This is a genomic window from Nonomuraea sp. 10N515B (genome assembly GCF_052245915.1).
Taxonomy (GTDB): Bacteria; Actinomycetota; Actinomycetes; order Streptosporangiales; family Streptosporangiaceae; genus Nonomuraea.
Genome location: NZ_JBQQBQ010000023.1, coordinates 1 through 115,343, shown reverse-complemented (window position 1 = coordinate 115,343; position 115,343 = coordinate 1). Strand labels below are relative to the sequence as shown.

General features: G+C 71.0%; 100 protein-coding genes and 1 riboswitch. Of the genes, 76 read left to right on the top strand and 24 right to left on the bottom strand.

What is annotated here, in order from left to right; translation table 11 throughout:
- Positions 1 to 434: 434 nt before the first annotated feature.
- Positions 435 to 1,088, bottom strand: a complete 654-nt coding sequence (locus tag ACTWQA_RS30790) for a TetR/AcrR family transcriptional regulator (RefSeq protein ID WP_443162533.1) — start codon at positions 1,086 to 1,088, stop codon at positions 435 to 437.
- Between the two features lie 97 nt (positions 1,089 to 1,185).
- Here ACTWQA_RS30790 and ACTWQA_RS30785 point away from each other — a divergent pair, with 97 nt between their 5' ends.
- From ACTWQA_RS30785 to ACTWQA_RS30775, 3 genes are all read left to right on the top strand, one after another.
- Positions 1,186 to 2,376, top strand: a complete 1,191-nt coding sequence (locus tag ACTWQA_RS30785; protein ID WP_443162532.1) for a cytochrome P450 — start codon at positions 1,186 to 1,188, stop codon at positions 2,374 to 2,376.
- A 6-nt stretch (positions 2,377 to 2,382) separates the two neighbouring features.
- Entirely contained in the window at positions 2,383 to 2,574 is a 192-nt protein-coding gene (locus ACTWQA_RS30780) for a ferredoxin (RefSeq protein WP_305919973.1), read from the top strand.
- A 437-nt stretch (positions 2,575 to 3,011) separates the two neighbouring features.
- On the top strand, positions 3,012 to 3,458 hold the full coding sequence (locus tag ACTWQA_RS30775; protein WP_305919974.1) for an SAV_6107 family HEPN domain-containing protein: 447 nt from the start codon (positions 3,012 to 3,014) through the stop codon (positions 3,456 to 3,458).
- A 181-nt stretch (positions 3,459 to 3,639) separates the two neighbouring features.
- On the opposite strand, the gene bldD is transcribed toward ACTWQA_RS30775, so the two are convergent.
- The 5 genes from bldD to ACTWQA_RS30750 form a co-directional block, all read right to left on the bottom strand.
- Entirely contained in the window at positions 3,640 to 4,134 is a 495-nt protein-coding gene (gene bldD, locus ACTWQA_RS30770; RefSeq protein ID WP_055503136.1) for a transcriptional regulator BldD, read from the bottom strand.
- Between the two features lie 300 nt (positions 4,135 to 4,434).
- Entirely contained in the window at positions 4,435 to 5,301 is an 867-nt protein-coding gene (locus ACTWQA_RS30765; RefSeq protein ID WP_443162531.1) for a universal stress protein, read from the bottom strand.
- On the bottom strand, positions 5,298 to 6,722 hold the full coding sequence (locus ACTWQA_RS30760) for an amino acid permease (RefSeq protein WP_443162530.1): 1,425 nt from the start codon (positions 6,720 to 6,722) through the stop codon (positions 5,298 to 5,300). The genes ACTWQA_RS30765 and ACTWQA_RS30760 overlap by 4 nt, the downstream gene beginning before the upstream one ends.
- 11 nt (positions 6,723 to 6,733) lie before the next feature.
- A complete protein-coding gene (gene arcC / locus ACTWQA_RS30755) occupies positions 6,734 to 7,669 on the bottom strand; it encodes a carbamate kinase (RefSeq protein ID WP_443162529.1) in 936 nt (311 codons plus the stop codon).
- A 2-nt stretch (positions 7,670 to 7,671) separates the two neighbouring features.
- Positions 7,672 to 8,916: an arginine deiminase gene (locus ACTWQA_RS30750; RefSeq protein WP_443162528.1), complete on the bottom strand. Its 1,245-nt coding sequence runs from the start codon at positions 8,914 to 8,916 to the stop codon at positions 7,672 to 7,674.
- Positions 8,917 to 9,088: 172 nt separating this feature from the next.
- On the opposite strand from ACTWQA_RS30750, the gene pyrR reads away from it, so the two are divergent.
- The 33 genes from pyrR (at position 9,089) to ACTWQA_RS30585 (ending at position 44,412) form a co-directional block, all read left to right on the top strand.
- On the top strand, positions 9,089 to 9,634 hold the full coding sequence (gene pyrR / locus ACTWQA_RS30745; RefSeq protein ID WP_305920063.1) for a bifunctional pyr operon transcriptional regulator/uracil phosphoribosyltransferase PyrR: 546 nt from the start codon (positions 9,089 to 9,091) through the stop codon (positions 9,632 to 9,634).
- On the top strand, positions 9,631 to 10,548 hold the full coding sequence (locus tag ACTWQA_RS30740) for an aspartate carbamoyltransferase catalytic subunit (protein WP_305919979.1): 918 nt from the start codon (positions 9,631 to 9,633) through the stop codon (positions 10,546 to 10,548). The genes pyrR and ACTWQA_RS30740 overlap by 4 nt, the downstream gene beginning before the upstream one ends.
- The gene (locus ACTWQA_RS30735; RefSeq protein ID WP_443162527.1) at positions 10,545 to 11,897 is read left to right on the top strand and encodes a dihydroorotase; all 1,353 of its coding nucleotides are present in this window, start codon (positions 10,545 to 10,547) and stop codon (positions 11,895 to 11,897) included. The genes ACTWQA_RS30740 and ACTWQA_RS30735 overlap by 4 nt, the downstream gene beginning before the upstream one ends.
- Positions 11,894 to 13,000 carry a glutamine-hydrolyzing carbamoyl-phosphate synthase small subunit gene (gene carA / locus ACTWQA_RS30730; protein WP_443162526.1) on the top strand — a complete coding sequence of 369 codons (1,107 nt, stop codon included), beginning with the start codon at positions 11,894 to 11,896 and terminating at the stop codon, positions 12,998 to 13,000. The genes ACTWQA_RS30735 and carA overlap by 4 nt, the downstream gene beginning before the upstream one ends.
- Positions 12,987 to 16,274 carry a carbamoyl-phosphate synthase large subunit gene (carB, locus tag ACTWQA_RS30725; protein WP_443162525.1) on the top strand — a complete coding sequence of 1,096 codons (3,288 nt, stop codon included), beginning with the start codon at positions 12,987 to 12,989 and terminating at the stop codon, positions 16,272 to 16,274. The genes carA and carB overlap by 14 nt, the downstream gene beginning before the upstream one ends.
- 23 nt (positions 16,275 to 16,297) lie before the next feature.
- Positions 16,298 to 17,164, top strand: coding sequence for a dihydroorotate dehydrogenase electron transfer subunit (locus ACTWQA_RS30720; RefSeq protein ID WP_443162570.1), 867 nt, complete (start codon positions 16,298 to 16,300; stop codon positions 17,162 to 17,164).
- On the top strand, positions 17,154 to 18,131 hold the full coding sequence (locus ACTWQA_RS30715) for a dihydroorotate dehydrogenase (RefSeq protein ID WP_305919984.1): 978 nt from the start codon (positions 17,154 to 17,156) through the stop codon (positions 18,129 to 18,131). The genes ACTWQA_RS30720 and ACTWQA_RS30715 overlap by 11 nt, the downstream gene beginning before the upstream one ends.
- Entirely contained in the window at positions 18,128 to 18,820 is a 693-nt protein-coding gene (gene pyrF / locus ACTWQA_RS30710) for an orotidine-5'-phosphate decarboxylase (RefSeq protein ID WP_327583198.1), read from the top strand. Before ACTWQA_RS30715 ends, pyrF begins: the two co-directional genes overlap by 4 nt.
- 739 nt (positions 18,821 to 19,559) lie before the next feature.
- Positions 19,560 to 19,883, top strand: coding sequence for an integration host factor, actinobacterial type (mihF, locus tag ACTWQA_RS30705; protein WP_020541698.1), 324 nt, complete (start codon positions 19,560 to 19,562; stop codon positions 19,881 to 19,883).
- Positions 19,884 to 19,982: 99 nt separating this feature from the next.
- Positions 19,983 to 20,591, top strand: coding sequence for a guanylate kinase (gene gmk, locus ACTWQA_RS30700; RefSeq protein ID WP_443162569.1), 609 nt, complete (start codon positions 19,983 to 19,985; stop codon positions 20,589 to 20,591).
- Positions 20,592 to 20,596: 5 nt separating this feature from the next.
- Entirely contained in the window at positions 20,597 to 20,866 is a 270-nt protein-coding gene (gene rpoZ, locus ACTWQA_RS30695; protein WP_305919986.1) for a DNA-directed RNA polymerase subunit omega, read from the top strand.
- A gap of 8 nt (positions 20,867 to 20,874) precedes the next feature.
- Positions 20,875 to 22,167 carry a bifunctional phosphopantothenoylcysteine decarboxylase/phosphopantothenate--cysteine ligase CoaBC gene (coaBC, locus tag ACTWQA_RS30690; RefSeq protein ID WP_443162524.1) on the top strand — a complete coding sequence of 431 codons (1,293 nt, stop codon included), beginning with the start codon at positions 20,875 to 20,877 and terminating at the stop codon, positions 22,165 to 22,167.
- A gap of 239 nt (positions 22,168 to 22,406) precedes the next feature.
- Complete coding sequence (locus ACTWQA_RS30685; RefSeq protein WP_443162523.1) at positions 22,407 to 22,649, top strand: hypothetical protein; 243 nt, start codon at positions 22,407 to 22,409, stop codon at positions 22,647 to 22,649.
- 131 nt (positions 22,650 to 22,780) lie between these two features.
- Positions 22,781 to 23,968 carry a methionine adenosyltransferase gene (gene metK / locus ACTWQA_RS30680; RefSeq protein WP_443162522.1) on the top strand — a complete coding sequence of 396 codons (1,188 nt, stop codon included), beginning with the start codon at positions 22,781 to 22,783 and terminating at the stop codon, positions 23,966 to 23,968.
- A gap of 430 nt (positions 23,969 to 24,398) precedes the next feature.
- The gene (locus tag ACTWQA_RS30675) at positions 24,399 to 27,161 is read left to right on the top strand and encodes a primosomal protein N' (RefSeq protein WP_443162521.1); all 2,763 of its coding nucleotides are present in this window, start codon (positions 24,399 to 24,401) and stop codon (positions 27,159 to 27,161) included.
- Between the two features lie 49 nt (positions 27,162 to 27,210).
- Entirely contained in the window at positions 27,211 to 28,689 is a 1,479-nt protein-coding gene (locus ACTWQA_RS30670; RefSeq protein WP_443162520.1) for a hypothetical protein, read from the top strand.
- 37 nt (positions 28,690 to 28,726) lie between these two features.
- The gene (locus ACTWQA_RS30665) at positions 28,727 to 30,064 is read left to right on the top strand and encodes a hypothetical protein (protein WP_443162519.1); all 1,338 of its coding nucleotides are present in this window, start codon (positions 28,727 to 28,729) and stop codon (positions 30,062 to 30,064) included.
- Positions 30,065 to 30,091: 27 nt separating this feature from the next.
- Complete coding sequence (def, locus tag ACTWQA_RS30660; RefSeq protein ID WP_443162518.1) at positions 30,092 to 30,640, top strand: peptide deformylase; 549 nt, start codon at positions 30,092 to 30,094, stop codon at positions 30,638 to 30,640.
- A gap of 4 nt (positions 30,641 to 30,644) precedes the next feature.
- Positions 30,645 to 31,571 (top strand): methionyl-tRNA formyltransferase, encoded by a 927-nt coding sequence (gene fmt, locus ACTWQA_RS30655; protein WP_443162517.1) that lies wholly within the window; start codon positions 30,645 to 30,647, stop codon positions 31,569 to 31,571.
- A gap of 23 nt (positions 31,572 to 31,594) precedes the next feature.
- On the top strand, positions 31,595 to 33,082 hold the full coding sequence (locus ACTWQA_RS30650) for an RsmB/NOP family class I SAM-dependent RNA methyltransferase (protein ID WP_443162516.1): 1,488 nt from the start codon (positions 31,595 to 31,597) through the stop codon (positions 33,080 to 33,082).
- 67 nt (positions 33,083 to 33,149) lie between these two features.
- Positions 33,150 to 34,127 carry a phosphatase PAP2 family protein gene (locus ACTWQA_RS30645; RefSeq protein WP_443162515.1) on the top strand — a complete coding sequence of 326 codons (978 nt, stop codon included), beginning with the start codon at positions 33,150 to 33,152 and terminating at the stop codon, positions 34,125 to 34,127.
- Positions 34,128 to 34,140: 13 nt separating this feature from the next.
- Complete coding sequence (rpe, locus tag ACTWQA_RS30640; RefSeq protein ID WP_443162514.1) at positions 34,141 to 34,803, top strand: ribulose-phosphate 3-epimerase; 663 nt, start codon at positions 34,141 to 34,143, stop codon at positions 34,801 to 34,803.
- 50 nt (positions 34,804 to 34,853) lie between these two features.
- On the top strand, positions 34,854 to 35,663 hold the full coding sequence (locus ACTWQA_RS30635) for an oxygenase MpaB family protein (protein WP_443162513.1): 810 nt from the start codon (positions 34,854 to 34,856) through the stop codon (positions 35,661 to 35,663).
- Positions 35,664 to 35,739: 76 nt separating this feature from the next.
- Positions 35,740 to 35,870, top strand: a riboswitch (FMN riboswitch).
- Between the two features lie 105 nt (positions 35,871 to 35,975).
- Positions 35,976 to 37,223: a bifunctional diaminohydroxyphosphoribosylaminopyrimidine deaminase/5-amino-6-(5-phosphoribosylamino)uracil reductase RibD gene (ribD, locus tag ACTWQA_RS30630; protein ID WP_443162512.1), complete on the top strand. Its 1,248-nt coding sequence runs from the start codon at positions 35,976 to 35,978 to the stop codon at positions 37,221 to 37,223.
- Positions 37,223 to 37,813, top strand: a complete 591-nt coding sequence (locus ACTWQA_RS30625; RefSeq protein WP_305919999.1) for a riboflavin synthase — start codon at positions 37,223 to 37,225, stop codon at positions 37,811 to 37,813. The genes ribD and ACTWQA_RS30625 overlap by 1 nt, the downstream gene beginning before the upstream one ends.
- Entirely contained in the window at positions 37,810 to 38,475 is a 666-nt protein-coding gene (locus ACTWQA_RS30620; RefSeq protein WP_443162511.1) for a nicotinamide mononucleotide transporter family protein, read from the top strand. The genes ACTWQA_RS30625 and ACTWQA_RS30620 overlap by 4 nt, the downstream gene beginning before the upstream one ends.
- Positions 38,472 to 39,689: a bifunctional 3,4-dihydroxy-2-butanone-4-phosphate synthase/GTP cyclohydrolase II gene (locus ACTWQA_RS30615; protein ID WP_443162510.1), complete on the top strand. Its 1,218-nt coding sequence runs from the start codon at positions 38,472 to 38,474 to the stop codon at positions 39,687 to 39,689. The genes ACTWQA_RS30620 and ACTWQA_RS30615 overlap by 4 nt, the downstream gene beginning before the upstream one ends.
- 67 nt (positions 39,690 to 39,756) lie before the next feature.
- Entirely contained in the window at positions 39,757 to 40,224 is a 468-nt protein-coding gene (gene ribH, locus ACTWQA_RS30610; RefSeq protein WP_443162509.1) for a 6,7-dimethyl-8-ribityllumazine synthase, read from the top strand.
- A 20-nt stretch (positions 40,225 to 40,244) separates the two neighbouring features.
- Positions 40,245 to 40,697 (top strand): PH domain-containing protein, encoded by a 453-nt coding sequence (locus ACTWQA_RS30605; RefSeq protein ID WP_327583182.1) that lies wholly within the window; start codon positions 40,245 to 40,247, stop codon positions 40,695 to 40,697.
- A gap of 111 nt (positions 40,698 to 40,808) precedes the next feature.
- Positions 40,809 to 41,675, top strand: coding sequence for an AAA family ATPase (locus ACTWQA_RS30600; RefSeq protein ID WP_443162568.1), 867 nt, complete (start codon positions 40,809 to 40,811; stop codon positions 41,673 to 41,675).
- Positions 41,668 to 42,753, top strand: coding sequence for a vWA domain-containing protein (locus ACTWQA_RS30595; protein WP_443162508.1), 1,086 nt, complete (start codon positions 41,668 to 41,670; stop codon positions 42,751 to 42,753). The genes ACTWQA_RS30600 and ACTWQA_RS30595 overlap by 8 nt, the downstream gene beginning before the upstream one ends.
- A complete protein-coding gene (locus ACTWQA_RS30590) occupies positions 42,746 to 43,849 on the top strand; it encodes an XdhC family protein (protein WP_443162507.1) in 1,104 nt (367 codons plus the stop codon). The genes ACTWQA_RS30595 and ACTWQA_RS30590 overlap by 8 nt, the downstream gene beginning before the upstream one ends.
- Complete coding sequence (locus tag ACTWQA_RS30585; protein ID WP_443162506.1) at positions 43,846 to 44,412, top strand: nucleotidyltransferase family protein; 567 nt, start codon at positions 43,846 to 43,848, stop codon at positions 44,410 to 44,412. Before ACTWQA_RS30590 ends, ACTWQA_RS30585 begins: the two co-directional genes overlap by 4 nt.
- Here ACTWQA_RS30585 and ACTWQA_RS30580 read toward each other — a convergent pair.
- Complete coding sequence (locus ACTWQA_RS30580) at positions 44,398 to 45,285, bottom strand: endonuclease/exonuclease/phosphatase family protein (protein ID WP_443162505.1); 888 nt, start codon at positions 45,283 to 45,285, stop codon at positions 44,398 to 44,400. The two genes, ACTWQA_RS30585 and ACTWQA_RS30580, sit on opposite strands and share 15 nt — an antisense overlap.
- 94 nt (positions 45,286 to 45,379) lie before the next feature.
- Here ACTWQA_RS30580 and ACTWQA_RS30575 point away from each other — a divergent pair, with 94 nt between their 5' ends.
- The 8 genes from ACTWQA_RS30575 (at position 45,380) to ACTWQA_RS30540 (ending at position 53,360) form a co-directional block, all read left to right on the top strand.
- A complete protein-coding gene (locus ACTWQA_RS30575) occupies positions 45,380 to 46,420 on the top strand; it encodes an LLM class F420-dependent oxidoreductase (protein ID WP_305920009.1) in 1,041 nt (346 codons plus the stop codon).
- A gap of 87 nt (positions 46,421 to 46,507) precedes the next feature.
- A complete protein-coding gene (locus tag ACTWQA_RS30570) occupies positions 46,508 to 48,202 on the top strand; it encodes a protein kinase domain-containing protein (protein WP_443162504.1) in 1,695 nt (564 codons plus the stop codon).
- A gap of 32 nt (positions 48,203 to 48,234) precedes the next feature.
- Positions 48,235 to 49,272 (top strand): M24 family metallopeptidase, encoded by a 1,038-nt coding sequence (locus ACTWQA_RS30565; protein WP_443162503.1) that lies wholly within the window; start codon positions 48,235 to 48,237, stop codon positions 49,270 to 49,272.
- Positions 49,273 to 49,298: 26 nt separating this feature from the next.
- Positions 49,299 to 49,859 (top strand): elongation factor P, encoded by a 561-nt coding sequence (gene efp, locus ACTWQA_RS30560; protein WP_443162502.1) that lies wholly within the window; start codon positions 49,299 to 49,301, stop codon positions 49,857 to 49,859.
- Position 49,860: 1 nt separating this feature from the next.
- A complete protein-coding gene (gene nusB / locus ACTWQA_RS30555) occupies positions 49,861 to 50,271 on the top strand; it encodes a transcription antitermination factor NusB (RefSeq protein ID WP_138667324.1) in 411 nt (136 codons plus the stop codon).
- 451 nt (positions 50,272 to 50,722) lie between these two features.
- On the top strand, positions 50,723 to 51,442 hold the full coding sequence (locus ACTWQA_RS30550; protein ID WP_443162501.1) for a methyltransferase domain-containing protein: 720 nt from the start codon (positions 50,723 to 50,725) through the stop codon (positions 51,440 to 51,442).
- Between the two features lie 40 nt (positions 51,443 to 51,482).
- Positions 51,483 to 52,724 carry a DNA polymerase IV gene (dinB, locus tag ACTWQA_RS30545; RefSeq protein ID WP_443162500.1) on the top strand — a complete coding sequence of 414 codons (1,242 nt, stop codon included), beginning with the start codon at positions 51,483 to 51,485 and terminating at the stop codon, positions 52,722 to 52,724.
- 228 nt (positions 52,725 to 52,952) lie between these two features.
- Positions 52,953 to 53,360 (top strand): DUF3040 domain-containing protein, encoded by a 408-nt coding sequence (locus ACTWQA_RS30540; RefSeq protein ID WP_305920066.1) that lies wholly within the window; start codon positions 52,953 to 52,955, stop codon positions 53,358 to 53,360.
- A 294-nt stretch (positions 53,361 to 53,654) separates the two neighbouring features.
- Here ACTWQA_RS30540 and ACTWQA_RS30535 read toward each other — a convergent pair whose 3' ends face one another.
- Genes ACTWQA_RS30535 through ACTWQA_RS30525 form a run of 3 tightly spaced genes read right to left on the bottom strand, consistent with a single transcriptional unit; the run spans position 53,655 to position 58,347 of the window.
- Positions 53,655 to 56,114, bottom strand: coding sequence for a transglutaminase family protein (locus ACTWQA_RS30535; protein ID WP_443162499.1), 2,460 nt, complete (start codon positions 56,112 to 56,114; stop codon positions 53,655 to 53,657).
- The gene (locus ACTWQA_RS30530) at positions 56,111 to 57,373 is read right to left on the bottom strand and encodes a DUF58 domain-containing protein (protein ID WP_443162498.1); all 1,263 of its coding nucleotides are present in this window, start codon (positions 57,371 to 57,373) and stop codon (positions 56,111 to 56,113) included. The genes ACTWQA_RS30535 and ACTWQA_RS30530 overlap by 4 nt, the downstream gene beginning before the upstream one ends.
- On the bottom strand, positions 57,370 to 58,347 hold the full coding sequence (locus ACTWQA_RS30525) for an AAA family ATPase (protein WP_443162497.1): 978 nt from the start codon (positions 58,345 to 58,347) through the stop codon (positions 57,370 to 57,372). The genes ACTWQA_RS30530 and ACTWQA_RS30525 overlap by 4 nt, the downstream gene beginning before the upstream one ends.
- A gap of 465 nt (positions 58,348 to 58,812) precedes the next feature.
- On the opposite strand from ACTWQA_RS30525, the gene mraZ reads away from it, so the two are divergent.
- The 18 genes from mraZ to ACTWQA_RS30435 all read left to right on the top strand — a co-directional run bounded on the left by mraZ (position 58,813) and on the right by ACTWQA_RS30435 (position 80,488).
- Positions 58,813 to 59,244 carry a division/cell wall cluster transcriptional repressor MraZ gene (mraZ, locus tag ACTWQA_RS30520; RefSeq protein WP_443162496.1) on the top strand — a complete coding sequence of 144 codons (432 nt, stop codon included), beginning with the start codon at positions 58,813 to 58,815 and terminating at the stop codon, positions 59,242 to 59,244.
- Positions 59,245 to 59,465: 221 nt separating this feature from the next.
- Positions 59,466 to 60,431, top strand: coding sequence for a 16S rRNA (cytosine(1402)-N(4))-methyltransferase RsmH (gene rsmH / locus ACTWQA_RS30515; RefSeq protein ID WP_443162495.1), 966 nt, complete (start codon positions 59,466 to 59,468; stop codon positions 60,429 to 60,431).
- A complete protein-coding gene (locus ACTWQA_RS30510) occupies positions 60,421 to 60,945 on the top strand; it encodes a hypothetical protein (RefSeq protein WP_305920020.1) in 525 nt (174 codons plus the stop codon). The genes rsmH and ACTWQA_RS30510 overlap by 11 nt, the downstream gene beginning before the upstream one ends.
- Complete coding sequence (locus ACTWQA_RS30505; RefSeq protein WP_443162494.1) at positions 60,942 to 63,695, top strand: penicillin-binding transpeptidase domain-containing protein; 2,754 nt, start codon at positions 60,942 to 60,944, stop codon at positions 63,693 to 63,695. The genes ACTWQA_RS30510 and ACTWQA_RS30505 overlap by 4 nt, the downstream gene beginning before the upstream one ends.
- A gap of 40 nt (positions 63,696 to 63,735) precedes the next feature.
- Positions 63,736 to 65,268, top strand: coding sequence for a UDP-N-acetylmuramoyl-L-alanyl-D-glutamate--2,6-diaminopimelate ligase (locus ACTWQA_RS30500; protein WP_443162493.1), 1,533 nt, complete (start codon positions 63,736 to 63,738; stop codon positions 65,266 to 65,268).
- Positions 65,265 to 66,953, top strand: a complete 1,689-nt coding sequence (locus ACTWQA_RS30495; protein ID WP_443162492.1) for a UDP-N-acetylmuramoyl-tripeptide--D-alanyl-D-alanine ligase — start codon at positions 65,265 to 65,267, stop codon at positions 66,951 to 66,953. Before ACTWQA_RS30500 ends, ACTWQA_RS30495 begins: the two co-directional genes overlap by 4 nt.
- Positions 66,950 to 68,008, top strand: coding sequence for a phospho-N-acetylmuramoyl-pentapeptide-transferase (mraY, locus tag ACTWQA_RS30490; RefSeq protein ID WP_443162491.1), 1,059 nt, complete (start codon positions 66,950 to 66,952; stop codon positions 68,006 to 68,008). Before ACTWQA_RS30495 ends, mraY begins: the two co-directional genes overlap by 4 nt.
- Positions 68,005 to 69,381 (top strand): UDP-N-acetylmuramoyl-L-alanine--D-glutamate ligase, encoded by a 1,377-nt coding sequence (murD, locus tag ACTWQA_RS30485; RefSeq protein ID WP_443162490.1) that lies wholly within the window; start codon positions 68,005 to 68,007, stop codon positions 69,379 to 69,381. Before mraY ends, murD begins: the two co-directional genes overlap by 4 nt.
- Positions 69,365 to 70,645 carry a putative lipid II flippase FtsW gene (gene ftsW / locus ACTWQA_RS30480; protein ID WP_443162489.1) on the top strand — a complete coding sequence of 427 codons (1,281 nt, stop codon included), beginning with the start codon at positions 69,365 to 69,367 and terminating at the stop codon, positions 70,643 to 70,645. Before murD ends, ftsW begins: the two co-directional genes overlap by 17 nt.
- Positions 70,646 to 70,657: 12 nt before the next feature.
- Positions 70,658 to 71,734, top strand: coding sequence for an undecaprenyldiphospho-muramoylpentapeptide beta-N-acetylglucosaminyltransferase (murG, locus tag ACTWQA_RS30475; protein ID WP_327583161.1), 1,077 nt, complete (start codon positions 70,658 to 70,660; stop codon positions 71,732 to 71,734).
- Complete coding sequence (gene murC, locus ACTWQA_RS30470) at positions 71,731 to 73,128, top strand: UDP-N-acetylmuramate--L-alanine ligase (RefSeq protein ID WP_443162488.1); 1,398 nt, start codon at positions 71,731 to 71,733, stop codon at positions 73,126 to 73,128. The genes murG and murC overlap by 4 nt, the downstream gene beginning before the upstream one ends.
- Before the next feature lie 161 nt (positions 73,129 to 73,289).
- Positions 73,290 to 73,955 (top strand): cell division protein FtsQ/DivIB, encoded by a 666-nt coding sequence (locus ACTWQA_RS30465; RefSeq protein WP_443162487.1) that lies wholly within the window; start codon positions 73,290 to 73,292, stop codon positions 73,953 to 73,955.
- 335 nt (positions 73,956 to 74,290) lie between these two features.
- Positions 74,291 to 75,733, top strand: coding sequence for a cell division protein FtsZ (ftsZ, locus tag ACTWQA_RS30460; protein WP_443162486.1), 1,443 nt, complete (start codon positions 74,291 to 74,293; stop codon positions 75,731 to 75,733).
- A gap of 48 nt (positions 75,734 to 75,781) precedes the next feature.
- Complete coding sequence (locus ACTWQA_RS30455; protein WP_442941968.1) at positions 75,782 to 76,510, top strand: YggS family pyridoxal phosphate-dependent enzyme; 729 nt, start codon at positions 75,782 to 75,784, stop codon at positions 76,508 to 76,510.
- Between the two features lie 140 nt (positions 76,511 to 76,650).
- Positions 76,651 to 77,151: a cell division protein SepF gene (locus ACTWQA_RS30450; protein ID WP_443162485.1), complete on the top strand. Its 501-nt coding sequence runs from the start codon at positions 76,651 to 76,653 to the stop codon at positions 77,149 to 77,151.
- 80 nt (positions 77,152 to 77,231) lie between these two features.
- Complete coding sequence (locus ACTWQA_RS30445; RefSeq protein ID WP_443162484.1) at positions 77,232 to 77,519, top strand: YggT family protein; 288 nt, start codon at positions 77,232 to 77,234, stop codon at positions 77,517 to 77,519.
- A gap of 107 nt (positions 77,520 to 77,626) precedes the next feature.
- The gene (locus ACTWQA_RS30440; protein WP_443162483.1) at positions 77,627 to 78,496 is read left to right on the top strand and encodes a DivIVA domain-containing protein; all 870 of its coding nucleotides are present in this window, start codon (positions 77,627 to 77,629) and stop codon (positions 78,494 to 78,496) included.
- A 75-nt stretch (positions 78,497 to 78,571) separates the two neighbouring features.
- Complete coding sequence (locus ACTWQA_RS30435; protein ID WP_443162482.1) at positions 78,572 to 80,488, top strand: hypothetical protein; 1,917 nt, start codon at positions 78,572 to 78,574, stop codon at positions 80,486 to 80,488.
- Positions 80,489 to 80,605: 117 nt separating this feature from the next.
- Here ACTWQA_RS30435 and ACTWQA_RS30430 read toward each other — a convergent pair whose 3' ends face one another.
- Both ACTWQA_RS30430 and ACTWQA_RS30425 read right to left on the bottom strand, forming a co-directional pair.
- On the bottom strand, positions 80,606 to 81,880 hold the full coding sequence (locus ACTWQA_RS30430; RefSeq protein ID WP_443162481.1) for an RNA polymerase sigma factor: 1,275 nt from the start codon (positions 81,878 to 81,880) through the stop codon (positions 80,606 to 80,608).
- A 4-nt stretch (positions 81,881 to 81,884) separates the two neighbouring features.
- Positions 81,885 to 82,250, bottom strand: coding sequence for a YciI family protein (locus ACTWQA_RS30425; protein WP_443162480.1), 366 nt, complete (start codon positions 82,248 to 82,250; stop codon positions 81,885 to 81,887).
- 139 nt (positions 82,251 to 82,389) lie between these two features.
- Between ACTWQA_RS30425 and ACTWQA_RS30420 the strand changes: the two genes are divergently transcribed.
- Positions 82,390 to 83,295 carry an NmrA family NAD(P)-binding protein gene (locus ACTWQA_RS30420; RefSeq protein ID WP_443162479.1) on the top strand — a complete coding sequence of 302 codons (906 nt, stop codon included), beginning with the start codon at positions 82,390 to 82,392 and terminating at the stop codon, positions 83,293 to 83,295.
- A gap of 183 nt (positions 83,296 to 83,478) precedes the next feature.
- On the opposite strand, the gene ileS is transcribed toward ACTWQA_RS30420, so the two are convergent.
- Positions 83,479 to 86,625: an isoleucine--tRNA ligase gene (gene ileS, locus ACTWQA_RS30415; RefSeq protein ID WP_443162478.1), complete on the bottom strand. Its 3,147-nt coding sequence runs from the start codon at positions 86,623 to 86,625 to the stop codon at positions 83,479 to 83,481.
- Positions 86,626 to 87,106: 481 nt separating this feature from the next.
- On the opposite strand from ileS, the gene ACTWQA_RS30410 reads away from it, so the two are divergent.
- Genes ACTWQA_RS30410 through ACTWQA_RS30400 form a run of 3 tightly spaced genes read left to right on the top strand, consistent with a single transcriptional unit; the run spans position 87,107 to position 88,972 of the window.
- Entirely contained in the window at positions 87,107 to 87,496 is a 390-nt protein-coding gene (locus tag ACTWQA_RS30410) for a TraR/DksA family transcriptional regulator (RefSeq protein ID WP_443162477.1), read from the top strand.
- Positions 87,497 to 87,531: 35 nt separating this feature from the next.
- Positions 87,532 to 88,050, top strand: coding sequence for a signal peptidase II (gene lspA, locus ACTWQA_RS30405; protein WP_327583150.1), 519 nt, complete (start codon positions 87,532 to 87,534; stop codon positions 88,048 to 88,050).
- The gene (locus ACTWQA_RS30400; protein ID WP_443162476.1) at positions 88,043 to 88,972 is read left to right on the top strand and encodes an RluA family pseudouridine synthase; all 930 of its coding nucleotides are present in this window, start codon (positions 88,043 to 88,045) and stop codon (positions 88,970 to 88,972) included. The genes lspA and ACTWQA_RS30400 overlap by 8 nt, the downstream gene beginning before the upstream one ends.
- Before the next feature lie 8 nt (positions 88,973 to 88,980).
- Here ACTWQA_RS30400 and ACTWQA_RS30395 read toward each other — a convergent pair whose 3' ends face one another.
- Genes ACTWQA_RS30395 through ACTWQA_RS30370 form a run of 6 tightly spaced genes read right to left on the bottom strand, consistent with a single transcriptional unit; the run spans position 88,981 to position 95,481 of the window.
- Complete coding sequence (locus ACTWQA_RS30395) at positions 88,981 to 90,273, bottom strand: protein kinase domain-containing protein (protein ID WP_443162475.1); 1,293 nt, start codon at positions 90,271 to 90,273, stop codon at positions 88,981 to 88,983.
- 9 nt (positions 90,274 to 90,282) lie between these two features.
- A complete protein-coding gene (locus tag ACTWQA_RS30390; protein ID WP_305920043.1) occupies positions 90,283 to 90,594 on the bottom strand; it encodes an AzlD domain-containing protein in 312 nt (103 codons plus the stop codon).
- A complete protein-coding gene (locus tag ACTWQA_RS30385) occupies positions 90,591 to 91,253 on the bottom strand; it encodes an AzlC family ABC transporter permease (protein WP_443162474.1) in 663 nt (220 codons plus the stop codon). The genes ACTWQA_RS30390 and ACTWQA_RS30385 overlap by 4 nt, the downstream gene beginning before the upstream one ends.
- A gap of 11 nt (positions 91,254 to 91,264) precedes the next feature.
- Complete coding sequence (locus ACTWQA_RS30380) at positions 91,265 to 92,107, bottom strand: AraC family ligand binding domain-containing protein (protein ID WP_443162473.1); 843 nt, start codon at positions 92,105 to 92,107, stop codon at positions 91,265 to 91,267.
- The gene (locus ACTWQA_RS30375; RefSeq protein ID WP_443162472.1) at positions 92,104 to 93,660 is read right to left on the bottom strand and encodes a serine/threonine-protein kinase; all 1,557 of its coding nucleotides are present in this window, start codon (positions 93,658 to 93,660) and stop codon (positions 92,104 to 92,106) included. Before ACTWQA_RS30375 ends, ACTWQA_RS30380 begins: the two co-directional genes overlap by 4 nt.
- Positions 93,661 to 93,669: 9 nt before the next feature.
- On the bottom strand, positions 93,670 to 95,481 hold the full coding sequence (locus tag ACTWQA_RS30370; RefSeq protein ID WP_443162471.1) for a protein kinase domain-containing protein: 1,812 nt from the start codon (positions 95,479 to 95,481) through the stop codon (positions 93,670 to 93,672).
- Positions 95,482 to 95,769: 288 nt separating this feature from the next.
- Here ACTWQA_RS30370 and ACTWQA_RS30365 point away from each other — a divergent pair, with 288 nt between their 5' ends.
- Positions 95,770 to 96,687 (top strand): chorismate mutase, encoded by a 918-nt coding sequence (locus ACTWQA_RS30365; RefSeq protein WP_443162470.1) that lies wholly within the window; start codon positions 95,770 to 95,772, stop codon positions 96,685 to 96,687.
- A gap of 12 nt (positions 96,688 to 96,699) precedes the next feature.
- On the opposite strand, the gene ACTWQA_RS30360 is transcribed toward ACTWQA_RS30365, so the two are convergent.
- Both ACTWQA_RS30360 and ACTWQA_RS30355 read right to left on the bottom strand, forming a co-directional pair.
- Positions 96,700 to 97,773 (bottom strand): SGNH/GDSL hydrolase family protein, encoded by a 1,074-nt coding sequence (locus ACTWQA_RS30360; RefSeq protein WP_443162469.1) that lies wholly within the window; start codon positions 97,771 to 97,773, stop codon positions 96,700 to 96,702.
- A 17-nt stretch (positions 97,774 to 97,790) separates the two neighbouring features.
- Positions 97,791 to 99,143: an amino acid permease gene (locus ACTWQA_RS30355; RefSeq protein WP_443162468.1), complete on the bottom strand. Its 1,353-nt coding sequence runs from the start codon at positions 99,141 to 99,143 to the stop codon at positions 97,791 to 97,793.
- Between the two features lie 171 nt (positions 99,144 to 99,314).
- Between ACTWQA_RS30355 and dnaE the strand changes: the two genes are divergently transcribed.
- Both dnaE and ACTWQA_RS30345 read left to right on the top strand, forming a co-directional pair.
- Complete coding sequence (gene dnaE / locus ACTWQA_RS30350) at positions 99,315 to 102,839, top strand: DNA polymerase III subunit alpha (protein WP_443162467.1); 3,525 nt, start codon at positions 99,315 to 99,317, stop codon at positions 102,837 to 102,839.
- A 77-nt stretch (positions 102,840 to 102,916) separates the two neighbouring features.
- Positions 102,917 to 104,287 (top strand): amidase, encoded by a 1,371-nt coding sequence (locus ACTWQA_RS30345; RefSeq protein WP_443162466.1) that lies wholly within the window; start codon positions 102,917 to 102,919, stop codon positions 104,285 to 104,287.
- Here ACTWQA_RS30345 and ACTWQA_RS30340 read toward each other — a convergent pair.
- A complete protein-coding gene (locus tag ACTWQA_RS30340) occupies positions 104,284 to 104,745 on the bottom strand; it encodes a hypothetical protein (protein WP_443162465.1) in 462 nt (153 codons plus the stop codon). The two genes, ACTWQA_RS30345 and ACTWQA_RS30340, sit on opposite strands and share 4 nt — an antisense overlap.
- Before the next feature lie 117 nt (positions 104,746 to 104,862).
- Here ACTWQA_RS30340 and murA point away from each other — a divergent pair, with 117 nt between their 5' ends.
- Positions 104,863 to 106,170 (top strand): UDP-N-acetylglucosamine 1-carboxyvinyltransferase, encoded by a 1,308-nt coding sequence (gene murA / locus ACTWQA_RS30335; protein WP_305920069.1) that lies wholly within the window; start codon positions 104,863 to 104,865, stop codon positions 106,168 to 106,170.
- A 19-nt stretch (positions 106,171 to 106,189) separates the two neighbouring features.
- On the top strand, positions 106,190 to 108,502 hold the full coding sequence (locus ACTWQA_RS30330; RefSeq protein WP_443162464.1) for a transglycosylase domain-containing protein: 2,313 nt from the start codon (positions 106,190 to 106,192) through the stop codon (positions 108,500 to 108,502).
- A gap of 134 nt (positions 108,503 to 108,636) precedes the next feature.
- On the opposite strand, the gene ACTWQA_RS30325 is transcribed toward ACTWQA_RS30330, so the two are convergent.
- The gene (locus tag ACTWQA_RS30325) at positions 108,637 to 108,768 is read right to left on the bottom strand and encodes a hypothetical protein (protein ID WP_443162463.1); all 132 of its coding nucleotides are present in this window, start codon (positions 108,766 to 108,768) and stop codon (positions 108,637 to 108,639) included.
- Between the two features lie 114 nt (positions 108,769 to 108,882).
- A complete protein-coding gene (gene ybaK, locus ACTWQA_RS30320) occupies positions 108,883 to 109,338 on the bottom strand; it encodes a Cys-tRNA(Pro) deacylase (RefSeq protein WP_327591142.1) in 456 nt (151 codons plus the stop codon).
- Positions 109,339 to 109,624: 286 nt separating this feature from the next.
- Here ybaK and ACTWQA_RS30315 point away from each other — a divergent pair, with 286 nt between their 5' ends.
- From ACTWQA_RS30315 to ACTWQA_RS30295, 5 genes are read left to right on the top strand one after another with little or no spacing between them, the layout of a single operon-like run.
- A complete protein-coding gene (locus ACTWQA_RS30315) occupies positions 109,625 to 110,407 on the top strand; it encodes a TnsA-like heteromeric transposase endonuclease subunit (RefSeq protein ID WP_443162462.1) in 783 nt (260 codons plus the stop codon).
- Positions 110,404 to 112,641, top strand: a complete 2,238-nt coding sequence (locus ACTWQA_RS30310; protein ID WP_443162461.1) for a transposase — start codon at positions 110,404 to 110,406, stop codon at positions 112,639 to 112,641. Before ACTWQA_RS30315 ends, ACTWQA_RS30310 begins: the two co-directional genes overlap by 4 nt.
- Entirely contained in the window at positions 112,641 to 113,906 is a 1,266-nt protein-coding gene (locus ACTWQA_RS30305) for an AAA family ATPase (protein ID WP_443162567.1), read from the top strand. The genes ACTWQA_RS30310 and ACTWQA_RS30305 overlap by 1 nt, the downstream gene beginning before the upstream one ends.
- Complete coding sequence (locus tag ACTWQA_RS30300) at positions 113,899 to 114,975, top strand: TniQ family protein (protein ID WP_443162460.1); 1,077 nt, start codon at positions 113,899 to 113,901, stop codon at positions 114,973 to 114,975. The genes ACTWQA_RS30305 and ACTWQA_RS30300 overlap by 8 nt, the downstream gene beginning before the upstream one ends.
- Positions 114,976 to 115,033: 58 nt before the next feature.
- Positions 115,034 to 115,183: a hypothetical protein gene (locus tag ACTWQA_RS30295; RefSeq protein WP_443162459.1), complete on the top strand. Its 150-nt coding sequence runs from the start codon at positions 115,034 to 115,036 to the stop codon at positions 115,181 to 115,183.
- The last annotated feature ends 160 nt before the right edge of the window (positions 115,184 to 115,343 follow it).

Sequence of the window (115,343 nt, the reverse complement as noted above, 5' to 3'; positions counted from 1 at the left end):
CGGGCTGCCAGGACGGCACGCCCGCCGCGAAATCAGCCGCGTCGTAGAGACCGGCGAGGAGCCGTACGGGATTGAGGAACGCCACCGCGAACCCCAGCACGTACGGCACGATGAACAAGCCCGACAACACGAGCAGCAGCGCCCGTCCTCGCCGGGGCCGCCGCAGGAGCACCCCGATGACCGCGTAGGCGACCGCGACCACGCCCGCTAGCAGGGCGGTCCACCAGACCACCCGCCAGGCTTCCACGCCGAGCGACGTCAGCCCATCGGCGCCGACCCTGCCGCCCTCCCACTCCGGCCCGTTGACCTGGGCCTTCGCGGCTGTGCGGATGGCAGCATGATTGACGGCCGCGTACGCCGCCGCCAGGACCGGACCCAGCGCCAGCAGGGTGAGCCCGGTTCGCGCCATGCGTGCTCCTCTCCGCTCCGGGGCTTCAGCTTGCCATCCCGTGCCGATCGGCGCGCACGCGGGAAGCCGCCCTCTCGTCCAGGGCGCGCAGCCCGTCCAGCGCGAGCTCGGCCGCGCGGCGGGCGGTCCGCATGATCTGGTCGATCGAACGGTCGTTGCCCAGGTTCGCCATCACGGCCAGCTTCACCGCGCCGATCAGCGCGCCCACCGCAGCCGCCGCCTCGACGAGGTCCACCTCGCCCGGGAAGGCGTCGCGCAGCGCCTCGGCCAGCTTGAGCTGGCTGTCGAACAACAGCAGCAGCCCCCGGGCCTGCAACGCCGGCTCGGTCATGACCAGCCGCGTGCGCAGCTCCGCCTCCTCGAACGTGAGCTCCCCGCTCTGGGCCGCCCAGACGAGGCTCTGGTCGATGAGCCGGAGCAGCAACGAGGTGGGCGCCTCCTCCGGCCTCCTGCTCGCCACCAGCGCCAGCATCAGCTCGAGCCGCTCAGCGCTGTCGTGGAAGATCAGATCCTCTTTGCCGGAGAAGTAGCTGAAGAACGTCCGCGTCGACACCTCGGCCTCCGTTGCGATCTCCGCGAGCGTGGTCTCGGCATAGCCCTTCTCCTCGAACAGCCGGAGCGCCGCATCGATCAGCGCCCGGCGCGTGCGCTGTTTCTTGCGCTCCCGCAGTCCTGCCATGGGCGAACTTTACTGCATGACGTTATCTTCTTCATCCATTGAAAATTTGCACTGATTGAGGTTTTCTTGAGGGACGAAGCTGGAAAGGAGCCACGGCATGTCCGATCTGACCCTTCCCATCGACCGCCAGCGTCCGCTGGACCCGCCCGACGAGATCGCCGAGCTGAGCCGGCAAGCGCCGATGCACCGCCTCAGATACACCGACGGCCACCTCGGCTGGCTGGTCACCGGCTACGCGGCAGCCCGTGCGGTGCTGGCGGACCCGCGCTTCTCCAACCGGCCCGAGAAGATGCACCCGGCGATCCCCGCCAGGGCGGAGCTCGCCCAGAAAGGCGGGTTCCGGCTGCCGCCCGGCATGTTCCTGCGTACCGACCCGCCCGAGCACACCCGCTATCGCAAGCTGCTCACCGGGCAGTTCACGGTGCGCAGGATGAAGATGCTCGAACCCAGGATCGAGGAGATCACCAACGCCTGCCTGGACGACATGGAGGCCGCCGGCGGGCCCGTGGACCTGGTGCAGGCGTTCGCGCTGCCGATCCCGTCGCTGGTGATCTGCGAGCTGCTCGGGGTTCCGTACGAGGACCGCGCGCGCTTCCACGAGGACGCCAAAGTGCTGGTCAATCTCGAGACCAAGGCCGAGGACGCGCTCGCGGCGCTCGCCAGCACGATGGGCTACCTGCACGGGCTGATCCAGCGCAAGCGCAAGGAGCCCGGCGACGACCTGCTCAGCGGGCTCATCGAGGGCGGGGACCTCAACGACGAGGAACTCACCGGGGTCGCCTTCCTGCTGCTGGTGGCGGGGCACGAGACGACCGCCAACATGCTGGGGCTCGGGACGTACGCGCTGCTCACCAACCCCGGCCAGCTGGCCGCCATGCGGGACGATCCGGCGGTGGTGGACAACGGCGTCGAAGAGCTGCTGCGCTACCTCACGATCATCCACCTCGGCCCGTTCCGGCTCGCGCTCGAGGACCTGGAGATCGAGGGCAATCTCATCAAGGCGGGCGAGATGGTCGCCGTCAGCCTGCCCGCCGCCAACCGCGACCCGTCCCGCTTCCCCGGAGGCGAGACGCTCGACGTCACCCGGCCCGCCGGCGGGCACATGACCTTCGGCCACGGCATTCACCAGTGCCTGGGCCAGCAGCTCGCCCGCGCCGAGATGCGCATCGCCTACCCTGCGCTGCTGCGTCGCTTTCCTGGCCTACGCTTGGCCGTAACACCTGAGGAGGTGCCGATGCGTTCGCACATGAGCATCTATGGAGTGCACCGCCTCCCTGTCACTTGGTAGGTCACTATGGAAGTCAAGGCAGATACGACGGTGTGCATCGGCGCGGGCATGTGTGCGCTGACGGTGCCGGACGTGTTCGACCAGAGTGAGGACGACGGCACGGTGGTGGTGTTGCGGAGTCCGGTGCCGCCGGAGCTTGAGGACGCCGTCCGGCGTGCCGTCACCTTGTGCCCGTCGGGCGCCATCTCCGCCTCCTGACCCGGACGCCCGCACCCTGAAGACCCCCTGAACCGCTCGCCGTCGCCGCAACCCGATCCTGCGGCGACGGCTTGCTCGCGCTCGGACGGCGTGTCGATGGTTCCCTCATGCTCATCGAACCTATGTTCGTGGGATAGTTGACACCGAGGGTGATCGAAATTATGTTCGACCTAGTGGCGGTGAGGCTCGCGGCTCAGCGTCACCCGGACCTGGTCGCGGGCCGTTCGCTTCCCCAAGCGAGCCCCGCGGCCAGGCTCCACGGGCGAAGGGCACGTCCTCGTCGTCGGCGGAGACGAGCGGGCGTGTCCTGGCCGGACGGGGAGAGGGGAAGCTCCTCGTCCGGCCAGCCTGGCGGAAATGTCGGTGGCGTCTGCAAGTGTTGGCTCCACCGGCGGGGACGCCGGCCGCCGCCCACGACTCCAAAGGAGGCGCGCAAGATGGCACCAAGGCCTAGAGACACACCCGGGCCCCGGCTGTCGCCTGCGGTTCGGGCACACCTGACCGACGCACGTTCCTGCCTGGCGGAGGCGACCAGCGCTCGCACCCCGGCATCCCGATATGTGGCCGCCCACCTGGCGGCCCTACGAGCGGCGGCGGCGATCCTGGCCGCCCGCCCCCGTCCCATGGAGGGCCGCAGGCGCAGGCTGCGCAGCGCATGGGAGCTGTTGCCCGAGGCCGAGCCGCACCTGTCCGAGTGGGCCGCCTACTTCTCGGTGAGCGCCGCCAAACGTGCGGCCGCGGAGGCGGGCATGGTCAGCAGGATCAGTGCGGCCGACGCCGAGGAGATCATGGCCGAGGCGGACACCTTCGTCTCCACGGTCGAAGACCTGCTCGGCGTCCCCGTCCAGCCACAACTCCCGATCGACGTCCCCCTCGCCGGTTGACTGACCGACTCGCCTGACTCCGGCGACGAGGCATGGCCAACCGGCACGGGTTGAGCCCGTTGGCGTGCCGGACATGACGAAGGAGCCCGCCGGCGCGTGGCGAGCTCCTTCGTGCTGACTGACCGGCCTCGGGTCAGGCGGTGACCCGAGGCCGGAGAGCCGGCCTGGTCAGGCGGCGGCCTCAGAACGACTCGACGGCCCGGCGGGCCTCGGCGTCCAGGACGCCCCAGCTGATGAGCTCCTCGGTCAGCTCGCTGGGCGACTTGTCATAGATCACGGCCAGGGAGCGCAGGTCCTCCTGGCGGATCGACAGGACCTTGCCGTTGTAGTCGCCACGCTGGCTCTGGATCGTGGCGGCATACCTGGCCAAGGCCCCGGCCTTCTCCTTCGGCAGCGCCGCGAGCCGCTCCAGGTCGATCACAAGCTTGGGGGTCGGCCCGAGCGGGCTCGGGGCGGCGCCGCCCGGTAGCAGCTCGGATACGGGCACCCCGTAGAAGTCGGCAAGCTCGGCAAGCTTCTGCACCGTGACCGCTCGGTCGCCACGCTCATAGGAGCCCACGACCACGGCTTTCCACCTGCCGCGCGACTTCTCCTCGACTCCATGCAGGGACAGGCCCTGCTGGGTGCGGATGGCGCGCAGTCGTGCACCCAGCGACTTTGCGTACTCAGACGGCATTGTGTGGCCCCCCGGCTCTCGTATGTGTTGCTCTCAGTAGATTGTGCTCCCTCGCGGCGTATGCCCCGGCCACCGGGGGTACGGTGCGAGGTTCGGCACCATCGGTAGCCATGGCTCGGGGTTTACCCCGGATCGCCGCGAAGGGTGGTTACGCACAGTGACGGTAAAGGGGTGGACGCCTAAGGTCAAGCTGATTGGAAAAAAGATGCCGAATCCGGTCCGGTAGAGAACGCCACATAAGCCCCTCATGTCCCGGTGGTAACACTACTTCGTCATAGTTTGCCGAGCGGGACCGCCGAGTCAGGGCCGGCGGGGGAGCATCATGACAGGGCAGGTCGAGGCCCGTACGATCTTGAGCGAGGTGTCTCCGAGGAACACCCGCCTGAGTGGCCCGGTGTCACTGGAAGCGCATATGATCATCTCGCCGGGGAGCCACGAGGTCGCGGCGAGCGCCTGGGTGACGTTGCGGCCCTCGAGCAGCTCGACCTCCACGCTCAGCTGCTCCGGCTGGCCTTGTGCCGCCGCGCCCAGGTCCGCTGTGGCCTGCTCGCGCAGGCCGGCGAGCATCTCTTCTTCGATCCTGGCGCGCCTGGTCTTCCTGATGACCAGCGTGACCAGCCGCAGCGGGACGCCGAGCCGCACGGCGACGACGGCGGCGTCCCTGAGCGCCGCGTCGCAGCCGGGGCTGCGCCGGTAGGCGACGGTGATGCGGTCGACTGCGGCGGGCGGCTTGTCGCCGTAACCGCGCGGGGCGAGCAGGACCGGGACGGAGGAGGAGTGCAGGAGCTGGTCGGCGGTGCTGCCGACGGAGATGCGGCTGCGGCCGCCGCCGCCGGCGGAGCCGATCACCACGACATCGGCGTCGCGCTTGCGCGCCAGCTCCACCAGTCCGCGCCCGCTGCCCCGGTGGGTGTGGATCCAGTAGTCGGCTTCCGGGCCCGCCAGCTCCCGGGCCTGCGTCAGCGTCGCCTCGGCCTGCTCCTTGAGGTAGGCCCGCCAGGCGCTCTGCTCGGCACGGGCGGGTCCTGGCACGGCCCGGGCGGGCGGCTGAATGATCGCCACCGTGAGGTGCGCGTGGGCCTGCCCCGTGAGCAGCATGGCAAGCGCGAGCCCGTCCTGGCCCCGCAGCCCGGGGGTGTAGCCGGCCAGCACGTTGTCGAGCTTCATCCGGGCACCTCGGCACCCAGTCGCGAGTGGCCATAGCCGTACAGGAAGTAGCAGATCAGGCCCCCGAGCATCCACAAGCCGAATGCCAGCCACGTGACCCCCGCCAGCCCCGCCATCACGAGCACGCAGAAGATCGCGCCCAGCACCGGCGTGACCGGGAAGAACGGGACGCGGAAGCCGCGGGGCAGCTCGGGGCGGCGGTATCGCAGGACGAGCACGCCGATGTTCACGATGGCGAAGGCGAACAAGGTGCCGATGCTCGTCGCCTCGGCCAGTTGTCCCAGGGGGACCAGCCCGGCCAGCACCGAGATGAACGCCGCGACGATGAGCGTGTTGGCCACCGGGACCTGGTGGCGCGGGTTGACCCGCTGGAACACGCGCGGGATGAGCCCGTCGCGGGACATCGCGAACAGGATGCGCGTCTGCCCGAAGATGACGGTGAGCACGACACTGGCGATGGCGATGACCGCGCCGAACGAGACGATCAGGCCCGGCCAGGTGGCGCCGGTGGCCAGGTCCGCGATGTAGGACAGGCTCGCCTCGGTGGTCGCCGGGTCGAAGTCCGTCCACGGCATGGCGCCGAGCGCGGTCACGGCGACGAGCACGTAGATGGCGGTCACGATGGCCAGCGAGAAGATGATCGCCAGGGGGAGGTCCCGCCTGGGGTTCTTCGCCTCCTCGCCGGCCGTGGAGGCCGCGTCGAAGCCGATGTAGGAGAAGAACACCTGCGAGGCCGCCGCCGTGATCCCGGCCACCCCCATGGGCGCGAACGGCGCGAAGTTGCCCGCGCGGAAGGCCGTGAACGCCACCATGCAGAAGAACAGCAGCACCACGACCTTGATCAACACGAAGATCGCGTTGGCCGTGGCGCTCTCGGAGGCGCCGTACAGCAGCAGCCAGGTGGCCAGGAGCACGATGAGGATCGCCGTGACGTTGACCACGCCGCCGTCCTGGCCGGGGGAGCGGGTGATCGCCGCCGGCAGCGTGAAGCCGAACAGTGACCGCAGGAACGAGTTGAGGTATTCGCCCCAGCCCACGGACACGGCCGCCACCGACACGGCGTACTCCAGCATGAGGCACCAGCCGCAGATCCACGCCACCAGCTCGCCCAGCGTCGCGTACGCGTAGGAGTAGGACGAGCCGGACACCGGGATCGTCCCGGCCAGCTCGGCGTACGACAGGGCGGAGAACAGCGCCGTGATCGCCGCCAGCACGAACGACAGCACCACCGCGGGCCCCGCCTTCGGCACCGCCTGCCCCAGGATCACGAAGATCCCGGTGCCGAGCGTGGCGCCGACGCTGAACAGCGTGAGCTGCCACAGCGACATCGTGCGCCGCAGCTCGCCGCCCTCGCCGTGGCCGCCCTCGGCCACGAGGCGCTCGGTGGGTTTGGTGCGCAGGAGCCGCTGGGCCAGTGTCACCCGGCACCCCCCTACAACGTGCTCGTCAGCGGCCACCTGCCGTTGGGTGTCACGATCGTGCCCGCTGAGCCGCCGAGTATGCGCTCGGCCTCGTCCAGCCGCCCGATCGCGGCCATGTCGCCGGTCGTCTCCACGAACCGGCACGCCGCCTCCACCTTCGGCCCCATCGACCCGGCCGGGAACTCCAGCGCCCGCAGCTCGTGCGGCGTGGTGTGGGCGATCTCGCTCTCGTGCGGCGTCCCGAAGCCCCGCAGCACCCGCGGCACGTCGGTCAGGCTGAGGAACGCGTCGCACTCCAGCGCCTCGGCCAGCACCGACGCGGTCAGATCCTTGTCCACGACCGCCTCGACGCCGCTCAGCCGGCCGCGCTCGTCCCGGACGACGGGGATGCCGCCGCCGCCCGCGCAGATCACGATCACGCCCTCGCGGATGAGCTTGTGGATCAGCCGGGTCTCGACGATCCGGCGCGGCGCGGGGGAGGGCACCACCCGCCGCCAGTGCGGGCCGTCCTGCTTGACCGTCCAGCCGCGCTCGGCGGCCAGCTTCTCCGCCTCCTCCCGGTCGTAGACGGGGCCGACGAACTTGGCCGGGTCCTCGAAGGCCGGGTCCACGGCCGTCACCAGCGTCTGCGTGACCACGGCGAGGACCTGCCGGCCCGGCAGCGCGTTCTGCAGCGCCTGCTGCATCCAGTAGCCGATCATGCCCTGCGTCTGCGCGCCGAGCGTGTCGAACGGGTAGGGCCTGGTCAGGTTCGGGTCGGCGGCGCTCTGCAGCGCCAGCAGGCCCACCTGAGGGCCGTTGCCGTGGGTGATGACCAGCTCGTGCTCGCCCGCCAGCCGGGCGAGCGTCTTGACGGCCGTGCGCACGTTGGCGATCTGCACGTCGGCGTCCGGCTGCTGGCCGCGCTTGAGGACCGCGTTGCCGCCCAGCGCGACGATGACCCGCATCGTCAGATCCCGTCCCGTTCGAGCGGGCAGCTCATGCAGCGCGGCCCGCCCCGCCCCCGGCCGAGCTCGCTGCCCCTGATGGTGATGACCTCGATGCCGTTGTCGCGCAGGTAGTTGTTCGTGGTGGTGTTGCGCTCGTAGGCGACGACCACGCCGGGCTCCAGCGCCAGCCCGTTGCAGCCGTCGTCCCACTGCTCGCGCGCCGCGGCCCGCACGTCCTGCGTCGCGGTGAGCACCGTGATGTCGGCCATGTCCAGGGCGTGGGCGATGGCTTTGTGCATGTCCCGCGGCGGATGGTCGGTGAACTTGAGCTCCTTGTGGGTGCCGCCGGGCTCGATGGTGTACGCCGGCAGCATGCCGAGGCCGGCGTACTTGGTGAACACGCCCACGTCGAGCATCGTCATCACCGTGTCGAGATGCATGAACGCCCGCGCCTTCGGCATGTCCAGCGCCACGATCTTGCGTGCCGAGCCGGCACTGAACAACCGCTGCGCGAACATCTCGACCGCCTGCGGCTGGGTGCGCTCGCTGATCCCGATCAGCACCGCGCCGCGCCCGATGACGAGCACGTCGCCGCCCTCCATGGTCGCCGGCGCGACCGCGTGCCCGGGCATCCAGCAGTGGAAGCCGCCGTGCTCCGGCCGGTTGAACCCGGCGGCGAACGTCGGGTGATACATGTAGACGGCCTCCATGTTGACCGTCTCCCGCATGCGGGCCTTCTTCCGCATCGGATTGATCGACACGCCGTCGTACACCCAGCAGGAGGTGTCGCGGGTGAACAGGTGGTTGGGCAGCGGCGGCAGGATGAAGTCGTCGTCCCCCATGGTGTGGAATGTCACAGACTGGGGGTCGCAGCCCCGCTCGGCCAGCTCCCTCTTGGTGATGCCGCCGGTCAGGTAGAGCTGCAGCGTCGCCGCGTCCATGGCGTCGAGCGTGTTGCGGACGTCGTCGATCCCCACCGGGCCCAGCCATCGCTCGTCGACGACCGCGTCGAGGATGTGCTTGCGGGCCTCGGGAATGTCGACCGTCTCCCGCAGCAGGACGTCCAGCAGGTGGACCGTGATGCCCCGCGCGCGCAGCACCTGCTGGAACTCCTCGTGCTCCTCCATGGCGCGCTGCACCCACAGGACGTCGTCGAACAGGAACGCGTCCTTGTTCGCCGGCGTCAGCCGCTTGAGCGCCAGATCGGGCTTGTGGAGGAGGACCTGCCGCAGCCGCCCGACCTCCGAATCGACGTGGAATGTCATCCTTGCGGTATCCCCTCCGGAAGGCCTCATCTACCCGGGCGACCGCAGGGCGCCACGGGAGGGCTCTCGCATTGTGGCTGGTAGCCCCTGGTACTGTGTGTCCCGACCAACACCCTTTTAAGACCCGTCCCGTGAGGCGGGAAAGGTGGTGAGCTTCGCCGTGTCCACTCCCATGTCCGATTCCAGGGCCGTCCTGGAAGCCCCGGACGTCCACCGGGCGCTGACCCGCATCGCGCACGAGATCCTCGAGCGCACCAAGGGCGCAGGCGACGTCGTCCTCCTCGGCATCCCGACCCGCGGCGCCACGCTGGCCCGCCGGCTCGGCGACCGCATCGAGCAGTTCGAAGGCGTCAAGATCCCCGTCGGCTCGATCGACATCACGATGTACCGCGACGACCTGCGGCTCAAGCCGGCCCGGCCGCTCGGCCGCACCGAGCTGCCGCCGGACGGCATCGACGACAAGGTCGTCGTCCTCGTCGACGACGTCCTCTACTCCGGCCGCACCGTGCGGGCCGCCCTGGACGCGCTCAACGACCTCGGCCGCCCCACCGCCGTCCAGCTCGCCACCCTGGTCGACCGCGGCCATCGCGAGCTGCCCATCCGCGCCGACTACGTCGGTAAAAACCTCCCCACGGCCAAGAGCGAGAAGGTCAAGGTCTACCTGCAGGAGATCGACGGGCGCGACGCCGTGCTGCTCATGAAGGGGGACGCCAGGTGAAACGGCATCTGATCTCCGCGGGCGACCTCACCAAGGACGACGCGCTGCTCATCCTCGACACCGCCGAGGAGCTGGCGAGGGTGACGGAACGGTCCATCAAGAAGCTGCCGACGCTGCGCGGCCGCACCGTGGTCAACCTGTTCTTCGAGGACTCCACGCGGACGCGCATCTCGTTCGAGGCGGCGGCCAAGAGGCTGTCCGCCGATGTGATCAACTTCTCGGCCAAGGGGTCGAGCGTGTCCAAGGGCGAGTCGCTCAAGGACACCGCGCTCACCCTCGAGGCCATGGGCGCCGACGCGGTCGTCATCCGCCACAGCGCCTCCGGCGCGCCGCACCGCCTGGCCACCTGGGTGCGCGGCAGCGTCGTCAACGCCGGCGACGGCACCCACGAGCACCCTACGCAGGCGCTGCTCGACGCCTTCTCGATGCGCCGCCGCCTGGGCGGGCTCGAAGGGCGCAAGGTCACGATCGTCGGCGACGTCCTGCACAGCCGGGTCGCGCGCTCCAACGTGCTGCTGCTCAACACGCTCGGCGCCGAGGTCACACTGGTGGCCCCGCCGACGCTGCTGCCCGTCTCCGTGGGGAGCTGGCCGTGCGAGGTGTCCTACGACCTCGACGCGGTGCTGCCCAAGTCGGACGCGGTGATGATGCTGCGGGTGCAGAAGGAGCGGATGAACGCCGCGTACTTCCCTTCTGAGCGTGAATACTCACGGCGCTACGGGCTGGACCGGGAGCGGTTCGCCAAGATGCCGGACGAGGCGATCGTCATGCACCCCGGGCCGATGAACCGGGGGATGGAGATCGCCGCCGAGGTGGCCGACTCGGCGCGCTCGACGATCGTGGAGCAGGTCGCCAACGGCGTGACCATCCGCATGGCCGTCCTGTACCTGCTGCTCGGGGGAGAGAGCGCATGATCATTAAGAATGTCCGGATTCTGGGCGGGGAGCTCGTTGACATCCGGGTCGCTCATGGGGTGATCGCCGCGATCATCCCCGCCGGCCCCCAGGCGGACGCGGTCAGTGGTGACCGTCCTAGGGACGGTGGCGCGGGCGCCGTGGATGGTGCCGGAGACGATCTCGTGATCGACGGCCGGGGTGCCATCGCGCTGCCCGGGCTGGTCGACCTGCACACGCACCTGCGGGAGCCGGGGCGGGAGGACGCCGAGACCGTGCAGACCGGCACGCAGTCGGCGGCCCGCGGCGGCTACACCGCCGTGCACGCCATGGCCAACACCTCGCCCGTCGCCGACACCGCCGGCGTCGTGGAGCAGGTGTGGCGGCTCGGGCGCGAGTTCGGGCACTGCGACGTGCATCCGGTCGGCGCCGTCACCGTCGGCCTGCAGGGCAGGAACCTGGCCGAGCTGGGCGCGATGGCCGACTCGGCCGCCCGCGTGCGGGTCTTCTCCGACGACGGCAAGTGCGTGGACGACGCGGTGCTGATGCGCCGCGCCCTGGAGTACGTCAAGGCGTTCGACGGCGTCGTCGCCCAGCACGCCCAGGAGCCCCGGCTGACCGAGGGCGCCCAGATGAACGAGGGCGACGTCTCCGGCAGGCTCGGCCTGACCGGCTGGCCCGCGGTCGCCGAGGAGGCGATCATCGCCCGCGACTGCCTGCTGGCCGCCCACGTCGGCTCCCGGCTGCACGTCTGCCACCTGTCGACCGCCGGCTCGGTCGAGATCATCCGCTGGGCCAAGTCCAAGGGCTGGAACGTCACGGCCGAGGTCACCCCGCACCACCTGCTGCTCACCGACGACCTCGTCGAGGAGTCGCCGGTGGGCGCGTACAACCCGATCTACAAGGTCAACCCGCCGCTGCGCACCCGAGCCGACGTCGAGGCGCTGCGGGCGGCGCTGGCCGACGGCACGATCGACATCGTCGCCACCGACCACGCGCCCCACCCGGTCGAGGACAAGGAGACCGAGTGGTCGGCCGCGGCCATGGGCATGGTAGGCCTGGAGACCGCGCTGAGCGTGGTCCAGGAGGCCATGGTCGAGACCGGGCTGCTGGACTGGGCGGGCCTCGCGCAGCGCATGTCCGTCACGCCCGCGCGCATCGGCCGCCTGGCCGGGCAGGGGCAGCCGCTGGAGGCCGGGGCCCCGGCCAACATCACGCTCTACGACCCGTCCGTGCGCACCGAGGTGGACCCGTCCGCCTTCGCGTCGAAGAGCAGGAACACCCCGTACGAGGGGATGACGTTGCCCGGTCGGGTGGTGGCCACGTTCCTGCGCGGCAGGCCGACCGTACTCGAAGGGAAGCTGGTTTGAACACAGCGGTGCTCGTCCTGGAAGACGGCCGCGTCTTCCACGGATCTCCATACGGCGCCGACGGCGAGACGTTCGGCGAGATGGTCTTCAACACCGGCATGACCGGCTATCAGGAGACCCTTACCGACCCCTCCTACCACCGGCAGATCGTCGCGATGACGGCGCCGCACATCGGCAACACGGGCGTCAACGACGAGGACCCCGAGTCCCGGCAGGTCTGGGTGGCCGGTTACGTCGTGCGCGAGCCGTCCAGGATCGTCTCCAACTGGCGGGCCAACCGCTCGCTGGACGACTACCTCAAGGAGCAGGGCGTCGTCGGCATCGCCATCTCCGGCACCCGCGCGCTCACCCGCCACCTGCGCGAGCGCGGTGCCATGCGCGCCGGCATCTTCACGGCGCCCAGCGAGCCGGTCAAGGAGCTCGTGGAGCGGGTGCGGCAGTCGCCCCGCATGGAGGGAGCCGCGCTGGCCCCTGAGGTGTCCACCACCGAGCCCTACGTCGTCCCGGCGATCGGGGAGAAGAAGTTCACCGTCGCCGCCGTGGACCTCGGCATCAAGGGCATGACGCCGCACCGGATGGCCGAGCGCGGCTGCGAGGTGCACGTGCTGCCGGCGGACGCCACGTTCGAGCAGATCATGGCGGTCGAGCCGGACGGGGTGTTCCTGTCCAACGGGCCCGGCGACCCGGCCACCGTGGACGTCTCCGCCCTGCGGAAGGTGCTGGAGGCCAGGGTGCCGTTCTTCGGGATCTGCTTCGGCAACCAGATCTTCGGCAGGGCCCTGGGACTGTCGACCTACAAGCTGCGCTACGGGCACCGCGGGGTCAACCAGCCGGTGCAGGACGTGCGGACCGGGAAGGTGGAGATCTCGGCCCACAACCACGGGTTCGCGGTGGACGCCCCGCTCGACGGGCCGTTCGACACCCCGTACGGGCCGGCCGAGGTGAGCCACGTCAACCTCAACGACCGCTGCGTGGAGGGGCTGCGCCTGCTCGACGGGCGGGCCTTCAGCGTCCAATACCACCCGGAGGCCGCGGCAGGCCCACACGACGCCGCCTACCTTTTCGATGAGTTCTGTGAGGTCATGAGCCGTGCCCAAGCGTGAGGACATCAGGTCGGTCCTGGTGATCGGGTCGGGGCCGATCGTGATCGGCCAGGCGTGCGAGTTCGACTACTCGGGCACCCAGGCGTGCCGGGTGCTGCGGGACGAGGGCTTCCGCGTCATCCTGGTCAACAGCAACCCGGCGACGATCATGACGGACCCCGAGTTCGCCGACGCCACCTACGTCGAGCCGATCACCCCCGAGTTCGTCGAGAAGATCATCGCCAAGGAGCGGCCCGACGCGCTGCTGCCGACGCTGGGCGGCCAGACCGCGCTCAACACGGCGGTCGCGCTGCACGAGTCCGGGGTGCTGGAGAAGTACGAGGTCGAGCTGATCGGCGCCGACTTCGACGCGATCCAGGCGGGCGAGAACCGCGAGCGGTTCAAGGAGATCGTCGCCAAGGTCGCCCGCGAGCACGGGCTCAACGCCGAGTCGGCCAGGTCGCTGATCTGCCACTCGATGGACGAGGTCCTGGCCGCCGCGGGCGAGCTGGGCTACCCGCTGGTCGTCCGGCCGTCGTTCACGATGGGCGGCGCCGGCTCGGGATTCGCCTACGACGAGACGGACCTGCGGCGCATCGCCGGGTCCGGGCTCGACGCCTCGCCGACCACCGAGGTGCTCCTGGAGGAGTCGATCCTCGGGTGGAAGGAGTACGAGCTCGAGGTCATGCGCGACAAGCACGACAACGTGGTCATCGTGTGCTCTATCGAGAACATCGACCCGATGGGCGTGCACACCGGCGACAGCGTCACCGTCGCGCCCGCGCTGACCCTGACCGACCGCGAATACCAGAACATGCGCGACGTCGCCATCGCGGTCATCCGCGAGGTCGGCGTGGACACCGGCGGCTGCAACATCCAGTTCGCGGTGGACCCGAGCACCGGCCGCATGATCGTCATCGAGATGAACCCGCGCGTGTCCCGGTCTTCGGCGCTGGCCTCCAAGGCCACGGGCTTCCCGATCGCGAAGATCGCGGCCAAGCTGGCCATCGGCTACACGCTCGACGAGATCCCCAACGACATCACCAAGGAGACCCCGGCCTCCTTCGAGCCGACGCTCGACTACATCGTGGTCAAGGTGCCGCGCTTCGCGTTCGAGAAGTTTCGCGGGGCCGACCAGACGCTCACCACGCACATGAAGTCGGTCGGTGAGGCCATGGCCATCGGCCGGTCCTTCCCCGAGGCGCTGCAGAAGGCGCTGCGGTCGCTGGAGAAGAAGGACTCGTCCTTCACCTGGGCGGGTGACCCCGGCGCCAAGGACGAGCTGCTGGAGGCGTGCCGCACCCCGCACGACGGGCGGCTGCGCACCATGCAGCAGGCCATCCGCGCCGGCGCCACGCTCGAGGAGCTCTTCGAGGCGACGAACGTCGACCCGTGGTTCATCGACCAGCTCTTCCTGATCGACGAGGAGGCGCGAGAGGTCGCGGAGGCGGCCGAGCTCACCGCCGAGGTGCTCCAGCGGGCCAAACACCACGGCTTCAGCGACGCGCAGATCGGTGAGATCCGCGGCATCGACGAGGCGCGGGTGCGTGACCTGCGGCACGCGCTGGGCCTGCGGCCGGTCTACAACACCGTGGACACCTGCGCCGCCGAGTTCGCCGCCAAGACCCCCTACCTCTACTCGACCTACGACGAGGAGAGCGAGGTTCCCTACGGGGAGCGGCAGAAGGTCATCATCCTCGGCTCCGGGCCCAACCGCATCGGGCAGGGCATCGAGTTCGACTACGCGTGCGTGCACGCCTCGTTCGAGCTGGCCAGGGCCGGGTTCGAGACCGTCATGGTCAACTGCAACCCCGAGACGGTCTCCACCGACTACGACACCTCCGACCGGCTCTACTTCGAGCCGCTCACCCTGGAGGACGTCCTGGAGGTGGTGCACGCCGAGCAGCAGACCGGCCCGGTCGCGGGCGTGATCGTGCAGCTCGGCGGCCAGACGCCGCTGGGCCTGGCGCAGGCGCTCAAGGACGCCGGCGTGCCCGTGGTGGGCACCTCGCCGGAGTCCATCCATCTGGCCGAGGAACGCGGCGCGTTCGGGCGGGTGCTGGCCGAGGCGGGCCTGCCCGCGCCCAAGCACGGCACCGCGCTGACCGTGGCCGAGGCGCGCGAGATCGCCGACGAGATCGGCTTCCCCGTGCTCGTACGCCCGTCCTACGTGCTGGGCGGGGCCGGCATGGCCATCGTGTACGACGACGAGACGCTCACCACCTACATGGCGGCCCAGGAGGGCGGCCACCCGGTGCTGGTCGACAAGTTCCTCGACGAGGCCATCGAGATCGACGTCGACGCCCTCTACGACGGCCAGGAGCTCTACCTGGGCGGCGTCATGGAGCACATCGAGGAGGCCGGGATCCACTCCGGCGACTCGGCGTGCGCGCTGCCGCCCATCACGCTCGGCAGCCATGACATCAAGCGCATCCGCGCCGCCACCGAGGCCATCGCCCGCGGGGTGGGCGTACGCGGGCTGCTCAACGTCCAGTACGCCATGTCCGCCGGCGTCCTCTACGTCCTGGAGGCCAACCCGCGGGCATCCCGTACGGTGCCGTTCGTGTCCAAGGCCACGGCGGTGCCGCTGGCCAAGGCGGCGGCCCGGGTGATGCTCGGCACCACGATCGCCGAGCTGCGCGAGGAGGGCATGCTGCCGGCCACCGGCGACGGCGGCACACTGCCCATGGACGCGTCCATCGCGGTCAAGGAGGCGGTGCTGCCGTTCAACCGGTTCCACGGCGTGGACATCGTCCTGGGGCCGGAGATGCGCTCCACGGGCGAGGTCATGGGCATCGACGAGTTCTTCGGGATCGCCTACGCCAAGTCGCAGGCCGGAGCCTACGGCGAACTTCCCACGAAGGGACGCGCGTTCGTATCCGTGGCCAACCGCGACAAGCGTGCGATGATCTTCCCGGTGAAGGCGCTCGCGGATCTGGGCTTCGAGATCCTCGCCACGGAGGGCACGGCCGAGGTGCTGCGCCGCAACGGCGTCCATGCCAAGATCGTGCGAAAGCAGAGCGAGGGGCCCGGGCCCGGAGGTGAGCGTACGAGCGTGCAAGCCATCCTCGATGGCGAGGTCGACCTGATCATCAATACGCCCTTCGGCAGCCCGGGGCAGTCGGGGCCGCGCCTCGACGGCTACGACATCCGCACCGCGGCCGTGCTGCGCGGCGTTCCGTGCATCACCACGGTGGCGGGACTCGCCGCGGCGGCGGCGGGCATCCAGGCCATCGTGCGCGGCGACGTCGGCGTACGGTCTCTCCAGGAGCACGCGCAGGCGCTGCGGGGCTGACACCGCACGGGAGGTGAAGACGACTGGCCGGCACTCCGGTGCAGGTGACGGGCACGGTGCTGACGACGCGCCGGGTCGACGCCTACCATGCGCTGACGGTGGTGGCGCCCGGCATAGCCGAGCGCTTCCGCCCCGGTCACTTCGTCTCCGTGGCCGTCGGCGGTGCCCACACGTCGATGGTGACGCGCCGCGCGTTCTCCATCCACGACGTCAAGTCCGACTACGGCGGCACGGTCGAGCTCGTCTTCACCGCCGGCGGGCGTGGCACGGGCTGGCTGGCCGAGCGGCGCGCCCGCGACACGCTCGACCTGGTCGGGCCGCTCGGCCGGCCCTTTCCGCTGCCGCGAGACCCCGTGCACTGCGTCCTGGTCGGCTCCGAGTACGGCTCCGCCGTGCTCTTCCCGCTGGCCGACGCGCTGCTGGCGCGGGGCTGCCGGGTGGACTTCGTGCTGGGCGGGGCCGGGGCCGAGCGGGTCTTCGGCGCCATGCGGGCCCGCAGGATCGCCGAGACCACCACGCTGACGACCGAGGACGGCTCGCTCGGGCTGCGCGGCAAGGTCACCGACGCGCTGCCGTCGGTGATCGCCGACACGCGGGCGGACGCCGTCTATGCCTGCGCGCCCATGGAGACGCTGCGGGCCGTGACGGCGGTGGGGATGGAGTTCGACATTCCGGTGCAGGTGGCGGTCGAGGAGCAGATGGCCTGTGGCATCGGGGTGTGCATGACGTGCGTGATCCCGGTCATCGGGGACGACGGGGCCACCAGGATGGTCCGGGCATGCGCTGAGGGGCCGGTGTTCCGGGGGGAGCGGGTGCGGTTCGAGGACGTGGGAACGATCCCGTTCGACGCGCTCGGCGCCCCCGGAGGCGGTGCACGACATGTCAGTTGATATGCGGACATTTCTGGCGCATGTGGAGCTGGCGAACCCGATCACCACGGCCGCCGGGTGCGCCTCCTCCGGGCGGGAACTCGCCCAGTTCTTCGACCTGCACCGGCTCGGGGCGCTCACCACCCGCTCGATCACCATGGCGCCGCGCGCCGGCCGGCCCACGCCGCGCATGGCCGAGACGCCGTCGGGCATGCTCAACGCCGTGGGGCTGCAGGGACCGGGCATCGAGGTGTTCCTGGAGCGGGAGCTGCCCTGGCTGGCCCAGCGGGGGATCAAGACCATCGTGTCCATCGGCGGCGGCACCGTCGCCGAATACTCCGAGCTGGCCCGCAGGCTCGCCGACGCGCCCGGGGTGACCGCGCTGGAGGTCAATCTCTCCTGCCCGAACATGGAGGACCGCGGCCGGGTCTTCGCCCGCGAGGGCAGCTCGGCGGCCGAGGTGATCGCCTCCGTGCGCTCCATCATGCGCTACGACGTGCCGGTCGTGGCCAAGCTCGCGCCCGACGTGGCCGACATCGTCGCGGTGGCGCGGGCCTGCGTGGACGCCGGCGCGGACGCGCTCTCCATGATCAACAATCCGCTGGGCATGGCCATCGACACCGAGACGCTGCGGCCCTCGCTCGCCGCCGTCACCGGCGGGCTGTCCGGGCCCGCCGTCCTGCCGCTGGCCGTCCGGTGCGTGTGGCAGGTCCACGCCGCGCTGCCCGGGGTGCCGCTGATCGGCATCGGCGGGGTGATGAGCGGCAGGGACGCCTTCCAGCTCGTGCTGGCGGGCGCCTGTGTGGTCGGTGTGGGCACCGCGTTGTTCCACGACCCGTACGCGTGCCTGCGCATCGAACGCGAGCTGGAGGACCTGCTGAGGGCTCGCGGGCTCCAGCGGCTCGCCGACGCCGTGGGGCTGGCCCACCGGCCGCCGGGGAGCGCTCCCCGGCACCTGCTCGTCGACACCGAGGAGAGCACCTCTTGACTCCCGCACCCATCGCCGTCGCCCTCGACGCTCCTGACCTGGAGACCGCCGCCCACTGGGCGGCCCTCGTGACACCCCATGTCAGCACGGTGAAGGTGGGCCTGGAGCTCTACCTGCGCTACGGCCCCGACGTGATCGCCTCCGTGCGGGGCGCCAGCGGCGTGCAGGTATTCCTCGACCTCAAGCTGCACGACATCCCGAACACCGTCGCCGGCGCCGCCCGCGCCGTCGCCCGGCTGCGGCCGTCGATCCTCACGGTCCACGCGGCCGGCGGACCCGCCATGATCCGGGCCGCCGTGGAATCCGCGCCCAACACCAAGATCGCCGCGGTGACGATCCTGACCTCGCTCACCGAGGCCGACCTGGGCCGCATCGGGCTCCTCGGCCCCGCCGACGACGCGGTGCGCCGCCTGGCCACCCTGTCGGTGGAGGCGGGCGCTACGGCGCTCGTGTGCTCGCCCAACGAGGTGTCGGCGGTGCGGGCCGAGGTGGGGGGCGGCATCACGCTCATCACGCCCGGCGTGCGGCCCGCGGGGGCGGCCACGCAGGACCAGATGCGGGTGGCCACGCCTGAGCGGGCACTGGCGGACGGCGCCGACCTGCTCGTCATCGGCCGCCCCATCACGGGCTCCCCGGACCCGGGCGCCACGGCCGCCGCCATCGCCGCCTCCCTCCGCCGCGCGTCCTGACCCGGCACCCGACGCGACACCTGACCCGGCACCTGACCCGGCACCTGACCCGGCGCCCGACGCGGCGCCGGCTTCGTCCGCATCAGCCGGACGCGGCCCGGGCGTTCTGCGTGCCTCTGGGGGCCGTGCGCGACCGGGCCTCGCCGGGCGCGCCGATCCTTCCCGCGGCAAGCGGTGTTCCGCGCCTTGGAGGCGCGGTCGTCGCTTGCCGGGGTTCGTCGGCGGGGTGCCGGCCGTACTCGGCAGAAGATCTTTTACGGCAAGCCACCTTGCCCGCACGCGCCGTACCCCGTTGCCGTCCGTCATGGCCGGTCGTGAAGGCTCACGCGGTGCTCGCCGTGACGAACGCGTCCTTGACCGACGCCGTGGTGAGGCGACAAGGCGTCGCGGGGTCGCCACGAGCCCCGCGTGCAAGATCATAGCGGGTCTCGAAGGCAAGATCCACATGCATCGTACGCAAGCCTTGATCGATATTTCGGGCCTGGTCCGGGGTGGGTTTCGGACATCGGGCGATGGCTGGAATGCGATCATCGTTGCGTTTCGCGACATCGTCGCGCGCCGACGCGCGAACCCGGAAGTGAGGGCGATTTGATCGGCACTGTGTGATTTTGCGATCGCGCAGAGTGATGAAGTGGATTTTGTGGGCAGAGAAACCGCGCTTGACGTTGCTTAGGGGGCGATGACCAGCTAGTTTCCCTTCCCGTCCGAGTACATCGACAGAAATTCGAGGTGACCCGGCGTGGCTCTTCCTCCCCTGACCCCTGAGCAGCGCGCCGCAGCCCTGGAGAAGGCTGCCAAGGCCCGTAAAGAGCGTGCCGAGGTCAAGAACCGGCTCAAGCATGGCGCGGTTTCTCTGGCTGAGGTGCTCAAGGATGGGCAGACCGACGACGTCATCGGCAAGATGAAGGTGTCGGCTTTGTTGGAATCGCTCCCCGGCGTGGGCAAGGTCCGCGCCAAGCAGCTCATGGAGCGGCTTGCCATTGCCGAGTCCCGCCGCGTGCGGGGGCTCGGTGCGAACCAGAGGGCCTCCCTCGAGCGCGAGTTCGGTGGCAACGAGAGCTAATCTCTGTTCCACACGAAAGCGCAGGTTCATTGGGGGTAGGAAGTGACCGACAGGTCCTGGTCCGGCGAGGTCAGTGCCCACGAGGCGATCGGACCGGGGATGGAGGTCGGATTCCTGCCCATGAGCGAACGGCGGCTGACGGTCCTTTCAGGACCGTCCGGCGTCGGCAAGTCCACGGTCGTCGCCGAGCTCCGGCGGGCACACCCTGAGGTGTGGCTGTCGGTCTCGGTGACCACCAGGAGGCCCCGGCCCGGCGAGGTCAACGGGGTCCACTACTTCTTCGTCGACGGCGAGGAGTTCGACCGGCTGGTGGAGGCCGGCGAGCTGCTCGAGTGGGCGGAGTTCGCGGGCAACCGCTATGGCACACCGCGCGAGGCCGTGCTGAAGAAGCTCGCCGAGGGCGTGCCCACCGTCCTCGAGATCGACCTCGAGGGCGCCAGGCAGGTGCGCAGGACGATGCCGGACGCGCTGCTGGTGTTCCTGGCTCCGCCCTCCTGGGAGGAGCTGGAGAAGCGGCTGCGCGGGCGCGGCACCGAGCCCGAGGACGTCATCGAGCGCCGCCTGGAGGCAGGGCGGATCGAGATGGCGGCCGAATCGGAGTTCGACCTGACGCTGGTCAACACGAGCGTCCAGGATGTGTGCCGCCGGCTGATAGCCTTGATGACTGACCCTCAGGGGGTCACGACAACCACCAAACGAGAGGTCTGACCATCGTGGCAGGCACCACCGCGGCGCCGGAGGGCATCACCAACCCGCCGATCGACGCGCTGCTCGACATCGTCGACAGCAAATACTCCCTGGTGATCATGGGCGCCAAGCGCGCTCGTCAGATCAACGCCTACTACTCCCAACTCGGCGAGGGTCTGCTGGAATACGTCGGCCCGCTGGTCGAGACGCACGCCCAGGAGAAGCCGCTGTCCATCGCCCTGCGCGAGGTCTCCGAGGGCCTGCTCAACGCCGAGCCCATCGAAGGCGCGGTCTGACCCCTTCGATGAAGGTCGTCCTGGGCGTCAGCGGCGGCATCGCCGCTTACAAGGCATGTGAGCTGCTGCGCCTGTTCACCGAGTCCGGGCACGAGGTGCGGGTCGTCCCGACCCGCGAGGCCCTCAAGTTCGTGGGCGCGCCCACCTGGGCCGCCCTGTCGGGCAACCCCGTGTCGGCGGAGGTGTGGGACGACGTTCACGAGGTGCCCCACGTGCGGATCGGCAAGCAGGCCGACCTCGTCGTGGTGGCGCCCGCGACCGCCGACGTGCTGGCCAGGGCCGCGCATGGGCTGGCCGGCGACCTGCTGACCAACACGTTGCTGACCGCGACGTGCCCGGTCGTGTTCGCGCCCGCGATGCACACCGAGATGTGGCAGCACCCCGCCACCCGCGCCAACGTCGCGACGCTGCGCGAGCGCGGCGCCCTCGTGATCGATCCGGCCGTCGGGCGGCTCACCGGCGCAGACACGGGACCCGGCCGCCTGCCCGACCCGGCCGAGATTTTCCAGGTCTGCCTGCGCGTGCTGCGCGGCCGGCCGCGTGACCTGGCCGGGCGCAAGATCGTGGTGTCCGCCGGCGGCACCCGTGAGGCGATCGACCCCGTCCGCTACCTCGGCAACCGTTCCTCCGGCCTGCAGGGATACGCGCTGGCCCGCACGGCGCTCGCGCGAGGCGCCGAGGTGACGCTCGTGGCCGCGAACGTGGCGCTGCCCGATCCGGCCGGGGCCACCGTGGTGCGGGTGGAGTCGGCGGCCCAGATGCGTGAGGCGGTGCTGGCCGCCTCCGACGACGCCGATGTGGTGGTGATGGCCGCGGCCGTGGCCGACTTCCGGCCGGCGGCGCGGCACGAGGCGAAGATCAAGAAGACGGACGCGGAGCCGGAGCCCATCCGCCTGGTCAAGAACCCCGACATCCTGGCCGAGCTGGGCCGGCGTCGCCAGGCGCGGGACGCCGCCCTCCGGGTGGGGGAGGCGGACGGTGCGGCGCTCGGTGGTGGCCGCCCGCACTCGGACGGCAGCGTCCGTACCGAGCTCGGGCCGGGGTCCGGGGCATACCCGCTGGTGATCGTCGGGTTTGCGGCCGAGACGCACGACGTGCTCGCCAACGGGCAGGCCAAGCTGGCGCGCAAAGGCTGTGACCTGCTGGTCGTCAACCGCGTGGGGGAAGGGCTGGCCTTCGGCACCCCCGACAACGCGGCCACCGTGCTCGTCGCGGGCGCAGAGCCGGTCGAGGTGCCGCTCGGGCCCAAGGAGGACGTCGCCGACGCCGTCTGGGATCTGGTCGCCGCACGCCTCGGCTGAGCGCGGACGGCGTACGACGCATATGACGTAGATCGTACAAATAGTGCAAGACCGATTACCCGATCAGATATTGCAACACCCCCGGACGCCTGCGGATACTTGGCTAGAAGGGGGACAGAATGCCGGTGGGTTCCGCTGTCAGGGATCGTTGTAGGACATTGCTCGGGGACCAAGGGGAGATCCAGTACGTCTTCCCGGCTTTAGCCTCAAGTGCGGCGGGAACGGGGCATTTCCTGATTGTGGTCACGGACGCGTCCATAGCGGTGCTGGCCACCAGAACGCTCAAGAGCGACCGGCCGGTGTCGGTGTTCGCGGAGTACCCCCGGCACACCAGGCTTGGTCCCATCCTGCCTGGGCCGATCATCGAGCTGGGCTCGGTGGCGTTCGAGTTCGACGAGGAGTACGCGGCGGTGGTCTCGGCCGCCGACGCGGAGGTCTTCGCCCCGGAGACCCTGCCTCCCGATCCTCTCCCCGACCTGTGATCGGGGAGAGAAGTAGTGTCGGTTTCACGACCCGGCACCGGGTAGGGCTAGACTTCGGCGAAGCCCTGGCATGTGTCTCTGTGTCCGGGGCCTTGAATTCGTCAGCAGCCGCTGCATGAGGAGCCACTGAGTTGTCACGTCGCCTGTTCACCTCCGAGTCGGTCACTGAGGGCCACCCGGACAAGATCGCCGACCAGATCAGTGACGCGATTCTCGACGCCATGCTCAAGGATGACCCCAAGAGCCGGGTCGCCGTCGAGACGATGATCACTACCGGCCAGGTTCACGTCGCAGGCGAGGTCACGACCGAGACCTACGTCGACATCCCCGGCGTCATCCGGGAGAAGATCCTGGAGATCGGCTACGACGCCTCCTACAAGGGCTTCGACGGCGCCTCGTGCGGCGTGTCGGTGTCCATCGGCGCCCAGTCGCCGGACATCGCCCAGGGCGTCGACGACGCCTACGAGCACCGCGTGGACGGCGATATCGACGAGCTCGACCGGCAGGGCGCGGGCGACCAGGGCCTGATGTTCGGCTACGCCTGCCGCGAGACCCCCGAGCTGATGCCGCTGCCGATCACGCTGGCCCACCGGCTGGCGCAGCGGCTGTCGCAGGTGCGCAAGTCCGGCACGGTGCCCTATCTGCGTCCGGACGGCAAGACGCAGGTCACGATCGAATACGACGGTGACCTGCCGGTGCGCCTGGACACCGTGGTCGTCTCGACGCAGCACGCGGCGGAGATCGACCTGAAGGAGATGCTGACGCCGGACATCAAGGAGCACGTGGTCGATCCGGTGCTCGCGGACCTCGACCTCGACACCGATGGCTATCGGTTGCTGGTCAACCCGACCGGTCGCTTCGAGATCGGCGGGCCGATGGGTGACGCGGGGCTGACCGGCCGCAAGATCATCATCGATACCTATGGCGGCATGGCCCGGCATGGTGGCGGTGCCTTCTCCGGCAAGGACCCGTCCAAGGTGGACCGTTCGGCGGCATATGCGATGCGCTGGGTCGCCAAGAACGTCGTGGCCGCCGGTCTGGCCGACCGGTGCGAGGTGCAGGTGGCGTACGCGATCGGCAAGGCTCAGCCGGTCGGCCTGTTCGTGGAGTGCTTCGGCACCGAGAAGCTGGCGGTGGAGAAGATCCAGGCCGCCGTGCTGCAGGTGTTCGACCTGCGGCCGGCCGCGATCATCCGGGATCTGGACCTGCTGCGGCCGATCTACTCCGAGACCGCCGCCTACGGGCACTTCGGCCGTGAGGGCTTCTCCTGGGAGTCCACCGATCGTGCCGAGGCCCTGCGGACCGCCGCCGGCCTCTGACACCCCGCTCTGTCTTGTCGCCCAGAGGCGTCGCCTTCGCATGATGGGACGCCTCTGGGCTTTTTCGGTCTGACCGCGGGTCGGCCGGCCCGTTCGATGGTGTCCTGGGGCTTGTGGGTGTTTGGGATATGCCGCTATGGCAGCCGGTTGGCCGGGTCTTTTCCGGGGACCTCCCGACATCGGTGCGGCGCGGCTTCGTGCTGTGCGGCTCGGGGCGAACGTCCGGCGACGGGCAGGTGGTCGGCGAGGGTGGCCGTTCCTGACGGCCGGGTGGTCGGCGAGGGTGGCCGTTCCTGACGGCCGGGTGGTCGGCGAGTGGCCGGTTCCTGGCGGCCAGATGGTCGGCGAGGGGCAGGTGGGCGGAGCGATGTGGGGTGCCCGGGCGCGAAGTCCGGGCGTTGCGGGTGGTGGCGTCTGGTAGACGTTAGTCGTGACCGACTCCGACGACGCCCTACTGCCGCTCGACGCCGTGCGGCCCCCAGCGTCGCCGAAGGACACGAAGGGCGCCGTCGTCCCCGCTCCCGAGCGGCCGGTGGCCAGGGTGGCCGTGGACAACCCCCTGCCGCACCTCGACCGCCCCTTCGACTATCTGATCCCCGCCTCCATGCACGAGACGGCACAGCCGGGCGTGCGGGTGCGGGTGCGGTTCGCGGGCAAGCTGGCCGACGGGTTCCTGCTGGAGCGGATCGAGGAAAGCGAGCATGAGGGCCGGCTGACGCCGCTCGAACGCGTGGTCTCCCCGGAGCGGGTGCTGACGCCGGAGATCGCCGGGCTGGCCAGAGCGGTCGCCGACCGGTACGCAGGCACCCTCATCGACGTGCTGCGGCTCGCCGTCCCGCCGCGCCACGCCAGGGCCGAGGGCGAGACGCCCAAGCCGGACGCGCGGGCCGCCTCGGAGGACGCCGCCCCCCGGTCGGCCGTGCCGGCGCAGGGCGGGAGCGCCTGGGATGCGTACCCGAGCGGCCCTTCGTTCCTGGACGCTCTCCACAAGGGGCGCGCGCCCCGGGCCGTGTGGTCCGCCCTGCCCGGCGCCACGGGGTGGGCCGGCGCGATGGCCGAGGCGGTGCGGGCGACGCTGGACGGCGGCAGGGGAGCCGTCGTCGTCGTCCCCGACGGCAAGGACGTGGCGCTGGCCGACGGCGAGTTCGCGCGGGCGCTCAGCCCCGGCAGCCATGTGGCGCTCACCGCCGACCTGGGTCCCGCCGAGCGCTACAGGCGGTGGCTGAAGGTGCTGAGGGGCGAGGTACGCGCCGTCGTCGGCACCCGCGCCGCCATGTTCGCCCCCGTCGCCGAGCTCGGCCTGGTGGCCATCTGGGACGACGGCGACGACCTGCACGCCGAGCGCCTGGCCCCCTACCCGCACGCCCGGGAGGTCCTCGGCCTCAGAGCGCACAGGACCGGCGCGGCGATGCTGATCGGCGGATACGCCCGCACGGCCGAGGCCACGCAGCTCATCGCCAGTCGCTGGGCCAGGCCCATCGTGGCGGCCCGCGCGACGATCAGGAGCCTCGCCCCACGAGTGCGGCCCGCGGGAGAGGACGCCGAGCTCGCCAAGGACCAGGCCGCCCGCCTGGCCAGGCTGCCCAGCCTCGCGTGGCGGGCCCTGCGCCAGGGGCTGGAGAGCGGGCCCGTCCTGGTCCAGGTCCCGAGGCGCGGCTATCTGCCCGCCCTCGCCTGCCGCCACTGCCGCGCCCCCGCTCGCTGCACCCTTCCGCCCACCCGCATGGCCCCGGGGCTCTTGGCGGCGGCCGTCCCGCTCGGCGGCAGCGCCGGCGCGGGCTTCCCGACGGCGCTCCCGCTGGTCGGGCCCTCGGGCGGTCTTACGCTGGACGTTCCCCTGGCGCTGCAGGTGAATCCCGCTCCCGCAGGAGGCCGGGGCGGCCAGGAGCCGTCGCGCCTTCCACCCGCGCAGGCGCCTCAAGGCGGGCCGGGCGCCCGGCCCCCGGCAGGGCCGGGCGGTCCGGAGTCCCGAGGACGGCTGGGCGGCTCAGGGACCCCGGGAAGGCCGGACGAGCCGGCGGCCCCCCGAGGGCTGGACGGCCCGGCGTCCCAGGGCGGCCGCGATGCACCGGCGGCTCCGGGAGGGCCGGGAGGTCCGGCGTTCCGAGAAGGGGCGGGTGGACCGGCGGCTCCGGAAGGTCCGGCGTCCCGGCGAGGGGCGGGTGGACCGGCGGCTCCGGGAGGTCCGGCGTCCCGGCGAGGGGCGGATGGATCGGCGGCTCCGGGAGGTCCGGTGTCCCGGGAAGAGGCGGGTGGCCCGATGCACCTGGGCGGGGCCGGTGGGGCGGCGTCCCTGGGAGAGGCGGGCGCGCCGGAGTCCCTAGGCGGGTCGGGCGCGGCGAGGCCGCTGGGTGGCGGCTCGGCGTCCATGGGGCCGTTGGGCGAGGGCGTGGCGTCCATGGGAGGGCATGCCGACCCGGCGGCGTTCTGTCACGGGCCGCTCGCGCTGAGAGGCGGCCACGCAGCCCCCTACTGCCGTTGGTGCGGGCGCGTGGACGCCGACTGGCGGTGCCCCTCCTGCGGCAGCCCGCGCCTGCGCGCCGTGGTCGTCGGCGCCCGGCGCACGGCCGAGGAGCTGGGCAGGGCCTTCCCCTCGGTCCAGGTGCGCACGTCCGGCCGCGACGGCGTGCTGGCCTCCGTGCCCGCCACCAGAGCCCTGGTCGTCGCCACGCCCGGCGCCGAACCCGTGGCAGAAGGCGGCTACGCGGCCGCCGTGCTGCTCGATGGGTGGGCCCTGCTGGGCCGGGCCGACCTGCGGGCCGGCGAGGAGGCCGTGCGCCGCTGGATGAACGCCGCCGCGCTCCTGCGCCCCGCCGCCGAACTGGTGGTGCTGGCGGACGCCGCACTGCCCGCCGTACAGGCCCTGCTGCGGTGGGACCCCGTCACCCACGCCGAGCGCGAGCTGGCCGACCGCGCCGAGCTGGGCTTCCCGCCCGCGGTCAGGATGGCGACGCTCACCGGCGCGGCGAGCGCGGTCAGGCAGATGCTCGACGAGGTACGCCTCCCGGCCGACGCCCAGGTGCTCGGCCCCGTCGCCGTCGACGACGCCGGCCAGGAACGCGCCATGATCCGCGTGCGCAGGAACGGCGGCGCCGCGCTGGCCGCCGCGCTGAAAGGGGCCAGCGGAGTACGCGCGGCGCGCAAAACACCAGATGTCGTGAGGGTGAGTGTCGACCCCCTCGACCTGATTTAAACCATTTCCCCGATTCGCTCATCTGGAGACCAGCCGTTAGCGTGCCCATGTGTCGATCGAATGGGTGAACCAGGCCATCGACGATCTGCGTGCCTGGGGCCGCGCGCGGGATGTCGAGGTCGATGCGGACGAGGTCCGCCTCCTCTGCGACTACGCCAGCGACTACCTCAACGTCAACGAACTCGGCGATTTCACTCCGGAAACCTTCGACGAGCTGCTGCTATCCATTTACCCGCGCAAGGTCATCACGCCTCCGGAGAGCGCGTCGGAGACCATCGCGGCCGCCCATACCCTCGTCGGCTACCTCAGCGAGGCAGGCGCGGTGCCCGAGGAGCTCGCGGCACGGATGCGCGGGCGGCTCGACGACATCGAGCCGCGCATGTCCGAGGCGCTCGCCGATCCCGCCAACTTCGGCATGGCCAAGAGCCTGTTCAGCTCCATCGGCCCGGAGTCGCTCGAGCAGTCGATCGCCATCCCGTCCGGCGAGCTGCCCGACCTCGGCGGCGATCTGGACGCGCCCTGCGACTGCCCGGGCTGCGCGCCGCTGCCGCCTGCCAGGCTGGCCTCGCCGGAGGAGCTCCTCGCCGCCCTCAGGACCGTGCCAATGCTGCGGGAGCGGCCCCTGCCGCGCACCGGCGAGCCGCTGCGCGAATGGGCCGAGGCCGTCGCCCGCATCCTCGACCGCGACACGCGCGGCGCGATCACCGGCAGCACCGAGGTCGACGAGGGTCTCTACGACCTGTTCGACATGCTCTACCGGCTCCAGGTGCGCGTGCCCGTCACCGTGATCGGCGACTACCTCGACGAGATCGCCGGCGAAGGCGAGCTCGACCTGGCCGCTGTGCTCGACCGGCTGGCCTGGTGCGGCATGATCAAGGTCGCGGGCGACGAGACCGAGCTCACCCCGCTCGCCGTCTGGGCACTGCGCGAGCACTACCTGTCGCTCGGCCTGGACGCCCCCGAAGCCCCGGACCTCGCCGCCGCCGACGCGCTCGCCCTCATCGAGAGTCTGCTCGAAGGCGTGCCCGCCGAGCTCGCCGAGGGCGACATCAGCCGCTGGCTGACCGGCAGGACGGCCGGCGAGGCCGCCGGCGAGCTGCTGGCCGCCGCCTCCGGCGCGCCCGCCGTGGCCCGCGGCATCGCGGTCACCATCGTCGACCGGCTCGGCGCGGAAGCCGAGCCCCAGGTCCGCGACTACCTGGACGACCAGGAGCTGCGGCCGCACGTCATCCACTGGCTGGCCGCCCGCGGCCTGTCCGCCCCGCAGCTCACCCAGGAGGAGCTGCTCTGGGTCAGCGTCGACATGCTCGCCCTGGCCATGCCGGCGGCCGAAGAGGACCCCGAGATCTTCGCCGAGAACATGGCCGCCTCCGGCCCGCCCGCCCATATGATCGAGGAGATGTGGCGGGTCGACCACCCCGACATCGTCGAGGTCCTGGAGCTGCTCGGACGCTCCATCCCCGACGGCACGGTCGCCAAGGCGGCACGCAAGGCCGCGTTCAAAGCCCGCTCCCGTGCCATCCGTTGAGTACGCCCCTGTGACTCCTGTGCAGTAAGTTTCGTGAGTGGCCAACAACGTCTTCGACCTCTCCGAGCTGCGCAAGCTGATCGATGAGCAGGCCGCTGTGCCGCCACAGCCGGCTGAGGAGCCTACCGCGGGGGAGCACGAGGCGCTGACCTTTCCGCCGGTCCTGCTGGCCCCCGACGCCGAGCTGGCCGCGACAGTGCCCACGGTGCCGCTCGTGGCCGACGCCATCAGGCTCACCACATGGACGGGCGCCCGCGAGGTGAGCGCCGACGGGCATCTCCGCGAGGCCGACGCGGCGGCCGCCGCCGATGAGCTCGCTCTGCCCGCCGCCCGGCTCAGGCTCGTCTGGATCGTCGCCGTCAACACCGGGCTGTTGCGGATCGCCGGCGGCCGGGCCTCCCGCGGGCCGCTGTCGACGCATCTCACGGCCGAGGCGATGCTGGAGTTCTGGGACGGCGTCGTCATGGACGTGCTCGACCGCGCCGACGAGGGCCTGACCGGCTCGGCCGTGGTCGACGGCCACCTGGCCGAGATGCTCGCCACGATCTACTCCGTGCGCTCCGGCGTGGCCACCGCCAACCTCGCCAGGGGCATCCTGCAGTCCCACGAGGTCGCCTGCGCGCCCGGGCCCGTAGAGATGCGCAGGATCGCCGCCGAGCTGCCCGCCGAGCTGCTGGAGGCGCTGTCGCTGCTGACCTACTGCGGCATGGTCGAGCAGACCGCCGCGGGCCGCACCGCGCTCACCCCGCTCGGGGTCTGGGCCATCCGCCGCGATCTGCTGCGCGAAGGGCACGACGCGCCGACCACGGAGGAAGTGGAGGTGTTCGCCGACCTGTCGGCGGCCGAGCTGGTCGAGGCGCTCGTCAAGGGCTCGGCCACGCAGAGCGCCGTCGCCGGCTGGCTGGAGCGCCGCCCGCCGGAGTCCGCCGCCCGCGACCTGATCGAGATCGCCGCGTCCGGCACGGCCGGCCAGCGCGGCGCGGTCGGCGCGATCCTGGAGGAGCTGGGCCCGGAGGCCCAGGCGCCGGTCAGGCAGGCGCTCGACCATCCGATGACGCGCCGCTACGCCGCTTCCTGGCTGCACATCCGCGACCTGGAGGCGCCGCCGCTCAGCCCTGAGGATCACACGTGGATCGCGGTCGACTCCCTGTCCGCCCTCATGCACCTGTCCGGTCCCGTCGCGGGCCGGCTCGACCCGCCCGAGCCGGGGGAGGACCTGATCAAGCTCGTCGCCGCGATGCCCGGGGTCGGTCACCCCGACACGGTCGCCGTGCTCGACATGCTGGCCGCCGCCCATGACGATCAGGCGGTGGTCAAGGCGGCCCGCAAAGCCGCGATGAAGGCCCGGTCGCTCGAGCACACTAAACTGGGCTGATCCACGTGCGAGAAACGGAGTGACCCCTTGGCGATCCAGTCGATCCGGCTGTTCGGAGACCCGGTGCTGCGCACCCCGGCGGCCCCGGTCGTCGACTTCGACAAGGAGCTTCGCAAGCTGGTCAAAGACCTCACCGACACGATGATGGACGCGCCCGGCGCGGGCCTCGCGGCCCCGCAGATCGGCGTCGGCCTGCGGGTGTTCACTTACTACGTGGACGAGCAGCTCGGCCACCTGATCAACCCCGACCTCGACCTGTCGTCCGAGCTGGACGAGGAGGGCGAGGAAGGCTGCCTGTCCTTCCCCGGCCTGTCGTTCCCGACGCCGCGCGCGATCCGCGCCGTCGCCAAGGGCTTCGACATGCACGGGGAGCCCGTCGTGCTGGAGGGCACCGACCTCATGGCCCGCTGCTTCCAGCACGAGACCGACCACCTCGACGGCATCCTGTTCATCGACCGTATGGACCCCAAGCAACGCAAGCTGGCCATGAAGGCGGTCCGCGAGGCCGAGTGGAGCGGCGTGTCCGCCCCCGTGGTCAAATACTCGCCGCACGCGACCGGCGGAAAGGCGCTCTGAGAGCATGCGTCTGGTCTTCGCGGGCACACCGGAGACGGCCCTGCCGTCGCTGCGCACCTTGATCGACTCGCCGCGGCATGAGGTGGTGGCCGTCGTCACCCGCCCCGACGCACAGTCAGGGCGGGGACGCAAGGTCCACCCGTCGCCGGTGGCCGCGCTCGCCGAGGAGGCGGGCATCGAGGTGCTGCGCCCGCTGAAGGCCGGTGACCCGGTCTTCCTCGACCGGCTGCGCGCGCTGGAGCCCGACTGCTGCCCGGTGGTGGCGTACGGGGCGCTGCTGCCGCAGTCCGCGCTCGACGTGCCCCGCCACGGGTGGATCAACCTGCACTTCTCGATCCTGCCCGCCTGGCGCGGCGCCGCGCCCGTCCAGCACGCGATCCTGCACGGTGACGAGATCACCGGCGCGACCACGTTCCAGATCGTCAAGGAGCTGGACGCCGGGCCCGTCTACGGTGTCGTCACCGAGGAGATCCGCACCACCGACACCAGCGGGACCTTGCTCGAGCGGCTGTCCGTCTCGGGGGCGGGGCTGCTCGCGGCCACCCTCGACGGCGTCGAGGACGGCGCCCTGGAGGCACGGCCGCAGCCGGCGGACGGTGTGACCATCGCTCCCAAGATCAACGTGGACGATGCCCGGGTGGACTGGGCCAAGCCCGCCATGCACGTGGACCGGCTGATCCGGGCCTGCGCGCCCAACCCCGGCGCGTGGAGCGAGTTCAGGGGCCATCGGATCAAGCTGGGGCCGGTCGTGCCGGTTCCCGGTGAGCGGCTGGCGCCCGGTGAGGTCGCCGTCACCAAGACGACCGTGCTGGTCGGGACCGCCACCGAAGCCGTGCGGCTGGGTGAGGTGCAGCCGCAGGGCAAGCGGCTGATGGGGGCCGTGGAGTGGGCTCGGGGAGTCCGCCCGGAGGGCAAAGAGACCTTTGAGTGACCCGATCGGGGAAGTCTGACGCTATGAGGACCAGAGGCGCGGCCGGCGGTGCGGGCCGGAATGCGGCCGGCGGCCGAGGCGCGGGCGGCGGTGCGGGCCGAGGCGCGGGCGGTGGCGCGGGCGGTGGCGGTGGCGGAGGACGCTCGCGTGGGCCGAGCAGACCGCCGCGCGACCCCGCCCGCAACGCCGCCTTCGACGTTGTGCGCGCCGTCGACGAACGCGACGCCTACGCCAACCTGCTGCTCCCTCGCCTCCTGCGCGACCGCGGCATCAAGGGCCGTGATGCCGCGCTGGCCACCGAGCTCGCCTACGGGACGCTGCGCGGCCTCGGCACCTACGACGCGATCATCGAGCTGTGCAGCGACCGCACGCCCGACCCCGACGTACGCGACGCCCTGCGGCTCGGCGCACACCAGCTCCTGCGCATGCGCGTGCCACCGCACGCGGCCGTCGGCACCACCGTCGACCTCGTACGCCTGCGCGTCGGCCCCGGCGCGGCCAAGTTCGCCAACGCCGTCCTGCGCAAGATCGCGTCCAGGGCGCTCGAGGACTGGCTGCCCATCGTCGCGCCGGACCCGGCCGACGACCCCGTCGGCCACCTCGCCGTCTCCTACGGCCATCCACGGTGGATCGTCACGGCCTTCCGCGACGCGCTCGGCGGGGACGGCGAGCTGGCCGACCTGCTCGACGCCGACAACGCCCGGCCGCTGGTGACGCTGGTCGCACGCCCCGGGCGCAGCTCGGTCAAGGAGCTCCAAGACGCGGGCGCCACTCCGGGGCGCTACTCCCCCTACGCCGCCTACCTGCCCGAAGGCGATCCCGGGCGGATCGAGGCCGTGGCCGGGACGCGTGCCGCCGTGCAGGACGAGGCCAGCCAGCTGGTGGCGCTCGCCCTGACCCGGGCGCCGGTCGAGCGGGAGGGCGAGGAGCTGTGGCTCGACATGTGCGCCGGGCCCGGCGGCAAGGCAGGCCTGCTCGACGCCATCGCCACCCACGGCGATCCCTCCGGGTTCCAGGGCGGTGCCCGGCTGCTCGCCGCCGACGTGCAATACCACCGGGCCCGGCTGGTCTGGCAGACCACCCGGCACGCGTCGGTGGTGACGGCGGACGGGACGGAGCCCGCGTGGCGGCCGGGCGTGTTCGACCGGGTCATGCTCGACGCGCCGTGCACCGGGCTGGGAGCGCTGCGGCGGCGGCCCGAGGCGCGGTGGCGGCGCGACCCGTCCGGCATCGCCGAGCTCGGCAGGCTGCAGCGGCGGCTGCTCGGCGCGGCGCTGGACGCGGCACGCCCCGGTGGAGTCGTGGCGTACGTCACCTGCTCGCCGCACCTGGCCGAGACCCGGGTCGTGGTGGGGGACGTGATCGGGCGCAGGGACGACGCCGAGCAGCTCGACGCCCGGGACTACCTGCCTGAGGTGGACGGACTGGGAGACGGCCCGCACGCCCAGTTCTGGCCGCACCGGCACGGCACTGACGCCATGTTCCTGGCCCTGCTCCGCAAGCGGCCCTGACGACCGCTGGGGCGCGGCAGCCGGTTGATGTGCCGTTCCCCTGGGCAGATGTGGTCGGATCGATGCCGTGGACTTCCTGGACGACCTTCATCGAGCGGAGCTGGGGCCGATCATCTGGCTCCAGCAGTCGCCGGACTGGGCGCGGCCGGTGCTGGAACTGGTGTCCGTGTTCGGCACGGACACGTTCTTCCTGCTGTGCCTGCCCGTCCTCTACTGGTGCGTCGATCCCAAGCTGGCGCTGCGGCTCGCCCTCACGGTCATGGTCTCCGCGGCGGCCAACGCGATCGCCAAGCTGGCCCTCCACCAGCCCCGGCCGTACTGGATCGACGGCCGGGTGCGCCCGCTCTCCCTCGAAGGGGCCTTCGGGCTGCCGTCGGGACACGCCCAGAACGGCACCGCCGGCCTCGGCCGGCTGGCCGCGACCGCGGCAAGGCCGTGGGCGTGGTGGACGGCGGGTGGGCTCACGGGGCTGGTCTGCCTGAGCCGCGTCTACCTGGGAGTGCACTTCATCTCGGATGTGGTGACCGGGGTGCTGCTCGGCGCGGCCGTGCTGCTGCTCGTGCTGAAGCTGGAACGCCCGCTGACGACGTGGTGGCGCGGGCTGGAGCTCTGGGCGCAGATGGCGGCCTCAGCCGTGCTCTCCGGGGCGCTGATCGGCGCCGCCGCGCTGGCCAACGCCCCGTACGCCGGTTGGTCCCTGCCTGCGGCCTGGCGCTCGGCGGGCCAGATCGCGCCCGAGAGCCCGACCACGATCGTCACCATGGCGGGTGTGCTGTTCGGCACGCTGGCCGGGGCGTCGATCATGCACAGGATGGGCTGGTTCGACGCAGGCGGGCCGCTCGGCCTGCGCGCCGCCCGCTGGCTGCTTGGCACGGCCGTGGCCGTGCTCATCTGGTACATCCAGAGCCGGCTGCTGCCCCAGAGCGGCGTGGTGACGTACGCCGGATACGCGGTGCTGGGGCTCTGGGTGCAGCTGGGGGCGCCGCTGGTGTTCATCAGGCTCGGGCTGATGTCCCGGGCGAGGCAGGCTCAGGCCGTTCACTAGACTGAGGCAAATCATGGCCGTACAGATCTCGCCCAGCATCCTCGCCGCCGACTTCGCCAGGCTCGCCGACGAAGCCGCCGCCGTGCCCAACGCCGACTGGCTGCACGTCGACGTCATGGACTACCACTTCGTGCCCAACCTCACCCTCGGGCTGCCCGTGGTCGAGGCGCTGCGCAAGGCGACCGCGACGCCGCTCGACTGCCATCTCATGATCGCTGATCCCGACCGCTGGGCGCCGCAATACGCGGAGGCCGGGGCGGGCAGCGTGACCATCCACGCGGAGGCGGCCAGGGCCCCGATCCGCACCCTGCGCGAGATCCGCGCGCTCGGCGCGCGGGCCGGGCTCGCGCTCAACCCGGCCACCGCCGTAGAGCCCTACGAGGATCTGTTCGGCGAGATCGACATGCTGCTGCTGATGACCGTCGAGCCCGGGTTCGGCGGGCAGAAGTTCCTCGACGTGGTGCTGCCGAAGATCCGCCGCGCGCGGGCGCTCGTCCAGCGACACGGCGGCGCCATCTGGCTGCAGGTCGACGGGGGAGTGGACGCCGAGACCATTGGGCGGTGCGCCGAGGCGGGCGCCGACGTGTTCGTGGCGGGCAGCGCCGTCTACGGCGCCTCCGACCCGGTGGCCGCCATCGATGCGCTGCGTGCCGCCGCCGCCCGCGCCATCGCGTGAAAACGTAGCAGTTCGTTAACGTCATCCCCTAACTGGGTAACTATCCACTTATGGGCGACCATGGGATCTTCGGCCCTGGTTCGGTGACGTGGCGGGTGATGGGGGAGCCCATCCTTCTGGTGGGCGGCATCCGGGCTCTGCTCATGCAGGGGCTCCATCCGCGGGCGATGCGCGGAGTGCTGCAGAACTCCGCGCTCATGGATCCGAACGAGGCGTGGTCGCGCTTCGTGCGCACCACCGAGTTCGTCCGCGTCCGCACGTACGGGACCCGCGCCGAGGTCGAAAAGGCGGGCCGCCGGGTCCGCAAGATCCACGCCAGGCTGACCGCCTACGATCCGGACACCGGCACCACGTTCCGTCTGGACGAGCCGGAGGCGCTGCGCTGGGTGCACGTCGGCGAGGTCGACTCCTACCTGTCCGTCGCCCGGCGGGCGGGCGTGCGGCTGACGGACGACGAGGCGGACGCGTTCGTCCACGAGTGGCGGCGGGCCGCCGAGGTCGTCGGGCTGGACGGCGCGGACGTGCCCGGCTCGGTGGCCGAGCTGCATGACTACATCGAGGCCGCGCGTCCCGGGCTGCGTTTCGTACCCGAGGCCGCCCATCCGCTGCGCCTGTCGCTCAACGCGCCGCTCCCGCGCCTGCTGCTGCCGCTCAAGCCCGCCGTGCCCGTGCTGATGATCCTCGCCTTCGCCACGCTGCCGCGCTGGGCGAGGAGACTGTACGGGCTGCCCGCCACGCCTGTCGGCGACCTGTGGGCGACCGCGACGCTGCGTACCCTGCACACCGGGCTCGGACTGGTCCCCGCCCAGGTCCGCTACTCCCCGGCGGCCCGCCGCGCGCACCGGCTGACGGCGGCCTGAAGCGGACGCTTGGTAAAACGGTGGGGGTGGTCGCGTCCGTTGTTTCGGGCATGGCACACTGATAGCGGAAGAAAGCTAGCGTGCTCCGGGGTCGGTGAAACTCCGAACCGGCGGTGATAGTCCGCGACCCGGCCGATGCCATCGGCCGGTTGACCCGGTGAAATTCCGGGACCGACGGTTAAAGTCCGGATGGGAGGTAGCGCGCGAGGTGTCCGGCATATCTGCCGGATGCCTTCTGTGGTGCATTCGTGCACCACTCGAGTCCCCCGGGGCCCGCCGTGGCTTGGAGCTACTGGCGAGTAGGAGACCCGGGTGGAGATACCCGAGCAGGACGCCGCGCACATGGCGCGCGCCGTCGCGCTGGCCGGGTACGGACACGGCACCACCAGCCCCAACCCCGTCGTGGGCTGCGTCGTGGTGGACGCCGGCGGCGCGGTGGCCGGCGAGGGGTTCCACGTGTACGCAGGCGGGCCGCACGCCGAGGTCGTGGCGCTGGCGCAGGCGGGAGAGCGGGCCAGGGGCGGCACCGCGTACGTGACGCTGGAGCCCTGCGACCACACCGGCCGGACGGGTCCGTGCAGTCGCGCGCTGCTCGACGCGGGGATCGCGCGGGTGGTGGTCGCGGTCGCCGACCCCAGTCCGAAGGCGGCGGGCGGCGCCGCGCGGCTGCGGGCCGGCGGGGTCGCCGTGACGACGGGTGTTCTGGAGGGCGCGGCCGAGCGGGTCAACGAGGAGTGGCTCACCTACGCGCGGCTCGGGCGCTCTCACGTGACCTGGAAGTTCGCCGCCACCCTCGACGGCAGGTCGGCCGCCGAGGACGGGACCAGCCAGTGGATCACCTCGCCGGAGGCGCGGGCCGACGTGCACCGGTGGCGGTCGGCCGCGGACGCGATCGTGGCGGGCATCGGCACGGTCCTGTCCGACGACCCCCGCCTCACCGCCCGCCCCGCCGCCGACCCCCGTCTAGCCGCGAACGCCGGCTCCGCTCCGAACGCCGGCCGTGCGGCGAGTCCGAACGCCGGCCGTGCGGCCGGTGCCGGCTCCGGCTTGGACGTCGGCTCTGGCGCACATGCCGATTCCTGGGGTGGCGCGCACGCCGGCGATGGAGCGGGTGTCCGGGCTCCGCTGCGGGTCGTCGTCGACACGGAGGGCAGGACGCCGCCGGACGCCAAGGTCCTCGACGACGCGGCGCCGACGCTGATCGCGGTCGCCGACGACATCACGACCGATCTCAAAGCCGGCCTCTTGCGCCTGCCCCGTCACGGCGACGGCCTGGACCTGCAGGCTCTCCTCCGTGAGCTGGCCGCGCGCGAGGTCGTCAGCGTGTTTCTGGAAGGCGGGCCGACGCTCGCCGGAGCGTTTCTGCAGCAGGGGCTGGCCGACCGCGTGGTCGCCTACCTCGCGCCCGCGCTGCTCGGCTCCGGGCGGGCCGCGCTCGGCGCGGCCGGGGTGGGGACGATCGGCCACATGCACCGCCTGACATTTGACGAAATTTCCCCCATTGGGCCGGATGTACGGCTAATAGCCCGGCCCATCGCACAACCAGGCAGGGAGCAGTGATGTTCACCGGAATCATTGAGGAAAAGGGCGAGGTCGTCGCCATCGACCGGGCCGGCGGCGGCGCCCTGCTGGCGGTGCGCGGCCCGATCGTCACCTCCGACGCGCGGCACGGCGACTCGATCGCGGTCAACGGCGTGTGCCTCACCGTCGTGAAGACCGAGGGCGACGTCTTCACGGTCGACGTGATCAAGGAGTCGCTGGACCGCAGCTCCCTAGGTGGCCTCACCGAGGGTTCGCCGGTGAACCTGGAGCGGGCCGTACGCGCCGACCAGCGCCTCGGCGGCCACATCGTGCAGGGCCATGTGGACGGCACCGCCGTGCTGCTGTCCCGAGAGCCCGGCGACAGCTGGGACGACCTGCGTTTCTCCCTGCCGGAGCCGCTGAGCCGCTACGTCGCGGAGAAGGGCTCGATCGCGATCGACGGAATCAGCCTGACGGTCACGACGGTTGACGACGACAGCTTCGGCGTAAGCCTCATCCCGACGACGCTGAAGCTCACCACCATGGGCGAACGCCAGGTGGGCGACATGGTGAACATCGAGGTCGACGTGATCGCGAAGTATGTGGAAAGGCTGGTGGCCAGACAGTGAACTGGGCGAACGCCGGATTCACCGTATTCGGCACACACGTGCTCTGGACGGACCTGATCGGCAACATCGCCGCGCTGTCCACGGTCCTGCTCGCCATGCGGAAATCGATATGGACGTGGCCGGTGCAGTTCACCGGCTCGGTGCTGCTGTTCATCGCCTCGATCAACGCGCACATCACCGGGAACGCGCTCAAGCAGGCCATGTTCGCGGGCCTGGCGATCTACGGCTGGTGGGCGTGGCGGCGCGGCACGCAGAACGGCAGGCAACTGCCCATCAGGCCCGCCGAGCCGAGGGAGCGGTTGCTGCTGATCGGCCTCATGCTGCTGGGCACGGTGGTGGTCGGGTTGCTGTTCTTCGCCACCGGCCTGTCGTGGGGCGCCCACGAGCCCCTGCCGAAGGGCGCCTTCCTGGTGGCCGCCGACGCCTACATCTTCGTCGGCAGCGCCCTGGCCACCTGGGCCCAGGGCCGCGCGCTGGTGGACTTCTGGATCGTGTGGGTGGCCGTTGACCTGGTCGGGGTGCCGCTGGCGTTCAGCTCGGGCCTGGTGGTCTCCGGAGCCGTCTACGGCGTGTTCTTCGTCCTGGTCCTCATCGGTTTCGTGAAGTGGCTGCGCGAATACCGGTCCTCCCCGCTGGCCGTGGCGGAGGCGGTGGCGCCATGAGCGAGATCAAGCTCGACCCGATCGAGCGGGCGATCGAGGACATCCGCAACGGCAAGCCCGTCGTGGTGGTCGACGACGAGAACAGGGAGAACGAGGGCGACCTCATCTTCGCCGCCGTCAAGGCCACGCCGGAGTTGTGCACGTTCACGATCAGGCACACCAGCGGGATGATCTGCGTGGCCATGGAGGGCAAGGAGCTGGACCGGCTCGGGTTGCCGCTCATGGTGTTCCAGAACAAGGAGCGCATGCGCACGGCGTACACGATCACCGTGGACGCCCGGGACGGCGTCACCACCGGCATCTCCGCCGCCGACCGGGCCAAGACCATCCGCACGCTCGCCGACTCCGCCACCGAGCCCAACGAGCTCGTCCGCCCCGGGCACATCTTCCCGCTGCGTTACCAAGAGGGCGGGGTGCTGGCCAGGCGCGGGCACACCGAGGCGGCCGTGGACCTGGCCAGGCTGGCGGGGCTGTCGGGGGCGGGCGCGCTGGCCGAGATCGTCAACGACGACGGCACCATGGCCAGGCTGCCCCAGCTGCGCCGCTTCGCCGACGAGCACGGTCTCGCCCTGGTCTCCATCGAGCAGCTCGTCGACTACCGGCGGCGGGCCGAGAGCATGGTCAGCAGGGTCGCCGAGACGCGGCTGCCGAACGTGTACGGAATGTGGCGGGCCTTCGGTTACTCCAGCGCTCTGGACGGCGGCGAACACGTCGCGCTCGTCTACGGCGACCTGAGCGACGGCGAGAACGTCCTGGTCCGGGCCCACTCCGAGTGCCTGACCGGCGACGTGTTCGGCTCGCTGCGCTGCGACTGCGGCGTGCAGCTCGACAACGCCATGTCGGCCATCGCGCAGGAGGGCCGCGGCGTGATCGTCTACCTGCGCGGCCACGAAGGCCGGGGGATCGGGCTGCTGGCCAAGCTCAGGGCGTACAGCCTGCAGGACAACGGCAGCGACACCGTGGACGCGAACGTGGAGCTGGGGCTGCCGGTGGACGCGCGGGAGTTCTCCAACGCCGGGCAGATCCTCGCCGACCTCGGGGTGAAGTCGGTGCGGCTGCTCACCAACAACCCGGCCAAGCTCAAGGGCATGGACGGCTACGGCATCAAGGTGCTCGGCCGCGAGCCCATGCCCGTTGCCATGAACCCTTACAACGAGCGTTACCTGATGGCCAAGCGCGACCGCCTCGGCCACGACATCTCGGAGGCGTCATGAGCGAGCGTAGCGAGCGATCAATTAGACACAGCTGGCGGCCGCTCATGTGGCCGACGGAGGAGGCCACATGAGCGGCGAAGGACGGCCGGGCGTCACGGTGCCGGACGCCTCGGGGCTGACGGTGGGGGTGGTGGCGGCCAGCTGGCACGCCAAGATCACCGACCAGCTGGTGGCGCGGGCCGTGCAGGCCTGCGACGACAGCGGCGCCAGGGCCACCGTCGTACGGGTGCCGGGCTCACTGGAGATCCCGGTGGTCGCCCAGGCGCTGGCCCGCCGCTGCGACGCGGTGGTGGCGCTGGGCGCGGTCATCCGGGGCGAGACCGCCCATTTCGAGTACGTCTGCGACTCGGTGACCTCGGGTCTGACCCGGATCTCGCTGGACGAGGAGACCCCGGTCGGCAACGGCGTGCTCACCTGCGACACGCTCGACCAGGCCCTGGACCGGTCGGGTCTGCCGGGGAGCAAGGAGGACAAGGGGTATGAGTCGGTCGTCGCTGCGCTCGAGACCGCCCTCCTCCTGCGGAACCTCCACTGAGCTGCGGTAGGTTTCCGTTCGTGTCAGAGCCCGTCCAGTCTCCGCCCCTGCCCGTCACCTGGCGTCCACGCCGGCCGAGGATCGTGGCGTACGGCTTCGCCGTGCTGATCGTGCTGGGGGCGGTGGTCATGGCCGTCTTCATCGCGGAGCCGTTCAAACTGCCCGACCGGGTGGCGCTCGTGGCGTTCGGGTGCGCGGTGGCCTTTGTGCTGCATTTGCTGGGGCGGGTGCGGGTGGAGGCCGACGAGGAGGGCATCACGATCGTGAACGCCGTCCGTACGCATCGGTATACGTGGCCGGAGATCCTGGAGGTCACGCTGCTGGTCGGGGACCCGTGGCCGAGGATCGACTTCTCGGACGGGCGGACCGTCGGCGCCATGGGCATCCAGGGCTCGGAGAAACCCCGCGCCCGCCGGGCCACGGCCGAGCTGGAGGCCTTGATCCGGGAGCGCGGGGAGGCGCGCGAGACCTAGCCATGGTGACCGGCGTCTTGGCTTACTGTGAGCGATCGATTGCGGCGGGGAATATCGTCAAAGCCGGTGACGACGTAGCCTGAAGGCGTGCTGCGGCGGACAATCAAGGCAATGGACATCGAGTCGCCCGACAAGCTCATCGAGCTTCTCGACCGGCACGCCTACCTGGCCGACGAAGGGCTGGCCACGGCCGCCTTCCTGGCGCTGAAGATGGGGCGGCCGCTGTTCCTCGAAGGGGAGGCGGGGGTCGGGAAGACCGAGCTGGCCAAGACGCTGGCGACGCTGCTCAAGGCGCCGCTCATCAGACTCCAGTGCTACGAGGGGCTGGACGCCGCCCAGGCGCTGTACGACTGGGACTTCGCCCGGCAGCTGCTCCACCTCAAGGCCGCGGAGGCCGCGGGGATCACGGACGTGAGCAGGCTCGAGGGGGAGATCTACGACCGGCGGTTCCTGATCGCGCGGCCGCTGCTCAAGGCCATCGAGACCCAGCCGAGCGTGCTGCTCGTGGACGAGATCGACCGGGCCGACGACGAGTTCGAGGCGTTCCTGCTCGAGGTGCTGTCCGACTTCACGATCTCGATCCCGGAGCTGGGCACGGTCCGGGCGGCGACGCCGCCGGTGGTCGTGGTGACCTCCAACCGGACGCGAGAGGTGCACGACGCGCTCAAGCGGCGCTGCCTCTACCACTGGCTGGAGCACCCGAGCTTCGACCGTGAGGTCGCCATCCTGCTGCGGCGGCTGCCGGACTGCACCGAGACGCTGGCCATGCAGGTGGCGCGGGCGGCCGAGCGGCTGCGGCAGGCCGACCTGGTCAAGCCGCCCGGGGTGGCCGAGACGCTGGACTGGACGGAGGCGCTGCTGACGCTGGGGGCCAAGGACCTTGACCCCGGTCTGGCCGCTGCCACGCTGGGGGCGGCGTTGAAGTACCGGGAGGACGTCGCGCACGTGCTCGGCAACGGGATGCTCACCCATGCGTGACCGTGTGGGCGATCTCGTCGCCACCGTGACGGGGTTCGCCAGAACACTGCGCGCGGCGGGGGTGGGGGCCGATCACGACCGTACGCAGAGCATGTTGCAGGCGCTCGACCACCTCGACGTGACCGACCAGGGCGAGGTCTACTGGGCCGGGCGGCTCACGTTGTGCACCACGCCCGATGACCTGCCCAGGTACGACCGATGCTTCGCCGCCTACTTCGGCGGGCGGCGGGCGGCGATGGCGCGGACCAGCACGACCACCGTCACGAGGCATCTGGCCACGCGGGAGGACTCGCAGGACGGCGCCTACGACGGCACGGCCGCGCCCGCGACCGCCAGCCGGGCCGAGATCCTGCGCCACCGCGACGTGGCCAGGCTGACCGAGGCCGAGCGGGCGGAGGTGCACCGGATGCTGGCCATGCTGCGCAGCGGCCGGGCGCGGCGGCGTTCGCGCCGTTTCGAGAGCGCGCACCGGGGCAGCCTGGACCAGCGCCGCACCATCCGCGACGCGCTCAGGAAGGGCGAGGTGGCCCGGCTCCGCCACAAGAGGCACGCCACCAGGCCCCGCACGGTCGTGTTGTTCGTGGACGTCAGCGGCTCCATGGCCCCGTACGCCGAGACGCTGCTGCGCTTCGCGCACGCGCTGGTCAGGAGCGAGCCGCGGGCCACCAAGGTCTACTCGGTCGGCACCAGGCTCACCCCGATCACCGCCGAGTTGCGCCACCGCGATCCGGGCACCGCGCTCAACGAGGTGTCGAAGGTCGTCCCGGACTGGAGCGGCGGAACCCGGCTGGGGGAGGAACTCAAGGAATACCTCACCCGTTTCAGCGCGAGAGGAGCGATTGCCGTGATCGCGTCGGACGGGTGGGAACGTGGTGATCCGGAGCTGCTGGGCGCGCAGATGGCCAGGCTGGCCAGGCAGGCGTACCGGGTGATCTGGGTCAATCCGCACAAGGGGTACGAGGAGTATCAGCCGCTCACCGGCGGCATGCGGGCCGCTCTGCCGTACCTCGACGACCTGGTGGCCGGGCATAGCCTGGCCGCCTACGAGGAACTCAGCGAAAGGCTCGCCCATGCGTGACGTGCTTCGGGAAATCCTGCCGTGGTGGAAGTCGGGACTCACGTTCGGGCTCGCGACAGTGGTGAGCACGTTCAGCAGCGCGCCGCGGCCGCCGGGCGCGGCCATGGCGGTGCGCGGCGACGAGGTGGTCGGCAGCGTGTCCGGCGGGTGTGTCGAGGGCGCGGTGTTCGAGCTGGCCACAGAGGTGACCACGGTGGCCGGCGCGCCGGTCCTGCAGCGGTACGGGGTGAGCGACGACGACGCGTTCGCCGTCGGGCTCACCTGCGGCGGCATCATCGACGTCCTGGTCGAACCCATCTCGATTGAGACATTTCCGGAACTGGGGGAGATCGTGGCGGCTGTGGAGGCGCACGAGCCCGTCGCCGTGGCCACCGTCGTCTCGGGGCCCGGCCAGATCGGCGCCCGCAGGGTCATCTGGCCGGACCGCTCGACGGGCAGCCTCGGCCTTGAACGCCTGGACGAGGCCGTGGACGACGACGCCCGCGGCATGCTCGCCCAGGGCCTGACCGGCATCCGCCACTACGGAGGGCAGGGGGAGCGCCGCCTGGACGACCTGGCGGTGTTCGTGAACTCGTTCGCGCCGCCGCCGCGCATGCTGGTGTTCGGTGCCATCGACTTCGCCGCCGCGGTGGCCAGGGTGGGCAAGTTCCTCGGTTACCACGTCACGGTCTGCGACGCCCGGCCGATCTTCGCCACCGCCAAGCGTTTTCCTGACGCCGACGAGGTCGTGGTCAAATGGCCGCACGACTACCTGGGGTCCGTGCAGGTGGACGAGCGTACGGTGATCTGCGTGCTCACCCACGACCCCAAGTTCGACGTGCCGCTGCTGGAGGTGGCGCTGCGCACCGACGCCGGTTACGTCGGGGCCATGGGCTCGCGCCGCACCCACGAGGACCGGCTCGACCGGCTGCGCGAGGCCGGACTCACCGACGAGGAGCTGGCCAGGCTGAGGTCCCCGATCGGACTCGACCTCGGCGCGCGCACGCCCGAGGAGACGGCCGTGTCGATCGCCGCCGAGCTGATCCAGCTGCGCTGGGGTGGCACGGGCCGACCGCTGACCACCACCGAGGGCCGCATCCACCACGAGGCCCCATGAGGGCCGGCAAGATCGCGGGGCTCCTGCTGGCCGCCGGTCAGGGCGCCCGGCTCGGCACGCCGAAGGCGCTGGTCGAGTACGCGGGCGAGCGCCTGGTCGACCGCGGTGTGCGGCTGCTGGAGGACGGCGGCTGCCACCCGGTCGTGGTCGTGCTGGGCGCGGCCACCGTGCAGGTGCGCGGCGCGGTCACCGTACGCAATCCGGACTGGGCGTCGGGCATGGGCTCCTCCCTGCGCGTCGGCCTCGCCGCGCTGCCGGAGGAGGCGGAGGCCGTTGTGATCGCCCTGGTCGACCAGCCGCTGATCCGTCCGGGCGCGGTGCGCGCGCTGATCGGCGCGGGCGCCGGCGTGGCCGTCGCCACGTACGCGGGCAAGCGCAGGAACCCGGTGCTGATCTCCCGGGAGCACTTCGCGGAGGTGGCCGAGCGGGCCGTGGGTGACGTCGGCGCCCGCCCGTTCCTCAAGGCGCACCCCGAGTTGGTCACCGAGGTGCCGTGCGACGAGCACGGCGATCCCGCTGACATCGACACGCCTGCCGATCTGAGCCTGCTACAGGCGGAATGAGGCGATCGCCGCCCGGTGGTCGCTGCCGGTCGCCGGGGCGACGCCCGCCTCGGTCGCCTTCATGCCCTTGAACAGGATGTGATCCGGCCGCGTGACCGGGAACCTCGCCGGCCACGTGAAGCCGAATCCCTCGCCCGCCACGCTCTGCGCGTCGGTCAGCGGCGGGGTCAGCCCCCGCATGCCACGGTCGGTGGTTGCGGTGTTGAGGTCGCCGAGCAGCAGGATCCGCTTGCTGGAGTCGGCGTCGACGAGCTTGCGCGCCCGCGCGAGCGAGGCGTCGCGGGAGGCGGTGTGCCCTGGCCGGGCCGAGGCCAGGTGCATGACGTAGACGGTGACCTTGCCCTTCGGCGTGGCGACCACCGCGCGCAGGGCCCGCGGCCAGCCCAGGCCGACGTCCAGCGGCTTGGTCTCGCTGATCGGGTAGCGGCTCCACAGGCCCACCGTGCTGACCGGGTAGTGGTATTTGAACATCTTGTTGAGCTGCTTGGCCGCGGGTCCGCCGCTGGTGAGCTCCTGGGCGGCCAGCAGGTCGAGGTCCTTGGCGATCGCCCGCACGGCCTCGCCCGAGGCGCTGTTGCGCACCCCCACGTTGACCGTGCCCACGGCCAGGTCGCTCGGGCCGCCCGGGGACGTGCGGAGCAGTGTGGAGCCGAACATCACCGCCCACACCACGCCGGGCACCAGCGCAGCCACGGCGGCCGGCGTGGAGCGTGCCAGCGCGGCACCCACGAGCAGCAGCGGCACGGACAGTCCGATCCAGGGCAGCAGGCTTTCCATGACGGGCGTGAACCCGCCGAGCGCGGGGATGAGCTGGTGCCCCGCCAGGGTCGCGGCCACCACGACCGACACCACCACCACAACCCGTCTCAGCACTCGAAACAGGCTAGCGGCTCCCTGCCCGACACGCCGACGCGGTAGCCTGTTGCGGTCTGAACGGAACAACATTCGGTTTCATCGGGAGCCCGGCATGCGGATCGGTATGGCACTCAACTACTCGGGCGGCTTCAAGGAGTCGGTCGCCGAGCTGGCCGACTACGAAAAGGCCGGACTGGACATCGTCTTCGTGGCCGAGGCCTACTCCTTCGACGCCGTCAGCCAGATGGGCTACATCGCGGCCAAGACCGAGCGGCTGGAGATCGCCTCGGGCATCCTGCCGGTCTACTCGCGCACGCCGACGCTGCTGGCCATGACGGCCGCGGGCATGGACTACGTCTCCGACGGCCGCTTCACCCTCGGCCTCGGCGCGTCGGGGCCGCAGGTGATCGAGGGGTTCCACGGGGTGCCGTACACCGCGCCGCTCGGGCGTACCCGGGAGGTCATCGAGATCTGCCGCAAGGTGTGGCGGCGCGAGCGGCTGGAGCACGAGGGCAAGCACTACACGGTGCCGCTCCCGCCGGGCCAGGGCACGGGCCTCGGCAAGGCCCTCAAGATCATCAACCATCCGGTACGCCCCCGTATCCCCATCGTGGTCGCCGCCATCGGGCCCAAGAACGTCGAGCTGGCCGCCGAACTGGCCGAGGGCTGGGAGCCGATCTTCTACGTGCCGGAGAAGGCCGGCGAGGTGTGGGGGCCGTCGCTGGCCGCGGGCCAGGCCAAGCGGGATCCCGAGCTGGGCGAGCTGGACGTGATCGCGCAGGCGTCGCTGGCGATCGGCGACGACGCGGCGGGACTGCTGGAGTTCGGGCGGCCGATGGCGGCCCTCTACATCGGCGGCATGGGCGCCAAGGGCAAGAACTTCTACAACGACCTGGCCAGGCGCTACGGCTACGAGAAGGAGGCCGAGCAGATCCAGGACCTCTACCTCCAGGGCAAGAAGGACGAGGCGGCCGCGCTGGTGCCGGGCGAGCTGCTGGAGAAGATGTCACTGATCGGCAGCGAGGCCTTCGTGCGCGACCGGGTGCAGGCGCTGAAGGAGTCGGGGGTGACCACGCTCAACGTGACGCCGCTCGGCCGGACGCACGAGGACCGGGTGCGGCTGATCGAGACGATCAAGGAGATCGCCGGGTAGGGGCGAACGAGCCCATGAGGAGGCGAAGGGGGCTGGGTGGCCCTATCGTGGGTCGGAAATCCTGATGTTCGAGTTATTGGCGGGGATATGTCCGACGCGACGCCGGTCGCCGGCCGGTACCGGCTGGACGAGCTCATCGGCAGCGGGCCCATGGGCGAGGTGTGGCGGGGGTACGACACGCGGGCCGACTGGGTCGTGGCCGTGAAGCTGCTCGGTGCCAAGGCGGCGGAGGCCGCCACGCGGGAGCGGCTCAGACGGCACGCCCAGGCCGTGGCCAAGGTGATCCATCCGAACGTGGCCATGGTGCTGGACGTCGGCGAGCGCGACGGGACCCCGTTCCTGGTGATGGAGTATCTCACCGGGCTCAGCCTGGGCGAGGAACTGGCCGCCGGCGGGCCCATGAAGATCGTCGACGTGTGCGATCTCATCGGGCAGGCGGCGGCGGGGCTCGACGCCGCGCATCGGGCCGGGGTGGTGCACGGGGAGATCGATCCTGACAGTTTCCGGCGGGCCGGGAGCGGGGTCCTCAAGGTCGTCGGGTTCGGGCTCGATGATCAGGAGCCGTCGGCGATCGACGGCCGGTACGCGGCGCCCGAGCGGGCCGCCGGGAGCAAGGCGCAGGCCTCCGGGGACGTGTACGCGCTCGGGTGCGTCTGCTATGAGCTGCTCTGCGGCCGCCCGCCCTTCGAGGGGCCGGGACGCGCTGCCGGGACCGCCGCCTCCCACGAGCGCGCCGGAGATGCCGATGACGCTTCTTCCGAGGTCGAAGCCGAAGCCGAAGCTGAGGCTCAGGCTCAGGCACGTGCTGAGCCCGTGCCGCCCAGCGCGCACCGGGCCGAGGTGCCCGCCGAGCTGGACCGGCTGGTGCTGGCCATGATCGCCGAGGATCCGGCGGCACGGCCGTCCAGCGGCGAGGCGATCCGCCGGTCGCTGGCCGCCATCGCCCGGCCGCGCGCCAACCCCGGCGCGACGCCGGTCGCCGGCGCCACACCCGTCGCCGGCGCCGCCTTCCGCGACGGCGTGGTGACCGCGCCCGCGCGGTCCGCGGGCGGACCTGGGCCGGCGGGTTCTGTGCGACGTGACGGGCCTGCCGGGGCAGACCCAGGGGCCGCCGCGGGGCACGGCGCCACCGAGATCTATGAGCTGGCCGGACCCGGCGTCGGGGCGCGGGCCGGTGATACCGCCGTCTACCAGCAGGGCGACCTGGAGGCGGCGCCCCAGTCCAACCGCAAGCTCTTCGTGCAGCTCGGCGTCGCCGTGGCGGCCATCGTGGCGGTGACCGTGGGCATGGTGATGTGGGCCGGGGCACGCCGGGAACCCGTGGCGGTGACCACGCCGAGCGCCACGCCCACCACGTTCGCGCCCAGCCAGACGCCCACGCAGTCGCCGGAGCCGGTCACCGAGTCGCCGACCGGCGATCCGTCCCCCGGAGTGGTGGCCACGATCCTGCCGGACCTCGACCAGTCCGGCGAGTCGGCGCCTCCCAAGGCCACCCTGGGACCCCAGGTACCACCGGGCGGGTGGGGCACGTGGCTGGAGAGGTTCGACGAGGCGGTGTCGTTGCAGGAGAACTCCGGCGGGATCAACCCCGAGGTGGCCGCCAAGGTTCGGGAGAAGATCCAGAACGCGGCCAGGAAGTTCGACGAGGGGCGCCAGGGCGCGACGCTCGACCAGATCGCCGGCCTGTACCGGGACCTGCGGCGGGCGCAGCAGCAGGGCGACATGGAGTCGTCGGGACCATTGGCGGAGTTCATGAACGAATGGCGCATCTCGGACAGGTGAGCATCATTGCCTCTTGCGCGTACATTGACGCAATGACCTTCGACTACCCGGCGCGCCGGGCGCGGCTCGCCGGTCTGCTGACCGGCCATCAGGTCCCCGCCCTGCTCGTCACCTCCCCGGTCAACGTCCACTACCTCACGGGCCTGGCCAGCTCGAACGCGGCCGTGCTCGTCAGGGCCGACGGGTCGGCGCTGCTGGCGACCGACAACCGCTACATCGACAAGGCCCGCACGCTGGAGGTGCCGGCGGTCGAGGCGCCGGACGTGGCGGCCAGGCTCGCCGAGCCGGGCGCCGGGATCGAGGCGGCGAGCATGAGCGTGGCCACGTACCGGGGGCTGGGCGAGGGGCTGGTGCCGCTGGGCCCGGTGGTGGAGGTGCTGCGTGCCGTCAAGGACGACGGCGAGCTGAAGCTGCTCCGTACGGCCTGCGAGATCACTGACCAGGCATTCGCCGATATAGCAGGGACAATCGCCCCGGGCATCACCGAACGCGACCTCGCCCGGCTCCTCGACAACCGCATGACCGAGCTGGGCGCCGACAAGCCCGCGTTCGACACGATCGTCGCCGCGGGCGAGAACGGCGCGGTCCCGCACCACGCCCCCACGGACCGGCCGTTGTGCGCCGGTGACCTGGTGACCATGGACTTCGGCGCCAGATACCACGGCTACCACGCCGACATGACCAGAACCGTCAGCCTCGGACCGCCCGCCGCCTGGCAACGCGAGATCTACGACCTGGTCGCCCAGGCGCAGCGCGCCGGCCGGGAGGCGCTCGTCCCCGGCGCCGAGTCCAGGGACGTGGACGCGGCCGCCCGCACCGTCATCCAGGACGCGGGCTACGGCAGCCGCTTCAGGCACGGCCTGGGCCACGGCGTCGGCCTGGAGATCCACGAGGAGCCGTTCCTGGGCCCCTCGCGGACCGGTAGACTAGAGGATCGAGTTCCGATCACCGTCGAGCCTGGGGTCTATCTTCCGGGCCGGGGAGGGGTTCGCATCGAGGACACCCTCGTGACACGTGAGGGCGGACCGGAACTTTTCACGAAGACGACCAAGGAGCTGCTCGTCCTTTAGAGCGGCCACACGCGGGAGAAGAACGAGTGGCGACGACCAACGACCTCAAGAACGGCATGGTGCTGAAGCTCGACGGCGGTGAGCTCTGGGCCGTTGTGGAGTTCCAGCACGTCAAGCCGGGCAAGGGCGGCGCGTTCGTGCGCACCAAGCTCAAGAACGTGCTCTCCGGCAAGGTCGTCGACAAGACCTTCAACGCCGGCGTCAAGGTCGACGTGGCCAACGTCGACAAGCGCGAGATGCAATATTCCTACAAGGACGGCGACGACTTCGTGTTCATGGACACCGAGACCTACGACATGGTCAACGTGCCCAGCGGCACCGTCGGCACCGCCGCCAACTACATGCTGGAGAACACGCTGGCCACCGTGGCCTTCAACGAGGGCTCCGCGCTCTACGTGGACCTGCCCGCGGCCGTCGAGCTGACCATCGCCACCACCGAGCCCGGCCTGCAGGGCGACCGCTCCACCGGCGGCACCAAGCCCGCCACGCTGGAGACCGGCGCCGAGATCAAGGTGCCGCTGTTCATCACCACCGGCGAGAAGGTCAAGGTCGACACCCGCAGCGGCGAATACCTCGGCCGGGCTTGAGGTGTCGGCACGCGGCAAAGCACGCAGACGGGCGCTCGACATCCTGTTCGAGGCCGAGCTGCGCAGCGAGGATCCGCTGAAGATCCTCGCCGAGCGCGTGGAGCGCCAGGAACCCCCGGTGAACGAATACACCTCGACCATCGTCGAGGGCGTTGCCAGGCACCACGCGCGCATCGACGAGCTGATCACCACCTATGCCGAGGGCTGGACGCTCGACCGCATGCCCGCGGTCGACCGCAACCTGCTGCGCGGCGGCACCTATGAGCTGCTGTGGATGCCGGACGTGCCCGAGGGCGTGGTCATCAGCGAGTGGGTGCACCTGGCAGGGGAGCTCTCGACCGACGAGTCCCCGCAGTTCGTCAACGGTCTGCTGGCGCGCTTCAAGCAACTCAAGCCAAGCCTCACCCTTTAGACAGCTTTTTCCGCGGGCCAGGGCCGCGTGTTCGGGGTACGTTCCAACCACGCCGGCCGCACACGGCTTGCGCAGGCGAGGGACGTGTACCGTCACGCGGTCAGGCGTCCGGCGCCGTCACGGCGGAGCCTGGCCGTGTGATGCGGGCGCCCGCGCCCGTGCGGAGAAGTGGCGCGTCACCAGCCGCGACGCGCCTCTTTTCTGTTGGTGCTCCGCCTTCTACGTGCGCGCCAGCGGTTCGCCAGAATGCCGGAAGAAGGCGTCCTCCCCGCGGCACCCTCGTTCCCCGTGCGTCTCGGTTGCCTCCTGTGGGGAGCGGGCGATCACGTGCACGGCGTAGGCTGGGCCCGTCCGCTGAGGACACGAAGCAGCCGTGCGCGAAGAAGCAGTTCGCGGGGGAGAGGGAGGCGAGCCGACGTTGCGTGCTGAAGGCGTCACGAGGACTCCGGCGGTGCGGACCGCCGTCGTCTGGGACGCGCTGCGGTCGGTGCTGGCCGAGCGGACGGCGGCCACGGGCCGCGAAGGGCTCGACATCGTCGACGCCGGCGGAGGCACCGGCGGGTTCGCCGTGCCGCTGGCCGCATTGGGCCACACCGTCACCGTCGTCGACCCGAGCCCTGACTCGCTGGCCGCGCTGGAGCGCCGGGCCAAGGAGAGGGGCGTGGGCGTCAGCGCCCTGCAGGGCGACGCCGACGACCTGGGCAAGCTGCTCCACCGCGACAGCGCCGACCTGGTGCTGTGCCATAGCGTGCTGGAATACGTCGAGGACCCGATCAGCGCGCTGACCGCCGTCGCGGGCGTGCTGCGCAGGGGCGGTGCGGTGAGCGTGCTGGCCGCCAACCCGGTCGCCAGCGCCATCCACCGGGCGCTCGTCGGCCACTTCGACGAGGCTCGGGCGGTGCTGGACGACCCCGTCGGGAGCTGGGGCGACCGCGACCCGACGCCCCGGCGCTTCAGCGCGGAGACGCTCGTGGAGCTGATGACCGCGACCGGGTTCGCCGTCGGCGCCATCCACGGGGTGCGGGTCTTCGCCGACCTGGTGCCGAGCAGGCTCGTGGACGGTGAGCCCGGCGCCGCCGAGGCCCTCGTGGCGCTGGAGCAGGCCGCCGCGACCCATCCCGTGCTCAGGGACATCGCCACACAACTGCACGTTCTCGGACACCGGGCCTGAGCCCTCGTTATCGAATCCATGTTCGGATAGAATCGGCGGCGTGTCTCGCAAGCAGATCACCGGCATCGGCCCCGCTCCGCGGACCGGGGTCGATGACAGCGGCTGCCCGATCCTGCACGTCGACATGGACGCCTTCTTCGCCAGCGTCGAGCTGCTCGAGCGCCCGGAGCTGCGCGGCCATCCGATGATCGTGGGCTCGCCCGCGGGGCGCGGCGTCGTGCTCAGCGCCACCTACGAGGCCAGGGCCTTCGGGGTGCACTCCGCGATGCCGATGAGCAGGGCGCGCCGGCTGTGCCCCCAGGCCACGATCATCCCGCCCAGCCACGGCAAATACTCCGAGGTCTCCAAGGGCGTCATGGAGATCTTCCACTCGATCACCCCGCTGGTCGAGCCCATCGCCTCCGACGAGGCGTTCCTCGACGTCGGCGGCGCCAGGCGGCGGCTCGGCTCGCCCGCGGCCGTCGCCGCCATGATCAGGGAGCAGGTCCTCGACCGCTACGGCATCACGTGCTCCGTGGGCGTGGCCAGCAGCAAATTCGTCGCCAAGCTCGCCTCCAAGCAGTGCAAGCCGGACGGGTTGCTGGTGGTGCCCGCCGATCAGGTCGTGGACTTCCTCCATCCGCTGCCCGTGTCGGCCCTGTGGGGCGTCGGCGAGCGCACCGAGCAGTCCCTCGTGCGCCTCGGCATCCGCACGGTGGGCGATCTGGCCAGAGTGCCTCCCACGACGCTCCAGCGCGAGCTGGGGCAGGCTGCGGGCGGCCATCTGGCGGCGCTGGCCTGGGGACGCGACGAGCGGCCGGTGAGCGCCCACGTGCCCGACAAGAGCATCGGCAACGAGGAGACGTTCGCCACCGACGTCGACGACCCCGAGGTGATCAGACGGGAGCTGCTGCGCCTGTCCGAGCGAGTGGCCGCCAGGATGCGTAAGGCCGGACACGTGGGAAGAACTGTAAGTGTGAAGCTTCGCCGAGCCGATTTCACCACGATCACCCGCTCGCGCACGCTGCGCGAGGCCACCGACGTGGCCCAGGTGATTTACGCCACGGCCTGCGAGCTCTACCGGGCCGCGGGCCTGGAGCGGGTGCGGCTGCGCCTGGTGGGGGTCAGGATGGAAAACCTGCGACCCGCCGAGGAGGCCACCCGGCAGCTGGGTCTGGGCGAGCGGGAGACCGGCTGGCGTGAGGCCGAGCAGGCCATGGACAAGGCGATTCGAAGATTCGGTCCCGATGCGGTGGTCCCAGCATCGCTCGTACGTGGCAAGCTTGATGAAATAGAGACATAACGCTGATGTCCGGACTCTGTGGCGCGTCGGTGTCACGATTTTGGGGGAAGGGGGGCGAGATGGGCCACAATGGAGCCATGACGTCACCTCCGGTTTGGTCTGCGTTGGACGTTTGCTTTCGCCTACGTCTACAGCCTCGTATTCTGGGGATAACCGACCGCGAGGTTCGGACACCCCGTGTCGTCCGTTGCCGTCTTCCCCGTCCTGGGGCTGTCCTTGGGAGGCGCCGTGCCGCTCTCTGAGCACGAGCAGCGCTTGCTCGACCAGATCGAGCAGGCCCTCTACGCCGAGGACCCGAAGTGGGCCAACACCGTAAGGATCAGTGACCCGCGCAGCCATTACAAGCGTCGCCTGATCAGGGCCTCCATCGGCTTTGCTCTCGGCGTCGTCATCATGATGGTCGGCGTGGTGTCGAGCGGCAGCGCTCTGATCCCGCTCGGCGTCGGCGGTTTCGTGGTCATGCTCGCCGCGTGTCTGTGGGGCCTGTCCAGTTGGAAACGCATGAACGGGTTCGGTGACTCGGCCCCGTCCTCCGGCCCGGCCGTGCCACCGGGCAAGCAGGCGCGCCGGGGCAACCGGGGCAGCTTCATGGAGCGCATGGAAGAGCGCTGGCGCCGTCGTCACGACGAGCGCTGAGCGAGCCGTTCCCGCGGTCGGCCCGGCCACGACGGCATCCCGCCCACCCGGCGGGACACCAGGCCGGGTCCTCCAGAGGACTACTCCGGGCCTTGCCCCGATCCGGAGACGACCCAGGCCGGCGTGCCTGGGTCTAGCAACGCCCCGCGACGCCGAAGCTGGCCGTCCATGGAAAGGCCCAGGCGTCGCGTTCCCATCCCTGAGACGATCTCCCCGCAAGCGACGGTCCCAAAACGACGGAGCGTGCGGTCCGTCCCCTCATGGGGAGGGCGCACGCTCCGTCTTTTGCGTCCCTCAGGAGCCCTTCTGGGCCGCCGTACGCCGCAGCCTGATGGTCTCCAGCAGGTCGAACCCGTCCAGCAGGCGCTCGCCGAAGCCCCGCAGCCGCCGCAACGTCGACGGAGGCATCAGCACCGCCCGCACCCGCCGCCCGCGTGACACCGTGGCCGCCAGAGCCTGCCGCACCGTACGCAGGTCCTTCTTCATGGGCCCGATCCGGCCGGGGTCCCTGGCGAACAACACCCGCTCGACCGCCGAGGCGATGGCGGACACGGCCGCCGCAGAGGCGGCGTCGAACTCGTACTGCTGGGTCAGCCGCCGCGCGAGCGCCCGCGGGGTCTCGCTGGCCTGGCGGCCCATGCCGTAGTCGTACAGGATGTCGTCCAGCTCGGCCCAGGCCGCGGCCACGGACGGATGCCGGCCCGCGGCCCCCTCACCCGACACGATCCTGGCCGTCAGCTCGTCCGACGGTTGCGACACCTTCCAGCCCAGTGTGCGCACGCGCCGGTTCCTGGTGATCAGCCGCATGCCCGCGGGGATCAGCAGGATGAGGAGCAGCGCCAGGGCTGCGATGCCGATCTGGGCGATCAGCGGCATCGACTCTTCCGTCGGCAGGGCGCCGGGGATGAGCTGGCTCTCCCGGTCGAGCGCGCGGATGTTGTCCCGCGCCTGCGGGTCGACCGGCTCGTCGGCGGCCGAGGAACCGGTGGCCCCCGGCGTCGGCGCCGCGGAGGAGTCCGTGGGGCGGGGCGCGGGCTGCGTGTACGCGGGCACCCGCGCGCTGCCCTGGCCGAGCGCCCCGGCCGGAGTCGGCTCGAACGGCAACCAGCCCACGCCCTCGAAGTACAGCTCGGGCCAGGAGTGGGAGTCGGTCGTGCTGACCTCCCACCGATTGCCGATCTTCGTGCCGCCCGTGTAGCCGATCGCCACCCGGGACGGGATGCCGACCAGCCTGGACAGCACCGCCATCGACACCGCGAACTGCTCGCAGTAACCCGCCCGGGTCTGGAGCAGGAAGTCCCGCAGCGCCGAGGTGCTGTGCCCCTGCGTGCGCAGCGTGTAGGTGAAACCGCCGGTCTTGGTGAAGAACTGCTGGAGCTTCACCGCCGCGTCGTAATCCGACGTGGCATTCGCGGTCTCCCTGTCGGCCAGCTCTCTGATATCGGGAGGCAGGTCGTCGGGCAGCCTCAGGTAGCGCTGGTCCACCGCGTCCCGGCTGCCGTTCAGCGACTCCAGCAGGTCGGCGGTCGGCTCCGGCTCGCTGGTGGCCACGTCGTACTCCAGTCCGGCGGCCTCGTCGCGGGTGGAGAAGACCATCAGCGAGCTGACGTCGGCGCGCCAGTCGCCGTCCACCTGGACCTGCCTGGGCGGGTACGGCAGTGGCAGGAACTTCAACGCCGCGATCTCGTCGCTGATCTGAATGTTCGTCAGCACGCTGTTGATCTTCGGATTTCCGGTGAGCCCGGGCGGCGGCGGCAGCGGGCCGTTCTCCGTCCTGTTGTCGGGAGACCCCTTCGGCTGTGTCATGCCGAACTGCTGGCCGTCGAACGTGTCCAGCGCGTAGATCCGCAGGTAGCGCGGCTTGTCGTCGTTGTTGGCGTAGGTGAGGACCGTCCGCCGCTCCGGCAGGTCCAGCTGCCCCTTCAGGTTGGCGATCGGGTTGGGGATACTGATCGAGTTGCCCCGGCCGCCCGTGCCGCTGCCGCCCACGCCGAACTGGAAGAACGACACCGGCTCCATCGTCGGCAGCAGGGCCGGCACCAGCACGGCCAGCGCGATCGCGGCGAATCCGATGCGCTTGCCCGACACCCGCAAGCCACTGGTGTCGGCGGAGGCCTGCGGGCCTCTCGCGGACGGACCCGTGGCCGGCCGCGCCGCCAGGCGCGTGCGGCGCACCAGCACCGCCCGGCCCCAATGGCCCACCCGCTCACGCCCGTCGGCGATCAGCAGGCCGACGAAGCCGAGCGCGGCGATGATGAACGCCGGCCAGCTGATCGGATCGGGCAGGATCGTCGCCGGGACCGTCGCCAGCGCCAGCAGCGGCAGCCCGGCCAGTGCCGCCCGCCGCAGCCGCGCGGCGAACAGGTCCACGATGATCGCGATGAGCGCCACCCCGCCGGCGGTCAGCAGCGTGATGCCTTCCGTCGGGGGCACGGGCGCGGCGAACCGCTGGATGTCGGCCCACCCGACGCCGAGCAGCCGACCCAGTTCCACCACCGACCCCCTGGTCGGCACGAACACCGCCCAGGCCTCCTCGGCGGCGAACGACGCGGTCAGGTAGATCCACGTCGCGGCCACGCCCAGGAGCGTCGCCGCCCACGCCGGCAGCGACAGCCGGCTGCTCACCAGTCCCGCCGCCACCACGGCGAGCACGGCGCCCAGCGAGGCCCAGAACCACGTCCCGCCCTCGAAGAGCGGATAGAGCAGCATGGCCGCGGCGAACGCGGCCACGCCCGAGGCGATCGTCAGCCTCATGCCGCACCTCCCGCGGGGTTGACCGCGTACCTGCCGCGGTTGGCGGCGTCCTGCCAGACCGATGCGATCGAGGTGCCCGCGGGCAGCCGGACGATGCGCCAGCCGTACCCGGCCAGCACGGTCTGCGCGGCCTGATGATCGTCCGCCGTCTCCGCGTCGCCGCCGTCCCACGTGCCCACGTCGAGCAGGACCGCCACCCCGGTGATGCCGCTGTGCCGCAACCTGGCCAGTTCCCTTGCCTCCTCCGCGTCCAGCGCGCCGAGCACGGCCACGATCAGCCCGTCGCCGCCGCCCTGGCGCAGGGCGGACACGCCCATCTCCAGGGAGCGGGCCGGGCTGTGCCGTACCACGGCGAGGGTGTCGAGCAGCGAATGGCTCAGGCCGGTGTCCGTCAGGTGCTCGGCGCCCTGGTCGGTCACCAGCCGCAGGCCGAGGCCCTCGCGGGCGAGATGCACGCCGATGGAGGCCGCGGCCGAGACCGCCACCTCGAACGACGAGCGCGGCCCCTCGCCGCGATGCGCGTGCCTGCGGGTGTCGAGCAGGAGCGCGCCGCGGCTCTGCCACTGCTGCTCCTCGCGGCGCACCATCAGCTCGCCGTGGCGGGCCGTCGAGCGCCAGTGCACCCGCCGCAGGTCGTCGCCCTGCCGGTACTCGCGCGGCGCCACGTCGTCGTCGCCCGCGGCCGCCACGCTCCTGGTACGGCTGTCGCCGCCGCCCGTCCACTCGCCCGACAGCCGTACGTGCGGCAGCGCCGCCACGTGCGGCGTCACCACGAGCGTGTCGCTGATCGTGAACGCGCGGGTCAGCTCCACCAGCCCGAACGGGTCGGCGATGCGGATGGACAGCGGCCCGATCGTGTAACGGCCCCGCAGGTCGGAGCGCACCCGGTAGTCGATCTCCCGCACGCCGCGCGGCTCGACCCGGTCGAGCACGAACCTGGGGCGGACGCCCAGCGCGTACGGGACGGTGTCCTCGATGAGCAGCAGGCCGGTCGGCAGCCTGGTGACGTTCTCCAGCCGCAGGGTCACGGTGGCCTCGCCACCCACCTCGGCCCTGGGCGGGTCGAGGCGCCTGGCGCAGCTGAGCCGGTAGCGGGTCCGCGCCACCACCAGCGCGGCCAGCAGCGGCAGCGCCGTCACCAACACCCCGATCCTGAACAGGTCGTTCTCACCCAGGAAGAGCGCCATGAGCAGCGCCGCGATCCCGGAGGCGAGGAACGACCTGCCCCTGCTGGTCAGCGCCCGCAGTCCCGCCCTCACGACGCCCGGGTCTCCGGCACCGGCACGCGCCTGATCAGATCGGTCACCACCTGCTCGGGCAGGCGGCGCTGGCCCTGGGCCTCGACGCTGGGCAGCAGCCGGTGCGCCAGCACCGGAACGGCCAGGTCCTGCAGATCGTCCGGGATGACGTAGTCGCGTCCCGCCAGTGCCGCGTGCGCCCTGGCCGCCCTGACCAGCTGCAGCGTGGACCGGGGTGAGGCGCCCAGCCGCAGGTCGGGGGAGTGGCGGGTGGCCACGACCAGGTCGATGGCGTATTTCTTGACCGCCTGCGAGACGTAGACGCCGCGGACGGCCTCGATCAGCGCGCGCACCTCCGACGTCTTGGCCACCGGCTGCAGCTTGTCCAGCGGCGAGGTGCCGCCGTGCACGTCGAGCATCTCCAGCTCGGCCGTCGGCTCGGGGTAGCCCATGGCGACCCTGGCGGTGAAGCGGTCACGCTGCGCCTCGGGGAGGGGATAGGTGCCCTCCATCTCGATCGGGTTCTGGGTGGCGATCACCATGAACGGCGCGTCGAGCTCGTACGTCACCCCGTCCACTGTGACCTGGTGCTCCTCCATGCACTCCAGCAGCGCGGACTGGGTCTTGGGGGAGGCGCGGTTGATCTCGTCGCCGACGACGATGTTGGCGAAGACGGGTCCCGGCTTGAACTCGAACTCCCGGGTCTGCTGGTTGTACGCGCTCACGCCGGTGATGTCGCTCGGCAGCAGGTCGGGGGTGAACTGAACCCGGCGGACGGGACAGTCGATGGAACGAGCCAGCGCCTTGGCCAGCATGGTCTTGCCCACTCCTGGGACGTCCTCGATCAGGAGGTGGCCCTCGGCGAGCAAGACGGTCAGCGTGAGGCGGACGGCGTCACTCTTGCCCTCGATCACCGATTCGATCGCTTCCCGGATCCGGTGGGCTGTGGTGACCAGCTCGTCGAGCTGGGGAGGGACGTCATGGGTTACTGCCACCAGGCCTCCATGAGAAGTGCGACGGCTGTCCCGGGGTGCTTTGCGGGAGCCATGCCATTCCTTTTCATTGTGGTTACGACCCTACGACGCTGTGGGTTCTCGAGCGACATTTGTGGATATTCCAGGGAACCTGGGAGATGTTCCCGTTCTTGTCGCATGGCGGTGCGAATCCCGTGACAGAGCACCCCTCGAACCGCCCCACTTTCCCCCACCCCGACCATCGCGAAGGGTCTCGGCCCCTATTTCTTCGATCTTTTGAACCCTCGACACGCCCATGAGGGTTGACCGCGCGGCCACCGCGCTCCACCCGGCTCCATCGCGCTGACCTGCGGTAACGCAACGGAAACGAGTGATGAAGACGGTTCGAATCAGTTGACGGTGGGGAGAAGTGGAGTATGGTGGTGCGCAGTGGAGAGCCCGGTGCACCAGCGCTGAGCGCTTCGCAAGGCACGGGAGGTGGGGCCGGTGTTCCTCGGCACCCATCAACCGCGTCTGGACGACAAGGGACGGCTGTTCCTGCCGGCTAAGTACCGTGAGGAGCTGGCGGAGGGTCTTGTGATCACCAAAGGCCAGGAGCGATGCCTCTACGTCTTTCCTGTGGAGGAGTTCCAGCGCATTACCGAGGCTCTCAGCACCGCCCCGGTCACCGCCAAGGCGGTGCGTGACTACAGCCGCGTCTTCTTCGCCAGCGCGTCCGACGAGAAGCCAGACAAACAAGGACGCATCACGATCCCGCAGGGCCTGCGTCAATACGCCGGTCTGGACCGTGACTGCGTTGTCATCGGGGCCAACACCCGGCTGGAGATCTGGGACGCGGGGGCCTGGGACACCTATCTCAGCGACCAGGAGCAGGCGTTCGCCGATCTGTCGGAGGAGGTGCTGCCAGGGATCTTGTAGGAGTCACGGTCGATCCGTCGGTGATGTCGTTCGGCGAGGTCTCCACCCGCAACCACTGTCTGCCAACTGATGCACCTTCCCCGGTGTCAGAGGGCAGACGTCCACGAAGAGGGTGCGGATGGGGACCTGGCCGGACGGCGCCGGGTGGGGACCCAGGAATGACCACGATCGACCGATAAGCGCGTCATCCGCGAGCAAGGGCGCGAGAGGGGGGTTTGGAGATGGACGACAACGTCGGCACCGGCGGTCACGTTCCGGTGATGCTCGAGCGCGTTCTGGAGTTGCTCGGTCCCGCGCTGTCCGGGCCGGCACCGGTCGTCGTCGACGCCAACCTCGGCCTCGGCGGCCACTCGGAGGCCCTGCTCGCCGCCTACCCGGCGCTCCACCTGATCGGGATCGACCGCGACCCATTCGCGATCGAGTTCTCGACCCGCAGGCTGAGCCCGTACGCAGACCGGATCACCCTGGTCCACGCCTCCTCCGGCGACCTGGCCGAGGTGCTCGCCCACGCGGGGCGCACCACGATCGACGGAGCGCTGTTCGACCTGGGGGTCTCCTCGCCGCAGCTGGACGAGGCCGAGCGCGGGTTCGCCTATTCCTACGACGCGCCTCTCGACATGCGGATGGACACCTCGCAGGAGCTGACGGCGGAAACGGTGGTCAACACCTACTCCGCCGCGGAGCTGACCCGCATTCTGCGCGACTACGGCGAGGAACGTTTTGCTCCGCGTGTCGCGAGCCTGATCATTAAGGAACGGGCTAAAGAGGCAATAACCTCGACCAAGCGGCTAGCGGACATCGTTCGCGAGGCGATTCCCGCCGCTACTCGGCGCACCGGGGGAAACCCCGCCAAGAGGACTTTTCAGGCGCTGCGCATCGAGGTGAACGCGGAGCTGACCGCCCTGGAGGCGGCCCTTCCCGCGGCGCTCGACGCGCTCGCGCTGGGTGGGCGAGTCGTCGTGCTCTCCTACCACTCACTGGAGGACCGGCTCACCAAGCAGGCCCTCACGGCGCGAACCAGGGACACCAGCCCCCCCGGGCTGCCCGTCCCGCTGGAGGCTCATCAGCCCAGGTTCCGCATGCTGACGAGGGGAGCAGAGCTCCCAAGCGAAGAAGAGCTCGCCCGCAACCCGCGGGCGGCCTCGGCCCGGCTACGGGCGGCAGAGAGGATCCGTGTTGACCACTGAGCAGGAGACCGGCCGGGGTACGGCCGTCCGTCGCGCGGTGCCCAAGACGGGCACGCGCCGGTACGCGGCGCCGCACCAGTCCAAGCCGCGGCCCCGTCCTGACACGCGCCCTGAGACCGGCGGGACGGCGCCGGACGCCGAGCGGACGCGCACCGACGCCGGCCGCCGCGAGACGCGGGCGGGCGCCCGTGCCGTGCCGCGGCGCCCATCCGCGCGCCGCCAGCGCACGCCGTTCGTGCTGCTCGTCGTCGGGCTCATGTCCGGCGGCCTGGTCAGCCTGCTGTTGCTCAACACCATGCTGGCCAAGGACACCATCACCGACGCGACGCTGCGCGAGGAGATCGCGGTGGCCCGGCGGGAGAACGAGAAGCTCGAGCAGGAATACCAGCTCAAGACGCAGCCCGAAGCGATCGCCAAGCTGGCCGAGCAGCAGGGGCAGCAGCCCGACTGGGACAACGTCAACGGCTGGACCAGCGCCGGTGACCGGGTCGGCCGGGTGGACACGGAGCGGTGAGGGATTCAGGCGGCAGGGGGCAGGGTCCCGGCCGCGGCGCTGGCGGCGCCGGCTCTCAAGGAGGGCCAGGCGCCGCTCGTCGTACGCCGGGCGGCCCGGGACGGGCGGGGCGCCAAGGGGGCCCCGCCCGTTCTGACGGGGACCGTTCTGACGGGGCGGGCAGCCCGGCGCCGCCGGAGAACCCGCCGCGCCGGCCACGTAAGCGGCCCGATCCCCTGGACCTGCCGTTCGGGCACGACGACGCCGCTCGCGGGCGTCCCCCGCAGGACCCGGCCGACACTCCGCGAGAGTCCGGCGGCGCCCGCCGCTCCGACGCCGACCGTCCCCGTCCGGGTGGCTCCGACCGGAGCCGGCAGGACCGCGCGGACCGTTCCGGGTCCGACCGTTCCGGGTCCGACCGTTCCGGGTCCGACCGTTCCAGGAACGACCGCTCCAGGAACGACAGGCCTGCGCGCGTCCGGCGGGACGACGATCGCCTCCGCGCCCAGGACGATGGCATCCGCGCTCGACGCGACGGCGCCGACGACGACGCAGGCGTCCGCAGGCGTCCGCGCGACGGCGCCGACCCCGCGAAGGGCCGCGTCGCTCAGGGCCGCGACGGCGGCGACCGTCCACGGCGTCCCACCCCAGGGCGGGACGACCGGCTACGGGGCCGCGTTCAAGGGCGGGACGAGCGCGTGCGCGGGGACGGCGGCCCGTCCGACGCTGCGGCGCGCGGTCCCCAGGCGCGCCGGTCCCGGCAGGGCGACGGTCCGCGGAGCCGGTCCCCGCAGGACGACGGCCTCCGGCAGCGGGAGCGGCGGGAGGACGACCTGCGCGGTCGTGACAGGCGTGAGGACGACCTACGGGGCCGTGACAGGCATGGAGACGGGCCGCTGCGCCGGACGCAGACCGGGGGTTCCCGGTCCGAGCAGGTGCGGGGCCGTGAGCGGGTGGCGGCGCGTCGCGGCGGAGACGTGCCGCCACCCCGAGGACCCCGGCGGCCCCCCACACCTCCGCGCGCGCCCAGGCCGCCGCTGGTGCTGCGGCTGGGCAGCCCGCGCAGGCGCATCAACATCGGCCTCATCGGCATGACGTTCGTGCTGTCGATCTTCGCGGGCCGGCTGATCCAGATGCAGGGCCTGGACTCCAAGGTCTACGAGGCCGCCGCCGCGGATCAGCGCCAGCACACCGAGACCATCCCCGCCAAGCGCGGCTCGATCACCGACGTCAACGGCCACGACCTGGCCGTGACCATCGAGGCCCGAGAGCTGTCGATCGACCCGTCCAAGATCAGCGCCGACGTGCGCGGGAAGATCGCCACGATCCTGGCCAGGCAGCTCGGCAAGAGCGAGCAGGACATCGCTGCCAAACTGGCCAGAACGGACACCCGTTACCAGCGCCTGGCCACCGACGTCGACCCCGTCGTGGCCACCCGCCTGCTGCAGGCGGGCGTGCCGGCGCTGTCGGCCAAGAAGACCTACCGCAGGCTTTACCCGGCGGGCGATCTCGCGGGCAGCCTCATCGGCTTCGTCGGGGACGAGGGCACCGGCCTGGCCGGGCTCGAGCGGACCAAGAACACGCTCCTGGGCGGCCGCGACGGCGAGCAGCGGGTGGAGACCGGCCGCGACGGCCAGCGCATTCCGATGACCAGCAGCCAGCGCACCGCCCCCGAGGACGGCGGGGACATCCGGCTGACCATCGACCGCGACATCCAGTGGGCCGCCCAGAAGTCGATCGGCGAGCAGGTCCGGAAGGCCGGCGCGGACAGCGGCACCGTGATCGTCATGGACGTCCGGACGGCCCAGATCATCGCCATGGCCAACGCCCCTGAGCTCGACCTGAACAACTGGCGCAAGGCCCCCCAGTCCAGCCAGATCAACAAGGCCGCCGCCGACGTGTTCGAGCCCGGCAGCACCAACAAGGTGATCACCGCCGCCGCCGCGCTCGAGGCCCGTGCGGTGTCCCCCGGCACCGTGTTCCACGTGCCCGACCGGATCAGGTGCGCCGACCAGGTCCTGCGTGACGCCCATGCGCACAAGGCGGAGTCGATGACGTTCCGCCAGGCCATGGCCCAGTCCAGCAACGTGGCCACGATCATGGCCGCGCGGAAGGTCGGCAGCGCGCGCCTGTACCAGATGCTGAAGGCCTTCGGCTTCGGCGCCGAGCCGGGCGGCGGCGTGCCAGGCGCCGAGGCCGGCCTGCTGCCCGACTACAGGAAATGGTCCGGCAGCCAGAGCTGCACCGTCGCCTACGGTCAGGGTGTGTCGGTGACGGCGTTGCAGATGGCCAGCGTCTACCAGACCATCGCCAACGGCGGCGTCAAGGTCGAGCCGCAGATCATCGCGGGGACCACGGACGGCGAGGGGAGGTTCGTGCCCGCTTCCGCTGGTAAGCAGACCAGAGTGGTGAGCGAGACGACGGCCAAAGAGATCACGACGATGCTGGAGGGCGCGGTGGGCGAGGAGGGCACCGGCCAGCTGGCCGCCATTCCCGGCTACCGGGTGGCGGGCAAGACGGGCACGGCCAACCGCTACGACGCCGAGCTCGGTCGCTACGACGGCTACACTGCCTCCTTCGCCGGGTTCAGCCCGGCGGACAAGCCCAGGCTGGTGGTGCTGTCGGTGCTGCAGAACCCGAAGAACGGCCACTTCGGCGGGCAGCTGGCGGCCCCCGTGTTCAAGGATGTGATGACGTTCGCCATCAAGAGCAAGAAGATTCCTCCCACAGGCTCCGTCGTGCCGCCGGTGCGTACGGGCGCCGGACAGTGACCAGGGAAGGTACGCTGCCGCCGTGCGTCCCCCGTCCTCTATGCGTCCCACGACCAGCCCGCCCCGCCCGCTGACCGGGCTCGCGACCATGCTCGATGCCGATTCGGGCACCTCGCGCTCGCCACACGCCGCCCTGACCGGTGTCACCATCGACTCCCGCGACGCCAGACGCGGGGATCTCTACGTCGCGCTGCCTGGCAGCCGCGCCCACGGCGCCGCGTTCGCCGCCGAGGCGATGGCCGGCGGCGCGGTGGCCATCCTCACCGACAAGGAGGGGCGCGAGGCGGCCGTCGCCACCGGGCTTCCCGTCCTGATCGTGCCCGACCCGCGGGCCCTGCTCGGGCAGATCTCCAGCTGGGTCTACGGGCAGCCGGCCCATGACATCCAGATCCTCGGTGTGACCGGCACCAGCGGCAAGTCCACCACCACGTTCATGCTGGAGGCGGGCCTGCGGGCCGCCGGGCACCGGACGGGCCTGGTGGGCGGCGTCGAGATCCGCGCGGGCGACCTGCGCTTCCAGCCGACGCTGACCACGCCGGAGGCGTCGGTGCTGCACGGCCTGTTCGCGCTCATGCGCGAGGAGGGCGTCGGCGCGGCCGCCATGGAGGTCTCCAGCCACGCGCTCGCCCTCGGCAGGATCGACGGCGTCTACTACGACGTGGCCCTGTTCACCAACCTCTCCCAGGACCACCTCGACTTCCACAAGGACTTCGAGGACTACTTCGCCACCAAGGTGCGATTGTTCCAGCCGGAGCTGAGCCGCGTCGGCGTCACCAACATCGACGACCGCTACGGTCGTGAGCTGCTGGACCTGGCGAAGGTCCCGATGACGACGTTCTCGGCGCAGGGCGACCCGGAGGCCGCGTGGCGGGCGCTGGAAGTCAGGCTCGGCGCGGACGGCAGCGCGTTCCGCGTGGTCGGCCCGGGCGGCGTCGAGGCCGACGCGCAGATCGCGTTGCCGGGGCCGTTCAACGTCGCCAACGCGCTCGGGGCCATCGTCACCCTGGTCGAGGCGGGCGTGCCGCTGCAGACGGCCGTGCACGGCGTCGGCACGCTCATCGGCGTGCCGGGGCGCATGCAGCGCGTCACGACCGGCGAGGACGAGTTCCAGGCGATCGTGGACTACTCCCACAAACCCGGCGCCGTGGAATCGGTGCTGCGGTCCCTGCGTACCGTCACCGCGGGACGGCTCGTGATCGTGCTCGGTTGCGGTGGCGACCGCGATAAGGGCAAAAGGCCCATCATGGGCGAGATATCCGCGCAGTTGGCAGATGTGGCCATTTTCACGAGCGACAATCCCCGTTCGGAGGATCCGCTCGCCATCCTCGCGACGATGATGGAGGGAGCGCTCCGCGTTCCGCAGCACGACCGCGCTCATGTGATCATTGAGCCCGATCGCGCGGCCGCCATCGGCCTGGCGATCGCCGACGCCGGGCGCGGCGACGTGATCGTCGTGGCAGGCAAGGGTCACGAGCAGGGTCAGTACATGTCAGGCGAGGTGATCCCCTTCGACGACCGGGAGGTGGTCGCCGAGGCGATCGACGCACGCAAGGAAAGCAGGAAGCACCAATGATCCCGTTGCCTCTGGCCAGGATCGCCGAGATAACCTCGGGCGCCCTGTCGGGCATGGCCGATCCCCGCGCGGTGGTGCGCGGGCCCGTCGTGATCGACTCGCGGGCCGTAGAACCGGGATCGCTGTTCGTCGCCTTCAGGGGCGCGCGGGTCGACGGTCACGACTACGCCGCGCAGGCGATCCGGGCCGGAGCCGTCGCCGTCCTGGCCACCCGGCCGGTCGACGCGCCCGCGGTGATCGTGCCGGACGCCGCCGTCGCGCTGGCCGAGCTGGCCGCCGCCCAGGTCGCCGCGCTGCCCGACGCCACCGTGATCGGTGTGACCGGGTCGGCCGGCAAGACCAGCACCAAGGACCTGCTGGCCCGGCTGACCGCCCGGATCGGGCCCACCATCGCGCCGGTCGGCAGCTTCAACAACGAGCTCGGCCACCCGCTGACGGTGCTGCGCGCCGACGCCGGCACCCGGTTCATGGTGCTGGAGCTGGCCGCGCGCAACCTCGGCCACATCAAGGACCTGACCCGCATCGCGCCGCCGAAGATCGGCGTGGTGCTCAACGTCGGCACCGCGCACCTCGGCGTGTTCGGCGGCAAGGAGGCCATCGCCAAGGCCAAGGGCGAGCTGGTGGAGGCGCTGCCGCGCACCGGCGTGGCCGTGCTCAACGCCGATGACCCCTACGTGCGGGAGATGGCCGCGCGCACCGACGCGCGGGTCACGTACTTCGGGCGGGGCGAGGACGCGGCGATCCGGGCCGAAGAGATCGTCGTGGACGTCCGCGGGCGGGCCTCCTTCACGCTGCGCACCCCGTCGGGGGCCGCGCACGTGTCGCTGAAGCTGTACGGGGCGCACGCGGTCGACAACGCGCTGGCGGCCGCGGCGGCCGGATACGAGCTCGGGCTGCCCGTCGCCACGATCGCCGCGGAGCTGTCCGAGGCCACGCCGCGCAGCCGGTGGCGGATGGAGGTCACGGACCGGGCCGACGGGGTGATCGTGGTCAACGACGCCTACAACGCCAACCCGGACTCCATGCGCGCCGCCTTCGAGGCGTTCGAGGTGCTGGGGCGGGGGCGGCGGCGCTTCGCCGTCATCGCGGCGCTGCGGGAGCTGGGCGACGAAGGGCCCGCGCTGAACGCCGAGCTCGGCCGCATGGCCGGCGGCGCTGGCCTGACGGCTCTCATCGTGGCGGGCCCGGACGCCGAACCGGTCCTGCAGGGCGCCCACGCCGCAGTCCACGCGCCCGCACCAGGCGCCCCGCACACCCCCGGGCCCCAGGCCTCAGCCGCGCAGCACGCCCCCGGGCCCCAGGACCCGGCCGCGCAGCACGCTTCCGGCCCTCAGGGGCCGGCCGGGCCTGCGCCGGTGATACCGCCGCAGGGCGTGCCGGTGCCCGGTCCGCAGGGGTGGCAGGCGCCCGACGCCGGTGTGCCCCAGGGCCGGCAGGGACCTGAGGCCGGTAGAGCGCCGGCCGCGGGCGGGCCGTACGCCGGTGGGCCGCCGACCGTCGGTGGGCCGCCCGGAGGCGGGGGAGCGGCGCATCCGACGCGGATCGTGCACGTGCCCGACGCCGAGGCCGCGGCGGCCGAGCTGAACCAGTGGCTGCGCCCCGGCGACGCCGTGCTGATCAAGGGTCCGCGGGCGATGGGCCTGGAGCGGACGGCCGAGCTCCTGCTCGGAGGTGCCGCCCAGTGATCAACATCGTCATCGCCGGCGCGGTGGGTTTGATCATCTCGATGCTGGGCACCCCGCTGGCGATCAGGCTGTTCTCGCGGCGCGGCTACGGCCAGCAGATCCGCGAGGAGGGCGTTCAGGCCCACCACGGCAAGCGGGGCACCCCCACCATGGGTGGGACGGTGTTCGTGCTGGCCGCCCTGTTCGCCTACGCGGCCTCCCATTTCGCCACGCTCAGCGCGCCGACCGTGTCGGGCATGCTCGTGCTGTTCCTCATGACGGGGCTCGGCGCGGTCGGGTTCCTCGACGACTTCATCAAGATCTACAAACAGCGCAGCCTCGGCCTCCGCAGCGGCGCCAAGGCGCTCGGCCAGCTCGTCGTCGGCGCCGTCTTCGCCGTCCTCGTCGTACGCAACCCCAACGTCTACGGCATCACCCCCGCCGAGACCCGCGTGTCGTTCCTGCGTGACATCGGCCCGTCGATCGGCATCGTCGGCTTCACCATCTGGGTCCTCATCATGATCGTCGGGTTCTCCAACGCGGTGAACCTCACCGACGGTCTCGACGGCCTGGCCAGCGGCGCGTCCGGGGTGGTGCTGGGCGCGTACGTGCTGATCGGCAACTGGCAGCTGCGCAACAACTGCATCGACCAGCTCGGGCCCAACTGCTACTGGGTGCGCGATCCGCTCGACCTGGCCGTGGTGGCGGCGGCCGTGCTCGGGGCCCTGATCGGTTTTCTGTGGTGGAACGCCCCGCCCGCCCGGATCTTCATGGGCGACACCGGCTCGCTGGCGCTCGGTGGCGTGCTGGCCGGACTGGCCATCGCCACCCGTACCCAGCTGCTGCTGATCATCCTTGCCGGGCTGTGCGTGATCATCACGCTGTCGGTGATCATCCAGGTCGGGTTCTTCAAGATGACCCGCAAACGGGTGTTCAGGATGGCGCCGCTGCAGCACCACTTCGAGCTGAAGGGCTGGGCGGAGACCACGATCGTGGTCCGCTTCTGGCTGATCGCGATGTTGTGCGCGGCGCTCGGGCTCGGCCTGTTCTATGTCGAATGGATGCCCAAGCCATGAGCGTGACCTGCGTCGCCGGGCTCGGCGTCTCCGGCACCGCCGTGGCGAGGGTGCTGGCCGAGCGCGGCGAGCACGTCGTGGTCGTGGAGGCCAAGGCGGGGGAGCCGCAGCTCGCCGCCGCGGCCGAGCTGGCCAGGCTCGGCGTCGAGACCCGGTTCGGAGAGATGGCGCTGCCGGAGGGCGTCACCCGGCTCGTCACCACGGGCTGGGCGCCGCACCACCCGCTCATCGCCGCGGCGACGAAGGCCGGGGTCGAGGTCGTGGGCGAGGTGGAGCTGGCCTGGCGGCTGCGCCCGGCCCAGGCGGCCACGTGGCTGGCGCTGACCGGCACCAACGGCAAGACCACCGCCGTGCGCATGCTCACCTCCATCCTGCTCGCCGCCGGCCACAAGGCCCTGGCCGTGGGCAACGTGGGCGTTCCTGTGGTACGCGCCGTCGGCGAGCCGTACGACGTGCTGGCCGTCGAGCTGTCCAGCTTCCAGCTGCACTGGTCGAGCACGCTTGCCCCGCACGCCGCGGCCATCTTGAACATCGCGCCCGACCACCTCGACTGGCACGGCTCCATGGAGGCGTACGCCGCCGCCAAGGGCCGCATCTACGAGCGCGCCGGCACTGTGATCTTCAACGCCGACGATCCCGAGGCGACCCGGCTGGCCGCGCCCTACCCGGGGGCCGTCGGGTTCACCCTCAGGGTGCCCAAGCGCGGTGAGGTCGGCGTCGTAGAGGACCTGCTGGTGGACCGGGCGTTCGTGGCCGACCCGGTGGAGGCGGCCGAGGAGCTGGCGACGCTGGAGGACGTGCGGCCGTTCGCGCCGCACAACGTGGCCAACGCCCTGGCCGCCGCCGCCCTGGCCCGCTCCCTCGGCGTCCCGTCCGAGGCGGTGGCACGCGGCCTGCGGGACTTCACGCCCGACCCGCACCGCCTGTCCCACGTCGACAGGATCGGCGAGGTGGACTACGTCGACGACTCCAAGGCCACCAATCCGCACGCCGCCGCGGCGGCGCTGGCCTCGTACCCGTCGATCGTGTGGGTGGCGGGCGGCCAGCTCAAGGGCGCCGACGTCGACGATCTCGTACGCCAGGCCGCTCCCCGGCTGCGCGGCGCGGTGCTGCTCGGCGTCGATCGAGCCATGATCGCCGAAGCCATCGCGCGACACGCCCCGAATGTCCCCGTCGTGGACATCGCTGATCGGGACACTGGTGCGATGGACAGAGTCGTCATCGAAGCCGCCCGCCTGGCCTCGCCGGGCGACACCGTGCTGCTCTCCCCGTCGGCGGCCTCCCTGGACATGTTCGCCGGCTATCCCGCGCGAGGGGAGGCCTTCGCGCGTGCCGTACACGAGCTGAGGCGGCGACGTGAGCACGACCGCTGAGGAGAAGCCGGGCGCCGCGCAGAGGTCCGGCAGCCCGCTCCGCGAGCAGCTGGCCGCGCTGAAGGAGCTGCTCGAAAAGCCGCTGACCACCTACTACCTCGTCATCATGTGCAGCGCGCTGCTGCTGGCGCTCGGGCTGATGATGGTGTTGTCGGCCTCCAGTATCGAGGCGCTGCAGAAGACCGGCAGCCCGTTCTCGTGGTTCATCAAGCAGTCGCTGTCGGCCGCGGTCGGCGTGCCCCTCATGTACGCCTGCGCGCGCCTGCCGGCCAAGTTCTTCCGCTGGGCCGGCTACCCGCTGATGGCGCTGTCGATCATCGCGCTGGTCATGGTGCTCTTCATCGGCTCGTCCGAGCTGGGCGCGCAGAGGTGGATCTACCTGCCCGGCGGGCTGACCATCCAGCCGTCCGAGCCGGCCAAGCTCGGGCTCGTGCTGTGGGGCGCCGACCTGCTGGCCAGGCGGGCGCGGCAGGGCCGGATCGAGTGGCGGCAGATGCTGATCCCGCTCATGCCGGGCACCGTGCTCCTGGCCGTGCTCGTCATGCTGGGCCGCGACCTGGGCACCACGCTGGTACTGTTCATGATCTTCCTGGCGCTGCTGTGGGTGGTGGGGGCGCCGGTCAAGCTGTTCGGCGGCCTCATGGCTCTGGCGATGCTGGCCGCGATCATCATGATCAAGGTGGAGCCGTACCGGATGGCGCGCATCGGCGCTTTCCTCGACCCGTGGGCCGACGCGCAGGGCGCCGGCTACCAGGCCGTGCAGGGGCAGATCGCGATGGGCTCGGGCAGCTGGTTCGGGCTCGGGCTGGGCAGCAGCCGGCAGAAGTGGAGCTGGCTGCCGCACGGCGAGAGCGACTTCATCTTCGCCATCGTCGGTGAGGAGCTCGGGCTGATGGGCACGCTGATGGTCGTGGCGCTGTTCGGGCTGCTGGGCTATGCGGGGTTGCGGGTCGCGGTGCGGGTCAACGACCCCTTCGTCAGGCTGGCGGCCGCCGCCATGGTGGCCTGGATCGTGGGGCAGGCCACTGTCAACATGGGCGCGGTGCTCGGCGTGCTGCCGATCACCGGCATCCCCCTCCCACTGGTCTCCTACGGCGGATCCGCGCTGCTGCCCACGCTCGCGGCGCTCGGCATGCTGGTGTCGTTCGCCAAACGCGAGCCGGGCGCGAAGGAGGCCTTGGCGGCCCGTGGCCCCGGACCCGCCGCCCGGGCCCTAAGCTGGCTTGGCCTGGGAGGTACGACCAGACGCCGAGTGACACGTTAGGGAGTGACCGAGATGAGGGTGGTCCTCGCCGGTGGCGGGACGGCCGGGCACATCGAGCCCGCGCTCGCCCTTGCGGACGCGCTGCGCCGTCTAGACCCCAGCATCGGCATCACCTGTGTGGGCACCGAGCGCGGCTTGGAGACGCGGCTCGTGCCGGCCAGGGGCTATGAGCTGGAGCTGGTGCCGGCCGTGCCGCTTCCAAGGGCGATCACCCCGAGCCTGCTCACTGTCCCTGGCAGGCTCGCAGGCGCGATCAACGCCACGGCCGGCATAATCGACCGCGTCAAGGCCGACGTGCTGGTCGGCTTCGGCGGTTATGTCGCAACTCCAGCCTACCTGGCGGCCAAGCGGCGTGGCCTGCCGATCGTCGTCCACGAGGCCAACCCGCGGCCCGGCCTCGCCAACCGGCTGGGCGCCCGGCTCACCGAGCACGTGTTCACCGGCTTTCCCGACGCCGCGCTGCCCAAGGCCGAGTTCATCGGCACCCCGCTGCGCCGCGAGATCGTCGGCCTCGACCGGCTGTCGATGGGCGACAAGGCCCGCTCCTGGTTCGGCCTGGAGAACGACCGGCCCACGCTGCTGGTGTTCGGCGGCTCGCAGGGGGCCAGGTCGCTCAACCAGGCTGCGCTGGCCGCGGCGCCGGTCCTGCGCCGGGCGGGCGTGCAGGTGCTGCACGTGCTCGGCCCGAAGAACACCGTGGAGCGCGAGCCGCCGCCCGGCGACCCGCAATACGTGCTGCTGCCCTACGTCGACCGCATGGACCTCGCCTACGCGGCCGCCGACGTGGCGCTGTGCCGCAGCGGGGCGCTGACGTGCGCCGAGCTGACCGCGGTCGGGCTGCCGGCGGCCTACGTGCCGCTGCCGCACGGCAACGGCGAGCAGCGCATCAATGCCGAGCGCATCGCCCGGGGCGGCGGCGGCCTGATGGTCGACGATGCCGGCCTGTCACCCGATTGGATCATCCAGAACGTGCTGCCCATGCTCCACGACCCCGAGCGGGTCGCCGCCATGTCGGAGGCCGCCTCCCGGCTGGGGCGCAAGGACGCCGATATCATGCTTGCCAGGAAAGTGTTGGAGATAGCCCGATGAGTCTCGTCAAGCTGGTCGATCCCGTCCGCGTCGAAGATCTGGGACGCGTGCACTTCATCGGTATCGGTGGCGCGGGCATGTCCGGCATCGCCCGCATCCTGCTCAAGCGGGGCGTGCGCGTGTCGGGCAGCGACGCGCGCAGCTCCGAGCTGGTCACCGAGCTGCGCGAGCTGGGCGCCACCGTGCACATCGGCCACGCCGCCTCCCACATCAGGGACGTCGACACCGTGGTCGTCTCGACCGCCATCCGCGACTCCAACCCGGAGCTGGGCGAGGCGCTCAAACAAGGGCTGCGGATCATCCCACGGGCGGCCGCGCTGGCCTCGGTGATGGCCGGGCGCACCGCCGTGGCCATCGCCGGCACCCACGGCAAGACCACCACGACCTCGATGCTGACCGTGGCGCTGCAGAAGTGCGGCGCCGACCCGTCCTACTGCGTGGGCGGCCAGCTCGTCACCACCGGGCTCGGCGCCGACGACGGGCAGGGCACGGTGTTCGTGGCCGAGGCCGACGAGAGCGACGGGTCGTTCCTCATGCTGGCGCCCGACATCGCGGTGGTGACCAACGTCGAGGCCGACCACCTGGACAACTACGGCGACCCGCGGGCCGTGCACGACAGCTTCGCCAGGTTCGCCGACCGGGTCGGGTCGCTGCTCATCGCCTGCGCCGACGACCCCGGCGCGGCGGAGGTGGCCCGCATGGCGCGGGAGCGGGGGCTGCGGGTCAAGACCTACGGCGTCGAGGGCGAGGACTACCGCGTGAGCGGCATCCGGCCCGACGGGTTCGGGACCGTGTTCGAGATCGAGGGCCGGGGCACCGTGCGGCTGGCCGTTCCCGGGGCGCACAACGCGCTCAACGCCGCCGCGGCGCTCGCCGTGGCCGACGAGCTGGGGCTGCCCTTCGAGGAGATCAGAGAGGGGCTGGGGGCCTTCACAGGGGCCAAGCGGCGGTTCGAGGCCAAGGGCGAGTCCGGCGGGGTCGCCGTGTTCGACAGCTACGCCCATCATCCGACCGAGTTGGCCGCCGATCTTCGGGCCGCCCGCGACGTGGTCGCCTCCTACTCCGGCACCGGGCGGGTCATCGCGATCTTCCAGCCGCATCTCTACTCGCGCACCCGGTTCTTCGCCGAGGAGTTCGGCGCGGCGCTCGGGCTCGCCGACGAGGCCATCGTGCTCGATGTCTACGGCGCCAGGGAGGATCCCGAGCCCGGGGTGTCCGGCGCGATGGTGGCCTCGCGGGTGCCGCTGCCGGCCGAGCGGGTGGCGTACGCCCCGGACCGGGCCGCGGTGCCGGCGCTGGTGGCCGAGCGGGCCCGGCCCGGCGACATCGTGCTCACGATGGGGGCGGGCGACGTCACGGAGCTCGGCCCGCAGATCGTCGCCCAGCTGTCCTGAGACCTCATCCCACCGCCCGGGCCGGCGGGGGCCCGGAAGTCACTCCAGGGCGCCGGAACCGGCGGCTGGAAGACGCCGTGGGCCCCGCCTGCATCCCGGCGTGGCGCGCGGCGTCACGCCGTACTCGGGAGTAGGTTCGGTGCCGACACGGCAGGAGGGCGATGAAGGCGCGGACGGCGTTCCTGGTGCTGCTGACTGCGGGGGTGGTGGGCACGGCCGCATGGCTGGTGTTCTTCTCGCCCGTGCTGGGCGTGCGCTCGATCGAGATCGTGGGAAATCTCACAGTGCCCAGCGAGCGGATCAAACAGCAGGCCGGGGTGGCGGACCTCCACCCGCTCGCCACGGTCGACCTCGCCGGCGTCCAGAGCCGCGTGCTGGGCATCAGGCAGCTCGCCGGCGCGAAGGTCGACCGGGTCTGGCCGGGCACGCTCAAGATCGAGGTGGTCGAGCGGGAGCCCGTCGCCGTCATCCCCGCCGGCGGCAGGTTCGCCGTCGTGGACAAGCAGGCCGTGGTGATCGAGGTGGCCTCCGCCGCCCCGCCGCTGCTGCCGCTGCTCAAGGTGGACCGCCCCGCCGCGGGCGACCCGGCCTTGATGGCGGCGCTGGAGGTCATCGAGGCCGTCCCGGACGAGGTGGCCCCGAAGGTCAGGCAGGTGCGCGCGGGAACGGCCGAAGGGGTGACTCTCGAGCTGTCCGACGGGCGTTCCGTCGTGTGGGGCGGCCCGGACCGTCCCGAGGAAAAGGGTCGCATCCTGGCCTCGCTTCTCAAACGAGAAAAGGCCACGGTGTACGACGTCAGCTCCCCGGACGTGGTGACCCTGAAGTGATCAAGAGTTGTCAGGGTCTGGCAAGTCCGCGGCAAGGGCATGGCCGAGCCTGTGCGAGGTGGGGGTCGCGGCGTGAGAGCCTAAAGTCGGAGGTTGGGCAGAGGAGAGCTCCGACCAGGCGCGACTTCGGAGCGAAACGGACAGCCCGCGACACGCCGGACGTGCTTGCGGCGCGGTTAGTTGACCCGCCAGGTAGGGGGCTCCTACTGTCCGTATCAATCATCAGGTTGACATAAATCTAAATCTCAACCTGAGGTTGAGAGTTACCCGAACTGACAAAAGCGGAGACAATCCGCACCGAAATGGCAAGTCAACGAGCGGAAAGGCCCCTCGTCGTGGCAGCACCGCAGAACTACCTCGCGGTCATCAAGGTCGTCGGCATCGGCGGCGGCGGAGTCAACGCCGTCAACCGGATGATCGAGGAGGGACTCAAGGGCGTCGAGTTCATCGCCATCAACACCGACGCCCAGGCGCTGCTGATGAGTGACGCCGATGTGAAACTCGACGTGGGCCGCGAGCTCACGCGCGGGCTCGGCGCGGGCGCCAATCCCGACGTCGGGCGCAAGGCGGCCGAGGACCACCGCGAGGAGATCGAGGAGGTCCTCAAGGGGGCCGACATGGTCTTCGTCACGGCGGGCGAGGGCGGCGGCACCGGCACCGGCGGAGCGCCCGTGGTGGCCAACATCGCCAGGTCGCTCGGCGCCCTCACCATCGGCGTCGTGACCAGGCCGTTCAGCTTTGAGGGCCGCCGCAGGGCCATGCAGGCCGAGGCCGGCATCGAGACGCTGCGCGACGAGGTCGACACGCTGATCGTGATCCCCAACGACCGGCTGCTGTCGATCTCCGACCGGCAGGTGAGCGTGCTCGACGCCTTCAAGGCGGCCGACCAGGTGCTGCTGTCCGGTGTGCAGGGCATCACCGACCTCATCACCACCCCCGGTCTGATCAACCTGGACTTCGCCGACGTCAAATCGGTCATGTCCGGCGCCGGCTCGGCGCTCATGGGCATCGGCCACGCCCGCGGCGACGACCGCTCGGTGGCGGCCGCCGAGATGGCGGTCTCCAGCCCGCTGCTGGAGGCCAGCATCGACGGCGCGCACGGCGTGCTGCTGTCCATCGCGGGCGGCTCGGACCTGGGCATGTTCGAGATCAACGAGGCGGCCCAGCTCGTGTCCATGGCCGCCGCGCCCGACGCCAACATCATTTTCGGCACGGTCATCGACGACGCGCTCGGCGACGAGGTGCGCGTGACGGTGATCGCGGCCGGCTTCGACGACGTGCCCGGTCCGGCCGAAAAGCAGCTGCCGCGGCCGGCCGGCCGCCCCGCCGCGTCGCCGCCTCCCGCGCCGCCCGTGTCCTCGCCCGTACGCCCGAGCGTGTCGTCGCCCAGCGTGAAGTCCGAGCCGCCCCCGCTGCGCCCTGAGCCGCGCGCTGAGGTGCGTTCGGAGCCCCGGCCCGACTTCAGGCCGGAGCCGCGTCCCGAGCCCCGTCCTGAGGCTCGTGCGGACTTTCGCCCCGAGCCCAGGAGTGAGTTCAGGCCCGAGCCGCGTCCCGAGCCCGTGCGCCCCATGGAGCCGGTGCAGGCGGTCGCCGAGCAGGACGACGACGAGCCGCCGGCGGACGGGCCGTCCGGCCCGGTCTCGATCCCGCGGCCCACGCCCGAGCCCGCCAACCCGCCCACGCCCATCACCTCCCGCATGTCGGAGCCCGCCAAACGTCCGCGCGTGATCTTCGAGGAACAGGAAGAGGAACTCGACGTTCCCGACTTCCTCAAGTAGCACGGAGACCCGACGCCGCTCCCCCAGGGATACGGGAGCGGCGCGCTCATGTGCTGCGAGAGCCGAATCGGGAGGGAGACTCACGTGAGAAGGGATGAGATCGCGGCCGGGCTCGCCGAGGTCGACGCGCGCATCGCGGCGGCCTGCCGGGCGGTGGGCCGCGACCGCGGAGAGGTCACGCTGATCGCCGTCACCAAGACCCGGCCGGCCGAGGACGTGCGCATCCTGGCCGAGCTGGGCGTGCGCGACATCGGCGAAAACCGCGACCAGGAGGCCGCGTCCAAGGCCGCCGAGCTCGCCGACCTCTCGCTGACCTGGCACTTCGTGGGCCAGCTCCAGACCAACAAGGTCCGCTCCGTGGTCGGGTACGCCGACGTGGTGCACTCCGTGGATCGCCTCAGGCTGGTGGAGGCGATCAGCAGGGAGGCGGTGCGCCAGGGCCGCAACGTCGGGTGCCTGGTGCAGGTCGCGCTCGACGACGACCCGGCCAGGGGCGGGGCACGGCCCGCCGACGTGCTCGAGCTCGCCGACGAGGTGGCGCTCGCCGAGGGCGTGTGGCTGGGCGGCGTCATGGCGGTGGCGCCGCTGGGCGAGGAGCCCGCCAAGGCGTTCGCCAGGCTGCGTGACATCGCCACCCGGGTGCAGGAGCAGCACCACCGCGCCACGATGGTCTCCGCGGGGATGAGCGAGGACCTCGTGGAGGCGATCGCCTACGGCGCGACACACGTGCGGGTCGGTACGGCGTTGCTCGGCCGCCGCAAGCCCTTCGTCAGGTAATGTCCCCTCAAGTGGGTCTTCAGGTCCATGATCAGGTAGAGGTCGATCGGCGGTGAGCTCCAAGGGGGTACGGCTACCGCCTCGGAGCCCGGCGACGGGTCCCGAGCGAGGGCGACCATGAGCAGGAGGACGACGTAGCGATGGCCGGCGCGATGCGCAAGATGGCGGTCTACCTCGGTCTCGTGGAGGACGACCGCTACGAGAGGTATGAGACCTACCCGGACGATTACGCCTACGAGGACGAGGCGCAGCGGACCGGCGAGGAGCGGGCCGTGGCGGTCCAGGACCGCGACGACGAGCCCGACGCCGGGGTCCCCGCGCCCAGACCCGCCACGACGATCGTAGAGCGCCGCACGACGGACCTGGCCCGGATCACGACCCTCCACCCGCGGACTTACAACGAGGCGCGCACCATCGGCGAGCACTTCCGCGACGGCACTCCTGTCATCATGAATCTGACCGAGATGGTTGACAGTGACGCAAAACGGCTCGTCGATTTCGCGGCAGGTCTTGTCTTTGGCCTACACGGCAGCATTGAACGTGTTACGAACAAGGTATTCCTGTTGTCCCCTGCCAATGTCGAGGTGACTGCCGAGGACAAGGCCCGAATCGCGGAACGCGGGTTCTTCAATCAGAGTTAGAGTCTCTGTATGTCTATCGCACCCAACCCGGTCTCGCCGAGACCGGACGGGCACATCAGAAGTGGAGGCGCGGCCGGGCCGTGGGGATCATAGGTCAGATCTTGGTCGTTGTCCTGTCTCTCTACTTGGTGCTGCTCATCGGCAGGATGATCTTTGAGACGGTGCAGGCCTTCGCCCGCCAGTGGAGCCCGTCGGGCGTCGTCCTGGTGCTCGCGGAGGCCACATACACCGCAACCGACCCACCACTCAAGTTCCTCCGCCGTTTCATTCCGCCGCTCCGGTTGGGTACGGTGGCCTTTGACCTAAGCTTCACTGTCCTGTTCATCGTCGTCCTGATCTTGATTCAGATCGCGGGGGCGCTGCGATGACGGGGCCGGTGTGGCGCCGGTCGTGATCCAACTCGTGTCCGCGCTGAAGTGATTCGGGTTGCCGTCCCTCCGGACAGACTCCCCAAGCGCGCCAAGGAGACCAAAAAATGCCGCTGACGCCCGCTGATGTGCGGAACAAGCAGTTCAGTACCACCCGGCTGCGGCCGGGCTACGACGAGGAAGAGGTCGACGCCTTCCTCGACGAGGTGGAGGCTGAGCTCGACCGCCTGATCCAAGAAAACGAGGAGCTTCGCGCGAAACTGGCCGAGTGCCTGCGCGGGAAGGTGCCGGGCGGCATGAACATGCCCATGGCCTCGGCTCCGGTTCAAGAGCAGCCCAAGCCCGAGATGATGGCGCCGCCGCAGCCGGAGCCCATGCGGGCCCCCGAGCCGCCGCCGGTGCAGCAGCCGGTCCCCGTGGCCATGAGCATGCCTCCCGCTGAGGACAACATGGACACCGCGGCCCGCGTGCTCGCGCTTGCCCAGCAGACCGCCGACCAGGCGATCTCCGACGCCCGCCGGGAGGCGGACGAGACGGTGACCCGCGCCCGCCGCGAGGCCGACGAGATCCTCACCAAGGCCCGCCGCCAGGCCGAGCAGGTCATCGGCGACGCGCGCGCCCGCGCCGAGACGCTCGAGCGCGACGCGCAGGAGCGTCACCGCCAGGCGATGGGCTCGCTGGTGCAGACCCGCGACGAGCTCGAGCGGAAGGTCGAGGAGCTGCGCAGCTTCGAGCGTGAATACCGCAGCCGGCTCAAGCTCTACCTGGAAAACCAGCTCGCCGAGCTCAACGTCTCGGCCGAGGGCAGCGGTGGGTTCCCCGTCATGACCGGTGGTCCGCAGGGTCAGGCTCCCGCCATGTCGCACGCTGTGCAGGGTGGTCAGCAGCCTCTTCCCGGCGGCCCCAACCCGTTCGGCGGCGAGGGCCCCCAGGGCGCCTTCCCCGGCGGTGACGGTTCGCACAACGACCGCCGGTAAAGTAACGGGTCACGGCGAAGGGAGCGGAGCTCCCGAGCCAGTGAGAGTAGGACCTGTCACTCGAAAGAGCCCTCTGTGATCCTTATCAGTGCTGGTTTGGTGCTCGCGGCAGTCGTGCTGCTGATCGCGGGCTTCGTACTGGCGAAGCCGTTCCTGATCATGTGGTCCATCGTGGTCAGCGTGCTGTCCGCGCTGTTCCTGGTGATCGGGGCCTTCCTGCGGCGTCACGAGCTTTTCCCCGGTGGTGGGCAGGCCGCTGCGCCGGCCACCCCTCCGGCAGGGCTCCTGCCGCCCGGCTTGCCGTACAACCAGACCGGTCCTGTGGCTCACCAGCCGCCCCCTCAGCAGCCGCGTCCGCAACCGCCGCAGCGGACGGTGACCGTGCCGGCCACCGCCCCGCGCCGCCCCCCGGCAGGCGGCCTCGCGCCGGACGCGATCGTGCTGGTGATCCCCGGACGCAAGCGCTACCACGTGGCCGGCTGCCGCCAGCTGGCCGGGCGGGAGCACGAGGAGCTCACTCATGAGGAGGCACGCGAGGAGGGCTTCACGCCCTGCACGACGTGCCTTCCTGACGCAGCGCTCGGTGGACGGCAGCTGCCGCCTGCCGCCGACCCCGAGCCCGCTGCGGCGCCGCCCTCCGCGTTCGCCGCGGAGAGCCGGGCCCAGACCGCCGCGGAGAGCCGGGCCCAGACCGCCGCGGAGAGCCGGGCCGAGACCGCCGGGGAGACTCGCGATCTGCGTCCGCCGGTCGCTCCGCCGAAGCCCGACACGAAGGCTTCCACCCCCAGCCCGGAGCCCGCCGCCGCCCACGAGGAAGGCGCCGCCGGGTGGTTCGGCAGGCCGGCCGCCGCATCCGCCGGCCAGGCCCACTCCTCCGCCGCCGCCTCGGAATCCGAGGACGAGCAGGCGGAGACCCAGACCTCCATTTTCCGGCCGCCGCCGAACGCGCTCAGGTCCGAGTCGCCATCTTCGGGCCCGACGAGCCGCCCATCGTCCGGCGAGCCGTCACAGGCGTCCGGCACATCGCCCGCATCCGGCAGCGCGCCTTCCAAGCCGGGTGCCGGGCCCTCCCGGCCCGCTGGCGACGCCCGGACTCCCGCTGATAAGTCCGACACATCTTCCGCCGGCAAGACAGGGACTCCTGCCGCCAAGGGCGGCCCGTCCACAGGCAAGGGCGACACGCCCGCCGACGAGACCGGGCCCGCCGCGGACGGCCCCGGACCGGGCGCGGGCAAGGCCGCGGCACCCGAGGGCGTGACCGAGCCTTCCCTCCGCCGCCCGGGCCAGCCGGCGCCGTCCACCGGCAAGCCTGACGCGCCCGGGGGTGGACCAGGAGAGACGGTCGCCAACCTCAGGCAACCTGGAAGGCCCGTGTGGTCCCAGAGTCCTGCCGAGGACGACGACTCGGGGCCGTCCACGGCTCCACAGCCGCGTGTGCCTTCTTCTGCGGCGCCTGCCCGCCCAGGGGGTCCGGGGGCACCGGGAGGGTCTGCTGGATCGTCTCAGCGTCCTTCTGGGGGTCTTTCCGGGGCCGCCAAGATGTTCGGGCCCGCGCAGCCGGAGGAGGAAGTGGTGCTGGAGCGGCCCGCCTCCTCAGCCGAGTCGGAGGCCAAGCCCCAGGGACCGCTGCCCCCGGGGTCCACCGCCTTCGCCAGGTCCTCGAAGGAACGGCCGTCCGGCACAGGCGCGTCCAGCGCGGGTGCGAAGGCCGACCCTCCCAGGACCGGTGCTCCCGCGAAATCGCAGACCTCAGGGGCCAAGACCGAGGCCGCGGGTTCGAAGGGCGGCGACGAGCCTGCCGCCGCTTCCAAGGACGAACGCTCCGGCACGGTGAAGGTCATCGTCGGCACGCGCCGTTACCACAGCACCGCCTGCCCGTTGATCAAGGGTGCGGGTGAGTCCGGCGTGGAGACGATGACGCTCGCCGCAGCAGAGGCGGCCGGGCTGACAAGCTGTTCGGTCTGCCAGCACGACCGGGAAACGGTCGCCTGAGCAGCCGCGCTCGCCCGAGCGACGGCGCCATGAGATGGCAGCAGATCCGCTGCGGTCAGTAGCCGGCCAGGGCGCGCACCAAGCGACGAACGGCGGCGCGCGCCTCGACGGTTGCGCTCAGGTCAGGTAAGCGCGGACCTCCTCGAGCAGTCCGGTCAGGAAGGCGCGTTCCACGTCGTTGCCGGTCATGGCCAGGGCCTCCTCGTACGCCGCGATCGCCTCCTGCCACCGCCCCAGCCGGCGCAGGAAGTCGGCACGGGCCGCGCTGAGGTAGCCGTAGGTGGCCAGCACCGGTTCGTCGAGCAGCGGGGCGAGAGCGGCGAGGCCGGCCCGAGGGTCATCGCGGAAGCCGATCGCGACGGCGCGGTTCAACTCGACCACCGGGGACGGCCACAGGTCCCGCAGCACGTCGTACAGCCCGACGATCTCCGTCCAATCGGTGTCTTCCCAGGTCGCCGCCTCGGCGTGCACGGCGGCGATGGCCGCCTGCACGGCGTACCTCGTAGGCGCCTGCCGCAGCGATTGCGCCAGCAGCGCGGTGCCCTCAGCGATCTGCCGGGTGTCCCACCGCGTCCGGTCCTGATCGGCGAGCAGGACGAGGCGGCCAGTGCGGGACAGCCGGGTGTTCCGGCGCGCGTCGGTGAGCAGCATCAGCGCGAGCAGGCCGGCGACCTGGCCGTCGCCCCGCAACAGCTGGTACAGCGTGCGGGCGAGGTGGATGGCACCATCCACCAGGTCCTGGCGCACGAGCTGCGCACCGACGGGTGCGGCATGGCCGGTGGTGAACACCAGGTGCACCACGTCCAGGACGGCACTGACCCGCTCGGGAAGATCGGTACGCGCGGGAACCCGGTACGGGATCCGGGCCCTGCTGATCTTCTTTTTGGCACGCGTGATCCGCGCCGCCATGGCGGACTCCTGGACCAGGAACGCCCGGGCCACCTCGGCCGTGGACAGGCCGCACACCAACCTCAAGGTCAGCGCCACTTGCGCGTCGCGGGACAGCGCCGGGTGGCAGCAGGTGAAGATGAGGCGTAGCCGGTCGTCGTCGACCACCGGCGGGTCGTCACAGTCTTCCGGCCCGGCCACGACGTCGTCCACGACGAGCGACGGCAGCGCCGATCGGAGCACGGACTCCCGCCGCAGCAGGTCCTTCGCGCGGTTGCGCGCGACGGTGGTCAGCCAGGCGCCAGGCCGGGCAGGAACACCGCTGGTGGCCCAGGTGCGCAGCGCGTGCGCGTACGCGTCCTGCGCGCACTCCTCGGCAAGGTCGAGATCGCGCACGACACGCACCGTCGCGGCGAGCACCCTGGCCCACTCGCGACGGTGCGCCTGCGCGATCGCCTCGTTGACGTCGACGTCAGCGGCGGAACCGCGCTCGTGTTCGGTCACGCGGTCAGCTCGCCTCGCGGATCGGCCGGATCTCGACCCCGCTGTGCGCCGCGGACACCTCGGGCAGATTCTCGGCGAGCGCGATCGCCGCGTCGAGGTCCGGCGCCTCCACCAGGTAGTAGCCGCCCAGCACCTCCTTGGTCTCCAGGAACGTCCCGTCGGTCGGCGTGGGCCGGCCACTGATGGTGCCGCGCAGGCAGGTCGCGGTGGTGGATGACTCCAGTTCGTGACCGCCGAGTATCGCGTCACCGGCCGCCGCGGCGAAGGCGGCGTGGCAGGCGTGAAGGTCCTTGATCTCCTCCGGGGACCTCGCCTCCCAGAGTCGCTCGTCCCCGTAGATGAGGAGCAGGTATTTCGCCATCTCAGACATCCAATCGCTCCGAGGCCTGTTTGGCCCGACTACCTATACGACGAACGAGGCGGTCGCGAATCGATGCGCCCTCACCGTATCCGTCGGACCGGCGCACCGCGTCCGGTCCTGCCACACGATGTTCTAAGGAGATCGACTCATGGTCGCCAGCAACCTTGTTCTGATCGCCGGGGCCGGTGGCGTGGGCCGAACAGTTCTCGGCCGCCTGCGTGCGCAGGACGTGCCGGTGCGCGCGATGGTCCGCCGCGACGATGATCGTGCGGCTCAGCTGCGCGCGCTCGGCGCGGAGGTCGTCGTGGGCGATCTGACCCGGCCCGAGAGCGTCGCGGCCGCACTGGCGGGTGTCGGGCGGATGTATTTCGCGATGCCCGTGTCGCCGGACCATCTGCTGGCGGCGACCGTGGTCGCCACCGTGGCGCGGGAGCACGGGGAGCTGGCCGGGCTGGTCGGTATGTCACAGATGACGGTGTCGCAGATGACCGCCACCAGCACCGCGGAGTCGCACCAACAGCGGCTGCACTGGCTGGCGGAGCAGGTCTTCGACTGGTCAGGCCTGCCAGTGGTGCACATCCGGCCGACGTCGTTCCTGGACAATCCGCTGTTCACCACGCTGGCGGCGCAATCGATCCGGGAGAACGGCACGATCGCGCTGCCGTTCGGCACCGGGCGCACCTCGCCGGTCGCCGTGGACGACGTCGCCCGGGTGGTCGCCACCGTGCTCCGCGACCCGGCTCCGCATGTTGGGCACGTCTACGAGCTGACCGGGCCGCGCACGGTCGACATGACGGAGATGGCCGAGGAGTTCTCACGGGCGTTGGGGCGTCCGGTGTCCTATGTGGACGTGCCGCTGGACCGGTGGCGAGCCGAGGTGCTCGCGAAAGCGGGCCTGCCGCCGCACACCGAACAGCACATCGCCACCATGGCCCGGCTCCACCGCGAGAACCGCTACGACCGCGCCTCCGACGACGTCGAACGCGTGACGGGCGTACCTGCCCAGACGATCGAGGCGTTCGTGGCCGCTCGCCGGGACTTCTACCTGGGCTGAGCCGCGCGGAAAGCTGGACGACCTGCCTGCCGATCGTTGACGACATCGACGTCGCACGCTCCGAGCTCATCGATCGAGGGGCCGACGTGGGTGAGGCGTTCCATGACGAGGGCGGGGTGTGGCCGGTGAGCCCGAAGCCGGCGCCGGGGGCGCGCCCGGATGGTGGGCGCGCCCTCGATGCCGTCAGGCGCGGCGGAGGCGGAAGGTCAGGGACAGGTCCTCGTCCACGTGGGACGGCAGGTCGTCCACGGTGCCCTCCGTGATCGTCGTCGCCAGGACCTCCTCAGCCACCACGTGCGGCTCGGCGCGCAGGGCCGCGGCCAGGTCCGGTGACGAGGTGGTCCACCACAGCTCGATCCTGTCCGTGATGGACAGGCCCGTCGCCTTGCGGGCCTCCTGGACCAGGCGGATGACCTCGCGCAGGAGTCCCGCGCGGCGCAGCTCGTCGGTGAGCTCCAGGTCCAGGGCGACCGTCTCGCCGGTGCCGGTGCCGATCGCGCCGGTCTCCACCGCCCAGCCCGTCCGGGGCTGCTCGTTGACGATCACGTCGTCCGGGCCGAGCATGATCTCGCCCAGCTCGTCCGCCTCCACCATGACCGTGCCGCCGGAGCGGAGAGCACGCGCCACCCGCGTCTGGTCGGCGGCGGCCACCGCGGCGGCCACGAGCTTGGTCTGGGAGCCGAAGCGCTTGCCCAGGGCCCGGAAGTTGGGCTTGATCGTGTAGGACACGAGATCGGCGCTGAAGCCGGACATGTCCTCGATCGTCTGGACATTGAGCTCTTCGGCCACGAGGCCGCGCAGCTCGCCGGGCAGCGACGGCCACCCGTGCGCGCCCACCAGGGCCCGTCCGAGCGGCTGCCGCGTCTTGACGCCCGACGACGCGCGGGCCGAGCGGCCCAGCTCCACCAGGCGCCGCACCAGCGCCATCTGGTCGGACAACACCGGGTTCAGCAGGTCCTCGCGTACCTCCGGCCAGGATGCCAGGTGCACCGAGGAGGGCGCCTGCGGTGAGCGCAGCACGTCCCACAAGTAGTCGGTGACGAACGGCGTGATGGGGCCCATCAGCCGCAGCACCGTCTCCAGGCACTCGTACAGCGTGGCGAACGCATCCTCCGAGCCCTGCCAGAAGCGGCGGCGCGAGCGGCGCACGTACCAGTTGGACAGGTCGTCGAGGAAGTCGGCCAGGCGGCGGCCGGCGCGCTGGGTGTCGTATTCATCCAGCGACGCCGTGACGTCGGCCACCGTGCGGTGCAGCTCGGCCAGCGCCCAGCGGTCGAGCAGCGGACGCTCGGCCGCCGGCGTGGCCTCGGCCAGCCTGGCGGGCGACCAGGACTCCGCGTTCGCGTAGAGGGTGAAGAACGACGAGGTGTTCCAGAGCGTCAGCAGGACCTTGCGGACGATCTCCTCCAGGGCGTTGTGCCCCACGCGGCGGGCCGCCCAGGGCGAGCCGGAGCAGGCCATGAACCAGCGCAGCGCGTCGGCCCCGTGCTGGTCCATCAGCGGGATGGGCTCCAGGATGTTGCCCAGGTGCTTGCTCATCTTGCGGCCGTCCTCGGCCAGGATCAGGCCCAGGCAGAGCACGTTCTCGTAGGAGGACTGGCCGAAGACGAGCGTGCCGACGGCCATCAGCGAGTAGAACCAGCCGCGGGTCTGGTCGGTGGCCTCGCAGATGAACTGCGCCGGGTAGACGCCCTCGGGCTTGCCGCGCTCGCCCCACTGCGCGAACGGCATCGAGCCGGAGTCGTACCAGGCGTCGATGACGTCCGGCACGCGGCGCGCGAGAGCGCCGCACGTCGGGCAGTCGAAGGTCACGTCGTCCACGTACGGGCGGTGCGGGTCGAGCGCCGAGACGTCCTGGCCGGCCAGCGAGCCCAGCTCCTCCATCGACCCGACGCACGTCACGTGGGACTCGTCCGCCGAGCACACCCACAGCGGCAGCGGCGTGCCCCAGTAGCGCGAGCGCGACAACGACCAGTCGACGTTGTTGCGCAGCCACTCGCCGAAGCGGCCCCACTTGATCGTGTCCGGATACCAATGGGTGTCCGCGTTTTCGGCCAGCATCTGGTCCTTGACCGCGGTGGTGCGGATGTACCAGGACGGGAGCGCGTAGTAGAGCAGCGGCGTGTGGCAGCGCCAGCAGTGCGGGTAGGCGTGCTCGAAGTGGCCGCCGCGGAACAGCAGGCCGCGGGCCCGCAGGTCCTCGGTCAGCTCCTCGTCGGCGTCCTTGAAGAACCGGCCGCCGACCATGGGCACGTCGTCGAGGAAGCGGCCGTCGGGGCCGATCGGGTTGACGATCGGCATGTCATACCGCTTGATCACGGCCAGGTCGTCGGCGCCGAAGGCGGGCGCCTGGTGGACCAGGCCGGTGCCGTCCTCGACCGTGACGTAGTCGCCGAGCACCACATAGTGGGCGTCCGGGATGTCGACCAGGTCGAACGGCCGGGAGTAGGTGGTGCGCTCCAGGTCGCGGCCGCTGTAGCGGGCCACCTCGGTGACACCCTCGCCCAGGACCGGCAGCAGCGGCTCGGCGACGACGAGCACCTCGCCGTCCGTGGTGCGGGCCGCGACGTACGTCACGTCGGGATGCACGGCCACCGCCGTGTTGGACACCAGCGTCCACGGCGTCGTCGTCCACACCAGCAGCGCCGCGCCCAGCTCGGCCAGCGGCCCAGAGGTCACCGGCATGCGGACGTAGACCGACGGGCTGGAGATGTTCTCGTAGCCGCCCGGCTGGCCCAGCTCGTGGTCCGACAGGCCCGTGCCGCAGCGCGGGCAGTAGGGCGTGATCCGGAAGTCGCGGAACAGCAGCCCCTTGTCGAAGATGACCTTCAGCGACCACCACACGGACTCGACGTAGGACGGGTCCATGGTCCGGTAGGCCTGGGACAGGTCGATCCAGTAGCCCATCCGCTCGGTCAACTGCTCGAACGCGTCCACGTGCCGCAGCACGGACTCACGGCACTTGGCGTTGAACTCGGCGATGCCGTACGTCTCGATGTCCTTCTTGCCGGACAGCCCGAGTTCCTTTTCCACTCCCACCTCGACGGGCAGGCCGTGGCAGTCCCATCCGGCCTTTCGCGGGACGCTGAATCCGCGCATGGACTTGTAGCGCGGGAACAGGTCCTTGAACACGCGCGCCTCGACGTGATGCACGCCGGGCAGGCCGTTGGCGGTGGGCGGGCCCTCGTAGAAGACCCAGGCGGGATTGCCCGCGTTCTGCTCGATGGAACGCTCGAAGATCTTCCCGTCCCGCCAGCGGTTGAGGACCTCGCGCTCGAGCGCGGGCAGGTCGACCTGCGCGGGAAGAGGGCGGAAGGTTGGGGAAGACATGTCGGGCGGGCCTCCACGCTTGGTCAATACGGCAGGACAAGCGCGAAGGGACGAAGCCGGAACGGCTCCGCGGTACCACCCTTCTTGACCCCGCCCGCAGGGCGAGGCCCTCTTCATTTGATCTGCTGCCGGTTCTAATGAGCTCGTGAGAGCCGTTCTTCCGGCGGCTCCGGGGTGATATCCCTCACAGTCGGGCCCCATCAACGCCTTGCAGTCTCAAACCATAACGCAGAGTGGAGCCAAAGGCTTCCAGGTTTCCCTGGTGAGGCCCTGCGGCGCCACCGCAGCTGCCACCACTCCGGTACGGAAGGCGTAAACGGCAACAAAGTTGTGGGAATGGACGCCGCTGAGGAGGAGTTAGATGCGCGAGGCGGGATAGTACGCAGGAGGTAAACCGTCCGGCGGGTCGTTTGCCGTTCCGTTATCAGGATCCTAAGCTGCCCGCACCCTTAACGGCCTTGATCAGCAATGGAGGCACGCCATGGCGGCAGTTACGCAGACCGCTACTCCTTCGATGTGGTCGGAGGACGAGCTGGCTGAGGTACGCGGCACGCTCCAGTCGGAGATCGACGAGCTCAACGCCGACATTCTTCGCCATGAGACGGAGATAGCCTCTGGAGACGTCACCCAGGGCGCCGGAGACGACCAGGCCGACGCCGGTGCGAAGACATATGAGCGCGAACGCGAGATCGCCCTTACCCTGAATGCGCGCGATCTGGTCGCGCAGAACGAACGTGCGATCGCCAGGATCGACGCGGGGACTTATGGAGTGTGCGAATCGTGCCACAAGCCGATCGGCAAGGAACGCCTTCAGGCGTTCCCGAGGGCGACGCTGTGCGTGGCCTGCAAGCAGAAGGAGGAGCGCCGGTAGGCAGACCTCGGGGTCGTCTGTTCGCGGTCCTCATCGTGCTGGCGGCCGTCATCTACGCGGCCGACCTCATCACCAAGACGGTGGTGCTGCGGACGCTTGAAGGCGAGGCGCCTCTGGTCGTCATCAAGGACGTCCTGCAGTTCCGGGTGATCTTCAACTCCGGTGCCGCGTTCAGCATCGGCACCGGGATGACCTTCGTTTTCACGCTGATCGCCGCGGCGGTGGTGGTGGCCATCGTCCGGACCGCGCGCAAGCTGGGTAGCCGCGCCTGGGCGGTCACGCTCGGCCTGCTGCTCGGCGGGGCGCTCGGCAACCTGACCGACCGGCTGCTGCGTTACCCGTCGGGGTTCGGCCGGTCCACGCAGCTCCAGGGGCACGTCGTGGACTTCATCGAGGTGCTGCCCGGGCACTTTCCCATCATCGATTACTTCCCGGTCTTCAACATCGCCGACTCGGCGATCGTCTGCGGCGGCATCCTCGCGGTCATCCTGGCCTGGCGCAACGTGCAGATCGACGGCTCCAGGGAGACCAAGGAGGCGACGAAGGATGACTGAGCAGCGCAGCCTGCCCGTGCCCGACGGGCTCGAGGGCGAGCGGCTCGACGCCGCCCTCTCGCGGCTGTTCGGCTTCTCCCGCACCCGCGCGGCCGAGCTGATCGGCGCGGGCGAGGTGCTGGTCGACGGCCGGCAGCCGGCCAAATCCGACCGGGTGCACGCGGGCGCGTGGCTGGAGGTGACCCTGCCGCCGCCGGTGACCACGCCCATGCCGGTGGCCGAGCCGGTGCCCGGCATGACGGTCGTCTACGAGGACGACGACATCGTGGTGGTCAACAAGCCGATCGGGGTGGCCGCCCACCCGACCGTCGGCTGGACGGGACCCACCGTGATCGGCGGGCTGCTCGGGGCCGGGCACACGATCGCCACCAGCGGCGCCGCCGAGCGCCAGGGCATCGTGCACCGCCTGGACGCCAACACCACCGGCGCGATGGCCGTGGCCAAGAGCGAGCACGCCTACTCGCGGCTCAAGCGCGCCTTCAAGGAACGCACGGTCGACAAGCGTTACCACGCCCTCGTCCAGGGGCATCCCGACCCGTTCCGCGGCACCGTGGACGCGCCCATCGACCGGCACCCGTCGGGCGACGGCCGTTTCGCGGTGGTGGCCGGCGGCAAGCCCTCCGTCACCCACTACGACACCGTCGAGGCGTTCCGCGCGGCCTCGCTGCTGGACATCAAGCTGGAGACGGGGCGTACCCACCAGATCAGGGTGCACATGGCGGCGCTGCGCCATCCGTGCGTCGGCGATCTGCTCTACGGCGCCGACCCGACGCTCGCCGCCCGGCTGGGGATCACCCGGCAATGGCTGCACGCGGTCGCGCTCGGGTTCGAGCACCCGTCCACCGGGGAGTGGATGTCGTTCAGCACCGACTACCCGCAGGACCTGCAGAAGGCGCTCGACATCGTCCGCGACGAGTCCTGACCCCGGCGTCAGCGGTCCTTCCCGGCCTTCTTCTTGTCCTTGTCCGACGCCCTGCCGTTGTCCGATCCTTCGACCGCGCCGGGTGTCTCGGCCGGCGTCTCCTCCTCGTCGTTCTCGTCCTGCTCGGACTTGGTGGGCGTCGGCTCCTCGGACTCGCTCTTCTTCTCGCGGCCGGGCGTCCTGGGCTGATCTCTCGTGGGAGGCGGTGTGCTCGGCGGCTCGAACGTGGATTGCGGGGAGGTCTGCGTGACCGTCCCCGGCGACTGCGACGACGGGGACGGGGTCGTGGTCACTACGGCGGGCGTGGGCAGGGGAGTGCGCTGCGTGTCGTCCGGCCGGCTGGACCACCAGGCCGCGCCGCCGGTGACGAGGCCGACCAGGAGCGCGCCCGCGCCGATCGCGGCCAGCGGCAGCCTGCGTCGCGGCCGTCCCGCGGCCCCCGTCGTGACGGTCGCGGGCACGGGACCCGTCTGTTCGGGGACGCCGCCCGCCAGGATCGCGGTCAGCCGCCGCTCGGCCTCCTCCAGCGTCATGCGCTCGGCCGGGTCCTTGCGCAGCAGCCCGTGCAGCACGGGGGCGAGCACGCCCGCCCGGGCCAGTGGCTCCGGCTCGGCGTGCATGACCGCGCCGAGCGTGGCCAGCGCGTTGTCCCGCTGGAACGGCGAGTGACCCTCGACCGCCATGTACAGCGTCACGCCCAGCGACCACAGATCCGAGGCGGGCCTGGCCGAGCCGCCCGCCGCGCGTTCGGGCGCCATGAAGGCGGGGGTGCCGATGAGGACGCCCGTCCTGGTGACGGGCGCCTCGTCCTCGGTGGTGGCGATGCCGAAGTCGGTCAGCACCGCCCGGCCGTCCTCGCTGAGCAGCACGTTGTCCGGTTTGACGTCGCGGTGCAGCACCCCTGCCGCGTGCGCCGCGCGCAGCGCCTCCAGCAGTTGCAGTCCTAAGTTCGCGGCTTCGAGGGGGGCCATCGGGCCCTCCTCGCGGATCAGCTCGCCCAGGGTGTGCGAACGTACGAGCTGCATGACGATCCACGGGTGACCGCGCTCCTCGATCACGTCATAGACGGTCGCCACGCCCGGGTGCGCCACCCGGCCCGCCGCCCTGGCCTCGCGGAACGTCCGAACCGAGAACACCTCGCGCTCGGGCCCCGACAGATCGGGCGGCGGCAGCACCTCCTTCACCGCGACGTCGCGGCCCAGCACCTCGTCGTGCGCCTGCCACACCGTGCCCATGCCGCCCTTGCCGATCGTCCTGAGCAGGCGATATCTCCCACCGATCGTCCCCGCTGAATCGGACATGCACGGCGACTACCCCAGAAGAATCCGGGCAAGCGCGGTGACGACCGCCGCCGCGGCCAGAACGACGAGGAAAGGCGCCCTGAGCAGCAGCGCCACCGCAGCGGCGCCGAGCCCGGCCGTGCGGGCCGCATCGAAGCGCAGCCCGCCCGCCTCCGTGAACACCTGCACCGCGATCAGCGCCGCCAGCAGCGCCACCGGCACCAGTTCGGCGAACCTGCGCACCGCCGGATGGTCCAGCACCCGCCGCGGCGCCGCCAGCCCGGCCAGCTTGAGCGCGTAGCAGCCGGCGCAGACCGCGGCGATCGCCCACCACAGCGTCATCGGGCCATCACCACCAGCACGGCAGCGGCCGACAGCAGCACCGGCACGCCGGGCGGCAGGAACGGGGTCGCGCACAACGCGATCGCCGCCGCGACCACGGCCAGCAGGCGCAGCTCCTTGCTGGCCGCCAGCCGGGGCCACAGGATGGCCAGGAACGCGGCCGGGCCCACCGCGTCCAGCCCCAGCACCCCCGGGTCGCCCAGGAACGACGTGCCGTAGGCCCCCGCCAGCGTGCAGAGGTTCCAGGTGATGTAGAGACTGGCGAACGTGGCCGTGAAACCGGCCCGCGCCGCCCCCTCGTCCGGCTGGGCGAGCGCCACGGCCGTGGTCTCGTCGATCACGCCGTGCGCGGCCAGCAGCCTGCGCGGGCCGCGCACCCGCAGCAGGCCGGCCAGGCGCAGGCCGTACAGCGTGTTGCGGCCGCCGAGCAGCAGCGCCCCCGCGGTGGCGGTCACCAGGTCGCCGCCCGCGCCGACCGCCCCGGTCAGGGCGAACTGTGAGGCGCCCGTGAAGGTCAGCAGGCTCAGCACGCACGCCTGCGGCACGGTCAGTCCGGCGATGATCGCGGCGGCCCCGAAGGCGAGCCCCGACAGCCCCACGGCCACGCCCACGCCCAGACCGTCCCGCACGGCGGCGGAACGATGTGTTGTCTGATCCATGGGGCGAGAGGCTAGGCGATGGGTGAATCACCAGTCTTGTACGTTCCTGCGGCGCGCTGGTATGCGGCGGGCGGTACGCCCACAATGCGGCGGAAATGACGGGTCAGGTGCGCCTGGTCGGTGAAGCCCACCTCGGCGGCCACCCGCGCCGGCCGCATCCCCGACTCGAGAAGGTGGCGCGCCCGGCGGACCCGCAGCGAGGTCAGGTAGGCGTGCGGCGGCAGCCCCGTCACGTCCTTGAACGCCCGCAGCAACGCGAACGGCCGCGCCCCCACCGCGCCGGCCAGATCCTCCAACGTCGGCGGGTCCACCAGGCTCTCGTGCAGCAGGTCGCGCGCCTCCCGCACGGCCCGCCCGCCCCCGCCGGGCAGCGCCGCGGCCGGCCGGGGCGCGGCGTGGCGCAGCAGCAGCCGGGCGAACAACGTGCGGCTCAGGGTCGAGGCGGCCAGCGCGTCACCGCTCTCGGCCGCCGCATGCGCCCTGCCGAGCAGCGCCGCCACCGGGGCGTCGCGCACCACCTGATCGGGGAAGTGCGGCGTCCCGTGCGGCGCGCCCAGCTCGGCCGCGATCCCGGCCAGCGCGTCGATCGACGGATAGAGCATGCGGTAGGACCATCCGCCGGGAACGCCGGCTTGGCCGGTGTGCACGGCGTCCGGGTTGACCAGCACCAGCTCGCCCGCGCCCGCCCGGTGGGTGACGCCCCGGTAGTCGAACTCCTCGACGCCCGTGACGATGAGGCCGATCGCGTAGCCGTCGTGCACGTGCCGGGAGAAGCGGTGGGTGACGTAGCGGGCCTTGAGCAGGTCCGTCTCCGGCACCGCCGGGTGCCGGAAGAAATGCGCCTGCTCTTTCACAGCGATTTGAAGGTCCTCGCGAACTTGGTGAAGTAGTGCTTGTCCTGGGCCCAGCGGGCGTCCGTGGTATCCCAGTACAGAGCGAAGGGGCGGCCGTCGGCGGTGTGGAAGCCGCGGTTGATCACGTGGATCAGCTGCTTGTCGCGGATCCGGGTGAACTCCCAGTCCGCGGCCGCGCGGCCGCGGTAGCGCAGCAGGGTGATGCCGATGCGGGTGTATCCCTGGAACTCGCCCTTGGCCTGGATCTCCTTCTCCAGGGCGAGCCAGGCCTGCTCCGGGCTCTTCCAGGAAACCTCGGGGGTGGTCCACTCCACGATCATCATCCCCGGGGAGCCGGGCCCCTTGAAGGAGATGCTGTCCCTGGTGGGGTGTTTCGTGGCCCGCCACCCCTCGGGTATCGCGATCGAGAACCGGCCGGCCGGGCTGGTGAACGTCCGCCATCCGGCCGGCAGCGTCTGGGCGGGCGTGGGCGCCGGGCCTGACGTGCTCGTGGAGGGAGCGGCCGTCGGGGTCGGGGTCGGGGTCGTCCTGCTGGTGTAGAGCAGCGTGCCGCCCGTGCCCACGGCGGCCGCCACCGCCACCGCGGACAGCGTGACCCACAGCGTCGTGCCGCGGCGAGACCGCTCCCGGACGGCCGCCGGCCGCTCGCCCGCGGTCGGGTATGCCGGGGCCTCGCTCGTCGGGTGTCCCGGGCCACCGGCGGGCGCCGGGCGCATTCCCTGCAGGGCCGTCGCCTGGCGCGAGTCGCCGGGGGCGTTGATCGCGGCCTCGTGCAGCAGCCGGGCGGCCTCCTCGGCCGGCATCCGCGTGCCTGGATCCCGGCGCAGCAACCCCATGATCACCGGTGTGAGCGTCCCGGCCCGCGCCGGCGGCTCGGGCTCGTCCCGCAGCACCGCCGCGACCGTCGCCGCCCACGAGTCACGCTTGAACGGCGGCTCGCCCTCGACCGCCGCGTACAACGTCGCGCCCAGCGACCACAGATCGGACTCCGGCCTGGCCGGCTCGCCGTTGAGCCGCTCGGGCGGCATGTAGGCGGGCGTGCCCACCAGCCCGCCGCTCGCGGTCAGCCCCGCCTCCGCCTCCAGCGAGGCGATGCCGAAGTCGGTCAGCACGACCCTGCCGTCATCGGCCAGGAGCACGTTTTCCGGCTTCACATCGCGGTGCAGCACCCCGGTGGCGTGCGCGGCCCGCAGGGCGTCCAGCACCCGGCCGCCGACCATCGCGACCTGCCCGGGCCGCAGCGGACCCTCCTCGCGCACCACCTGCGCCAGCGAGCGGGAGCGGACGAGCTGCATGACGATCCACGGGCGGCCGTCCTGCTCCACGACGTCGTGGATGACGACCACCGAGGGGTGGTCGAGGCGGCCCGCCGCCCTGGCCTCCCTGATGGTCCGGCGATTGAGCTCTGCCCGCTTGGCCTCGCCGACGCCCGCGTAGCGGACCTCCTTGATCGCCACGGTGCGGTCGAGCAGCTCGTCGTAGGCACGCCAGACCACGCCCATGCCGCCCTCTCCGAGCGGCTCGATGAGCCTGTAGCGGTTGCTGACCTGCACGTCGAAAGTTTACTTGGCCGGGACGAACGTCGCGGTGAACCCCTCGAAGAGGTGGTAGTCGTCCTTCCAGTGGCTGTTCAGCGTGTGCCAGTAGATGGCGTAGGCCCGTCCGTTGTCGGTGACGAAGCCCCGGTTGCGCACGCGGGTCTTGCCGGTGTGGGTGTTCCAGGTGAAGTCCCAGTCGGCGGCCGCCTTCATGTAGTCGACCTTCTTGATGTCGAGCAACTTGTAGCCGCCGAAGTTGTTCTTGAGTGAGGGTTCCTGCTTCTTCCAGTCCTTGTACGGGTCCGTCCCCGGGTTCGCGGCCTCCTCGATCATGAGGTAGGCGTTCGGCGCCGCCCCCGGGCCCCTGAACTTGACCTGCCTGCCGCCGCGGGTCAACACGTCCCAGCCCTTGGGCAGCCCGATGGAGAAACCCATCTTCTTGTCCTTGTACATCTTCCAGCCGGCGGGCAACGGGTCGGCCGATTTGGTCGGGCTGGGGCTGGGGCTCGGGCTGGGACTGGCGGTGGCGGAGGGGCTCGGCGACACGGACGGCGCCGTCGAAGGCGGCTGGGACGCGTCCGGCGAGGCCTGGGAGGCTGTCGCGGTGACCGGGGCGGCCTGCTGCGACCTGCCGGGGTCCGGCGTGCTGTCCTCGGGAGCCGAGCGCAGACCGAGGTAGCCGCCCACGCCGGCGACGAGCACGACCGCCACGGCCGCCGCGATGATCGGTCCGGGCCGCCGCGGGTCCGGCCGGACCGCGTCGACCGTGGACACGGCGGGCGGCTTCGGCTCCGCGGTCGCCGGGGTGAGCCGCGCGCCGGTCTCGGGCACGGCCGCCGGGGCGGGGGCGAGGTTGGGATCGGTCGGGGTGTCGTCCTCGGCCGGTTCCTGGCGCGAGGGGGACTGGTAGGGCTGTTTGCGCGGCTTGGCCGGGATGGCCGCCTTACGTGGCTTGGCCGCGGTCGGCACCTCCAGGTGCTGAGCCGCGGGGAACGGCGCGGTCGGCGGCGGGCTCGACTGCGCGATGGCCCCGCGCAGCAGGCGCGTCGCCTCCTCGTGCGTGAGCCGCTGCACCGGCTCCTTGCGCAGCAGCCCGCTGATCACCTCGGTCAGCGGGCCGGCGTTCCGTGCGGGATCCGGCTCGTCGGTCAGCACGGCGTGCATGGTCGCCAGGGCCATGCCCCGCTCGTGCGGCGAGCGGCCCTCCACGGCCGTGTACAGCGTGGCGCCCAGTGACCACAGGTCCGACTCGCGCCGCGCGGGCAGGCCCTTGAGCCGCTCGGGCGCGATGAACGCCGGCGTGCCCGCCAGCCCCGTCACGGTCAGCTGCGTCTCGGTCTCCAAGGTGGCGATGCCGAAGTCGGTGAGCACGACCCTACCGTCGTCGGCCAGCAGCACGTTTTCCGGCTTGACGTCACGGTGCAGCACGCCGGCCTCGTGGGCGCGGTGCAGTGCGTCCAGCACCGCCAGGCCGATCTCGGCCACCCGCTTGTGCGGCAGCGGCCCGTCCTGCTTGATCACGGCGCCCAGCGACCGCGACTGGACGAGCTGCATGACGATCCAGGGACGGCCGTCCTCCTCGATCACGTCGTGCACGACGATCACGTTCGGATGCTCGAATCTGGCCGCCGCCCTCGCCTCGCGCATCGTGCGCCGGTTCAGGAGCTGCACTTCCTCGCCCAAGGCGGCCGCGTATCTGACCTCCTTGACGGCGACGGTGCGGTCAAGGAGCTCGTCGTGGGCGCGCCAGACGATGCCCATCCCGCCCCTGCCGATGGGTTCCTGCAGCTGGTAGCGGCCGGCGATGCGACGTCCGTCCTGCTTCCGATCCGACATCAACGGCCTCAAACCCTCCCTCTAGGCCAAGAAATACTCCCATAGCGAGGGATCAACGGCGACTCGCCGGAAGGTCAGTCCGCCATGTGAGAACGAGCGTCCAGCAGGTGGAGGGGTGGGGTAGGGTCTGAATATGACTTGTCGCTACGCGTTTACCGAGCCGGCTCCGGGAGGGCCGGTCGGCGGCTAGCGACCACCTGGAGTCGGCACAAGGCAGAGACGCCCGTCTCTGCCTTTTTGGTTTTCCCCCGCCGGCTTCAGGGAGCCGGCCCGAAGGTGGAGTCAAGAATGTCATCGACGTTGGAACGGCACGCGGTCGCCGTCGGAGACCTGCTCGTGGGCGACGGGCCCGCCGTGGTGATCGGCAGCAGGGTGAGCCTGCGGGCTCATGGCGGGCGGGCGGACGCCTACGAGGTGTTGCGTGATCGGGTCACGCTGGCGGAGCCGCACTCGGCCGCCGATTTGCCGGCGATCGCCGAGCTGGCGGACGCCGTGGTGGTGGGGGCCTCGTGGACGCGCGACATCCCGCTGGTGCGCGCGGCAGCTGGGCTCGGGCTGCCGGTGGTGCTCGAGCGGCGGCCGTCGGCGCCGGTGGAGGAATGGCTGGGCCTGGCCGACTACTGCGCGAGTGAGGGCGACGGGCGGGTGATCCTCTGCGAAGGAGCTCGGGGACACAGTCAGACGGCCCGGCCCGGCCAGGCCGTGGGCGGGTGGCCCGACCTGGGCCTGATGCGAGCGGCCCGGATGATCTCGGGCCGGCCCGTCCTCGCCGACGTCTCCGGGGACCTCGGGCTGTCGGCGGCCGCGGTGGCGGCCGGCGCCGACGGCCTGATCATCGACAGCGCGGGTCCCGAATCGGCGGCGGACCCGCTGGCGGCCCTGCGCGTGGCGGAAGAGGCCGTGACCGTCGTCGGCGCGCTGCTGCGCCCGGAGGCGCCCGCCACGTTGCCGGAGTGCCGTGCGGCGATCGACCGCGTCGACGCCGCCCTGGCGACCCTCCTCGAGCAGCGCGCAGCCCTGGCGGGCATCGTGCAACGCGTCAAGCCGGTCGGCGGGTTCGCGGGGCGGGACATGGCCAGGGAACGTGCCCTGGTGGCGCGGATGGCCCTGCGGGCGCCCTCGCTGGGCCAGGCGCGCCTGGCCCCCATCATGAACGCCGTGATCGAGGCCGGCCTCCACCTCGCCGAGGAACGCGCGGCACAGTGAGCCGGGGGACGGCTATGGGGTGGCGAGGTGGAAGTTGTTCATGGGACGGCCCGGGCCGGCCGCGATCTGCTTGGTGATCAGGCCGGCGAAGAGGCGGTAGCCGTCGCCCGTCGGGTGGTAGCTGCGGGCGTTGACCTTGAGCTCCTCCATGTCCATGTGCAGCCCGTTCAGAAAGGGTTGCGGCCGCCCCACCTCGTGCCCGGTGAACGCCTCGTAGGCGTCGACGTATTCGACGCTCCCCGGCCCCTCGAAGGCCGCGATCGCCCGGTCGAACTCGGCCACCACCGCCCCCACCGTGTCGTTGAGCCGCCGCGTCACCCCGTTGAGCCATCGCTGGTCCTCGACCGTGAGATTGTCCACGGAAGCCACGGGATCCCGGGGGAACGGCCGCGGGTAGCCGAGCACGACGATCCTCGCGTGGGGCGCGCGGACGCGCAGCTCGCGCAGGACCTTGGACATGTCGGTACGCAGCCGCTCGATGCGGCCGGCGACGGCCGCGTCCTGATCGACGCAGGCCGACGACCACGGCAGCTTGGCGATGCAGGCGGTCAGGACCTTGGTGAAGCCGGCGTCGTTGCCACCGATGCTCAGCGTCACCAGGCTCGCGGCCCGGCCCACGCGGGTGATCTGCGGCCGGTGGCCCCACTGGCCGGAGAAGAGCTGGCCGGTGGTGGCGCCGCTGCAGGCGTAGAAGCCGGTGCCGCCGGCGAAGCGGTAGGCCTGGGCGACCAGCGGCACGTAGGAGCCGGTGGCGCGATGGCAGCGGTCGGCGCCGTCGTTGAGTGGCTGCTTGTCCAGCTCGTAGACGCCCTCGCCGGAGGAGAAGGAGTCGCCGAGCGCGACGTAGGCGCCGCTCTGCGCGACCTGCACCGGCGTCAGGCGGACCACCTGGGGTAACCCGCCGCGCGGCGGGCCGCCGTCAGGGCAGCCCGCGTCCAGGAGGGCGCAGGCCAGCTTGGGGTAGACACCCAAGGGCAGCAACGCCAGCGCGAGCGCGACGCCGGCGGCCGCGGCGGCGGCGATGCGGACGATGGTGCGCCGTCTCGACTCCTGCAGCGCGGCCTCCCCCCGGAACGGCGACTCCATCGAGGGTAACCCGGCGATCAGCGCGCCGCGTTCGCCACGCGCCGCCGCTTGACGGCCAGCCAGCCCAGCGCGATGGCCACGGCCAGCGCGGGAATCAGGAAGAACGCGATCCGCTGATCCCGGTCGGCGAACGGCATCAGCAGCACCACCAGCGCCAGGAAGCCGAGCGTCAGCCAGTTCGTGTACGGCGAGCCCGGCATGGGGAACGTCGAGCGGTGCCCGGACCGCCGCAGCCGGGTCTGGCAGTGGACCAGCACGCCCCAGGTGGTGATCACGCCGAGCGAGGCGACCGCCGTGGCGATGTTGAACGCCCGCTCCGGCAGGAAGTAGAACAGCGCCACCCCCGCCAGGAACGTGGCCGCGGTGAACACGATGCCCCCGATCGGCACGTGCCGGGTGCTGAGCGCCCCCGCGAAGCGCGGCGCCTCGCTCTTCATGGCCATCGAACGCAGGATGCGGCCCGTGGCGTACAGGCCCGAGTTGCAGGACGACATCGCCGCCGTGATCACGACGAGGTTCATGGCGTCGCCCGCCCAGGGGACGCCCAGACCGGAGAAGACCGTCACGAAGGGGGACTCGCCCGCGCGGTAGGCCGTCCACGGCAGCACCATCGCCAGCAACGCCACCGAACCCACGTAGAAGATCGCGATGCGCCACACCACGCCGTTGATCGCCTTCGGCATGACCTCGTGCGGCCTGGCCGTCTCGCCCGCCGTGATGCCGACCAGCTCGATCGACGCGTACGCGAACACCACCGACTGCAGGCTCATCAGCACGAGCGGGAACCCGGTGGGTGTGAAGCCGCCGTGCGCGACCAGGTTGTGCGGCCCCGCCTGGCCGATGGAGAAGACCACGAGCACCAGCCCCACCACGAGGAAGACCGTGATCGCCAGGACCTTCAGCATGGCGAACCAGAACTCCAGCTCCCCGAACAGCCGGACCGACAGCAGGTTGACCGTCAGCACGAAGCCCAGCGCGATCAGCGCCGTCGCCCATTGGGGGAACGCCGGCGCCCAGTAGTGGATGTAGGCGGCGATCGCGGTCAGCTCGGCGATGCCGGTGAACGCCCAGTTGACCCAGTACATCCAGCCGCTGGCGAAGGCCGCCCACGGGCCGATGAACTCGTTCGCGTACTCGACGAACGACCCCGACACCGGGCGGTAGAGCACGAGCTCGCCCAGCGCGCGCATGACGAAGAACGCGGCGAGCCCGGCGGCGGCGTACGACAGCACCAGGGCGGGTCCCGTGGCGGCCAGCCGGCCGCCGGCGCCGAGGAACAGGCCCACCCCGATCGCCCCGCCGATCGCGATCATCTGGACCTGCCGGTTGCCCAGCGCGTGTGTGTATCCTTCGTCCGTTTTCGTGCGCACCGAGTGTCTCCTCCACTACTTTCAGTAACTGAGACGATATCGGCGCTGGTCAGCGCGTCGGCCACCGGCACGCCGTTCCGGCTGATCGCGTCGTGCGGCCCCGGAATGTCGGTCCGGGCCACTAGAGTCAGAGCGCATCAAACACAGCTTCAGACCGGGAGGCGCCGCTCCATGTCGTCCGACTCGTTCGTGCATCTGCATGTGCATACGGAATATTCGATGCTCGACGGCGCCGCCCGTCTGAAGCAGATGTTCAAACAGGTCGGCGAGCTGGGCATGCCCGCGATCGCGATCACCGACCACGGCAACATGCACGGCGCCTACGACTTCTACAAGCAGGCGACCGGCGCCGGCATCAAGCCGATCATCGGCATCGAGGCCTACGTCGCGCCGGAAAACCGCCACAACAAGCGCCCGGTGCTGTGGGGCGAGCCGCACCAGAAGAGGGACGACGTCTCGGCCGGCGGCTACTACACCCACATGACGATCTGGGCCCGTAACAAGACGGGCCTGCACAACCTGATGAAGCTCAGCTCGCGTGCCTACACCGAGGGCTTCGTCCGCAAGTGGGCGCGCATGGACGCCGAGATCCTCGCCGAGCACGCCGACGGCCTGATGGCCACGACCGGCTGCCCGTCGGGCGAGGTGCAGACGCGGCTGCGGCTCGGCCAATACGACGCGGCGGTCCAGGCCGCGGCGAAATTCCAGGAGATCTTCGGCAAGGACAACTTCTACCTGGAGATCATGGACCACGGCCTCGACATCGAGCGCCGCGTCCGCGACGGGCTGACCAGGATCAGCAAGGAGCTGGACATCCCGCCGCTGGTCACCAACGACTCCCACTACACCTACGAGTCCGACGCCCCCTCCCACGACGCCCTCCTCTGCATCCAGACCGGCAAGCAGCTGTCGGACCCCGACAGGTTCCGCTTCGACGGCAGCGGCTACTACATCAAGAACGCCGACGAGATGCGCGCGGTCGACTCCTCCGACCTGTGGGCGGAGGGCTGCCGCAACACGCTGCTGGTGGCGGAGAAGGTCGACCCGACCGGCTTCTTCGAGCACAAAAACCTCATGCCGACCTTCCCCATCCCGGACGGCATGACCGAGGAGCAATTCTTCCGCCAGGAGGTCTGGAAGGGGCTCGAGCGGCGGTTCCCCGAGGGGGTGGACGAGGAGCACCGCGAGTGGGCGGAAAAGGAGCTGCGGGTCATCATCCAGATGGGTTTCCCGAGCTACTTCCTCGTGGTCGCCGACTTCATCATGTGGGCCAAGAACAACGGCATCCGCGTCGGCCCGGGCCGTGGCTCGGCGGCCGGCTCGCTGGTGGCGTACGCGCTGGGCATCACCGACCTCGACCCCATCCCGCACGGCCTGTTCTTCGAGCGCTTCCTCAACCCCGAGCGCGTGTCCATGCCCGACGTCGACATCGACTTCGACGAGCGCAGGCGCGGCGACGTGATCAGGTATGTCACCGAGAAGTGGGGCGCCGACAAGGTCGCCATGATCGCCACGTTCGGCACCATCAAGGCCAAGGCCGCCATCAAGGACGCGGGCCGCGTCCTGGGCTACCCCTACGCGCTGGGCGACAAGGTCTCCAAGGCCTTCCCGCCCGCCGTCATGGGCAAGGACATCCCGCTGTCGGGCATCTTCGACAAGGACCACCCGCGTTACGCCGAGGCCGGCGAGCTGCGCAGGCTCTACGAAGAGGACGTCGACGTCAAGGCGACGATGGACCTCGGCAAGGGCCTGGAGGGCCTGATCAGGCAGACCGGCGTGCACGCCGCCGGCGTGATCATGTCGGCCGAGGTGCTGACCGACTACATCCCGGTCATGCGCCGCGACTCCGACGGCGCGATCATCACGCAGTTCGACTATCCGACGTGCGAGACGCTCGGCCTGCTGAAGATGGACTTCCTGGGCCTGCGCAACCTCACGATCATCGACGACTGCCTGAAGATGATCGAGTCCACCACCGGCGAGCAGATCGACCTGCTGCAGCTGCCGCTGGACGACCGCAAGTCCTATGAGCTGCTGGCCCGGGGCGACACGCTCGGCATCTTCCAGCTGGACGGCGGCGGCATGCGCTCGCTGCTGCGGCTCATGCGCCCCGACAACTTCGAGGACATCTCCGCGGCCCTCGCGCTCTACCGTCCCGGCCCGATGGGCGCCAACTCGCACACCAACTACGCGCTGCGCAAGAACGGCCAGCAGGAGATCGTCCCGATCCACGCGGAGCTCGAGGAGCCGCTGAAGGAGATCCTGTCCACGACCCACGGCCTGATCGTCTATCAGGAGCAGGTCATGGCCATCGCGCAGAAGGTCGCCGGCTACTCGCTGGGCGGCGCCGACCTGCTGCGCCGCGCGATGGGCAAGAAGAAGAAGTCCGAGCTGGACAAGCAGTTCGAGTTCTTCGAGAAGGGCATGCAGGACAACGGCTTCTCAGCCGCGGCCATCAAGGCGCTGTGGGACATCCTGCTGCCGTTCTCCGACTACGCCTTCAACAAGGCCCACACCGCCGGCTACGGCCTGGTGTCCTACTGGACGGCCTACCTCAAGGCCAACCACCCGGCCGCCTACATGGCCGCGCTGCTGTCGTCGGTGAAGGACGACAAGGACAAGTCGGCCCTTTACCTCAACGAGTGCCGCCGCATGGGCATCAAGGTGTTCCCGCCGGACGTCAACGACTCCGACTTCGACTTCACCCCGCGCGGCACCGACATCCGCTTCGGCCTGTCGGCCGTCCGCAACGTCGGCGCCAACGTCGTCGACGGCATCATCGCCGCCCGCAAGGAGAAGGGCCGTTTCGCCGACTTCAAGGACTTCCTGCGCAAGGTGCCCGCGCTCGCCTGCAACAAGCGCGTGATCGAGTCCCTGATCAAGGCGGGCGCCTTCGACTCGCTCGGCCACGTGCGCAAGGGCCTGGTCATGGTGCACGAGCAGGCCGTCGACGCGATCATCGACATCAAGAAGAACGAGGCCATCGGTCAGGACTCGTTGTTCGGCGGGGTCGACGGCGGCGAGGACCAGACGTTCGACGTGCAGATCCCGCCGGGGGAGTGGGACAAGACCACCCTGCTGCAGTTCGAGCGGGAGATGCTGGGCCTCTACGTGTCCGACCATCCGCTGTTCGGCGTCGAGCACATCCTGTCGGCCGGGGCCGACTGCTCGATCGCGGCCCTCCAGGACGACAGCCGGCCCGACGGGCAGATCGTGACCGTGGGCGGCATCCTGAGCGGGGTGCAGCGCAAGGTCACCAAGAAGGGCGACACGTGGGTGCTGACCCAGCTGGAGGACCTCGAAGGGGCGATCGAGGTGATGGTCTTCCCCTCGGCCTACCAGCTGTGCTCGACGATCCTGGCCGAGGACGCGATCGTGTTCGTCAAGGGCCGGATCGACAAGCGGGAGGACGTCGGCAAGATCATCGCCATGGAGGTGACGGCGCCCGACCTGACGCAGGAGGCGGGCGGGCCGCTGCTGGTGAGCCTGCCGCTGACCCGCTGCACGCCGCCGGTCGTGAGCCGCCTGAAGGAGATCCTCACCACCCACCCAGGCACCTCCGAGGTCCATCTGCAGGTCCACAACGGGCCCAAGACGACCGTGATGCGCGTTGACGACCGCCTGCGGGTGACCCCCTCGCCTGCCCTGATGGGCGACCTCAAGCAGCTGCTCGGCCCGGCCTGCCTGGGGGCCTGATCTCGACGAGGCGGACGGGCGGCGGTGGGCAACCCTCGCCGTCGCCCGGCCGCCCCGCGTGGGGCAGGATCGCAAGTGTGAGCGAACTGCACTACCTCAGCGCGACCGAGCTGGCACATCTGATCCGCACCAGGCACGTGAGCGCGGTCGAGGTCGTCCAGGCCTGCCTCGACCGCATCGAGGAGGTCAATCCCCGCGTCAACGCCATCGTGACCCTGGTGGCCGAGCAGGCCCTGGCGGCGGCCGAGCGCGCGGACGCGCGCGAGCCGGAGGGGCCGCTGCACGGCCTGCCCGTCGCGCACAAGGACCTCGTCGACACCGCCGGCATCCGCACCACCTACGGCTCGCCGCTGTTCGCCGGCAACGTTCCCGGCCAGGACGACCTGATCGTCCGGCGGCTGCGGGCCGCGGGCGCCATCACCGTCGGCAAGACCAACACCCCCGAGTTCGGCACCGGCTCCCACACCGTCAACGAGGTCTTCGGCGCCACCAGAAACCCCTACGACCTCGCCAAGTCGGCCGGAGGCAGCAGCGGGGGAGCGGCCGCGGCCCTCGCCACCGGCATGGTGCCGCTGGCCGACGGGTCCGACATGGGCGGCTCGCTGCGTAACCCGGCCTCCTTCTGCAACGTCGTGGGCCTGCGTCCCACCCCCGGCCGGGTGCCCGTCGTGTCCGACTCCAACGCCTGGTACACGCTGTCCGTCCTCGGTCCCATGGCCCGCACGGTCGAGGACGTCACGCTGATGTTCGCGGCCATCGCCGGGTTCGACCGCCGCTCGCCGTACGCGATCAAGGAGGTCTTCGCCCCGGAGCCGGAGGAGGGGGTCGCGGGCCTGCGCGTCGCCTGGAGCCCGGATCTGGGCGGCTTGCCCGTGGACCCGCGGACGGCGGCCGTCACCGCCACCGCGCCCGCCGTGTTCGAGCGGCTCGGGGCGCGCGTCGAGGAGGTCGAGCTGGATCTGTCGGAGGCCGAGGACGCCTTCCGCACCTACCGGGCCTGGAACTACACGCTGTCCTTCGGGGATCTGGACGGGCTCGGGCCCAACACCGCGTGGAACGTCGAGCAGGGCCGCAAGGTCACCGGGGCCGACCTGGCCCGGGCCGAGCAGGCACGCAGCCGCCTCTACCAGCGCATGGCCGCGTTCTTCGACACCTACGACGTGCTGATCACGGTGGTCAGCCAGGTGCCGCCGTTCCCGGTCGAGCATCCGCACGTGAGCGAGATCAACGGGCAACGGCTGCCCGACTACCTCGCGTGGATGCGCTCGGCGTACTGGATCAGCGTCCTGCACGCGCCGGCGGCCTCCGTCCCGGCCGGGTTCACGCCGGACGGGCTGCCCGTGGGGGTGCAGATCGTCGGCCGGCCGTTCGAGGACGCCAGGGTTCTGCGCGTGGCCCGCGCGTTCGAGCAGGCCACACAGCACGGGCTGCGCCGCCCGCCGCTTTAGAGCGGCTCCCCGTACGGTTGCCGCAGCGGCGACTCCCGGTACCCGTGCATGCCCTCCAGCAGCCCGAACAACCCCACCGCGAGCAGCGGCCAGGACAGCAGCACACCGTCGGCGGTCAGCTTCAGCGCGCCCGGGACGATCTTCACCCCGGGCGCCGCCGCGGCCTCCACCGCGACCGCCCCGATCGTGAACGTGGACCCGATCCAGTACGTCAGCGCCGCGGCCACCAGCCCGCCCGCGCACAACCCGAGCAGCACCGCAGGCATCCAGCGCCGCCCGGCGAACCACGCGACCCCGCCGCAGAGCAGCCCCATCCCGCCCGTGATCATCGCGAACCAGCCGTCGGCCGCGATCAGCGCCTGCGTGGACGGGTCGGCCAGCACTAGCCCTTGCTCCGTGACCTGGTACGGAGCCCGCGGCGACACGCCCGACCAGAGCAGCCCGGCCCCGAGCCCCAATGTGGCGAGTGTGAGGACAGTTACCGCAAAAGCGCGTACTTCCCTCGCCACGCCACTCCCCTTCACAAGTACGTCCGAATCAGCTTGATGGTATCCCCCGGTTAGGCTCGCTTCGTGATGCAAGAAGAGGTCTGGTTGATAGAGCCCTCCGGTCCGCTCCGGGGGGACGTCGAAGTACGCGGTTCGAAGAACGGCGTGTCCAAGCACATGGTCGCCGCCATGCTCGGCAGTGGGGAGAGCAGCATTCACAACGCCCCTGAAGTGGGCGAGGTCGGCATCACCGCCGCCATGCTGGAGGCGCTCGGCATCCACGTTCAGATCTCCGGGTCGGAGATCAGGATCGAGCGCGGCCCGGAGATCGAGCCGCGGGTGCCCGACGCGTTCACGGGGCTCAACCGCATCCCCATCCTCATGCTCGGGCCGCTGCTGCACCTGGCGGGGGAGGCGTTCGTCCCGCTGGTCGGCGGCGACCCGATCGGGCGGCGGCCGGTGAACTTCCATGTCGAGGCCCTGCGCTCGATGGGCGCCGAGGTGGAGGTCGGCGACACCGGCATCTACGCCAAGGCCAAACGCCTCAACGGCACCAGGATCGAGCTGCCCTACCCGAGCGTGGGTGCCACCGAGACGGTGCTGATGTCGGCGGTGCTGGCCGAGGGCAAGACGGTGCTGAAGAACGCCGCCATGGAGCCCGAGGTGGTGGAGCTGGCGCTGTTCCTGCAGCGGATGGGGGCCAGGATCGAGCTGTCGCCTGACCGCAGGATCGTCATCGAGGGCGTCGAACGGCTGCGCGGCGCCTCCACCTGGCTGACCGGCGACCGCATCGAGGCGTTCTCGTACCTGGCGGCGGGCCTGGTCACCGGGGGAGAGGTGCGGGTGCACGGCTGCCCGCAGGATCGCCTGGTGACCGCGATCACCACGCTGGCCAGGATGGGCGCCCAGTTCGCCATCAACGACGAATACCTGTGCGCCACCGCCCCGCCGGAGGGGCTGCGCGCGGCGGCCGTGCAGACCGACACCCACCCCGGGTTCATGACGGACTGGCAGACGCCGCTCATGGTGCTGTTCACGCAGAGCCAGGGCATGTCCGTCCTGCACGAGACGGTCTTCGAGAACCGCCTGGTGTACGTGCCCGCGCTGCAGAAGATGGGCTGCGAGATCGAGGTGTTCGACCAGTGCCTGGGCGGCCCCGCGTGCCGCTACCACGACACCAACTCCCGCCACTCGGCGGTCGTGCGTGGCGTGTCCAAGCTCAAGGGCGCCGACGTCACGCTGCCGGACATCAGGGCCGGGTTCTCGGCCGTGCTCGCGGCCGCGGTCGCCGACGGGCCGTCCACGCTGCGCGGCGTGCACCACATCGAGCGCGGCTACCACCGGCCGTTCCAGCAGTTCGCGTCGCTCGGTCTGAACATTCGCAGGGACCAGTAAAGAGGTAGGAACCGGGCGTTTGCTGGCGTTCGGGTGGATGCAGATCTTCTACGTGACCGTACTCAAATCCGTCGGCGGACTCGGGCTGGCCGGGGCGGTCGGCGGCGTGCTCGCGGCGGGGCTGGCCGCACCCGTGGTGAGCGGGGGCGGCCTCGCGGCCAAGAACGTCGCGAACACCTTCGTCGACGACCTGCCGCCCGCCCCGCGCGAGGAGCCGCTCGCGCAGGTGACCAGGCTGCTGGACAAGGACGGCCGGACGTTCGCCCAGTTCTACGAGGCGAACAGGACGGCCGTCCCGCTCCGCGCCATCGCCCCGGTGATGCGCAGGGCGATCGTGGCCATCGAGGACGCCCGCTTCTACGAGCACGGCGGCCTCGACGTCAGGGGCACCTTCCGGGCGCTGCTCACCAACACCCAGGCAGGCGGCATCCGGCAGGGCGGCTCGTCGCTGACCCAGCAGCTCGTCAAGAACATCCTGGTGGAGAGCGCCCGCACCGAAGCCGAACGCGACCGGGCCCGCGCGCCGAACCTGGCCCGCAAGATCACCGAGCTGCGGTACGCCCTGGCGCTCGAACGCAAGTACCGCAAGGACGAGATCCTGGAGCGGTATCTGAACATCGCCTACTTCGGCGCCGGCGCGCACGGCGTGCAGGCGGCGGCCCGCCGCTTCTTCTCCACGTCGGCCTCCCGGCTGACCCTCACCCAGGCGGCCACGCTGGCGGGGGCCGTGCGGATACCGTACTCGACCGACCCGTCGCTCGGCGCCGCCCACCGGGCGCGGCTGCGGGAGCGGCGGGACCTCGTGCTGGACCGCATGGCCGGGCTCAAGCTGATCACCCAGCAGGAGGCGGCGAACGCCAAGAGCTCGCCCCTCGACCTCAAGCTCAGGCCCGAGCCCGGCGGCTGCGAGCAGAGCAACTACCCGTTCTACTGCCTGTACGTCAAGCACGAGCTCCTGTCCAATCCGGTGTTCGGCAACACCGCGGCCCAGCGGCGGTCCAGACTGGCCAGGGGCGGCCTGGTGATCAGGACCAGCCTCGACCCGCACGCGCAACGGGCCGCCGAGCGGGCCATCCGCCGCCACGTGCACCCCCAGGACACCGAGGTGGCCGCCGAGGCCATGGTGGAGCCGGGGACGGGGCGGATCAGGGCGATGGCGGCCAGCAAGGAGTTCGGCCGCAACCCGGGCAACCGCAAGAACGGCCCCAGGACCACCTTCAACCTGCCCGCCGACGTGGCGCACGGTGGCGGGCAGGGCTTCCAGGCCGGGTCCACGTTCAAGGTGTTCACCCTGGCCACCGCGTTGAAGCAGGGGTGGAGGTTCGGCGACGGCTTCCAGACGCCCGGAGCGCTGGTGCCCGGCCAGGGCTACCGCAACTGCAAGGGCCGGCCGGTCAACGACCCCGACACCCGCGTGCTCAACGCCAGCGGCGAGGGCGAGGGCGGCCCGCACAGCATCGAGACCGGCACCTGGAAGTCGGTGAACATCTTCTACATGATGCTGGAGCGCAAGGTCGGGCTCTGCAACGTGGTGAAGACCGCCAGGGCGCTCGGCGCCGTACGAGCCGACGGGAGAGCGCTGCGCGAGGTGCCGACGTTCACGCTGGGCGTCAACGAGATGGACCCGGTGACGGTGGCGGCGTCCTTCGCGGCGTTCGCCGCCCGCGGGGTCTACTGCCGGCCGCTGGCCATCGAGGAGATCGTCGGCAGGAACGGGCGGCGCACCCACGTGCCGCCGGCCTGCGAGCAGGCCATCGAGCGGCCGGTCGCCGACGCGGTCAACCATGTGCTCACGGGGGTGTTCGACAAGGGCACCATGAAAGGGCAGGGCCTGGACCGGCCCGCCGCCGGCAAGACCGGGACCAACAACGGCTACACCTCGGCCTGGTTCGCCGGCTACACGCCGCAGCTGGCGGCGGCGGTCAGCGTCGGGGACATTCGGGGCTCCTACCGTTTCCCGCTGCAGGGCGTGCAGATCGGGGACCAGTACTACGGCTCGGTGCAGGGCGCGTCGCTGCCGGGGCCGATCTGGGTGGAGTCGATGCGGCCCGCGCTGCGCCACGTCGAGCCTCGGGGGTTCCCCGGGCCGAACATGGCGCGCTTCGGCGGCGGTCACACGCCCGGGCTGAAGGAGGCCCTGGCCGAGGAGGAAAAGCGCGAGAAGCGGCGCGGCGACCGGGCCTTCGCCAAGCGGCATCGCAAGCTGTTGCGGTGGCTGCTCGGCCGGAGCCAGGCCGCGCCCTCCCCGGAATGGCCGCTCCGCCGCCGCCAGCACGAGCGCCCGCGCCAGCACGAGCGCCCGCGCCAGCACGAGCGCCCGCGTTGGCACTAGCGCACGCCCCGGCACAAGTGTGAACGCGCGGCACAAGTGCACGCCGCCCGAAGCTAGCGCACGCCGCTGGCACCTAGCGCACGCCGCCTCGGACATCAGCGCACGCCGCTGGCACCAGCGCACGCCGCCCGCCATCAGTGCACGGCGCCGGCGCCAGCGCACGCCGCCAGGCACTGTTGCACGATGCTCGCCCGGGCGGCGCGCTGCTCGAGGAGGGTCGCCAGGGCGGCGTCCACGCGGCCGATCGCCGCACGGAGCTCTGGCAACGTGGCGGGCGCCTCCGGGCGCAGTAGCGCACGCGGCCTGGCAGTAGCGCGCCGCCTGGCAGTAGCGCACGCCGCTGCCCCTTCCTGAGGCGCCGGATGCCTGCGGAAACGGGCCTAGGTGGTCTTCCCGATGGGCGCCGTGACGGCCCTGGTGAGCGTGATGAGGTTGTCGGGCGCGGTCTCGATCTGCAGCCCGCGCTTGCCGGCCGAGAAGTAGATCGTCTCGAAGTCGAGCGCCGAGGAGTCGACCACCGTCGGCAGCTGCTTGCGCTGCCCCAGCGGGCTGATGCCACCCACGACGTAGCCGGTCACCCGCTCCACCTTCGCGGCGTCGGCCATCGCCGCGCGCTTGCTGTTGAGCGCGCTCGCCAGCGCCTTGAGGTCGAGCTTGCCCGCCACCGGCACCACCGCCACCGCGAGCCCGCTCTCGACCTCCGCCACCAGCGTCTTGAAGATCCGCTCGTAGGGGACTCCGAGTGCGTCCGCCGCCTCCTCGCCGTAGGCCTGGGCGGCGGCGTCGTGCTCGTAGGGGTGGAGCGTGAAGTCGGCCTTGGCCTTCGTCAGGGCCATGGTGGCCGGGGTGCCGCCCCCTTTGCTGTGCCGTGACACGTTAGTTGGCACCTGAGAGCTGCCGCGAGCTGGGGTTCTGGCTTTACGGGACATGCTTGTTGACCATAGCGGGTCACGGTATTTGGCACCGGTGATGAGTTGGCCATGATTCTTGGCACCGATTTCCGGGATCTACGGACTGTAACGAGTCCTGTGCGATTTGCTAGGGACTATGGGGACCCTGAGCCGAAATGGGACAGGTGGGTTAGCTGACGGGAAGGACCCCGGTTCGCTGTGGTCGCACCTGGTGAGCTGGGAGGACCTCCTGATGCCGGTTTCCGTGGATACCGGCGCGTTGGGGCTGGAGTTGAGCGAGGGCTGGCCGGATCGGTGGAGCGTGAGCCGGAGGTCTGGCAGGAATCAGGAATCGCACTCGGTGCGGGCTCTGATCCAGACGCCGATGGTGGATGTCGAGCCGATCCGCTGGTTCTCCTGGCGGCGGGGACAGCGTCATCGTCCAGGGCTTCAGTTCCTGGTCAGTACTGGCCGTCACCATGGAGCTGAGAGTTTGGAGGAGGCTCGGCTGCTGCTGGCCCTGGACTTCGCCGGTGAACTGGTCGATGTCGTGTCACAGCCGCTGAGGTTGCGCTTCGACACCGTTGACCGGAGCAGGCAGCACACGCCGGATTTTCTGGCGATGACCCGGTCGGGCATCTGGCTGATCGATGTGCGCCCGGAGGTGTTGATCAAGGAGTCGGACTGGGAGTCGTTCGCGGCGGCGGCCGAGGTGGCGCTGGCATGCGGGTGGCGCTATGTGGTGGCGGCTGGTTGGCGTGAGCATGTTGTGTCGGCGCTGGATGCGATGTCCTCACAGCGGCGGCCGTTGTCCGATCCTCTGGGATTGCGGCCCAGGCTGCTCGCGTCGGTGACGCGCGAGGGCGTGAGGTTCGGCGAACTGGCCGCGGCCAGCGGCTGCGAGCCAGTGGCACGGGCTCAGTTGCTGCATCTGATCTGGCACCGGCGGCTGGCGGTGGACCTTGCCGAGCCGCTGGGGGATCGCTCGCTCGTGGTTGCCGGGAGGGCCGGATGACGCCGGTGCGGGCGGTGGTGGATCTGTCGGCGGGCGCCGAGGTGGTGCTGGACGGGGTGGCGTGGACGGTGGAGCGGCGCGAGCCGCACCTGGGACGGGTTTGCCTGGTGCGAGCCGATGGCGCCCGTCAGCGGGTGAGCTTGCGTTTTCTGATCAATCATCCGGGCTGCCGGTCGTCCTCCCGCACCGCCGCCGATGGTGCCAACCGAGGACGTCAGCCCACAACGGTGCAGGATCTCAAACCGGGGCGACGCGAGCTGGCCGAGCTTCGCATGGCCCACCTGCTGGAGGTGGCCACGGGGTTTCGCAGCGGCGACCGGCTGCGTCCAGGCCCGGGGGAACCGAGACCCGAGTACGACCCGGACACCACGACCTTGACCAGCCGGCGCCTGGCCAAGGTGGCCGAATTGAAGGCTCTGGACCGGCAGCAGGCCAAGCTGCTGGGGCTGGGTGCGGTCAGCTACCACACGCTGGTCCGGTGGGAGAACGCACGCCGGCGGTTCGGGCTGATCGGCTGCGCCGACGATCGCTGGCTGCGGGAAAGCGGCGGGCACCCCAGCGTGAGCGAGGAGGTCCGGGAGGCGATTTTCGCCGTTCGTGAGGAGACACTGCGCGGTGCCACGGTGAGCATGCGCACCAAGGAACGCATGATCCACCAATACGTGCGGGAGACGTTCGGCGCGCAGACGCCAGTGCCCAGCTATCGGACGCTCTGCCGGGTCTGGAAGGAGTGGTTCGGACCGGGCGGAGCGCGCCAGCGTTATGCCCGCTCGGCCGAGCTGCCGACGAAGAACGGGCACGTGGTGGTCCACCGGCCCGGGCAGGTCGTCGCGCTGGACACCACCGTGCTGCCGGTGATGGTCCGAGACGGAGTCTTCGGCGACCCGGTGAAGAGCCATCTGACGCTGGCGCTGGACGTCCACACGCATTCGCTTTGCGCCTTCCGGCTCACGCTGGTGTCCGACACCGCGGTGGACGTGGCCATGGTGCTGCGCGATGTGATGATGCCTCTGCCGATGCGGGCGGACTGGGACGCCGAGCTGGAGTGGCCCTACCCAGGGATCCCAGCCGCGGTGGTGGCCGAGTTCGCCGGGCACAAGGTCGCGGGCCTGCCGTTCTTCACGCCAGAGACCGTGACCACCGACCACGGAGCGGTCTATCGCAACCACCACCTGGTGGAAGTGCAGCGCGTGCTCGGCTGCAACATCTTGCCGGCCCGCACGCTGCGCCCCACCGACAAGGCCGTCTGCGAGCGAGCCTTCGGTGTGATCAGGCAACTGCTGTTCGAAGAATTGCCCGGCTACACCGGAGTCGATGTCGCCGAACGGGGTGCCGACCCAGCCACCGACGCGGTGCTGACCATCGAGGAGATGGAGCACCTGATCGCCACCTGGATTGTGTCGGTCTGGCAACGGCGCACGCTGGGCGAGTGCGCCCCCAGCTGGGATCCGGACGGATCTCACAGCCCCAACACCTTGTTCGCCGCCTCCTTCGCCCGGGCTGGGTTCGCGATGGAGATCCCCGCACCGGAACTGTTTTATGAGCTGCTGCCGGTGCACTACGTCAGCCGCATCTCCCGGCGCGGGGTGAAGATCAGGGGGCTGTGGTATGACAGCCCAGCGCTGAAGGACTATCGCGGCACCAAATCCGCCCGGGGCGGCAGGCACAAGGGCCAGTGGCTGATTCGCCGCGATCCGCGCGACCGCCGCCAGGTGTTCTTCCAAGACCCGATCACCCATGAATGGCATGCGCTGGACTGGACGGGCATGCCGCCGGTCGGGCAGATGCCCGCCTTCGGCGATGCGCGAGTACGCGACCTGCTCAAGAAGGCAGCCGCCTGCGGGCTCAAACCCAAGTCCGACGCCGAGCTCCTGCCGGTCCTGCTGGAGCTGATCGGGTCGAAGATTCCGGTGAGCCAGTGGCCGACCCAGATGACCAAGACGCAGCGCACCGAGCACGCTCGCGAGGTCACCCAGGCCGCGGCAGCTCAAGCTGACCGCCCTGCGTCCTCTCGCGCCGGGGACGGTGACGTTCCGGGCTCCTCGACGGTCACGCCGCTGGACTGGTCGCGGCGCGCCCGGCAGGCCGCAGACGGCATCGACAGCGAACGCCGCCGACGGCGAGAAGCGGCTGTCCCGGTCGTCCCGAAACCTCCTCCTCGGCTGGGGGCGAGCTATCGCGAACGGAACGTGTTCGTCCTGCCGGACAACGACGAGGAGCAAAAGGCCACGTGATGGACGACATCCCCGACGACGCCGGTGCACTAGTCCCGTTCCTGCGACTTGGCCCGCCACCGGACCGCACCACCTGGGAGGGATGGCAGCAATATCGGCGCACCCGCGACACCTTTATCCCCGCGCCCCGCTTGACGCAGGCCGAATACCAGAGCTTGACCCCCAGACGCCGGGCCCTGCACGACCTGCACCGCACCGCCACCCACGTGAACATGCGGCTGCAAGAGACGCCGATGAGCGTGAAAGTCGCCGACCTGATGCGCCACCGGCTGCAAAACAACGCGGTGAAATTCATGCCCGGCACCCGGGACGGCCTGATGATCAACGGTGGCGGATTTCTCGGCAAGACCGAAACCGCTTGCTCGGCGGCCGCCACCTTCGAAGACCTCTGGCGCGGCATCCGCCACCAGCTCCTGCCCGCCCCCACTCCGGGGACGCGCGACCTGTTCGTGCCGGTCGCCTACTGCCGCCTACCAGTCCGGGCCACCCCCAAGGCCCTCTGCAGAACCATCCTGAGCCACTACGGCGACCCCCACCCGGGCAGCCTGGACGATCTGGTCCGATCGGTCCGCGACACCATCCGTGATCACAACACCACCGCCTTGCTCATCGACGACATCACTCGGCTACGGATGCACCGCGAAGACGACCAGGACACCCTGGACCTGTTGCGCGAGCTGATGGACCTGAACGTCACCCTGATTCTGATCGGCGTGGACATCCCAGGCTCCGGACTGCTGCGCGGCGCCTATGCCGATCCACGCACCAACCAGTGGGTCTTCCCCGACATCAAACGCGGCAAAAGCCACAACGAGGCGGCCTCCACCCAGACCGAACGGCGCTTCGACATGGTTGACCTCGATCCGTTCGACTACTCCACCCCGACCGGCATCCAAGCCTTCCTCCAACACCTCGCCGGCATCGAAGAACAACTGCGACTGCTGCGCGCCGTCGACGGCATGCTCACCACCGGCGATATGCCCGAGTACTTGTTCCGCCGCACCCACGGCATCGTCGGCCTGCTGCGACGCCTGATCGAGGACGGCTGCGCCAAGGCGATCACTACAGGCGAAGAACGCCTCACCCCCGAGTTGCTGGCCGGCACCGACATTCGCCTGGGCAATCTCGCCGATCTCGACCCCGGAAGCGGCGAGGTCCCTGATATTCCCCAGGATGTCCAACCACCCCGGCAGGAGCGGCAGCGCAAGAGGCCCCGCAACACGGTCTTCGACGACCAGGGCGATCGATCGGCCGCTGATGGATGACACAGCAACGCCCCTCAGGCCACTGACCCGGAGCCTGGATCCACTCGATGGCGAGTCCCTCCACGGCTTCCTGCTGCGCCTGGCCTACCGGCTCCAGGTCGGCCCTCGCCATCTTGCCCACCTGGCCGGCTGCACCTTCGCCGGTGAAGATGTCGGCCGCCGACACCTGCTTGATCTCGACACGGGCGTCTTCGCACAGGTCACACGGCTGACCGCGGACGAGGCTGCCGACTTGACCCTCATCCCCTGGAAAGATCGCTACCCATCCATCAATCGATCAATGCCCACGAAGGCCAGCCGGCGACCCAAACCTGACGATTGGCTATTCACCCATACTCCCCGCCACTGCCCGCAGTGTCTCGTCGGCGACGGCACACCTATCCAGCAGCGTTACGGCGGCCCCTGGAAAAAGGCCTGGCTCCTGCCCATCACCTTCGCCTGTCCCGATCACCAGACGTTCCTCCAGCAGGGCTGCCCCGCGGACCATCCCCGACAACGACAACTTGGCCGTCTGATCCTCAGGTCCAGAGAAGCCACCTTGCATCCAACACAGTGCCGCGTCTCTCTCGCCGAGCAACCTGGCTCCAACCCCCCTGGCATCAAGCCAAAGATCTGCGGCATCCGGCTGGACCAGTCCCCACCCGGCTCCCCCATTCGCCCCCGCGCGAGCGAGCTGCAGACCCAGCAGCGGCTTCTTGACCTTCTCAATCCCAATCCGCCCGCAGAGGCGGCTGGCTTCTTCACCAACGTCCGGATGCTGGCCTCACTGATCTGCGTATCGTGGCCACTCGGGCGCGACCTGTTCGACGCCTCAACGGTCCCCGCGATCACCGAGCATGTCCGAGCGCGTGAGCAGAGCCTCACACCTCACGACGATCTTCCCGACGCTCCCGCCGTCACCGGCGCCTTGTTGACCGCAGCCGTGGCTTTGTTGGACGCGCCCGAGCTGGCAAGACCCTTTGCCCGGCACATACGAGCCGCCTGGCCAGGTCCGACCCACAGCATCCCCTGGGCGGATTCCCCACTCGCCGAGGTCCTCCGCAATCACGAGTGGCACCAGCCTCAATGATCTTCACCATTTGAAACGCCTTTGCGAGCCGGGCGGATGCGCTGTGATCATGCCGCTCATGAGCTGCACCTTCTGCCGCATCGTCGCCGGCACCGAACCCTCACAGACCATCCCCGAGGACACCGACCTCACGCCCCCGTGGACGGAGGTCGAGCACCCGGTCGAGTCCCTCGCGGGGCTGGCCGAGGAGATCAGGGCCTGGCGCTGAACGCGAGCACCAGGACAGGATCCGAACACTGCGGTGACGGCGGTCATGAGAAGCTCCCCATAGGCGGCCAGATACCGCCCCAGTGATGGCCACGGGATTCCCCACGTGCGGCCAGATACCTCCCCGCTTGATCGCGATCATTCCCGGTCGGCGAGAGTCG

What these genes read in the sequence shown, in the direction of transcription:
- ACTWQA_RS30775 (WP_305919974.1), top strand. Translation starts at nt 3,012, where the DNA reads ATGGCACCAAGGCCTAGAGACACACCCGGGCCCCGGCTGTCGCCTGCG.
- ACTWQA_RS30365 (WP_443162470.1), top strand. Translation starts at nt 95,770, where the DNA reads ATGTCATCGACGTTGGAACGGCACGCGGTCGCCGTCGGAGACCTGCTC.
- ACTWQA_RS30360 (WP_443162469.1), bottom strand. Translation starts at nt 97,773, where the DNA reads ATGGAGTCGCCGTTCCGGGGGGAGGCCGCGCTGCAGGAGTCGAGACGG.
- arcC (WP_443162529.1), bottom strand. Translation starts at nt 7,669, where the DNA reads ATGCGGGTCATCGTCGCGCTGGGCGGCAACGCGGTCCTCAAGCGCGGC.
- ACTWQA_RS30450 (WP_443162485.1), top strand. Translation starts at nt 76,651, where the DNA reads ATGGCCGGCGCGATGCGCAAGATGGCGGTCTACCTCGGTCTCGTGGAG.
- ACTWQA_RS30780 (WP_305919973.1), top strand. Translation starts at nt 2,383, where the DNA reads ATGGAAGTCAAGGCAGATACGACGGTGTGCATCGGCGCGGGCATGTGT.
- ACTWQA_RS30595 (WP_443162508.1), top strand. Translation starts at nt 41,668, where the DNA reads ATGCGTGACCGTGTGGGCGATCTCGTCGCCACCGTGACGGGGTTCGCC.
- ACTWQA_RS30385 (WP_443162474.1), bottom strand. Translation starts at nt 91,253, where the DNA reads ATGGATCAGACAACACATCGTTCCGCCGCCGTGCGGGACGGTCTGGGC.
- ACTWQA_RS30585 (WP_443162506.1), top strand. Translation starts at nt 43,846, where the DNA reads ATGAGGGCCGGCAAGATCGCGGGGCTCCTGCTGGCCGCCGGTCAGGGC.
- ACTWQA_RS30765 (WP_443162531.1), bottom strand. Translation starts at nt 5,301, where the DNA reads ATGAAGCTCGACAACGTGCTGGCCGGCTACACCCCCGGGCTGCGGGGC.
- ACTWQA_RS30750 (WP_443162528.1), bottom strand. Translation starts at nt 8,916, where the DNA reads ATGACATTCCACGTCGATTCGGAGGTCGGGCGGCTGCGGCAGGTCCTC.
- ACTWQA_RS30600 (WP_443162568.1), top strand. Translation starts at nt 40,809, where the DNA reads ATGGACATCGAGTCGCCCGACAAGCTCATCGAGCTTCTCGACCGGCAC.
- fmt (WP_443162517.1), top strand. Translation starts at nt 30,645, where the DNA reads ATGCGTCTGGTCTTCGCGGGCACACCGGAGACGGCCCTGCCGTCGCTG.
- ACTWQA_RS30370 (WP_443162471.1), bottom strand. Translation starts at nt 95,481, where the DNA reads ATGTCGGATCGGAAGCAGGACGGACGTCGCATCGCCGGCCGCTACCAG.
- ribH (WP_443162509.1), top strand. Translation starts at nt 39,757, where the DNA reads ATGAGCGGCGAAGGACGGCCGGGCGTCACGGTGCCGGACGCCTCGGGG.
- gmk (WP_443162569.1), top strand. Translation starts at nt 19,983, where the DNA reads ATGGAGGTCGGATTCCTGCCCATGAGCGAACGGCGGCTGACGGTCCTT.
- murC (WP_443162488.1), top strand. Translation starts at nt 71,731, where the DNA reads ATGAGTCTCGTCAAGCTGGTCGATCCCGTCCGCGTCGAAGATCTGGGA.
- ACTWQA_RS30785 (WP_443162532.1), top strand. Translation starts at nt 1,186, where the DNA reads ATGTCCGATCTGACCCTTCCCATCGACCGCCAGCGTCCGCTGGACCCG.
- ACTWQA_RS30575 (WP_305920009.1), top strand. Translation starts at nt 45,380, where the DNA reads ATGCGGATCGGTATGGCACTCAACTACTCGGGCGGCTTCAAGGAGTCG.
- ACTWQA_RS30715 (WP_305919984.1), top strand. Translation starts at nt 17,154, where the DNA reads ATGTCAGTTGATATGCGGACATTTCTGGCGCATGTGGAGCTGGCGAAC.
- ACTWQA_RS30790 (WP_443162533.1), bottom strand. Translation starts at nt 1,088, where the DNA reads ATGGCAGGACTGCGGGAGCGCAAGAAACAGCGCACGCGCCGGGCGCTG.
- ACTWQA_RS30310 (WP_443162461.1), top strand. Translation starts at nt 110,404, where the DNA reads ATGACGCCGGTGCGGGCGGTGGTGGATCTGTCGGCGGGCGCCGAGGTG.
- rsmH (WP_443162495.1), top strand. Translation starts at nt 59,466, where the DNA reads ATGGACGACAACGTCGGCACCGGCGGTCACGTTCCGGTGATGCTCGAG.
- pyrR (WP_305920063.1), top strand. Translation starts at nt 9,089, where the DNA reads ATGTCCGATTCCAGGGCCGTCCTGGAAGCCCCGGACGTCCACCGGGCG.
- murD (WP_443162490.1), top strand. Translation starts at nt 68,005, where the DNA reads ATGAGCGTGACCTGCGTCGCCGGGCTCGGCGTCTCCGGCACCGCCGTG.
- ACTWQA_RS30650 (WP_443162516.1), top strand. Translation starts at nt 31,595, where the DNA reads ATGAGGACCAGAGGCGCGGCCGGCGGTGCGGGCCGGAATGCGGCCGGC.
- ACTWQA_RS30495 (WP_443162492.1), top strand. Translation starts at nt 65,265, where the DNA reads ATGATCCCGTTGCCTCTGGCCAGGATCGCCGAGATAACCTCGGGCGCC.
- ACTWQA_RS30305 (WP_443162567.1), top strand. Translation starts at nt 112,641, where the DNA reads ATGGACGACATCCCCGACGACGCCGGTGCACTAGTCCCGTTCCTGCGA.
- ACTWQA_RS30635 (WP_443162513.1), top strand. Translation starts at nt 34,854, where the DNA reads ATGGGCGACCATGGGATCTTCGGCCCTGGTTCGGTGACGTGGCGGGTG.
- ACTWQA_RS30300 (WP_443162460.1), top strand. Translation starts at nt 113,899, where the DNA reads ATGGATGACACAGCAACGCCCCTCAGGCCACTGACCCGGAGCCTGGAT.
- ACTWQA_RS30565 (WP_443162503.1), top strand. Translation starts at nt 48,235, where the DNA reads ATGACCTTCGACTACCCGGCGCGCCGGGCGCGGCTCGCCGGTCTGCTG.
- ACTWQA_RS30535 (WP_443162499.1), bottom strand. Translation starts at nt 56,114, where the DNA reads ATGAGGCTGACGATCGCCTCGGGCGTGGCCGCGTTCGCCGCGGCCATG.
- ACTWQA_RS30615 (WP_443162510.1), top strand. Translation starts at nt 38,472, where the DNA reads ATGAGCGAGATCAAGCTCGACCCGATCGAGCGGGCGATCGAGGACATC.
- bldD (WP_055503136.1), bottom strand. Translation starts at nt 4,134, where the DNA reads ATGCCGTCTGAGTACGCAAAGTCGCTGGGTGCACGACTGCGCGCCATC.
- murA (WP_305920069.1), top strand. Translation starts at nt 104,863, where the DNA reads ATGCAAGAAGAGGTCTGGTTGATAGAGCCCTCCGGTCCGCTCCGGGGG.
- ACTWQA_RS30590 (WP_443162507.1), top strand. Translation starts at nt 42,746, where the DNA reads ATGCGTGACGTGCTTCGGGAAATCCTGCCGTGGTGGAAGTCGGGACTC.
- ACTWQA_RS30395 (WP_443162475.1), bottom strand. Translation starts at nt 90,273, where the DNA reads ATGTCCGATTCAGCGGGGACGATCGGTGGGAGATATCGCCTGCTCAGG.
- ACTWQA_RS30500 (WP_443162493.1), top strand. Translation starts at nt 63,736, where the DNA reads ATGCGTCCCACGACCAGCCCGCCCCGCCCGCTGACCGGGCTCGCGACC.
- ACTWQA_RS30425 (WP_443162480.1), bottom strand. Translation starts at nt 82,250, where the DNA reads ATGTCTGAGATGGCGAAATACCTGCTCCTCATCTACGGGGACGAGCGA.
- ileS (WP_443162478.1), bottom strand. Translation starts at nt 86,625, where the DNA reads ATGTCTTCCCCAACCTTCCGCCCTCTTCCCGCGCAGGTCGACCTGCCC.
- ACTWQA_RS30455 (WP_442941968.1), top strand. Translation starts at nt 75,782, where the DNA reads ATGTGCTGCGAGAGCCGAATCGGGAGGGAGACTCACGTGAGAAGGGAT.
- ACTWQA_RS30570 (WP_443162504.1), top strand. Translation starts at nt 46,508, where the DNA reads ATGTCCGACGCGACGCCGGTCGCCGGCCGGTACCGGCTGGACGAGCTC.
- coaBC (WP_443162524.1), top strand. Translation starts at nt 20,875, where the DNA reads ATGAAGGTCGTCCTGGGCGTCAGCGGCGGCATCGCCGCTTACAAGGCA.
- dnaE (WP_443162467.1), top strand. Translation starts at nt 99,315, where the DNA reads ATGTCGTCCGACTCGTTCGTGCATCTGCATGTGCATACGGAATATTCG.
- ACTWQA_RS30390 (WP_305920043.1), bottom strand. Translation starts at nt 90,594, where the DNA reads ATGACGCTGTGGTGGGCGATCGCCGCGGTCTGCGCCGGCTGCTACGCG.
- ybaK (WP_327591142.1), bottom strand. Translation starts at nt 109,338, where the DNA reads ATGGCCCTGACGAAGGCCAAGGCCGACTTCACGCTCCACCCCTACGAG.
- ACTWQA_RS30400 (WP_443162476.1), top strand. Translation starts at nt 88,043, where the DNA reads ATGACTGAGCAGCGCAGCCTGCCCGTGCCCGACGGGCTCGAGGGCGAG.
- ACTWQA_RS30295 (WP_443162459.1), top strand. Translation starts at nt 115,034, where the DNA reads ATGAGCTGCACCTTCTGCCGCATCGTCGCCGGCACCGAACCCTCACAG.
- ACTWQA_RS30420 (WP_443162479.1), top strand. Translation starts at nt 82,390, where the DNA reads ATGGTCGCCAGCAACCTTGTTCTGATCGCCGGGGCCGGTGGCGTGGGC.
- ACTWQA_RS30735 (WP_443162527.1), top strand. Translation starts at nt 10,545, where the DNA reads ATGATCATTAAGAATGTCCGGATTCTGGGCGGGGAGCTCGTTGACATC.
- rpe (WP_443162514.1), top strand. Translation starts at nt 34,141, where the DNA reads ATGGCCGTACAGATCTCGCCCAGCATCCTCGCCGCCGACTTCGCCAGG.
- ACTWQA_RS30465 (WP_443162487.1), top strand. Translation starts at nt 73,290, where the DNA reads ATGAAGGCGCGGACGGCGTTCCTGGTGCTGCTGACTGCGGGGGTGGTG.
- ACTWQA_RS30410 (WP_443162477.1), top strand. Translation starts at nt 87,107, where the DNA reads ATGGCGGCAGTTACGCAGACCGCTACTCCTTCGATGTGGTCGGAGGAC.
- murG (WP_327583161.1), top strand. Translation starts at nt 70,658, where the DNA reads ATGAGGGTGGTCCTCGCCGGTGGCGGGACGGCCGGGCACATCGAGCCC.
- ACTWQA_RS30440 (WP_443162483.1), top strand. Translation starts at nt 77,627, where the DNA reads ATGCCGCTGACGCCCGCTGATGTGCGGAACAAGCAGTTCAGTACCACC.
- ACTWQA_RS30625 (WP_305919999.1), top strand. Translation starts at nt 37,223, where the DNA reads ATGTTCACCGGAATCATTGAGGAAAAGGGCGAGGTCGTCGCCATCGAC.